Source organism: Streptomyces sp. NPDC051561 (assembly GCF_044454195.1).
Classification (GTDB): domain Bacteria; phylum Actinomycetota; class Actinomycetes; order Streptomycetales; family Streptomycetaceae; genus Streptomyces.
Genome location: NZ_JBITDM010000006.1, coordinates 139,285 through 246,931, shown reverse-complemented (window position 1 = coordinate 246,931; position 107,647 = coordinate 139,285). Strand labels below are relative to the sequence as shown.

At 69.5% G+C, this 107,647-nt stretch carries 96 protein-coding genes, 1 tRNA gene and 2 pseudogenes; 68 read left to right on the top strand and 31 right to left on the bottom strand.

What is annotated here, in order from left to right:
* Positions 1-119: 119 nt before the first annotated feature.
* Positions 120-674 carry an HNH endonuclease gene (locus ACIA73_RS17005; RefSeq protein WP_399439295.1) on the bottom strand — a complete coding sequence of 185 codons (555 nt, stop codon included), beginning with the start codon at positions 672-674 and terminating at the stop codon, positions 120-122.
* Between the two features lie 243 nt (positions 675-917).
* Here ACIA73_RS17005 and ACIA73_RS17000 point away from each other — a divergent pair, with 243 nt between their 5' ends.
* The 14 genes from ACIA73_RS17000 to ACIA73_RS16935 all read left to right on the top strand — a co-directional run bounded on the left by ACIA73_RS17000 (position 918) and on the right by ACIA73_RS16935 (position 20,519).
* Positions 918-2,018 (top strand): mechanosensitive ion channel family protein, encoded by a 1,101-nt coding sequence (locus tag ACIA73_RS17000; RefSeq protein ID WP_399439294.1) that lies wholly within the window; start codon positions 918-920, stop codon positions 2,016-2,018.
* 171 nt (positions 2,019-2,189) lie between these two features.
* On the top strand, positions 2,190-3,386 hold the full coding sequence (locus ACIA73_RS16995; RefSeq protein ID WP_399439293.1) for an ROK family protein: 1,197 nt from the start codon (positions 2,190-2,192) through the stop codon (positions 3,384-3,386).
* A gap of 55 nt (positions 3,387-3,441) precedes the next feature.
* Positions 3,442-4,776 (top strand): ABC transporter substrate-binding protein, encoded by a 1,335-nt coding sequence (locus ACIA73_RS16990; protein ID WP_399439292.1) that lies wholly within the window; start codon positions 3,442-3,444, stop codon positions 4,774-4,776.
* Between the two features lie 7 nt (positions 4,777-4,783).
* Positions 4,784-5,755: a carbohydrate ABC transporter permease gene (locus tag ACIA73_RS16985; protein ID WP_399439291.1), complete on the top strand. Its 972-nt coding sequence runs from the start codon at positions 4,784-4,786 to the stop codon at positions 5,753-5,755.
* 5 nt (positions 5,756-5,760) lie between these two features.
* A complete protein-coding gene (locus tag ACIA73_RS16980; protein WP_399439290.1) occupies positions 5,761-6,660 on the top strand; it encodes a carbohydrate ABC transporter permease in 900 nt (299 codons plus the stop codon).
* A 12-nt stretch (positions 6,661-6,672) separates the two neighbouring features.
* Positions 6,673-7,938, top strand: coding sequence for a 6-phospho-beta-glucosidase (locus tag ACIA73_RS16975; protein WP_399439289.1), 1,266 nt, complete (start codon positions 6,673-6,675; stop codon positions 7,936-7,938).
* A complete protein-coding gene (locus ACIA73_RS16970) occupies positions 7,935-8,921 on the top strand; it encodes an N-acetylglucosamine kinase (protein WP_399439288.1) in 987 nt (328 codons plus the stop codon). Before ACIA73_RS16975 ends, ACIA73_RS16970 begins: the two co-directional genes overlap by 4 nt.
* 706 nt (positions 8,922-9,627) lie before the next feature.
* Positions 9,628-11,058, top strand: coding sequence for a hypothetical protein (locus tag ACIA73_RS16965; protein ID WP_399439287.1), 1,431 nt, complete (start codon positions 9,628-9,630; stop codon positions 11,056-11,058).
* 143 nt (positions 11,059-11,201) lie between these two features.
* Positions 11,202-12,233: a glutamate ABC transporter substrate-binding protein gene (locus tag ACIA73_RS16960; protein WP_399439286.1), complete on the top strand. Its 1,032-nt coding sequence runs from the start codon at positions 11,202-11,204 to the stop codon at positions 12,231-12,233.
* A gap of 88 nt (positions 12,234-12,321) precedes the next feature.
* Positions 12,322-13,668 carry a hypothetical protein gene (locus tag ACIA73_RS16955; RefSeq protein ID WP_399439285.1) on the top strand — a complete coding sequence of 449 codons (1,347 nt, stop codon included), beginning with the start codon at positions 12,322-12,324 and terminating at the stop codon, positions 13,666-13,668.
* On the top strand, positions 13,665-16,418 hold the full coding sequence (locus ACIA73_RS16950) for a tetratricopeptide repeat protein (protein ID WP_399439284.1): 2,754 nt from the start codon (positions 13,665-13,667) through the stop codon (positions 16,416-16,418). The genes ACIA73_RS16955 and ACIA73_RS16950 overlap by 4 nt, the downstream gene beginning before the upstream one ends.
* Positions 16,419-16,420: 2 nt before the next feature.
* On the top strand, positions 16,421-17,884 hold the full coding sequence (locus ACIA73_RS16945; protein WP_399439283.1) for a protein phosphatase 2C domain-containing protein: 1,464 nt from the start codon (positions 16,421-16,423) through the stop codon (positions 17,882-17,884).
* 189 nt (positions 17,885-18,073) lie between these two features.
* Positions 18,074-19,429 (top strand): VWA domain-containing protein, encoded by a 1,356-nt coding sequence (locus tag ACIA73_RS16940; RefSeq protein ID WP_399439282.1) that lies wholly within the window; start codon positions 18,074-18,076, stop codon positions 19,427-19,429.
* A gap of 94 nt (positions 19,430-19,523) precedes the next feature.
* Complete coding sequence (locus tag ACIA73_RS16935; protein ID WP_399439281.1) at positions 19,524-20,519, top strand: FHA domain-containing protein; 996 nt, start codon at positions 19,524-19,526, stop codon at positions 20,517-20,519.
* A 136-nt stretch (positions 20,520-20,655) separates the two neighbouring features.
* On the opposite strand, the gene ACIA73_RS16930 is transcribed toward ACIA73_RS16935, so the two are convergent.
* On the bottom strand, positions 20,656-21,624 hold the full coding sequence (locus tag ACIA73_RS16930) for a methyltransferase domain-containing protein (RefSeq protein ID WP_399439280.1): 969 nt from the start codon (positions 21,622-21,624) through the stop codon (positions 20,656-20,658).
* Positions 21,625-21,722: 98 nt separating this feature from the next.
* On the opposite strand from ACIA73_RS16930, the gene ACIA73_RS16925 reads away from it, so the two are divergent.
* The 4 genes from ACIA73_RS16925 to ACIA73_RS16910 all read left to right on the top strand — a co-directional run bounded on the left by ACIA73_RS16925 (position 21,723) and on the right by ACIA73_RS16910 (position 29,470).
* The gene (locus ACIA73_RS16925) at positions 21,723-22,127 is read left to right on the top strand and encodes a globin (protein ID WP_399439279.1); all 405 of its coding nucleotides are present in this window, start codon (positions 21,723-21,725) and stop codon (positions 22,125-22,127) included.
* Between the two features lie 293 nt (positions 22,128-22,420).
* The gene (locus ACIA73_RS16920; RefSeq protein WP_399439278.1) at positions 22,421-25,738 is read left to right on the top strand and encodes an FtsX-like permease family protein; all 3,318 of its coding nucleotides are present in this window, start codon (positions 22,421-22,423) and stop codon (positions 25,736-25,738) included.
* Position 25,739: 1 nt separating this feature from the next.
* Entirely contained in the window at positions 25,740-28,487 is a 2,748-nt protein-coding gene (locus tag ACIA73_RS16915) for an ABC transporter permease (protein ID WP_399439277.1), read from the top strand.
* A complete protein-coding gene (locus ACIA73_RS16910; protein ID WP_399439276.1) occupies positions 28,484-29,470 on the top strand; it encodes an ABC transporter ATP-binding protein in 987 nt (328 codons plus the stop codon). Before ACIA73_RS16915 ends, ACIA73_RS16910 begins: the two co-directional genes overlap by 4 nt.
* A gap of 12 nt (positions 29,471-29,482) precedes the next feature.
* On the opposite strand, the gene ACIA73_RS16905 is transcribed toward ACIA73_RS16910, so the two are convergent.
* From ACIA73_RS16905 to ACIA73_RS16875, 7 genes and pseudogenes are all read right to left on the bottom strand, one after another.
* Positions 29,483-30,145: a hypothetical protein gene (locus ACIA73_RS16905; protein WP_399439275.1), complete on the bottom strand. Its 663-nt coding sequence runs from the start codon at positions 30,143-30,145 to the stop codon at positions 29,483-29,485.
* Positions 30,142-30,642: an acyl-CoA thioesterase gene (locus ACIA73_RS16900; protein WP_399439274.1), complete on the bottom strand. Its 501-nt coding sequence runs from the start codon at positions 30,640-30,642 to the stop codon at positions 30,142-30,144. Before ACIA73_RS16900 ends, ACIA73_RS16905 begins: the two co-directional genes overlap by 4 nt.
* Before the next feature lie 6 nt (positions 30,643-30,648).
* A complete protein-coding gene (gene ettA, locus ACIA73_RS16895) occupies positions 30,649-32,313 on the bottom strand; it encodes an energy-dependent translational throttle protein EttA (RefSeq protein ID WP_399439273.1) in 1,665 nt (554 codons plus the stop codon).
* A gap of 205 nt (positions 32,314-32,518) precedes the next feature.
* A complete protein-coding gene (locus tag ACIA73_RS16890) occupies positions 32,519-34,021 on the bottom strand; it encodes a TQXA domain-containing protein (protein ID WP_399439272.1) in 1,503 nt (500 codons plus the stop codon).
* Positions 34,022-34,558: 537 nt separating this feature from the next.
* Positions 34,559-34,936: pseudogene (locus ACIA73_RS16885) on the bottom strand (single-stranded DNA-binding protein); the annotation flags it as partial.
* 186 nt (positions 34,937-35,122) lie between these two features.
* Positions 35,123-37,012 carry a GTPase gene (locus ACIA73_RS16880; protein ID WP_399439440.1) on the bottom strand — a complete coding sequence of 630 codons (1,890 nt, stop codon included), beginning with the start codon at positions 37,010-37,012 and terminating at the stop codon, positions 35,123-35,125.
* A gap of 44 nt (positions 37,013-37,056) precedes the next feature.
* Positions 37,057-38,640, bottom strand: coding sequence for a dynamin family protein (locus ACIA73_RS16875; protein ID WP_399439439.1), 1,584 nt, complete (start codon positions 38,638-38,640; stop codon positions 37,057-37,059).
* 329 nt (positions 38,641-38,969) lie between these two features.
* Between ACIA73_RS16875 and ACIA73_RS16870 the strand changes: the two genes are divergently transcribed.
* Positions 38,970-39,042: transfer RNA gene (locus ACIA73_RS16870), tRNA-Arg, on the top strand.
* Between the two features lie 283 nt (positions 39,043-39,325).
* On the opposite strand, the gene ACIA73_RS16865 is transcribed toward ACIA73_RS16870, so the two are convergent.
* Positions 39,326-40,717: a tyrosine-type recombinase/integrase gene (locus ACIA73_RS16865; RefSeq protein ID WP_399439271.1), complete on the bottom strand. Its 1,392-nt coding sequence runs from the start codon at positions 40,715-40,717 to the stop codon at positions 39,326-39,328.
* On the bottom strand, positions 40,714-41,010 hold the full coding sequence (locus tag ACIA73_RS16860) for a helix-turn-helix transcriptional regulator (RefSeq protein WP_399439438.1): 297 nt from the start codon (positions 41,008-41,010) through the stop codon (positions 40,714-40,716). The genes ACIA73_RS16865 and ACIA73_RS16860 overlap by 4 nt, the downstream gene beginning before the upstream one ends.
* A gap of 591 nt (positions 41,011-41,601) precedes the next feature.
* On the opposite strand from ACIA73_RS16860, the gene ACIA73_RS16855 reads away from it, so the two are divergent.
* A complete protein-coding gene (locus ACIA73_RS16855) occupies positions 41,602-43,251 on the top strand; it encodes an IS1182 family transposase (RefSeq protein WP_399439270.1) in 1,650 nt (549 codons plus the stop codon).
* Between the two features lie 81 nt (positions 43,252-43,332).
* Here the strand turns inward: ACIA73_RS16855 and ACIA73_RS16850 are convergent, their stop codons facing one another.
* Both ACIA73_RS16850 and ACIA73_RS16845 read right to left on the bottom strand, forming a co-directional pair.
* A complete protein-coding gene (locus ACIA73_RS16850) occupies positions 43,333-43,914 on the bottom strand; it encodes an HD family hydrolase (protein ID WP_399439269.1) in 582 nt (193 codons plus the stop codon).
* A 20-nt stretch (positions 43,915-43,934) separates the two neighbouring features.
* Entirely contained in the window at positions 43,935-45,032 is a 1,098-nt protein-coding gene (locus ACIA73_RS16845) for an XRE family transcriptional regulator (protein ID WP_399439268.1), read from the bottom strand.
* Between the two features lie 219 nt (positions 45,033-45,251).
* Here ACIA73_RS16845 and ACIA73_RS16840 point away from each other — a divergent pair, with 219 nt between their 5' ends.
* From ACIA73_RS16840 to ACIA73_RS16820, 5 genes and pseudogenes are all read left to right on the top strand, one after another.
* A complete protein-coding gene (locus tag ACIA73_RS16840) occupies positions 45,252-45,890 on the top strand; it encodes a hypothetical protein (protein WP_399439267.1) in 639 nt (212 codons plus the stop codon).
* Complete coding sequence (locus ACIA73_RS16835) at positions 45,887-46,510, top strand: hypothetical protein (protein WP_399439265.1); 624 nt, start codon at positions 45,887-45,889, stop codon at positions 46,508-46,510. The genes ACIA73_RS16840 and ACIA73_RS16835 overlap by 4 nt, the downstream gene beginning before the upstream one ends.
* A gap of 24 nt (positions 46,511-46,534) precedes the next feature.
* On the top strand, positions 46,535-46,690 hold the full coding sequence (locus tag ACIA73_RS16830) for a hypothetical protein (protein WP_399439264.1): 156 nt from the start codon (positions 46,535-46,537) through the stop codon (positions 46,688-46,690).
* Positions 46,691-46,783: 93 nt separating this feature from the next.
* A complete protein-coding gene (locus tag ACIA73_RS16825) occupies positions 46,784-47,953 on the top strand; it encodes a YcaO-like family protein (protein WP_399439263.1) in 1,170 nt (389 codons plus the stop codon).
* A pseudogene (locus tag ACIA73_RS16820) lies at positions 47,950-48,432 on the top strand (TfuA-like protein); the annotation flags it as partial. The gene ACIA73_RS16825 and the pseudogene ACIA73_RS16820, both read left to right, overlap by 4 nt.
* Before the next feature lie 818 nt (positions 48,433-49,250).
* Here the strand turns inward: ACIA73_RS16820 and ACIA73_RS16815 are convergent.
* Complete coding sequence (locus tag ACIA73_RS16815) at positions 49,251-50,462, bottom strand: MFS transporter (protein WP_399439262.1); 1,212 nt, start codon at positions 50,460-50,462, stop codon at positions 49,251-49,253.
* Between the two features lie 391 nt (positions 50,463-50,853).
* On the opposite strand from ACIA73_RS16815, the gene ACIA73_RS16810 reads away from it, so the two are divergent.
* Positions 50,854-51,183, top strand: a complete 330-nt coding sequence (locus ACIA73_RS16810; protein ID WP_399439261.1) for a nucleoside triphosphate pyrophosphohydrolase — start codon at positions 50,854-50,856, stop codon at positions 51,181-51,183.
* Between the two features lie 409 nt (positions 51,184-51,592).
* Here ACIA73_RS16810 and ACIA73_RS16805 read toward each other — a convergent pair whose 3' ends face one another.
* Together ACIA73_RS16805 and ACIA73_RS16800 are read right to left on the bottom strand one after the other, a co-directional pair.
* A complete protein-coding gene (locus ACIA73_RS16805) occupies positions 51,593-51,784 on the bottom strand; it encodes a DUF397 domain-containing protein (RefSeq protein ID WP_399439260.1) in 192 nt (63 codons plus the stop codon).
* Between the two features lie 203 nt (positions 51,785-51,987).
* Positions 51,988-52,854, bottom strand: a complete 867-nt coding sequence (locus ACIA73_RS16800; protein WP_399439437.1) for a helix-turn-helix domain-containing protein — start codon at positions 52,852-52,854, stop codon at positions 51,988-51,990.
* A 1,192-nt stretch (positions 52,855-54,046) separates the two neighbouring features.
* Between ACIA73_RS16800 and ACIA73_RS16795 the strand changes: the two genes are divergently transcribed.
* From ACIA73_RS16795 to ACIA73_RS16730, 14 genes are all read left to right on the top strand, one after another.
* Positions 54,047-54,487: a hypothetical protein gene (locus tag ACIA73_RS16795; protein WP_399439259.1), complete on the top strand. Its 441-nt coding sequence runs from the start codon at positions 54,047-54,049 to the stop codon at positions 54,485-54,487.
* Between the two features lie 38 nt (positions 54,488-54,525).
* Positions 54,526-54,714 (top strand): DUF5999 family protein, encoded by a 189-nt coding sequence (locus tag ACIA73_RS16790; protein WP_399439436.1) that lies wholly within the window; start codon positions 54,526-54,528, stop codon positions 54,712-54,714.
* Entirely contained in the window at positions 54,711-55,190 is a 480-nt protein-coding gene (locus ACIA73_RS16785) for a GntR family transcriptional regulator (protein WP_399439258.1), read from the top strand. Before ACIA73_RS16790 ends, ACIA73_RS16785 begins: the two co-directional genes overlap by 4 nt.
* Positions 55,191-55,452: 262 nt before the next feature.
* Complete coding sequence (locus ACIA73_RS16780) at positions 55,453-55,944, top strand: GntR family transcriptional regulator (protein ID WP_399439256.1); 492 nt, start codon at positions 55,453-55,455, stop codon at positions 55,942-55,944.
* Entirely contained in the window at positions 55,938-56,507 is a 570-nt protein-coding gene (locus ACIA73_RS16775; protein WP_399439255.1) for a hypothetical protein, read from the top strand. Before ACIA73_RS16780 ends, ACIA73_RS16775 begins: the two co-directional genes overlap by 7 nt.
* Positions 56,504-57,532: a phosphotransferase family protein gene (locus tag ACIA73_RS16770; RefSeq protein ID WP_399439254.1), complete on the top strand. Its 1,029-nt coding sequence runs from the start codon at positions 56,504-56,506 to the stop codon at positions 57,530-57,532. Before ACIA73_RS16775 ends, ACIA73_RS16770 begins: the two co-directional genes overlap by 4 nt.
* On the top strand, positions 57,529-58,101 hold the full coding sequence (locus ACIA73_RS16765; protein ID WP_399439253.1) for a helix-turn-helix domain-containing protein: 573 nt from the start codon (positions 57,529-57,531) through the stop codon (positions 58,099-58,101). The genes ACIA73_RS16770 and ACIA73_RS16765 overlap by 4 nt, the downstream gene beginning before the upstream one ends.
* On the top strand, positions 58,098-58,559 hold the full coding sequence (locus tag ACIA73_RS16760; protein WP_399439252.1) for a DUF6082 family protein: 462 nt from the start codon (positions 58,098-58,100) through the stop codon (positions 58,557-58,559). Before ACIA73_RS16765 ends, ACIA73_RS16760 begins: the two co-directional genes overlap by 4 nt.
* Positions 58,560-58,624: 65 nt before the next feature.
* Complete coding sequence (locus tag ACIA73_RS16755; RefSeq protein ID WP_399439251.1) at positions 58,625-59,128, top strand: hypothetical protein; 504 nt, start codon at positions 58,625-58,627, stop codon at positions 59,126-59,128.
* 110 nt (positions 59,129-59,238) lie between these two features.
* Positions 59,239-59,742 (top strand): NUDIX domain-containing protein, encoded by a 504-nt coding sequence (locus ACIA73_RS16750; RefSeq protein WP_399439250.1) that lies wholly within the window; start codon positions 59,239-59,241, stop codon positions 59,740-59,742.
* 29 nt (positions 59,743-59,771) lie between these two features.
* Positions 59,772-60,179 carry a hypothetical protein gene (locus tag ACIA73_RS16745; RefSeq protein ID WP_399439249.1) on the top strand — a complete coding sequence of 136 codons (408 nt, stop codon included), beginning with the start codon at positions 59,772-59,774 and terminating at the stop codon, positions 60,177-60,179.
* Positions 60,176-60,787, top strand: coding sequence for a hypothetical protein (locus tag ACIA73_RS16740; RefSeq protein WP_399439248.1), 612 nt, complete (start codon positions 60,176-60,178; stop codon positions 60,785-60,787). Before ACIA73_RS16745 ends, ACIA73_RS16740 begins: the two co-directional genes overlap by 4 nt.
* Positions 60,787-61,374 carry a DUF6624 domain-containing protein gene (locus ACIA73_RS16735; protein WP_399439247.1) on the top strand — a complete coding sequence of 196 codons (588 nt, stop codon included), beginning with the start codon at positions 60,787-60,789 and terminating at the stop codon, positions 61,372-61,374. Before ACIA73_RS16740 ends, ACIA73_RS16735 begins: the two co-directional genes overlap by 1 nt.
* Before the next feature lie 75 nt (positions 61,375-61,449).
* On the top strand, positions 61,450-61,974 hold the full coding sequence (locus tag ACIA73_RS16730) for a DUF6082 family protein (protein WP_399439246.1): 525 nt from the start codon (positions 61,450-61,452) through the stop codon (positions 61,972-61,974).
* An 893-nt stretch (positions 61,975-62,867) separates the two neighbouring features.
* Here the strand turns inward: ACIA73_RS16730 and ACIA73_RS16725 are convergent.
* Together ACIA73_RS16725 and ACIA73_RS16720 are read right to left on the bottom strand one after the other, a co-directional pair.
* Entirely contained in the window at positions 62,868-63,257 is a 390-nt protein-coding gene (locus ACIA73_RS16725; RefSeq protein WP_399439245.1) for an ATP-binding protein, read from the bottom strand.
* 133 nt (positions 63,258-63,390) lie between these two features.
* Positions 63,391-63,885 carry a hypothetical protein gene (locus tag ACIA73_RS16720; RefSeq protein ID WP_399439244.1) on the bottom strand — a complete coding sequence of 165 codons (495 nt, stop codon included), beginning with the start codon at positions 63,883-63,885 and terminating at the stop codon, positions 63,391-63,393.
* A 210-nt stretch (positions 63,886-64,095) separates the two neighbouring features.
* On the opposite strand from ACIA73_RS16720, the gene ACIA73_RS16715 reads away from it, so the two are divergent.
* Positions 64,096-64,452, top strand: coding sequence for a hypothetical protein (locus tag ACIA73_RS16715; RefSeq protein WP_399439243.1), 357 nt, complete (start codon positions 64,096-64,098; stop codon positions 64,450-64,452).
* Positions 64,453-64,529: 77 nt separating this feature from the next.
* Here the strand turns inward: ACIA73_RS16715 and ACIA73_RS16710 are convergent, their stop codons facing one another.
* From ACIA73_RS16710 to ACIA73_RS16690, 5 genes are all read right to left on the bottom strand, one after another.
* Positions 64,530-64,658 carry a hypothetical protein gene (locus ACIA73_RS16710; RefSeq protein WP_399439242.1) on the bottom strand — a complete coding sequence of 43 codons (129 nt, stop codon included), beginning with the start codon at positions 64,656-64,658 and terminating at the stop codon, positions 64,530-64,532.
* A 373-nt stretch (positions 64,659-65,031) separates the two neighbouring features.
* Complete coding sequence (locus ACIA73_RS16705) at positions 65,032-66,906, bottom strand: TniQ family protein (RefSeq protein ID WP_399439241.1); 1,875 nt, start codon at positions 66,904-66,906, stop codon at positions 65,032-65,034.
* Positions 66,907-66,911: 5 nt separating this feature from the next.
* The gene (locus ACIA73_RS16700) at positions 66,912-68,195 is read right to left on the bottom strand and encodes an AAA family ATPase (RefSeq protein WP_399439240.1); all 1,284 of its coding nucleotides are present in this window, start codon (positions 68,193-68,195) and stop codon (positions 66,912-66,914) included.
* The gene (locus tag ACIA73_RS16695; protein WP_399439239.1) at positions 68,192-70,438 is read right to left on the bottom strand and encodes a transposase; all 2,247 of its coding nucleotides are present in this window, start codon (positions 70,436-70,438) and stop codon (positions 68,192-68,194) included. Before ACIA73_RS16695 ends, ACIA73_RS16700 begins: the two co-directional genes overlap by 4 nt.
* Positions 70,438-71,241: a TnsA-like heteromeric transposase endonuclease subunit gene (locus tag ACIA73_RS16690; RefSeq protein ID WP_399439238.1), complete on the bottom strand. Its 804-nt coding sequence runs from the start codon at positions 71,239-71,241 to the stop codon at positions 70,438-70,440. Before ACIA73_RS16690 ends, ACIA73_RS16695 begins: the two co-directional genes overlap by 1 nt.
* Positions 71,242-71,672: 431 nt before the next feature.
* Between ACIA73_RS16690 and ACIA73_RS16685 the strand changes: the two genes are divergently transcribed.
* The 9 genes from ACIA73_RS16685 (at position 71,673) to ACIA73_RS16645 (ending at position 82,788) form a co-directional block, all read left to right on the top strand.
* The gene (locus ACIA73_RS16685; protein WP_399439237.1) at positions 71,673-72,548 is read left to right on the top strand and encodes an aminoglycoside phosphotransferase family protein; all 876 of its coding nucleotides are present in this window, start codon (positions 71,673-71,675) and stop codon (positions 72,546-72,548) included.
* Positions 72,545-73,012 carry an NUDIX domain-containing protein gene (locus tag ACIA73_RS16680; protein WP_399439236.1) on the top strand — a complete coding sequence of 156 codons (468 nt, stop codon included), beginning with the start codon at positions 72,545-72,547 and terminating at the stop codon, positions 73,010-73,012. Before ACIA73_RS16685 ends, ACIA73_RS16680 begins: the two co-directional genes overlap by 4 nt.
* A complete protein-coding gene (locus tag ACIA73_RS16675) occupies positions 73,009-75,000 on the top strand; it encodes an ABC transporter ATP-binding protein (RefSeq protein ID WP_399439235.1) in 1,992 nt (663 codons plus the stop codon). Before ACIA73_RS16680 ends, ACIA73_RS16675 begins: the two co-directional genes overlap by 4 nt.
* 29 nt (positions 75,001-75,029) lie before the next feature.
* Positions 75,030-77,165, top strand: a complete 2,136-nt coding sequence (gene fxlM / locus ACIA73_RS16670) for a methyltransferase, FxLD system (protein ID WP_399439234.1) — start codon at positions 75,030-75,032, stop codon at positions 77,163-77,165.
* Positions 77,166-77,211: 46 nt separating this feature from the next.
* The gene (locus ACIA73_RS16665) at positions 77,212-77,817 is read left to right on the top strand and encodes a class I SAM-dependent methyltransferase (protein ID WP_399439233.1); all 606 of its coding nucleotides are present in this window, start codon (positions 77,212-77,214) and stop codon (positions 77,815-77,817) included.
* A 38-nt stretch (positions 77,818-77,855) separates the two neighbouring features.
* Complete coding sequence (locus tag ACIA73_RS16660; protein ID WP_399439232.1) at positions 77,856-79,064, top strand: bifunctional class I SAM-dependent methyltransferase/NUDIX hydrolase; 1,209 nt, start codon at positions 77,856-77,858, stop codon at positions 79,062-79,064.
* Positions 79,061-80,326: a M14 family zinc carboxypeptidase gene (locus ACIA73_RS16655; RefSeq protein WP_399439231.1), complete on the top strand. Its 1,266-nt coding sequence runs from the start codon at positions 79,061-79,063 to the stop codon at positions 80,324-80,326. The genes ACIA73_RS16660 and ACIA73_RS16655 overlap by 4 nt, the downstream gene beginning before the upstream one ends.
* Positions 80,327-80,365: 39 nt before the next feature.
* The gene (locus ACIA73_RS16650) at positions 80,366-81,229 is read left to right on the top strand and encodes an SDR family oxidoreductase (RefSeq protein WP_399439230.1); all 864 of its coding nucleotides are present in this window, start codon (positions 80,366-80,368) and stop codon (positions 81,227-81,229) included.
* A 104-nt stretch (positions 81,230-81,333) separates the two neighbouring features.
* A complete protein-coding gene (locus tag ACIA73_RS16645; RefSeq protein WP_399439229.1) occupies positions 81,334-82,788 on the top strand; it encodes a hypothetical protein in 1,455 nt (484 codons plus the stop codon).
* 8 nt (positions 82,789-82,796) lie between these two features.
* Here ACIA73_RS16645 and ACIA73_RS16640 read toward each other — a convergent pair whose 3' ends face one another.
* Entirely contained in the window at positions 82,797-83,318 is a 522-nt protein-coding gene (locus tag ACIA73_RS16640) for an NUDIX domain-containing protein (protein WP_399439226.1), read from the bottom strand.
* 212 nt (positions 83,319-83,530) lie between these two features.
* On the opposite strand from ACIA73_RS16640, the gene amcB reads away from it, so the two are divergent.
* Positions 83,531-84,682 (top strand): cyclophane-forming radical SAM peptide maturase AmcB, encoded by a 1,152-nt coding sequence (gene amcB, locus ACIA73_RS16635; protein WP_399439225.1) that lies wholly within the window; start codon positions 83,531-83,533, stop codon positions 84,680-84,682.
* Positions 84,683-84,880: 198 nt separating this feature from the next.
* Here the strand turns inward: amcB and ltrA are convergent, their stop codons facing one another.
* Entirely contained in the window at positions 84,881-86,146 is a 1,266-nt protein-coding gene (gene ltrA / locus ACIA73_RS16630) for a group II intron reverse transcriptase/maturase (protein WP_399439224.1), read from the bottom strand.
* A 739-nt stretch (positions 86,147-86,885) separates the two neighbouring features.
* Between ltrA and ACIA73_RS16625 the strand changes: the two genes are divergently transcribed.
* Both ACIA73_RS16625 and ACIA73_RS16620 read left to right on the top strand, forming a co-directional pair.
* Positions 86,886-87,572, top strand: a complete 687-nt coding sequence (locus ACIA73_RS16625; RefSeq protein WP_399439223.1) for a pentapeptide repeat-containing protein — start codon at positions 86,886-86,888, stop codon at positions 87,570-87,572.
* Positions 87,573-87,925: 353 nt separating this feature from the next.
* A complete protein-coding gene (locus tag ACIA73_RS16620) occupies positions 87,926-88,753 on the top strand; it encodes a 5'-3' exonuclease H3TH domain-containing protein (protein ID WP_399439222.1) in 828 nt (275 codons plus the stop codon).
* Positions 88,754-88,898: 145 nt separating this feature from the next.
* Here the strand turns inward: ACIA73_RS16620 and ACIA73_RS16615 are convergent, their stop codons facing one another.
* Together ACIA73_RS16615 and ACIA73_RS16610 are read right to left on the bottom strand one after the other, a co-directional pair.
* The gene (locus ACIA73_RS16615; protein WP_399439220.1) at positions 88,899-89,153 is read right to left on the bottom strand and encodes a DUF397 domain-containing protein; all 255 of its coding nucleotides are present in this window, start codon (positions 89,151-89,153) and stop codon (positions 88,899-88,901) included.
* Positions 89,150-90,007, bottom strand: a complete 858-nt coding sequence (locus ACIA73_RS16610) for a helix-turn-helix domain-containing protein (protein WP_399439219.1) — start codon at positions 90,005-90,007, stop codon at positions 89,150-89,152. The genes ACIA73_RS16615 and ACIA73_RS16610 overlap by 4 nt, the downstream gene beginning before the upstream one ends.
* An 890-nt stretch (positions 90,008-90,897) precedes the next feature.
* Here ACIA73_RS16610 and ACIA73_RS16605 point away from each other — a divergent pair.
* The 10 genes from ACIA73_RS16605 (at position 90,898) to ACIA73_RS16560 (ending at position 99,835) form a co-directional block, all read left to right on the top strand.
* The gene (locus ACIA73_RS16605) at positions 90,898-92,016 is read left to right on the top strand and encodes a hypothetical protein (RefSeq protein WP_399439218.1); all 1,119 of its coding nucleotides are present in this window, start codon (positions 90,898-90,900) and stop codon (positions 92,014-92,016) included.
* Positions 92,016-93,065, top strand: a complete 1,050-nt coding sequence (locus ACIA73_RS16600; protein WP_399439217.1) for an enolase C-terminal domain-like protein — start codon at positions 92,016-92,018, stop codon at positions 93,063-93,065. Before ACIA73_RS16605 ends, ACIA73_RS16600 begins: the two co-directional genes overlap by 1 nt.
* Positions 93,062-93,529 (top strand): hypothetical protein, encoded by a 468-nt coding sequence (locus ACIA73_RS16595; RefSeq protein WP_399439216.1) that lies wholly within the window; start codon positions 93,062-93,064, stop codon positions 93,527-93,529. Before ACIA73_RS16600 ends, ACIA73_RS16595 begins: the two co-directional genes overlap by 4 nt.
* Positions 93,526-94,230 (top strand): HAD family hydrolase, encoded by a 705-nt coding sequence (locus ACIA73_RS16590; protein WP_399439215.1) that lies wholly within the window; start codon positions 93,526-93,528, stop codon positions 94,228-94,230. Before ACIA73_RS16595 ends, ACIA73_RS16590 begins: the two co-directional genes overlap by 4 nt.
* Positions 94,227-95,006 (top strand): class I SAM-dependent methyltransferase, encoded by a 780-nt coding sequence (locus ACIA73_RS16585; RefSeq protein WP_399439214.1) that lies wholly within the window; start codon positions 94,227-94,229, stop codon positions 95,004-95,006. The genes ACIA73_RS16590 and ACIA73_RS16585 overlap by 4 nt, the downstream gene beginning before the upstream one ends.
* Before the next feature lie 64 nt (positions 95,007-95,070).
* A complete protein-coding gene (locus tag ACIA73_RS16580; protein WP_399439213.1) occupies positions 95,071-95,841 on the top strand; it encodes a phytanoyl-CoA dioxygenase family protein in 771 nt (256 codons plus the stop codon).
* Positions 95,842-95,859: 18 nt separating this feature from the next.
* Positions 95,860-96,510, top strand: a complete 651-nt coding sequence (locus ACIA73_RS16575; protein WP_399439212.1) for a Sua5/YciO/YrdC/YwlC family protein — start codon at positions 95,860-95,862, stop codon at positions 96,508-96,510.
* A complete protein-coding gene (locus ACIA73_RS16570) occupies positions 96,500-98,620 on the top strand; it encodes a phosphoketolase (protein ID WP_399439211.1) in 2,121 nt (706 codons plus the stop codon). Before ACIA73_RS16575 ends, ACIA73_RS16570 begins: the two co-directional genes overlap by 11 nt.
* Positions 98,617-99,441 carry a phytanoyl-CoA dioxygenase family protein gene (locus ACIA73_RS16565; protein WP_399439210.1) on the top strand — a complete coding sequence of 275 codons (825 nt, stop codon included), beginning with the start codon at positions 98,617-98,619 and terminating at the stop codon, positions 99,439-99,441. Before ACIA73_RS16570 ends, ACIA73_RS16565 begins: the two co-directional genes overlap by 4 nt.
* Complete coding sequence (locus tag ACIA73_RS16560) at positions 99,404-99,835, top strand: hypothetical protein (RefSeq protein ID WP_399439209.1); 432 nt, start codon at positions 99,404-99,406, stop codon at positions 99,833-99,835. Before ACIA73_RS16565 ends, ACIA73_RS16560 begins: the two co-directional genes overlap by 38 nt.
* A 34-nt stretch (positions 99,836-99,869) precedes the next feature.
* Here the strand turns inward: ACIA73_RS16560 and ACIA73_RS16555 are convergent, their stop codons facing one another.
* The 4 genes from ACIA73_RS16555 to ACIA73_RS16540 form a co-directional block, all read right to left on the bottom strand.
* Positions 99,870-100,805: a hypothetical protein gene (locus ACIA73_RS16555; protein WP_399439208.1), complete on the bottom strand. Its 936-nt coding sequence runs from the start codon at positions 100,803-100,805 to the stop codon at positions 99,870-99,872.
* A gap of 68 nt (positions 100,806-100,873) precedes the next feature.
* Positions 100,874-102,061 carry an MAB_1171c family putative transporter gene (locus ACIA73_RS16550; protein ID WP_399439207.1) on the bottom strand — a complete coding sequence of 396 codons (1,188 nt, stop codon included), beginning with the start codon at positions 102,059-102,061 and terminating at the stop codon, positions 100,874-100,876.
* Positions 102,058-102,567: a hypothetical protein gene (locus ACIA73_RS16545; protein ID WP_399439206.1), complete on the bottom strand. Its 510-nt coding sequence runs from the start codon at positions 102,565-102,567 to the stop codon at positions 102,058-102,060. The genes ACIA73_RS16550 and ACIA73_RS16545 overlap by 4 nt, the downstream gene beginning before the upstream one ends.
* Positions 102,568-102,612: 45 nt before the next feature.
* Positions 102,613-103,059, bottom strand: a complete 447-nt coding sequence (locus tag ACIA73_RS16540; protein WP_399439205.1) for an XRE family transcriptional regulator — start codon at positions 103,057-103,059, stop codon at positions 102,613-102,615.
* Between the two features lie 1,033 nt (positions 103,060-104,092).
* On the opposite strand from ACIA73_RS16540, the gene ACIA73_RS16535 reads away from it, so the two are divergent.
* The 5 genes from ACIA73_RS16535 to ACIA73_RS16515 all read left to right on the top strand — a co-directional run.
* Positions 104,093-104,344, top strand: coding sequence for a transcriptional regulator (locus ACIA73_RS16535; RefSeq protein WP_399439204.1), 252 nt, complete (start codon positions 104,093-104,095; stop codon positions 104,342-104,344).
* Positions 104,344-105,381, top strand: coding sequence for a hypothetical protein (locus tag ACIA73_RS16530; RefSeq protein WP_399439203.1), 1,038 nt, complete (start codon positions 104,344-104,346; stop codon positions 105,379-105,381). Before ACIA73_RS16535 ends, ACIA73_RS16530 begins: the two co-directional genes overlap by 1 nt.
* Complete coding sequence (locus tag ACIA73_RS16525; RefSeq protein ID WP_399439202.1) at positions 105,381-106,112, top strand: ATP-binding protein; 732 nt, start codon at positions 105,381-105,383, stop codon at positions 106,110-106,112. The genes ACIA73_RS16530 and ACIA73_RS16525 overlap by 1 nt, the downstream gene beginning before the upstream one ends.
* A 136-nt stretch (positions 106,113-106,248) precedes the next feature.
* Positions 106,249-106,839, top strand: a complete 591-nt coding sequence (locus ACIA73_RS16520; protein WP_399439201.1) for a WhiB family transcriptional regulator — start codon at positions 106,249-106,251, stop codon at positions 106,837-106,839.
* A partial coding sequence (locus tag ACIA73_RS16515; protein ID WP_399439200.1) for a DUF2637 domain-containing protein occupies positions 106,836-107,647 on the top strand: 812 nt, incomplete at its 3' end. The genes ACIA73_RS16520 and ACIA73_RS16515, both read left to right, overlap by 4 nt.

Genomic DNA, 107,647 nt, shown 5'->3' with positions numbered 1-107,647 from the left:
ACCCCCTCCACCTCTCATACATATACACTGACTTTGTGCCTCGGCCATGCCCCCCCCCCCCCCCCCCCCCCCCCCCCCCCCCACGCCGTTTCCGCACGCGGATACAGAAAATCCCGGTCTCAGGCTGCTCCGGTGGTCACCGAAGCCGTGCCGTCGATCCGGGCGAGGGCGTCATCCGCACCGAAGGGTTGCAGATAAGGGAGCCAGCGCGGATCCCTGTGCCCGGTACCGATGATCCGCCAGGCCAGACCGGACGGTGGAGCCGGTTGATGGCGCAGCCGCCATCCGAGCTCCAGCAGATGCCGGTCCGCCTTGACGTGGTTGCAGCGGCGACAGGCCGCCACCACGTTCTCCCAGGCGTGCTGTCCGCCGCGACTGCGCGGAATGACGTGGTCGACGCTGGTTGCGACGCCACCGCAGTACATACAGCGCCCGCCGTCCCTGGCGAAGAGCGCACGGCGGGTGAGCGGAACGGGCCCCCGGTAGGGGACCCGTACGAACCGTTTGAGCCGGACCACGCTGGGCGCGGGGACGACACGGGTCGCACTGTGCAGAAAGGCGCCGGATTCCTCAAGGCAGAGAGCCTTGTTCTCGAGGACGAGCACGAGCGCGCGGCGGAGCGGTACGACGCCGAGGGGCTCGTACGACGCGTTGAGTACCAGGACATGCGGCACGGATGCCTCCTTGGACGTCGGCGGCGCGTGGCTCGCGCCGGGACGATGCAGGAACAGTCTCCCCTCATGCCTGGTCGCGGCGCCACCACGTCCGGGTAACGGGCCGGAAGTGTTTTGCACCACAGCCCGGAACCGGCGGACGGAGTGTCAGGGACCACAGGCCCCGCACCCTGATGTCAACCGACCCCTTCACATTGCCCCGTTAGTGTGGTGGGTCTGCCACATCGCATGGAGGTGCCCGAGGTGTCCTGGTCCGCCCTACTGGTCGCAGAACCGCCCGCCGATTCCGCCACGTTCGACGAGGCGGCCGAGAAGGCGGGCAACGCCGCGAGCTGGGTGGAGCAGAACTGGTCCACCTGGCTGAGTGTCGGGCTGCGCATCCTGCTGATCATCGTGATCGCCACCGTGCTGCGCTCCGTGATCCGCCGCACCATCACCAAGCTCATAGCCCATATGAACAACAGCGCCCAGGCGGTCGAGGGCACCGCGCTCGGCGGTCTCCTGGTGAACGCCGAGCGCCGCCGCCAGCGCTCCGAGGCGATCGGCTCGGTACTCCGTTCGGTCGCGTCCTTCGTGATTCTGGGTACGGCCGCACTGATGGTGCTCGGCGCACTGAACATCAATCTCGCACCGCTCCTCGCGAGTGCCGGTGTGGCCGGCGTTGCCCTCGGTTTCGGCGCCCGCAACCTGGTGACGGACTTCCTCTCCGGCGTCTTCATGATCCTTGAGGACCAGTACGGCGTCGGCGACACCATCGACGCGGGCGTCGCCTCCGGCGAGGTCATAGAGGTCGGTCTGCGGGTCACCAAGCTGCGCGGCGACAACGGTGAGATCTGGTACGTCCGCAACGGCGAGGTGAAGCGGATCGGCAACCTCAGCCAGGGCTGGGCCACGGCCGGCATCGACGTCCAGGTCCGGCCTTCCGAGGACCTGGAGAACATCCGGGCCGTCCTCTCCGAGGTCGCGGAGGACATGGCGAAGTCCGAGCCGTGGAACGAGCGGCTCTGGGGTCCCATCGAGGTGCTCGGCCTTGATTCGGTCCTGCTCGACTCGATGATCGTGCGTCTCTCCGCGAAGACCATGCCGGGCAAGGCCCTGGGCGTCGAGCGCGAGCTGCGCTGGCGCGTCAAGGACGCGTTCGACAGGGCGGGCATCCGGATCGTCGGCGGCCCGGTTCCGGTCGTCGAGGACGAGGCGGCCGACCCGTCGGCGGGTGTCGCTGCCCCCTCCGCGATGGCGAACCCGACGTCTCCGCAGGCGTTGGCCAGTGCCCCGATCCCACCGGTGGGCGCCTCTCCGGGCTCCGGTCCGGCCGCCCCCGGCCCGAGCCTCGGCAAGCCGTAGCTTCCGCTCGCCCTCACCTCACCGCACCCCCGTAGGTAACGCTTTGGTTGCCTCGGAGGTGCTTGCCATTGACGCCCCCTTCACCTGCCCTTACGTTCCTCTCATCTGAATAGGAAACTTTCCTAACAAAGTCGTTGGGGAGTGGGCAGCCGAAAGGCAGGTGACACCGTCATGGCCGTAACGCCTGGCACACCGAGCGTTCTGCGGGCGATGAACGACCGTGCCGCACTGGATCTTCTGCTGGCGCACGGCCCGCTCTCCCGCACCCGGATCGGCAAGCTCACCGGGCTTTCCAAGCCGACCGCCTCCCAGCTCCTGGCCCGCCTGGAAGCGGCCGGGCTGGTCGTGGTCACCGGAACGACCGAGGGACGGCCGGGCCCCAACGCGCAGCTTTACGCCGTCAACGCGTCGGCCGCGCACGTCGCCGCCCTGGACGTCACGCCCGACCGGATCCGCGCCGCCGTCGCCGACCTGACCGGCGAGACGGTGGGCAACTTCGAACTGGCCACCCCCGGCCGGAGCTCCACGGGGGTGGTACGCCAGGTGACGCAGGCGCTGGATGGTGCCGCGAAGGACGCCGGGCTGGTGCAGGGAGACCTGCACCGGGTCGTCATCGGCACCCCCGGCGCCTTCGACCCGAGCACCGGACGGCTGCGGTACGCCTCGCACCTGCCCGGCTGGCACTCGGCCACGCTGCTCGACGAGTTGGCGGCGGTGCTGCCGATGCCGGTCGAGTACGAGAACGACGTGAACCTGGCGGCGGTGGCCGAGCAGCGGCTCGGGGCGGCACGCGGTCACGAGAACTTCGTGCTGCTGTGGGCGGAGGCGGGGCTCGGTGCCGCGCTGGTGCTCGGCGGGCGGCTGCACCGCGGCTGGACCGGCGGCGCGGGCGAGGTGGGCTTCCTGCCGGTGCCCGGCGCCCCGCTGATGCGGCATGTGGCACAGGCGAACGGCGGTGGCTTCCAGGAGCTGGCCGGCCCCGTCTCCGTACCGCGGATCGCCAAGCAGCTCGGGGTGAACACCCCCGAGCAGCCCGCCGTGGAGGTGGCCACCGGGCTGCTGGCGCGAGCGGCCGCGGGGGAAGCCGAACTGGCCGGGCTGCTGCCGGAGTTCGCGCAGCGACTGGCCACCGGTCTGGCCTCGATCGTGGCCGTGCTCGACCCCGAACTGATCGTGCTGTCCGGGGCGGTGACCGCCGCAGGCGGAGAACCGCTGCGGGCGCGTGTCCAGGCGGAGCTGGCCGAACTGGCCGCGCCCCGCCCCCGTCTCGTCATCGGCGAGATCCAGCAGTCCCCCGTGCTGAGAGGTGCGTTGCAGAGCGCCCTGGAAGCCACCCGTGACGAGGTCTTCGACACCTCGGCCCGCTAAAAAACCCGTTCGCCCGCTCATCCACCACCCCCGTCCTGCCCCAGGGAGTTCCGTCATGCCCAGAAACCGTCGGCTCACCTCTGCCGCCGTCGCCGTCGCCGCGATATCGGTCGTCGCCACCGCCTGTACCGGCTCCGCCGAGAACGTGGCCAAGGACGACCCGAAGGCCAACACCACGATCAACTTCTGGCACGGCTGGAGCGCCCCGGGCGAGGTAAAGGCGATTCAGGAGAACGTCGCCCGCTTCGAGAAGGCGCACCCGAACATCAAGGTGAAGGTCGTCGGCAACATCAACGACGACAAGCTCAACCAGGCGCTGCGCACCAAGAGTTCGACCGGCCCGGACGTGGTGTCGTCGTTCACGACGTCCAACATCGGCAAGTTCTGCTCCTCGGGCGCCTTCGCCGATCTGAAGCCGTTCATCGAGAAGTCGAAGCTGGATCTGGAGAAGACCTTCCCGAAGGTCATGCTCGACTACACGCAGTTCGAGGGGAAGCGCTGCGCCCTGCCGCTGCTCGCGGACGCGTACGGGCTCTACTACAACAAGGACGCCTTCAAGGCGGCCGGCGTGACCGCGCCCCCGAAGACATTCTCCGAGCTGGCCGACACCGCGAAGAAGCTGACCAAGGCCAAGGGCGACAGCTTCGAGCAGCTGGGCTTCATGCCCGCTTTCCACGGCTACGAGACGACCGTCGAGCACTACCTGGGCAGCTGGAGCCCGGAGTACTTCGACAAGGACGGCAAGTCCAACGTTGCCAAGGGCCCTGAATTCACCGACATGTTCACCACGCAGAAGAAGCTGGTCGACGACCTCGGCGGGATCAAGAAGCTGGAGAAGTTCCGCAACACCTTCGGTGACGAGTTCAGCCCGAAGCACCCGTTCCACACCGGCCAGGTGGCGATGCAACTGGACGGTGAGTGGCGTCTGGGCATGGCGAAGGAGGCCAAGGTGCCGTTCGAGATCGGTGTCGCGCCGATGCCGGTTCCGGACAGCCAGAAGGACAGTTACGGCAAGGGCTTCCTCTCCGGCACGGTGATGGGCATCGCTCCGCAGAGCGAGAAGCAGAACGCCGCCTGGGAGCTGGTGAAGTTCATGACGACCGACACCAAGGCGGTCGTGGAGTTCTCCAACGCGATCCACAACGTGCCCTCGACCTTCGAGGCGCTGAAGTCGCCGGACCTGAAGAACGACCCGGAGTTCAAGACCTTCCTGGACATCGCCCAGCACCCGAAGTCCAACACCCCGGCCGGAGCGGTCAACGGTGCCACGTACCTCAACGCCATCCAGGACTTCGGCTACCTCTACGAAAAGGGCGCCGAGAAGGACCTGAAGGCGGGTCTCGAAAAGCTGGCGAAGCAGATCGACACCGACATCGCGAAGGCGAAGTAGTCCGCTCATGACCACGCAGCACACGCTCCGTACGCAGCGTCGCGCGCCGGCCCTGGTGGCGAAGCACCGAAAATCGGCACTGCGTACGGCGGCCTTCATGTCGCCCTGGCTGATCGGGTTCGCGGTGTTCTTCGCGTACCCGCTCGTGTCGACCGTGTACTTCTCCTTCATGAAGTACGACGGCTTCGGCGCCCCGACCTTCAACGGTCTGGACAACTGGACGTACGTCTTCAGCGACTATCCGAACTTCTGGCCCGCCATGCGCAACACCCTGTGGCTGGTCGTCGTGATGGTGATCTGCCGGGTTGTCTTCGGCCTCGGCATCGGTCTGCTGATCACCAAGATCAAGACAGGTACGGGCGTCTTCCGTACCCTCTTCTACCTGCCGTACCTGGCCCCGCCGGTCGCGGCGACCCTCGGCTTCGTCTTCCTGCTGAACCCGGGCACGGGTCCGGTCAACGAGATCCTGGGCAGCCTCGGGCTGCCCACCCCGGAGTGGTTCACCGACCCGGCGTTCTCCAAGCCGGCGCTCACCATCCTCGCGGTGTGGGGCATCGGCGACCTGATGGTCATCTTCATGGCCGCGCTGCTCGACGTACCGAAGGAGCAGTACGAGGCGGCGGAGCTGGACGGCGCTTCCGGCTGGCAGCGGTTCCGGTTCGTGACGCTGCCCAACATCTCGCCCATCGTGATGTTCGCGGTGGTCACCGGGGTCATCCAGGCGATGCAGTACTACACCCAGCCCTTGGTGGCGGGGAAGGTCGCCTCCGGCATCATCGGCAACTCGGGCCAGCAGTTCGAGCCCGGTTTCCCGGACAAGTCGACCCTGACCCTGCCTCAGCTCGTCTACAACCTCGGCTTCCAGCGCTTCGACTACGGCGCCGCCGCGGTCACCGCACTCGTCCTTTTCGTCCTGGCGATGGCCTTCACGGCCCTGCTGATGCGACGTCGCGGCGGTCTTCTCCAGGCAGGTGACTAATTCCCATGTCCACCCAGACGATTGAGCGTCCGCTCAAAACCCAGGATTCCGGGCCGACCCCGGCCCACCGCACTGCCCGCCGCAAGGCACTGCTGAACTGGATCGGTGTGCACTCCCTCGGAGTCGCGGCAGCGCTCTTCTTCGTGCTGCCGTTCGTCTTCCTCTTCCTCACCTCGGTGATGAGCGACCAGCAGGCGCTCACCAGCGATCTGGTGCCGAAGACCTGGGAATGGAGCAATTACACCCAGGTCTTCCAGACGCCGGGCTTCCTCACCTGGTGGAAGAACAGCCTGCTGTACGCCGGTGTGGGCACGTTCCTGACCGTCGTGTCCTCGGTGCCGGTGGCCTACGCGCTCGCCAAGTTCCGCTTCCGGGGCCGCAATCTGTCGCTGATGCTGGTCATCTCGATGATGATGCTGCCGCAGCAGGTCATCATCATCCCGATGTATCTGTTCTGGTCGAAGCAGTTCGACCTCACCGGCACCCTGTGGCCGCTGATCATCCCGCTCGCCTTCGGCGACGCGTTCTCCATCTTCCTGCTGCGCCAGTTCCTGCTGACGATTCCCAACGAATATCTGGACGCGGCGAAGGTGGACGGCTGCGGTGAATTCCGCACGCTGATCCGCATCGTGCTGCCGATGGCCAAGCCGGGCATCGCGGCGATCGCGCTGTTCCAGTTCTTCGCCCTGTGGAACGACTACTTCGGCCCGCAGATCTACGCCTCGGAGAACCCGGCCGCGTGGACGCTGAGTTACGGCCTGGAGTCCTTCAAGGGCGCCCACCAGACCAACTGGAATCTGACCATGGCCGCGACCGTACTGGTCATGGCCCCTGTGATCCTCGTCTTCTTCTTCGCCCAGAAGGCGTTCGTCGAGGGTGTCACGCTGACCGGAGTGAAGGGCTAGGTCATCACCATCATGAAACTCGCCGTAGTCGGTGGAGGATCCACCTACACACCCGAGTTGATCGACGGCTTCGCACGGCTGCGGGACACGCTCCCGATCACCGAGCTCGTCCTGATCGACCCGGCGGCCGACCGCCTGGAGCTGGTAGGCGGTCTCGCCCGCCGGATCTTCGCCAAGCAGGGCCACCCGGGCACCATCACCACCACCTCCGACCTGGACGCGGGCGTCGCCGACGCCGACGCGGTGCTGCTCCAGCTCCGCGTGGGCGGCCAGGCGGCCCGCAACCAGGACGAGACGTGGCCGCTGGAGTGCGGCTGCGTCGGCCAGGAGACGACGGGTGCGGGCGGTCTCGCCAAGGCGCTGCGCACGGTCCCGGTCGTTCTCGACATCGCCGAGCGGGTACGCCGTACCAACCCCGAGGCCTGGATCATCGACTTCACCAATCCGGTGGGCATCGTCACCCGTGCCCTGCTCAACGCCGGGCACAAGGCCGTCGGTCTGTGCAACGTGGCCATCGGTTTCCAGCGGAAGTTCGCGGCGCTCCTCGACGTCTCCCCGGCCGAGGTCCACCTCGACCACGTGGGTCTCAACCACCTCACCTGGGAGCTGGGTGTCCGTCTCGGCGGCCCGGCCGGCGAGAACCTGCTTCCCAAGCTGATCGCCGAGCACGGCGACACCATCGCCGCCGACCTGCACATGCCGCGCGCCGTCGTGGACCGTCTCGGCGTCGTCCCCTCCTACTACCTGCGCTACTTCTACCAGCACGACGAGGTCGTCCGGGAACTCGGCACCAAGCCGTCCCGGGCCGCCGAAGTCGCCGCCATGGAAAAGGAATTGCTTGCCCTTTACGGCAATCCCACCCTCGACGAGAAGCCCGAACTCCTCGCCAAGCGCGGCGGCGCCTTCTACTCGGAGGCGGCCGTCGACCTGGCGTCGGGGCTGCTGGGCGGTGGCGGCTCACCCCTCCAGGTCGTCAACACCTACAACAAGGGCACCCTGCCCTTCCTCCCCGACGACGCGGTCATCGAGACCCAGGCCCGCATCGACGCGTCGGGCGCGACCCCGCTCGCCGTACCGGCCCTCGACCCGATGTACGCGGGGCTGATCTCCCATGTCACGGCCTACGAGAACCTCGCTCTCGAAGCGGCCCTGCACGGGGGTCGCGAGCGCGTCTTCAAGGCGCTGCTCGCCCACCCCCTCATCGGCCAGTTCGAGTACGCGGAAGCCCTCACGGACAAGCTGATCGCGCACAACAGGGAGCACCTGGCGTGGGCGTGAGCACTGCCGCGGGCAAGTTCGAGGCCGGCAGCGTCCTTGCGATCGACGCGGGCAACAGCAAGACCGACGTGGCGGTGATCGGCGCGGACGGCAGCCTCCTGGGCACCGGCAGGGGCGGCGGTTTCCAGCCGCCCCTGGTGGGGGTCCAGGCGGCGGTCGATGTGCTCGCGGAGGCGGTGGTGCGGGCGATGCGGGTGGCCGGCGTGGATGCCGTCGATCATGTGTCGGCCTGTCTCGCCAACGCCGATCTGCCGGTCGAGGAGGAGGAGTTGGCTGTCGCGGTCCAGGCGCGCGGCTGGGGCCGTACGACCGAGGTCCGCAACGACACCTTCGCCATCCTGCGTGCCGGGGTCGACGAGCCGCGCGGTGTCGCGGTGGTGTGCGGCGCGGGCATCAACTGTGTGGGCATGCTGCCCGACGGGCGCACCGCCCGTTTCCCGGCGATCGGGAAGATCTCCGGGGACTGGGGTGGCGGCGGGGGCCTGGCGGACGAGGCGATGTGGTTCGCCGCCCGGGCGGAGGACGGGCGGGGCGGCCCCACCGCCCTGATGCACGCCCTGCCCGCTCACTTCGGCCTCGACTCCATGTACGCCCTGATCGAGGCCCTGCACCTCGGCCGGATCCCGGCCGTCCGGCAGCACGAGGTCGCCCCGCTGGTGTTCTCGGTCAGCACGGGCGGCGACGCAGTGGCGCGGTCGCTGGTGCACCGGCTGGCGGACGAGGTCGTCGCGATGGCCTCGGTCGCCCTCGGCCGTCTCGGTCTCCTCGACGAGGAGGCCCCGGTCCTGCTCGGCGGCAGCGTGCTGGCCGCCGGGCACCCGGAGTTGAACGACCGCATCGCCAACCGGCTGGCGGAGCGGGCCCCGAAGGCGACGGTACGGGTGGTGACGGTGGCGCCGGTGCTGGGGGCGGCGCAGTTGGGGCTGGATCGGGTGGGGGCGTCGGGGGAGGCGCATCGGAGGTTGCGGGGGCGGTACGTGTAGGGGCGGAAGGAGGGCTCCGCGCTTGCCCTGGACCCCTCTCCAGGGGCGCGGGGCTGTGTCACTCTGCGGCTACCGCCGCGCGGACGCGCCCCTTTAGGGGCGCGGGGAACTGCGCGACCAGCCCCCACTCACCTGCCACTCACCCACCCACCCCTGGAGGGCCCGCCACCTTGTCGGGGTCTGGGGGCCCGCCCCCAGTTTCGGGAAGGGGCGGGGTGGGGTGAAGCCCCGCGCAGCGGGCCGACGCTCCGGGGTGGGAGCGGTGCCGGGGCGGGCCGGGACGGCAAGGGTGGCGACTCCGTCGGGGGCCGCCCCCTTGCCCGCCCGTCCCGCCCCCGGGGGGGGCGGCCCCGCCGCCCAAGCGGGGCGGGGTAACGCGAGGGTGTGGCGGCACCACCGCCCCGGCGGGCTATCAGGAGTGAAGGGGGTGGCGGCCCCGCCGCCCGCCCCGGGAGGGAGGGGGCATTTGGGGAGGAGGTGGGCGGGGGGTTGGGGGCCATGGCACGTGGTGCGTGGGGCGCATAGGATTCGGCCACGAAGTGGCATGTCCCTGGCGCGAATTGGGCAACGACCGGTCCCGGACGACCAGCACCGCTGATCAACTCCGGGCTCCGTACGGGAACCAAACGGATCTCTCCGACGTATTCATGGGGAGGGGAGCCCGCCGGAAGACGGGCCAGCCGTCCACGACCGAGGGGGAGGTCACGTGGCACACCCGCCGATGAGCGGCCCAGGGGGGACCGCGGTGGCATCCGCTCCCGCGCCCGCATCCACGCACGTGCCCACGCAGGGGCCCACGAGCAGTGGGCCCCTGCCGCCCGCGCACACCAGCGCATGGTCCGAGGGTATGGAGCGGCTGAAGGCCGGGGCGACCACCGAGCCGGGCCGGCTCAGGGTCATCGGGGCCGTACTGGCCCTGCTGGTCCTCGCGTTCGGCGCGGCCACCGCCTGGCAGGTCTCCGACCGCTCCGCCGCCGCCGACGACGTGGTGTCGCGCAGCCAGCCGCTGTCCGCCGACGCGGCCAGCATCTACCGTTCGCTCGCCGATGCCGACACCTCCGCCGCCAGCGGTTTCCTGGCCGGTGCGCAGGAGCCGCGCTCAGTGACCGAGAAGTACGACAAGGACATCGCGGAGGCGTCCCGCCTGCTGGTGAAGGCGGCGGCGAACACCGACGGTTCGAGCACCTCCGGCCAGGAGATAGCCAAGCTCAACCAGCAACTCCCCCGGTACACCGGGCTGATCGAGCGCGCCCGCGCCAACAACCGGCAGGGCCTGCCGCTCGGCGGCGCCTACCTCCGGTACGCCAACGAGCAGATGTCGACCCAGCTGCTGCCGGCCGCCAAGCGGCTGTACGACGCGGAGACCAAGCGTCTCTACCGGGACCTGGACGACGCGAGTTCCTGGCCGTACGCCGCGCTGGCCGTCGGCGTGCTGGCGCTCGGTGCGCTCGGCTGGTCCCAGCGCCGCAACTATCTGCGTACGCACCGGGTGTTCAACCACGGCCTGCTGGGTGCCTCGGTCGCCTCGGTCGCCGTACTGCTGTGGCTGGCGGTCGGGCACGCAGTGGCCGCATCCGATCTGGACGACTCCCGCAAGAACGGTCAGGAGTCGTTGAAGGTCCTCAGCGACGCCCGGATCAACTCGCTGCAGGCCCGTGCCAACGAGAACCTGACCCTGGTGTCCCGGGGTGCGGTCACCACCGCGGACAACAAGGACAAGTACGAGGTGGAGTACGCCTCCAACATGGCGGCCCTGGTGCAGCGGCTGGACGACGCCAAGCGGCTCGCGGACAACAACGAGGGCCGCACCCCGGTGGGGCAGGCCGTGACCAGCGTCGGCAACTGGAAGACCCGGCACGGCGAGGCCCGCACCCACGACGACCTCGGCGACTACAAGAAGGCACTGGACAAGGTCATCGGCGAGGGCCCCGGCTCGGAGTCGACCGGTGAGACCTTCGCCCAGGTGGACAAGGCGCTGGAGCAGGCCTTGAACTGGGAGCAGCGGGAGTTCACCGAGGCCGCCGAGAGCGGCCGCGGGGCACTGTCCGGGCTGACCATCGGGGCGCTGGTGCTGGCCGTGCTCGCGGCGGGCGCGGCGCTGCTCGGTATCGGCCGCAGGCTCGCGGAGTTCAGGTGATGAGGGTGCAGGGTGCACAGGACGAACCTGGTGGACAGCGCGGTCAGGACGGAGCGGGTGGGCAGCACGGGCCGGGCAGTCATGACGGTTCGGGCGGTCGGCGCGGGCCGGGCAGGCAGGACGAGGCGGCCGGAGGGAGTGCGATGAACAGGAACGGGGCGAAGAGGCGTGGTTCGGCCCGGACCCTGCGGGGTGGCTGGCGGTCCGGTCTGCTCGCGCTGTCCGCCGCCTGTGCGCTGACGGCGGGGGCCGCGGTGCTGCCGCTGCCCGCCGGGAAGGACGCCGGCGCGGACACCGTGGCCGCGTCCGGCGGTGGGGTCACCGCGGCGAGGGCCGCGAAGGCCGACGACTGCAAGGACCCGGAGGCCAGTCTGCGCCCGGGGCTGCCGGACGGGGCCGCGATCCAGAAGATCAAGGCCCGGGGCAAGCTGATCGCGGGCGTCGACCAGAACAGCTACCGCTGGGGCTACCGCAATCCGGCGAGCGGGAATCTCGAAGGCTTCGACATCGACATCGTCAAGGCCATCGCCCAGGAGATCCTGGGCAGCCCCGACGATGTCATCTACCAGGCCATACCGACCAGTCAGCGGATCCCGCTGCTCCAGGCTAACAAGATCGACATCGTGGTGCGCACGATGACGGTCAACTGCAAGCGCATCAAGGACGTCGCGTTCTCCCACGCCTACTTCCAGGCGGGTCAGCAGGTGCTGGCCCCCAAGGGGTCGGACATCACCGGGTACGACGACACCCTGAAGGGCAAGCGGGTGTGCACCGCCAAGGGCTCCACGGCGTACGACGCGATGAAGAAGGACGCACACGGCGCGCTCTTCGACACCGGCGAGTTCATCGTGCCCAACCAGCTGGACTGCCTGGTGCGGCTCCAGCTCGGTCAGGTCGACGCGATCGTCACGGACAACGCCCTGGCGGCCAGCCAGGCGGCGCAGGACCCGGCGATCGAACTGAAGGGCGACGCGTTCACCACCGAGTTCTACGGCGTCGCGACCAACAAGAACGACTCCGATCTGGTGAGCCGGATCAACAAGGTGCTGAACACCTACAGCACGGCGAAGGCACCGAACAGCAACAAGACGGCCTGGCAGATCAGTTACGGGCGCTGGCTGGAGGCGGACCTGCCGGATCTGACCGGACCGCCGCCCCCGAAGTTCAGGAACTGAGCGGATCGGCAGTACGCGAGGGAGCACCTGGGAAGGTGAACACCCGAGGAAGCAACGGCAGTTGACGGCAGAAGCGGAGAGGTGATCGATGGGCGTCGCGGGTTCCCCCTCCGGATCGGCGGAGAACCACCCCCCGGGGGCGGTCCTGGACCGGGACCAGGTGGACCGCGCGCTGGCGCGGCTCGGCGCCGAGCACGAGGCGATCGAGACCTCGCTGCTCGCTCTCCAGGACCACGCCGGGCGCCGCCTCCTGGAGGGGGCGGAGCTGACCGGCCTCACCAAGGACAAGTGGGCGTCCGCCGAGCAGTCGATCACTCTGCTGTGGACGTACTTCGACGCGTACGCGGCCGCCCTGGAGGGTGCCCGCGAGGTGCGGGCGCGGCGGCGCTGGCCCAGCCGGGAGGACCTGGCCGAACTGACCGACGTACTCCGGGGCAACGGTGTCACCGTCTCCGGCGGCGCGCACGCGCACGGCGTGCCGGCCTCGATCACCGGTCCGGCCAAGCTCTCCGAGCACTTCTCGCTCACCGAACTGGTGAAGCGGATGAACAAGCTGTACGCCGCGTCCCTGGACATGGTGGTGACCGCCGACGCGGTGTGGTCGGCGCTGCCCGCACGGATAGATCTGCTGGCGGCCGAGCTGCACCGCACCCGTTCGCTGGCGCACTCGGTGGGCGTGCGGCCGGGCGAGCATCCGGCCGGGGACGACCTGGAGGAGATCACTCAGGAGCTGGCGACGCTGCGGGCACAGGTGGTGTCGGATCCGCTGGCCTTCTGGCGTGCGGCGCCGGGGAGTTCGGCGCCCGGGGGCGGCCGACCTGACACCGACCGCTACGACCGGGCGGCGCGCGCCCTGGAGGACGTGCGGCGGGAGATCGACGCCGTGCTGACCGTGCGGCAGGACGCCGAGCAGCGGCTGGTGCGGCTGCGCGACGTGCTGTCCCGGGCGGACCGCACCCTCACCGAGGCCAGGTCGGCGCGCGGCGAGGTCCTGGCGAAGATCGCCGGGTCCGAGGTGCCCGCGGTGAGCGGCCCGCCCACCGCGCTCCAGGAACTCCTGGCGGCGGCGTCGGAGCACCGCAGGCACGCCCGCTGGCACCGGCTGTCCCCGCTGCTCGACTCGCTGGAGCGGGACGCCGAGGACGAACTGCTGCGCGCCCGGGAGTCGCTGAGCGCGGTCACGGCACCGCTGGCCGTCCGGGCCGAGCTGCGCGGCAGGCTGGACGCGTACAAGGCGAAGGTCGCCCGGCACGGGATGGCCGAGGACCCGCAGCTGGTCGAGCGCTACGACGCGGCCCGCCGGATGCTGTGGAGCGCGCCGTGCGACCTGCGCGCCGCCGGGCAGGCGGTACTGCGCTACCAGGAGACCGCCAGGGAGGTCCTGACGCCACGGGCGCAGGGACCCAACGACCGTATCAACGGGGGTAATTCATGAGCACGGCCTGTCAGCGCCCCGGTTGCGGGGGCACCTACGAGGACATGGGCGGCGGGGAGATGTACTGCGACACCTGCGGGCTGGCGCCCGTGGTGTCGCCGACCGGCCTGATCGCCTCGTCCATGACCGGGGTCACCGGGGGCGGCAAGGCGTCGTCCCGGGGCTCCAACAGCAGTTCCGCGCGGAGCAGTTCGCGGGCTTCCTCGCAGGCCTCGCGCTCGTCCCGTTCGGCGACCTCGCGCCGTTCGGTCTCGGGCCGGCTCTCGCGGGCGCTGTCGGGGGCGACCACGTCCCGTTCGGTGTCGGTGCGTTCCTCCGGCAAGTCGACGGCCGCCTCCGGGCGCAACCGGCTGGGTGCGGGTCTGGTCACGGTGCCCGAGGTGCCGCGCCCGGATCCCCGTACGGCCATCATGGAGAACCCGGAGGTTCCCGAGCGGAAGCGGTTCTGTTCGCGCTCGGAGTGCGGGGCCCCCGTCGGGCGTACCCGGGGTGAGCGGATCGGGCGCACCGAGGGCTTCTGCACCAAGTGCGGCAACCCGTACTCGTTCGTGCCCAAGCTGGGTCCGGGCGATGTGGTGCGCGGGCAGTACGAGGTGGCGGGCTGTCTGGCGCACGGTGGTCTCGGCTGGGTGTATCTCGCTGTCGACAAGGCGGTGTCCGACCGGTGGGTGGTCCTCAAGGGCCTGCTGGACACCGGTGACCAGGACGCGATGGCGGCGGCGATCTCCGAGCGGCGCTTCCTCGCCGAGATCGAGCACTCCAACATCGTGCGGATCTACAACTTCGTCGAGCACCTGGACACCCGCACCGGCTCCATGGACGGCTACATCGTCATGGAGTACGTCGGCGGCAAGTCGCTGAAGGAGATAGCCAACGAGCGCCGCGACACCGGCGGGAAGCGTGACCCGCTGCCGGTCGAGCAGGCCTGCGCGTACGGCATCGAGGCGCTCGAAGCCCTCGGCCATCTGCACAGCCGGAACCTTCTGTACTGCGACTTCAAGGTCGACAACGCGATTCAGCAGCAGGACCAGCTGAAGCTGATCGACATGGGTGCGGTCCGGCGGATGGACGACGAGGAGTCGGCCATCTACGGCACGGTCGGCTACCAGGCGCCCGAGGTCGCCGAGGTCGGCCCTTCGGTGGCCTCCGACCTGTACACGGTGGCGCGCACCCTGGCGGTGCTCACCTTCGACTTCCAGGGCTACACCAATGTGTTCGTGGACTCGCTCCCGGACCCGGACAACATTCCGGTCTTCCAGAAGTACGAGTCCTTCTACCGCCTGCTGGTACGGGCGACGGACCCCGACCCGGCGCGCCGGTTCGCCTCCGCCTCGGAGATGGCGGATCAGCTGACGGGGGTGCTGCGGGAGGTCGTGGCGCTCCAGACGGGGAAGCCGAGGCCGTCGCTGTCGACGTTGTTCGGGCCCGAGCTGCGGGTGACGGACACCGGCCTGTTCGCGGAACTGACCGGTTCTGTCTCGCAGTTGGGGATACGGTCGCTGCCCGCGCCGCGCCGCGCCCGGCAGAGGACGAACGGGGCGGCGGCGCGGATCCCGGCGCAGGCCCAGCACGCGCAGCCGGCCCAGCACGCCCCGCTTCCGCAGGTCCCGCCGGGACAGCCCGGTTACGCCCTCCAGGGTGCGCCGCCGCCCGGCGGCCCTCCGCAGCAGCCGGGCGGCGTCCCTGGCTCGGCCACGGCCGTCGCGTACGCCCCCACCCAAGGCGGCCTCGCCGTGCCGCCGACCGCCGGGCTGCCCGGCGCCCCGACTCCCCCGCCCGGCGCTCCGGCCTCGCCTCCCTCGGTGATCCCGGAGAACGCCGCGTACCTCCGTGCGCTGGAGGCCCGGATCACCTCGCTCGCCCTGCCGGTTCCCCGGGTCGACCCGAACGACCCGAACGCCGGGTTCCTCGCGGGTCTGATGGCGTCCGCGCCCACCGAACTGATCTCCGCCCTCCAGTCGGCGCCCGCCGACTCGGTGGAGCGCCGGCTGCGGGAGCTGCGGGCGCTGCTGGAGATGGGCGATCTGGCCACCGCCGCCCGCACCCTGGCCGAGCTGGAGGCCGCCTACCCGGACGACTGGCGGGTGGTCTGGTACCGGGGCATCGCCTCGCTGGCCACCGGCGACAACGAGACGGCGGCGCTGTCCTTCGACGCGATCTACGACGCGTTCCCCGGCGAGGCCTCCCCGAAGCTGGCCCTCGCGGTCTGCGCGGAAGTGCTCGGCCAGCTGGACAACGCGGCGGAGTACTACCGCCTGGTGTGGACGACCGACCCCTCGTACGTGAGCGCCGCGTTCGGTCTGGCCCGCGTCCAGCTGGCGGCGGGCGACCGGCCCGGCGCCGTAAGGACGCTGGAGTCGGTGCCGGAGGCGTCGATCCACTACACGGCGGCACGTGTCGCCGCCGTACGGGCGAGGCTGCGGCGGCGCGCCGCCAGTGACCCGCTGATCGACGATCTACTGGCGTCCGCGGCGCAGGTCGAGGCCCTTCAGGGCTTCGGTCTTGACGCCGTACGCCGTGAGCAGCTGGCCACCGAGGTGCTGGGTTGTGCACTGGACTGGGTACTCTCCGGTGGGCACGGGGCCCGCCCCGTGCAGACCGCGCTGCTCGGCAGCCCGCTGGACGAGCGGGGCCTGCGCTTCGGGCTGGAACGCTCGTACCGCGTGCTCGCGCGGCTCGCGCAGCGCGGCGACGAGAGGATCGAATTGGTGGAGCGGGCCAACCGCCTCCGCCCCCGGACTTGGGTGTGATGATGTCGCAGACGCACCAGCTGTCGGCCTGCCCCGGCTGTGAGGAGCCGCTGGAAACGGGCGACTCCTTCTGTGAGGTGTGCGGGTACGACCTGACGGCCGTGCCCGAGCCGCCCGGCGACCGTCCGACGGTCGCCATCGGGGCCCACGCGCCGGAAGAGTCCCCGGACGGGCCGTTGGCCGCCCCTGCGCCCAACGGGCAGTCCACCGGCAGACCGACCCCGGACGTGTCCGACCCGGGCTTCCCGGACGGCACCGACCACACCGTGGCCCCCGCCCACATCGCGGAGCCCGGTCACGCGCCTGCTCCCGGTCATGCCCCGGACCCCGGTCCGGCCTCCGGCCCCGGTCACGCCGGCGACCCCCGGGACCCGCGCGGCGCCGGTGCGCACGAGGGCCGCGCGGGGCAGGGCGGTCAGGACGACGACTACGACGGCGGCGAGGACACCGCCGACATGCCCGTCTTCCAGGTCCCCACCGTCGACGACTTCCCGCTGGCCGCCCCGGTGGCCCAGCAGCCGCAGAAGGTGTGCGTCGCCTGCCGGGCGGGCCGGATCGACACCGACGGCTACTGCGAGAACTGCGGGCACGCCCAGCCCCGTGAACGCGATCACCAGGAACGGGAGTTGGGCACGGTGGCCGCGGTCAGCGACCGTGGTCTGCGTCATCACCGCAACGAGGACGCCTTCGCGATCTCCGAGGCGCAGCTGCCCGACGGCACCACGGCGACCATCGCCGTGGTCTGCGACGGGGTGTCGTCGGCGACCCGCCCCGACGAGGCCTCGGCCGCCGCGTCGGCCACCGCCAACGCCCTGCTCCTTGAGTCGCTGCCGCTGGGCACCCACCCGCAGCAGGCCCTGCACGAGGCGATCCTGGCCGCCGCCGAGGCGGTCAACGTGCTGGCCGCCGATCAGTCACAGGCACAGGAGCACGACCCGCACCGCCACCAGAACGCCCCGGCCTGCACGCTGGTCTCCTCGATCGTGGCGGGCGGCCTGCTGGTCGTCGGCTGGATCGGTGACAGCCGGGTCTACTGGGTGCCGGACGACCGTTCCGCCCCGCCGGCCCGGCTCACCGAGGACGACTCGTGGGCGGCGCAGATGGTCGCCGCGGGTCTGATGGGCGAGGCCGAGGCGTACGCCGACGACCGGGCGCACGCGATCACCGGATGGCTGGGCGCGGACGCGTACGAGATCGATCCGCACACCGCGTCCTTCAAGCCGGACCGGCCGGGTGTGGTCGTCGTCTGCACCGACGGGCTGTGGAACTACGCGGAGGCCGCGCAGGACATGGCGCGCGCCATTCCCGCAGATGCGGCGACGCGTCCGCTGCACAGTGCGCAGGTGCTGGTGGGGCACGCGCTCGACGGCGGCGGCCACGACAACGTAACAGTGGCGGTGCTGCCGTTCCCGATGCTGCCGCAAGGGGCAGGATCCGCCTACGGAAGCGGCGCCGCACAGCAGTAGGAGGTCCGGCCGGGGGGAGCCGTCCGCCGTGCGCACGAGAGAAGCAGTGCACGAGGGAAGCGGTGCACCGTGAGATGCGGTGCACCGAGAGAAGTACGGCAGCACGGAAAGTACCGGTGGCGCACCCCGCCCGAGCCACGTCCGAACCAGGTCTCGCACCATCCGCAGGACTCGCTAGGAGCCGATCCGATGGCCAATTTCTCCAAATCCAATGTGCCGCAGTTCTCCGTCGACGTGTACCAGAACGAGTTCCTGCCGGAAGGCGGCCGTGAGGTCAACGCGATCGTCACGGTCACCTCGACCGGCGGCGGTACCAGTGGGGCGACGCTCACGGGGGCGACCGCCTCGCCCGCACACATACCCGGCGAAGGTCCTGCGGCAGCCGTAGTGATCATGGTCGACTGTTCGGGTTCGATGGACTACCCGCCGACCAAGATGCGCGGTGCCCGCGACGCCACCTCGGCGGCGATCGACGCGCTGCGCGACGGCGTCGAGTTCGCCGTCGTCGGCGGCACCCACCTCGCCAAGCAGGTCTACCCGGGGCAGGACCGGCTGGCCACCGCGAACTCCGAGACCCGTGCCCAGGCCAAGACGGCGCTGCGCTCGCTGACCGCGGGCGGCGGCACCGCGATCGGCACCTGGCTGAAGATGACCGACCGTCTTCTCGCCTCCTCCGACGCGCCCATCCGGCACGGCATCCTGCTGACCGACGGCCGCAACGAGCACGAGTCGCCGAAGGACCTGGCGGCCGCCCTGGAAGCCTGTGCCGGACGTTTCACGTGTGACGCCCGGGGCGTGGGAACCGACTGGGAAGTGAAGGAAGTCACCGCCATCGCGTCCGCGCTGCTCGGCACCGCCGACATCGTGGCCGACCCCTCGGGGCTTTCCGCGGACTTCACGCAGATGATGGAGAACGCGATGGGCAAGGAGGTCGCGGATGTGAATCTGCGGCTCTGGACGCCCGTCGGGGTCGAGATCAAATTCGTCAAGCAGGTCGCTCCCACCGTCGAGGAGCTGACCTCCCGGCGCACCGAGGCGGGACCCCGCGCGGGCGACTACCCGACCGGTTCCTGGGGCGACGAGTCGCGCGACTACCACGTGTGCGTGCAGGTGCCGGAGGCCGGTGTGGGGCAGGAAATGCTGGCGGCCCGGGTCTCGCTGATCCTCCCGGACACGGCCGGTGGCACCCCGACCACGCTGTCCCAGGGTCTGGTACGCGCGGTGTGGACCGACGACATGGTCGCCTCCACCTCCATCAATCCGCAGGTCGCCCACTACACGGGCCAGGCGGAACTTGCACAAGCAATCCAACAGGGACTGGATGCGCGGAAGTCGGGAGATTTCGACGGCGCTACGTCCAAACTGGGACGGGCCGTTCAGCTCGCGGCCGCCTCCGGGAACGCGGATACTGCGAAACTGCTTGCGAAGGTGGTGGACGTCGTCGACGAGGCGACGGGTACTGTGCGGCTGAAGGCGAAGGTCGCGGAAGCGGACGAGATGACTCTCGAAACGCGCTCCACGAAGACCGTCCGTGTAAAGAAGTAAAAGAAAGAAGACGTCGAACGCGACGTTTTCGGTCAAGCTGATTCAGAGCTGTGTACGGCCTGCGGGCCGGACGAGGAGAGGGGGAAGCGCCGACATGCCGACCTGCCCGAACGGACACCAGTCGGGTTCCGACGACTGGTGCGAGGTCTGCGGCCATCGCATGGCCGGCGCGGTGCCGCCGCCCCCGCCGCCGCCTCCCGCCTACGGATACCCGCAGCAGCCCGACCAGGGCCACGGCCAGGGCGGTTACGGCGGCCCCGACGCCACCGCCCACGCGGAGCTGTGCCCGCAGTGCCGTACCCCGCGCGAGGCGCTCGCCCCGTTCTGCGAGGAGTGCCGGTGGAACTTCCTCACCAACCAGGCGACGTACCCCCCGCAGGCTCCGCAGCCGCCGTACGGCGGGCAGCCGCAGCGTGACCCGTACGAGTACCAGGGTTCGCGTCCCTCGCAGATGAACCGGCCGGCCGAGCCGTACCCCCAGCAGGGGCCCCCGCAGGGCGGCTACCAGCAGGAGTACCAGCAGCAGCCGCAGCACACCGGTGGCGACGACGACTGGATGCTGCCGCCTCCCTCGCAGCAGGTTCCGCAGGGCGGGTACCAGCAGCAGGGCCAGCAGCAGGGTGCCTACCAGCCGCAGGGCGGGTACCAGCCCGACTACCAGCAGCAGGGCCAGCAGCAGGGTGGCGGGCAGTGGTCCGCGACGGTGGGACCCGACCGTGACTACTTCATGGCGATGATGCAGCGCAGCGGGCCGGAGGCGGGCGGGCTGAATCTCCCGGCGTACTCGCCCGAGCAGCATCTGCAGCTCACCGGTAACCAGATCACCATCGGTCGCCGGCGGCACTCGACGGGTGAGTCGCCGGATGTGGACCTCGCGGTTCCGCCGGAGGACCCGGGGGTCTCGCATCAGCACGCGGTGCTGGTGCAGCAGCCGGACGGGACATGGGCGGTCGTCGATCAGAACTCGACGAACGGGACGACGGTGAACGGCGGCGAGGAGCCGATCCAGCCGTATGTGCCGGTGCCGTTGCAGGACGGGGACCGGGTGCACGTGGGTGCTTGGACGACGATCACGATCCATCGGGGTTAGTGATCGATGGGGCGCGGGCGGGGAGTTTCTCCGCCCGCGCCTCTGCTGTGTCTCCGGTCAGATGCGCCTCGGCCGGACGTGCCCCCGGCCGGATGCCCTGGCTGTGTGTCCCCGGCCAGACACCTCGGAGGCCTTCTCAGGTCATGAGTGGCCACGCGTACGGGCCCGCCGGGTCGTCCAGCCAGGCCCATTGGCCCGAGCCGTTGATGGTCACTCCGAAGCGTTCGCGCCGCGGGCGGCCCTCCAAGTGCCAGAGGGCGAGGGCCTCGTGGGGGTCGAGGCTCGATGCGCTGAGGGAGAGCAGGAAGCGGAAGAGGTCGTTCTCCAGCGCGGTGCGGGGCAGGCCGCCGGTGTAGCGCGGGGTGGGGGCCGCGGTGCCGCCGCGCAGGGGGACGAAGTAGGCGGGGGTGGGCAGGAAGCGGCCCTCCGCGTCACCGCTGCCGCGCACCCTGAGCGCGATCAGTCCGGTGGACAGCGGTGCCAGGATGCGGGCACCCGGGGTGCACTGCCGCAGCCAGTCGCGCGGCACCGAGTGCACCGTGCAGGTGGCCACGATCCGGTCGAAGGGCCCACGCTCCGGGCAGCCGCGTGCCCCGTCCTCCGCCACCACGGCGGGCCGCAGCCCGGCGGCTTCCAGGTGAGCGCGTGCGGACTCCACAATCTCCGGGTCCAGATCGACGGTGGTCACGTTCGGGCCGCCGAGCCGGTGGGCGAGCAGGGCGGCGTTGTAGCCGGTGCCCGCGCCGATCTCCAGGACGCGCTGGCCGTCCCGTACCTCCAGTTCGTCCAGCATCTTCGCCATCAGCGAGGGCTGGCTGCTGGAGGAGAGCAGTACGCCGTCGCGCACCCGGGTGGCGAGCGCGGTGTCGCCGTACACCCCCTTCAGCCAGCGCTCGCGGCGTTCGGGGTCCGGGTCCTTGCCCCAGAAGCACTCGTATCCGGCGGGTCCGTGCTGGAACCAGTGCGGTACGAAGAGGTGGCGGGGCACCTCCTCGAAGGCCGTCCGCCAGGCCGGGTCCTTGAGGGCCCCGGTCTCCGTGATCCTGCGGACGAGTGCCGCCCGCTCGCCCGGGTACTGGTCGCCGTTCTCCGCGTGTGCGCCCATAGGCACACTGTGGCGCGGGGGCGGGTGGCTTGGCGAGGGCCCCGTACCCCGGTCCTACGTCCCGAGTCCTCCTCCCGGCCGTCTGAGACGATGGAACGGTGAACGAGATTCCGCGGGGAACCCTTCAGGAGCAGACCTTCTACGAGCAGGTGGGCGGCGAGGCGACCTTCCGTCGCCTGGTGCACCGCTTCTACCAGGGTGTCGCCGAGGACCCGCTGCTGCGGCCGATGTACCCGGAAGAGGACCTGGGCCCTGCCGAGGAGCGCTTCACGCTCTTCCTGATGCAGTACTGGGGCGGCCCGCGCACCTACAGCGACGAGCGCGGTCACCCCCGGCTGCGGATGCGGCACGCCCCGTTCCAGGTGGACCGGGCGGCGCACGACGCGTGGCTGAAGCACATGCGGGTGGCGGTCGACGAGCTGGGCCTGGGCGCCGAGCACGAGCGGCAGCTGTGGAACTACATGACGTATGCGGCAGCTTCGATGGTGAACACCGAGGGCTGAAGGCTGAGCACCAGGGACCCAAGGCCGGACACAGTGGGTTGAGTGCCGAACACGGTGGGTCAACTTCTGTGTTTTTGGGGTGAGTTGGCGTTATCCCGGCCCCCGCAATATCCGGAATGCGATGATCCACTACCGAATTTCGGTCACGATCGCATCAAGTCCCTCCCTCAGAAGGTTTCCCCCGCCGCAGAACCCTGACAGCATCCGAAAGGGCTTTCGGAAGATCGCGGGCGCCGGTGCGCCGAGGCGGTGCACGCCAGGAGCTGTGTGTACCAAGGGGTTCTGGGGGACGGGTGACGGGGTTTGTCTTTCTGCGCGTACGTGCGCACCGACTGCTGCTGTCCGCGGCCCTGCTGGCGGTCGTGCTGACCACCGCGGTGCTCGCCGCACTGGCCGCCTTCTCCGGTTCCATCGGCGACGCCGGTCTGCGGCACTCGCTGGGCGTGCGGGACGCGACGGCCTCCTCGCTGCTGGTGCAGTCCGGCGTCCCGGCGTCCGACCGGGCGCAGGCGGACGCGGTCGTACGGGACGGGGCCCGCCGCGTCTTCGACGGTCTGCCCACCCGGCAGAGCACCCTGGAGCAGTCGGCCGCCTTCGCGCTGCCGCCCACCCTCCAGTCCCCCTCCGCCCGCAAGGACAAGCCCGACCTGACCCGGCTCGCGGGCCTCGACAGGTCCCGGGTCAAGCTGTCCCGGGGCAACTGGCCGGCGAACGGCGTCGGCGCGGACGGTGTGATCGAGGTGGCGCTGCCGGCCGTCGCGGCCAAGCAGCTGAAGCTGTCGCCCGGCAGTGCGGTGATCCCGCTGGCCGCCCGGATCGGCACGGGCGTCGTCAAGGTCCGGCTGACCGGTCTCTACGAGCCCAAGCAACTCGCCGACCCCTACTGGCGGCTTGAGGAACTGGGCGGGCGCGGCATCCGCACCGCCACCTTCACCACCTACGGCCCGCTGCTCGTCGATCCGGCGGTGCTCAGCACCGGGAAGGTCGCCGCGGACGGCAGGGGCTGGCTGGTCAGCGCGGACTTCCGCACCGTGGATTCGGGGCGGATCACCGAACTGCGCGCCGCCGCCGTGGCGGGCCTCAAGCACCTCACCGCGCAGCCGCCCTTCAGTGGGCAGGTGAGCGCGGAGACCGGGCTGCCCCGGCTGCTCGACCAGGCGGACCGGGCGCTGCTGGTGTCCCGGTCGACGCTGGTGATCGTCTCGCTCCAGCTGATCCTGCTGGCCTCGTACGCGTTGCTGCTGGTGGCCCGGCTGCTGAGCAGCGAGCGTGCGGGTGAGACCGAACTGCTGATCGCGCGCGGCTCGTCGCGCCGCCGGGTGGTGGTGCTGGCCGCGGTGGAGGCGGTGCTGCTGGCGGTGCCGGCGGCGGTCTGTGCGCCGCTGGTGTCCGGGCCGCTCACCACGTTGCTGTCGGGGCAGGGTTCGCTGGGGCGGATCGGGCTGCGGCTGGACACCGGTGGGGTGTTCGCCTCCGCCGGAATCTGGCTGGTCGGCGCGGGGGTCGGGCTGTTGTGCGCGGTGGCCGTGGTGGCTCCCGCGCTGACCGCGGGCCGGGGTGCGCGCAGCCGGGTGCGGGCGGTACCGGGGCCGATGAAGGCGGGGGCGGACATCGCCCTGCTGCTGATCGCGGTCGTGGCGTACTGGCAGCTGGACCGGCAGACCTCCGGTTCGGGGCCGCTGGGCGAGAGCCGGGGCGGCGCTCTGGGTGTGGACCCGTTGCTGGTGGCGGCGCCCGCGCTGGCGCTGCTCGCCGGCACCGTACTGACCCTGCGGCTGCTGCCGCCGCTTGCGAAGCTGGCCGAGAAGCGGGCCGCCAAGGGGCGGGGGCTGCCTGCCGCGCTGGCGGGCTGGCAGCTCAGCCGGCGGCCGCTGCGGGGGGCCGGCCCGGTGCTGTTGATCGTGCTGGCCGTCGCGATGGGGATGCTGGCGATCGGGCAGGGCGCGTCCTGGGACCGTTCGCAGGAGGACCAGGCGGACTTCCGCAGTGGGTCTTCGATACGGGTGGCGGGCACCGGGAGTTCCGACTCCGCCCGGGGTAACTCGTACGCCGCGATCGACGGGGTCCGCTCGGCGGCACCCGCCGCGCGTACCGGTCTGCCGCTGTCCGGGGGCCGCACCGCGACGGTGCTCGCCCTGGACACCTCGGACGCACGGGAGAATCTGCGGCTGCGCGGGGACCTGGTCGACGGCGACTACGACGCGCTGGCCGCCAAGCTCCGTACCGGCAGTCAGGAGCGCGTCGGGATCCTGCTGCCCGAGGGCCCCGGCACCCTCGACCTCGCACTCACCTTGCGGCGTCCCGACGGCAAACCGTCCAAGGCCGTCGACGCGGTCACCGCGACCGTCGAGGACCGTTACGGGATGACCTACCGGCTCGCCGCGGGGCAGCTGACCGCCGACGGGCGGGAAAGCACACTGTCCGTGGATGTCTCCCGGCTCGCGGGGCCGCTCCGGCTGACCGGTATGGATGCCTCGCTGGACCAGCCGTACCTGCGGGGCGAGTCCCATGTCCTTTCCCTCAAGTCCCTTGCGAAGAACGGCACTTCGATACCGCGCCCCGGCGCCGGGTTCAAGTGGCTGGGTACCGCCACCGACACCGCCGGGGAGGCCGAGGGCGCCCCGGACGCGGTGTCCACGCTGGCCCCGGCCGCCGCCGGGCAGAACCTCTTCGAGGTCACCTACCGGACCGGCGCGTCCGACGTGGACCCGGAGCTGGACGGGTGGGGCGCGGCGACCCCGCAGACCGTGGTGCGGATCTCGGCGGCCCGCCCGCCCGCCACCGACGGGGTCGGCGCGCTGGCCACCGATGACTTCATGCGGCACGCGGGTGCCGCGGTCGGCTCCAGGATCGACTTCGATCTGCACGGCACCACCCTCACCGTCACCCTGGTGGGCACCCTGCGCCAGCTCCCCACCACCGGGCCCGGCTCACTGGCCACCGACGGACTGCCCGTCGATCCCGCCAAGGACGGCGGGGCGCTCCTGGTCGACCTGCGGGCGGTCAATCACTCCCTCGCCCCCACCGGGCTGAACCCGCTGATGCCGTCCGAGTGGTGGCTGAGCACGGATTCCGCGAAGACCGCGGACGTGGCCGCCGCCCTGCGGGAGCGGCCCGACATCGACCCGGCCCAGGTGCTGGTACGGGACGAGGCGCTGAGCGAACTGCACGACGATCCGCTCGGCGCGGGCCCGCAGTCGGCGCTGCTCGCGGTCGCCGTGGTCGCGGCGCTGCTGGCGGCGGTCGGTTTCGCGGTCGGTGCGGCGGGATCCCTGCGGGAACGGGCCGCGGAGTTCGCGGTGCTGCGTGCGCTGGGCACCCCGCCCAGGCAGCTGGCCCGGCTGATCGCGGCCGAGCACTCGGTGCTGATCGCACTGGCCCTGGTGGTGGGCATCGCCCTGGGCGCCGTACTGACCAGGGCCGTGATCCCGCTGATCGTGCTGACCGGGCAGGCCACCCAGCCCCAGCCGAACGTCCTGGTGCAGCTCCCGGCGGGGCAGATCGCCCTGCTGCTCACCGGTGTCGTCGCCATCCCCCTGCTGGTGGTCGCCGCGCTGGCCCTGCGCCGCGGCGATCCGGCGACCATGCTGCGCATCGGAGGCGGCAACTGATATGAGCGACCGAGCCGTTGCCCCCTGGGTACGCACCCGGCTGCGCGCCGCCCCCGGTGCCGCCGTGTCCATGGCCCTCCTCGTCCTGATCACCGCGTTCCTGGCCGCCGCACTGCCGCGCGGCCTCGACCACCACCTCGACAACGGCATGCGCGCCCAGCTCGACGCGGCCCGCGCCGACCAGCGGATGCTGAAGGTCACCAGTACGCCGCCGGGCCAGGTCCCGGAGAAGATGCGCGAGGACTCGCTGCGGCCTCGCGCGCTGCGGCAGAACTTCGAGGAGTTGCTGAAGGCTCCCGAGGCGCCGGTCCGTACGCTGCCGGAGGCCTCCTCGTACGGAGTGCGCGGCCCGAAGCGGATCGTGGCCAGGGACGCGTGGCTGCCGCGGCCGCCCGTCACGGGCGATGTGGCTCCGGCCCAATTCCTGCTGAGCGCCCAGGCCGAACTGGGCCGGCACTCGCGCATGGTCCAGGGACGCGCGCCGCGCGCGGACGGCAACGGGACGAACGCGGGCACCGACAAGCTGGAGGCGGCGGTCAGCACCGCGACCGCCAAGGCCCTGCGGATGAAGCCCGGTTCGGTCCTGCACGTGGAGAACGGCTCCGAGCAGACCGCGGTGACCATCACCGGGATCTTCGAGCCGCTGCGCACCCAGGACCCCTACTGGGCGACCGACCCGCTGCTGCACACCCCGGCGGTGCTGGCCGCGACCGGTGCCAAGCCGCCGCCGGTCAAGTACTGGGGGGCGTCGCTGCTGCTCGCCCCGGAGGCCGGGCCCGCGCTGCTGCACCTCTTCCCGACGCCCGAGCGGTTCTGGGAGCTGGACTTCGACACCGCGTCCCTCACCGCCCAGGACATTCCGGCCCTCTCCTCGGCGGTCGCCTCCCTGGAGGGCGGGCCGGGGCTGAACGCCCTGCGCGCACTGGCCGGTGACGAGACGGTGGTGACCACCGACACCGAGGACCTGCTGGCCTCCTTCGACGCGACCCGTCAGGCGGTCCTGCCGGTGGTCGCGGTCGCCGCCTTCGGTATCGGTACGGTCGCCGGGGTGGTCATCCTGATGGCGGCCGGCCTGGCCGGGGCGCGCAGGCACGCCGAGTTGTCGCTGGTGCGTTCGCGCGGCGGTTCGGTGCGCGGCATTCTCCTGCGGCTGCTCGGCGAGACGTCGGTGGTGGCGGTGCCCGCCGCCGCCGTGGGCTGGCTGACCGCACGGCTGCTGATCACCGAGGTGCGTGACACCGCTTCGGTGGTGGCCGCGGTGGCGGTCGCGCTGCTCGCCTCGCTGGCGCTTCCGGTACGCGCGGCGGTCGCCCACTTCACCCCGAAGCTGCACGGCGAACGCACCGACCTGGTGCGTGCCAGGCCGTCCCGCCGTCGTACCGTCTTCGAGCTCACCGCTCTGGTGCTGACCGTCGGCGCGGTGGCCGCACTCAACCGGCGTGGCACCGGCCAGGGTTCCGACGAACTGGTCAGCGCCGCCCCGGTGCTGGTCGGGCTGATCGCCGCGATGGTGCTGGTGCGGCTCTACCCGCTGCCGCTGCGGCTCGCGGGCCGTCCGGCCGCCCTGCGGCGGGGCGCCGTCGGGTTCCTGGCGATCGCCCGTGCGGGCCGGGCGCCCGCGACCGCGGCGATGCCGCTGCTGGCTCTGCTGGTCGCGCTGACCACGGCCGCGATCGGCGGGTCGGTGCTGGCGGGGGTCGGCGATGCGCGGGACCGGGCGGCGTACCAGGTGACGGGGGCGGATGCCCGGATCGAGAGCAGCCACGGCTACCCCGAGGAGACCGTCGCCCAGGTGCGGCGCTCGCGGGGTGTGCGGGAGGTGAGCCCGGTCGGGGTGGACTACGAACTGACCCTGGACGAGGACGGGCGGGACGTCACCCTGGTGGTGGTCGACCCCGAGTCGTACGCCAGGATCTCGGAGAAGACCGGGCTCGGCCCGTTCGACGCCGCAAAGCTGAAGGCCGCACCCGGCTCGGCAGCCTTCCCGGTGCTCGCCACTCCCGGTGCCGCCAAGCGCATCGGCGCGCAGGGCAAGCAGCTGCGCAGTGTCTTCCTGGGGCTGGCGGCCTTCACCGCCAGGCCCGTCGGCACCCTGGACGTCACCCCGGCCCAGCGGCAGGGCGAGTTCGTGCTGATCAGCCGGGCCGCGCTGCCCAAGTCCGAGCCCAACGCCCTGATGGTGAACGGCGACAACCTCGATGGTGCGGCGCTCCGGGCGCTGGCGGTGGGCGCCCGGGACGACTCCCGGGTGCAGCTCGCCGCCCAGGAGCGCGCCAAGTACGCGGACCCGCCGCTACAGGCAGGCGCCCAGCAGATCTACGCCGCGGGCGTCGCCGCCGGTGCCGGTTACGCGGTTCTGGCGGTGCTGCTGTCGCTGTTGCAGGCCGCCCCGGAGCGCAGGGCGCTGCTGGCCAGGCTGCGCACCATGGGCCTCACCCGGGCCCACGGGCGGCGTCTGCTGGTCTTCGAGTCGCTGCCGCAGGCGCTGCTCGCGGCGGTCGGCGGTGCGCTGGTGGGCTGGGCCGCGGTCCGGCTGCTCGCGCCCTCCGTCGACCTGGGCAAGCTGGCGCTGTCCCCGGGGGCGGGGGTGGCGGACACCGGGTTCGTGGCGCTGCGCCTGGACCCGTTCTCGCTGCTGCTGCCCGCGGTGGGCGTGGTGGTGATCGCGGCGGGGGTCGCGGTCTTCCAGGCGTGGTGGACCACGCGAGTCACGACAACGACCGAACTCAGGGCAGGAGACGCACGATGACCGGGACCACGGTGGACTCCGCGACGGGCGGCTCCGCGAGCGGCACCACGCTGGCCGAGCTGGAGGCACGGGCCGCGTCCCGCCGCGACCGCCCCGCCTACGGCCACGACGCGCTGATCTCCTGCGACCGGCTGGTACGCGTCTTCACCACCGACGGGGTGGAGGTGCAGGCCCTCCAGGGGCTCGATCTGCTGGTCCAGGAGGGCGAGTTGATGGCCCTGGTGGGGGCGTCGGGCAGCGGCAAGTCGACGCTGATGAACATTCTGGCGGGCCTGGACGAGCCGACCGCGGGTGCGGCCAAGGTGGCGGGCTGCGACCTGCTGACCATGGGCTCCAAGGAGCGGCTGCATTACCGCCGGAGCATCGTCGGCTTCGTCTGGCAGCAGACCGCCCGCAATCTGCTCCCGTATCTGACGGCCGCTCAGAACGTGGCGCTGCCCATGCAGTTGAAGGGCCGGGGTCACAAGGGTGAGCGCACCGAGCGGGTGGACACACTGCTTTCCATGATGGAGGTGGCGGAGTGCCGGGACCGGCGCCCGCACCAGATGTCCGGCGGGCAGCAGCAGCGGGTGGCCATCGCGGTCGCGCTCGCCAACCAGCCCTCGGTGCTCCTCGCCGACGAGCCCACCGGAGAGCTGGACTCCACGACCGCCGGGCAGATCTTCGACGCGTTCCGCCGCGCCAACGACGAGCTGGGCACCTCCATCGTGATCGTCACCCACGACCAGCAGGTCGCTTCCGAGGTACGCCGCACCGTCGCCATCCGCGACGGCCGCACCTCCTCCGAGGTACTGCGCCGCACCGAGGTCGACGCGGCCACCGGAGAGGAGTCGGTCGTCGCCCGCGAGTACGCGATGCTCGACCGCGCGGGCCGCCTGCAGCTCCCGGCGGACTACACGGAGGCCCTGGAGATGAAGCAGCGCGTCATGCTGGAGCTGGAGCAGGACCACATCGGGGTGTGGCCGGACGACCAGCAGCGCTGACCGGGCAGGGGGTTACGCGGGTGTGACCGACAGCAGGCCGGCGCCCGCACGGCGGACCGACACCGATCCGTAGGGGGTACGGAGGCGGAGCCAGCTGCCCGCCTCCAGGAGGGCGACCGGCGCGCCCGGGTGCAGGAAGCCCAGTGACTGGGCGGCGTGCACCACCCGGAGCGGGAGCCCGGTGTCGCCCAGGACGCGCGACCAGATGTCCCGGCCGATCACGTCGCGGGCGCTGCGGGTGCGTGCTTCGGGCGCCAACTCCTCGTCCCGGCGCCGGAATTCGGCGACGGCGGAGGAGACCACGGCACGCAGGGCGAGGGCGTCGGGCAGCCCGGGGACCTCGCGCCAGCCGCCGCGGGGCGGCAGCACCCCGGCCCACGGGGGGCCGGTGACGGCGGCGGGCACGGTGAGCGTGCCCGCCGACTCGTCGATGCTTTCCAGGAGTTCACCGGCGGAGACCGTCACATCGAGGTCGACCGGCTCGGTGAGCCGTGCGGTGCGCACGGCCAGTACCTCGAAGGACGGCGGACGGCCGAAGACGGCCAGCGCCCCGCCGCCCGCCTGGAGGCGGACGGCGGCGGCGCGGTCGTAATGGATCAGCCGGCCCAGGAAGGCGGTCAGTGCGGCGGCCTCCCGGGTGCCGTCGAGAGCGAGCTCCCGGGCCGTGACGGTCATGCCGCGACGGCCTTCCCGGACTTCCCGGTGGCGCCCGGCTTCGCGGCGGCGCCGGTCTTACCGGTCGCGCCGGTCTTCCCGCCGTCGGCCGCGTCGTCGAAGTACTTCTCCAGGAAGGACTTCTCCTCGGCGGTGATCCGCCGGGGCATGCCCTGTGCCAGGTTGAACGGGACGACGACCGTGGACGCCCTCACGTACACCTGCTCGGGGTCCTTGATCTCGTAGGCGATCGTCAGGGACGCCGCGGATATCTTCGTGACCCACGACTCGATCCTCACCGGCTCGTGCCGGTGGACGAGGGGCCGCACGTAGTCGATCTCGTGCCGGGCCACGACGGACCCGCCCGTGAAGGACGCGCTGCCCTCCCCCGGCGCCAGCCGGAACATGAAGTCGATCCGCGCCTCTTCCAGGTACCGCAGGAAGACGACGTTGTTGACGTGCCCGAAGGCGTCCATGTCCGACCAGCGCAGGGGGCAGGAGTAGATGTGCCGAGCCACTGGCTATCAGCCTCGCGTGAGCTTCTTGTAGGTGGCGCGGTGCGGGCGGGCCGCGTCCGCTCCGAGCCGCTCGATCTTGTTCTTCTCGTACGACTCGAAGTTGCCCTCGAACCAGTACCACTTGGACTCGCCCTCGTAGGCGAGGATGTGCGTCGCCACCCGGTCCAGGAACCAGCGGTCGTGGGAGATGACCACGGCCGCACCCGGGAACTCCAGGAGCGCGTTCTCCAGCGACGACAGGGTTTCGACGTCGAGGTCGTTGGTCGGTTCGTCGAGGAGGAGCAGGTTGCCGCCCTCCTTGAGGGTCAGCGCCAGGTTGAGGCGGTTGCGCTCACCACCGGAGAGGACCCCGGCCGGCTTCTGCTGGTCCGGGCCCTTGAAGCCGAAGGCGCTGACGTACGCGCGCGACGGCATCTCGACCTGGCCGACGTTGATGTAGTCCAGCTCGTCCGACACGACGGCCCAGAGGGTCTTCTTCGGGTCGATGTTGGCGCGGGACTGGTCGACGTAGGAGATCTTGACCGTGTCGCCGACCTTGATGGAGCCGCTGTCCGGCGTCTCCAGGCCCTGGATCATCTTGAACAGCGTGGTCTTGCCCGCACCGTTCGGGCCGATGACGCCGACGATGCCGTTGCGCGGCAGGGTGAAGCTGAGGTCGTCGATGAGGACCTTGTCGCCGAAGGCCTTCGAGAGGTTGTTGACCTCGACGACGATGGAGCCCAGACGCGGGCCCGGCGGGATCTGGATCTCCTCGAAGTCCAGCTTCCGCATCTTGTCGGCCTCGGCCGCCATCTCCTCGTACCGGGCGAGACGGGCCTTGGACTTGGTCTGGCGCCCCTTGGCGTTCGACCGCACCCACTCCAGCTCTTCCTTGAGGCGCTTGGCGCGCTTCTCGTCCTTCTTGCCCTCGACCTTGAGGCGGGTCTGCTTCTTCTCCAGGTACGTGGAGTAGTTGCCCTCGTAGGGGATCGCGCGACCGCGGTCGAGCTCCAGGATCCACTCGGCGACGTTGTTCAGGAAGTAGCGGTCGTGAGTGACGGCCACGACGGCACCCGGGTACTTCGCGAGGTGCTGCTCCAGCCAGTTCACCGACTCGGCGTCCAGGTGGTTGGTGGGCTCGTCGAGGAGGAGCAGGTCCGGGGCCTCGATGAGCAGCTTGCAGAGCGCCACGCGGCGCTTCTCGCCACCGGAGAGGTTGGTGACAGGCCAGTCGCCGGGGGGGCAGCCCAGGGCGTCCATGGCCTGCTCCAGCTGGGCGTCGAGGTCCCAGGCGTTGGAGTGGTCGAGGTCTTCCTGGAGCTTGCCCATCTCGTCGAGCAGGGCGTCGCTGTAGTCGGTCGCCATCAGTTCGGCGACCTCGTTGAAGCGCTTCAGCTTGCTCATTTGCTCGGCGGCGCCGTCCTGCACGTTCTCCAGGACGGTCTTCGACTCGTCGAGCTTCGGCTCCTGCATGAGGATGCCGACGCTGAAGCCCGGCGACAGGTACGCCTCGCCGTTGGACGGCTGCTCAAGACCGGCCATGATCTTCAGAACGGTGGACTTACCGGCACCGTTGGGGCCGACCACACCGATCTTCGCGCCGGGCAGGAAGTTCAGGAAGACGTCGTCGAGAATCACCTTGTCGCCGTGCGCTTTACGCGCCTTGCGCATGGTGTAGATGAACTCAGCCAAGAGAAACCGTCCGGCAGATCGTGGAGTGGGCAGGGATACACCCCATCTTGCCTGACACCACTCCCCCGGCGGAAACCGGTTCCCTGCCGGGGCGGGGGCTGCGCGGCCTCGTATCCCTTGTGCTGCCTGGTGAGCGGGCCGGCGGGCGCTCCGATTACTCGTCCGCCGGCCGGCCCGCTCGGGCCTCCTGCTCGTCCTGCTCGTGCTACTCGTCGTCGGGTGCGGGGTCGGACGCGGCGTCGGCCGCGGGCTTCTTCTTGCGGAGCAGGACGACCGCGCAGGCGCCGATCGCGACCATGCCGAGGGCGAGGTAGCCGATCATCGGGGTCGCGGCCGAGGCGCCGGTGGCGGCCAGGTCTTCGGAGCTTCCGGCCGCGCCGTCGGCGGTCAGGGGGGCGGGGTTGCCGCCGGTGGCCGGGGTGGGGCGGTTGGCGGGGGCGTCCGCGGTGCCGATGGCGACGGTGCCCGCGGTCTCGCAGTCCAGGACGCCCTTGAAGTTCTTGCGCAGCCCGCCGGGCCCGGAGACCGTGAGGTCGTAGGCCTGGTCCTCCTGGAGCGGGATGGTCACCGTCCGCGAGGAGCCGGCCGCGATGGTGTGGCTGGCGCCGAGCAGTTCGAAGGTGAAGGGGGCGTCGCCCGCGTTGGTGGCGGTGATCCCGACTCCGCCCTTGGCGCAGTTCTTCTTCGCGGAGAGCGCCGGGACCGCGCCGGAGGCCTTCTGCCCGGCCCAGGTGGCGGTGGCGTCGGCGGTGACGGTGGAGGTGCTGGCGCCGGCCAGGATCTGGGTCTGGCTGTGGGTGTCGCTGACCAGGGCGCGGCCGATCGGGATCGGGGCGTCCGCCTGGACACTGAGCGCGCTGGTGCCGCCCTCGGCGTCGGCCGGTATGTCGAAGTACAGCCGGTCGCCTCCCTTGGCGGCAGTGACGGGCTTGCCGTCCTTGCTGACGACCTTCACGCCGGAGGGTGCGTCACCGGCGAGTGCGACCGTGACGCGGTCGGCCTGGGTGCGGACGGTGACCGGGCCGACCCGCTCCCCGGCGCGTCCCGCCACCGCGGGCGGGTCCAGGGCGAGCGAGGCGGGGGGCTGCGGGGCGCTCCTGGCGGCCCGGGTCAGATAGGCGGCGAGCCGGCCGGCGCCGGGGTCGGCGGGGCGGGCCTCGACGTTGTCGGAGAAGCGCCAGATCGCGGCCTGGGTGCCGGCCGCGGCCGCCTTGTCGTCGAGGGTCTTGACTCCTGCCTTCTGGGCGAGCTCCGCCAGATCGTTGACCTGGGGGTAGGAGTGCTCCAGGATCCAGCGGATCTTGCCGGCGTTGCGGTTGCCGTGCAGCGAGGACTGCTCCCAGCCGACTTCCTTGTACGTGGTCCCCTCGCGCGCCGGGGTTCTGAGGTCGATGCTGTAGCTCTGCAGGGTGCCGCCACCGGTGACGGTCATCTCGAAGAGTCCGGCCTCGGCCTTCCACTCCTCGCCCGCGTCACGGATGGTGACCGGGCCGTGCGCGGTCAGCCTGCCGAGGTTCGCGGCGGCGCCGCCTGGGTTGCGCGGCTGCTCCTGTGCCGTGGCGCTCCCGGCGCCACTCACCGCTCCCGCCACGAGCAGGCCGACGGCCAGCGTGGCGACGGCCGGGCGCAGTGCCCGTATCGCGCGGTTCGGGCGGCCGGAGCGCCGCCCTCGGGTGGTGGCGTTCGAAGCTGTCGCTTCGCCAAGCATGCAAGTCCCCTCCGGGCGAGGGCCTTTCGCATGATGCGTGTGTGGGGCGTGCCTCGCCTGCAACCTCAAGTGCCCCATGAGTATCCGGAAATCCTAAGGAAGCAAATCCGAACGTCCCCCCGCCATGCGCCCGGACGTCCTATTCCGAATCGGAATCGTTATCGCCCGGAGGTCAACCTTCTCGCCCTTGTCGACAAGTCACCTCCACATAAGGGATGTTCAGGACAGGGTGCTCGCTGTGGATTTGCGGCCCGCCTTGCGGTCGGGGCGGTCGGGGCGATCCGGCTTCGGCGCCGGCTTCTGTTCCGGTTGCGGTTCCGGCTTCTGTGCCGGTTGCGGTTCCGGTGGCGTGGACGGCACCACGGCCCAGGAGACCGGCGGCCCCGGCCTGCGGGCCGGTGCGCCCTGGGCCGCCCAGCTCACGGGGCTCTCGGCGGCCCAGCCCTGGGGGGCGGCGGGTGCGGCGGTTGCGGCGGATGCGGCTGCCGCGCCGTCCGGTGCGGGTCCCTGGTGGTAGGACGCCCGGACCGCGGCCGGCTCCACCAGGCGGGGGTCCGCCCTGGCCACCCGGCGGAAGGCCGACGTACCGCGGGTCATGTCGTGGCCGACCGCGATGGCGTCCACGTCCGCCGAGAACCTGCGTTCGCCGTCCCTCACCTCGTCCTTGACGCGCAGTCGGCCGTGCACGACGAGAGGGTCTCCGACATCCACCGAGGAGGACAGGTTGGCTGCCAGGGAACGTCTCGCCCACACCGTGTAGAAACTGGCGGGGCCGTCCGTCCAGACCTGCTGCTCGCGGTCCCAGCGCCGTGGCTGCACCGCGAACCGGAGCCTGACCACGGTCCCCAGCGCCGTCTCGCTCGCGAGCGGCCCAGTGGCGGCGTTGCCCACCAGGGTCACCATCGTCTCGTTCATCACGGATCTCCCCTCCATGGCCGGCCGGGGTCGGCCGGTGCGTGAGATCCATGCTGGAGGGGTTCCGGAATTCCCGCTGGGGCTGTGGACCGAGCTGCCGTTGTGGACAACTCGGTCACCCGGGGGGCGGGACCGGGCCTTCACCACACGTCCGTCGCGCCCCTCACCGCGCGGCCGTCGCGCCCCTCACCGCACCGTCGTCCCCGCCACCGTCACGTACCGCTCCCGCACCTCGCGGTACCGGAGCAGTTCCGCCGCCACCGGGTCCAGCACCTTGGCCCGGCCGCAGCCCGCCGCCGCTTCGCGCAGCCGGCGTTCGACGTCCTGGCCGTATCGCCGGGCAGGTCCCCGGGCGGCCGCCCAGCAGCCCCACTCGACCACGGGGCCGCCCACGACCCCGGCCAGCATCAGCAGGAACGGCGGCAGGAGGTCCGCCTCCATGACGCCCAGCACCTGGCCCAAGAGCCACAGCCCGCCGACGATCTGAAGCATTGTCATCGCGGCCTGCGCGAGGACCGCGACCGGCCACCACGCGGGCCTGGGTGGGTTCCCGCGCGGCACTCCGGCCGATACGGCGAGCGCGTCCAGTTCCTGGGGCAGACCGTCCGCGCCGCGCACCGCGGACTCCCGTACCGCCTGCGCCCAAGGGGCGGGCAGCCCGGACGTCGCCGCGTCGGCGACCGTACGTACCGCCTGCTCGACCCGCTGGCGGGCCGTCACCTCAAGGTCCTTGGAACGGTCGAGGTCCTCGCCGGGCAGCATGATGCCGCTCGGTGTCCGCCTCGCGTCGTACCAGCGCCACAGCCGCAGCCAGGGCGTCCCGCAGGCCCGGCCCGCGTGCCGCCGCCACTCCCGCTCGGCCGCCTCTCCGGCCGCCGCGGCCCCGACCGCATCCCCCAGCCGGTCGGCGAACTCCTCGCGTGCCCGCTCGCCCAGTCCCGCCCTCCCCTCCGCCACGTACACCGGGCGCAGCCTGGCCGCCGCCGCGTCCACATCGGCGGCGAGCCGCCGCCCCGCGGCGCCCCTTTCGGTGATGAACGTCCGCAACAGCTCGCGGAGTTCCTCGGTCCCGTCACCCGTAAGGGCGGAAAGCGCGAGGACGGTGGCGCCCGGTTCGCCGTACTCGCCCAGCGCCATGCCGTCCTCGTCGAGGAGCCGGCGCAGATCGTCGAGCACCAGGTCGGCGGCCTCGCCGGGCAGCCGGTCGATCTGGTTGAGGACGACGAAGGTGACCTCCGCGTGTCCGGCCAGCGGGCGCAGATAGCGCTCGTGGAGGGCCGCGTCCGCGTACTTCTCCGGGTCGACCACCCAGATCACCGCGTCCACCAGCGCCAGCACCCGGTCCACCTGCTCCCGGTGTGCGACCACCGCCGAGTCGTGGTCCGGCAGATCGACCAGCACCAGGCCGCGCAGCCCTTCGTCACCCCCGGCCCCGGCTCCGGTCCCCACCTGGAACGGCCGCCTCCGCAGCCGTCCCGGGATCCCCAGCCGGTCGAGCAGGCCCGCCGCCCCGTCCGTCCAACTGCACGCGATCGGCGCGGAGGTGGTGGGCCGCTTGAGACCGGTCTCGGAAATCCTCACCCCGGCGAGGGAATTGAAGAGCGTGGACTTGCCGCTTCCGGTCGCCCCGGCGATTGCGACGACGGTGTGCTGGGTGGACAGCCGCCGCCGCGCCACCGCCTCGTCGAGCACCCGCCCCGCCTCGTGCAGCGTCTCGCCCTCCAGCCGGGCCCGCGACAGCCCCACCAGCTCCCGCAGCGCGTCCAGCCGCACCCGCAGCTCGTCCCCGTACTCCCCGCCCCCCGGCGGTACGTCGCCGAACTCCTCGCCCGGCTCCCCCTCCCCCAGCCACGCCTCACCGATGAGAACGTCCGCTTCCGCCCCACCCCGCCCAGCGACCGCCCGCCGAGCGATCAACCCGTCGTCCCACCCACCGCTCTTCGCCTCAGCCGCCCGGCTCGCCCCACTCGCCCCACTCGCCCTACCGACCTCGGCCGCATCAGCCCGAGCCCCATCCCCCTCAGCCACACCAGCCCGAACCACTTCGTCCACTTCAGCCACTTCAGCCACCTTCATCGCATCCCTCACCTCAGCCACGTCCCTCACCTCAGCCACTCCCCTCACCTCTCCTTCTTCGTCACGGACAGCGCGGCGATCAGCTCGGCCTGCGACTCCGGCGTCACGTTCAGCGCGTCCAGCGGCGCCAGCCGCCGGTCCCGTTCGGCGTGCAATACGCGTTCGATGTACGTGGTCACCAGCTCACCGCCCCGGTCACGCAGCCGCAGCGCGGCCTGCGCCCCGATCCGGTCGGCCAGCCGCTCGCCCGCCGAACGGGCCCGCCGTCCGCCGAGCAGCGCCGCCGCGAGGAGTGCCGCCACGGCCTCCGGATCGGGCGCCCCCTGCCGCTCCATCTCCCGTACGACCTCCTCGGCCAGCTCCTCCAGGACCCGGCGCCACTGCCGCACCACCAGCCCGATCCGCTCCGCCGCCTCGGGGTCGGGCCCGCCCCCGCTCACCGCTGCGGCGGCCGGCTCCTCGCGCCAGGCAACCCGCACCCGTTCCTCGGCGGCGGTCACCGCGCACTGGAGCAGCGCGGTCAGGCTGTCGGCAAGCGAGTCCAGGAGTTCCTCGTCGGTGGCGTCGGCCGGGTGGGCACGCCACCGGGTGAGGGCGTCACCGGACAGCACCGCCCCGTTGCGCAGCCGGGTCCGCACCCGCTCGCCCTCCTCCGCGTACGCGGTCTCGACGGCCGCCGTCAGCCGTACGGAGGCGGCGTACTGTGCCGACACCGCACCCGCCAGCTCCGGCATCCGCGAGTTCAGCGAATCCATCGCGCCGCGCGCGGTCCGGGCCACCGCCTGCTGCCGGGCGGCGGGATCCCGTACCCGGTGAGTGAGCCACTCCAACAGCGGCGCCACCGCCGTCGACGGCAGCAGCCCGCTGCCGCCGCCGGCTGATTCGGGCAGCTCGGGAATCGTGAACCGGGGTACGTCGCCCAGCCCGGCCCGGTTCAGCAGCGCCCCGTACTGGCGCGACACCTCGCCGACCACCTGGTGGGGCACCCGGTCCAGGACCGTCACCAGCGTCGCGTCGTACTCCTTGGCCGCCCGCAGCAGATGCCACGGCACCGCGTCGGCGTACCGCGAGGCGGTCGTCACCATCACCCACACGTCGGCCGCGCAGATCAGTTCGGCGGCGAGTACCCGATTGGCCGCCACCAGCGAGTCGATGTCCGGGGCGTCGAGCAGCGCGAGGCCCACCGGCAGCGACTCGGAGGTCTCCACCCGGAGCACCCCGCTGTCCTCCGGTTCGCCCTCCCCGTCGTCGCACCGCTCGGGCAGCCACACCCTGGTCAGCTGCGGCAGCACCCGCTGCCCCGCGAACCAGTGGTGGTCGTCCGGGTGGCACACCAGCACCGGCGTCCGTGTCGTCGGCCGCAGTACGCCCGCCTCGCTCACCCGGCGTCCCACCAGCGAATTGACCAGTGTCGACTTGCCCGCACCGGTCGAACCGCCGATGACGGCGAGCAGCGGCGCTTCGGGATCCCGCAGCCGGGGCACCAGATAGGCGTCGAGCTGAGCGAGGAGCTCCACCCGGGCCTGCCGGGCCCGGGGCGCCCCGGGCAGCGGGAAAGGAAGGCGCACGGCGGCGACACGGTCGCGCAGGGCGGAAAGTGCGTCAAGCAGCTGAGGCCGTACGTCCAAGGTCACCACATACGAAGAATGCCCAACTATGACCGCTTTTTGAAGCGTATAGACCATCTCTGCGCGCCGATATCCCCCCATTCGGGGACAATGCGCACCCTGGGACACTTGGGGCGAGTGGGGCACAGGCATAACGAGTGCACAACACCCGGGGCGTGAGACGCCAAAAGCGGTGCGCGATTCGCACTCGCCTGCGATTATCGGGGGCGCTTCACTGAACCTCCACATCGTGCCACGCAGGTGAAGCAACCGGGCCACGGCGACAGGACCCCTATCCTTGTCCCCGGCAACGGCCCCACCGGCCGATCCGGGCCCCAGGCCCATCACCGGCCCCCGTAGCTCAGTGGATAGAGCAGGCGCCTTCTAAGCGCTTGGCCGCAGGTTCGAGTCCTGCCGGGGGCGCACAGAGCGAAACCTTCGGGCCCTTCCTTCGGGGAGGGCCTTTTCGCAGGTCAGAGCGTTTCCGTCCACCCTTCCTGCTGCGTTGGCGGGCATGTGGCACCCCCAGCCCGGCAGCACGCGTGAGTTCTTCAGGTCCGGCTGACACCGGCTAGAAACGGGTGTCTACGGGTGTCTGTGGAACATACGTGGAACGGTCCACGCTCCACTTGAGGCCCAAAACAAACGGCCCGTGCCTGCCTCCACCGGTAGTGGAGGCAGGCACGGGCCGCCGAAGAAACCGTGCTCAGACCTCGGAGAGTTCCAGGCTCTGGGGCCCTTCGATGCGCTTCTGAAGCTCGACCAGCTGGCCGTTGATGCACCGGGCGTAGATGGCCAGCAGTACCTGGACGCTGTTCCCCGCCCATTCGGCCACCTGCGCCGGCGGGACGCTGTTGTTCAGCCACATGGTGAGGCACGTGTGCCGAAGATCGTACGGCCGCCTTCCGCACGGCGAGTTGTACTCGTGCTCTTCGAGCACGGCCTCGCGAGCCTTGCTCCACACACGGTGGTAGACCGACCCCGAGAGATGCCCGCCGTCGCGGATCCCCGGAAAGAGGATGTCGCCTGGCTTGAGGCCGTACGCCTCAATGAGGTCGCGCAGGATGGCGACGAGAAGCGGGTGAATCGGGACGGGGCGCGTGTCGCCTTCGGCACGCCCCTTGAGCCCCCGCTCCTCGTGCACCTCGCCGCTGTCCGTCCACTGGCTGCCAACCTCCGGCTGGGCCTGATGAACGAGGAACTCGCCCCACCCGGCCTCGGGCAAGGTGGCGTCGCTCACCACGAGGGCGACGGCCTCCTCCGGACGCAACCCTGCGTAATACATGGTCGCGAAGAACGCCCGGTAGCACCGACCGCCTACCGGCCTGCGCCCAATCCAGTCGAGAAGCCCGGCAACCTGCTTGGGGTTCAGCAAGGATCGCTTGTCGATCCCCACCGCTACCTTGCCAGACGCCCCTATGGGCTTCAGGTTCCGGACGGGGTTCGCAGTCAGGAAGCCCCGCTTGATCGCGGATTCCATGGCCGGGTTCAGCAGGCGCCGGAAGCGGCTCACACTGCTCGTCGCCGCCGCCGACCCATCCAGCAGCGTACGAAGAGCAGTTACGAACCTCTCGGCAACGTCCTCGTCATCCAACGAGGCCACAGGGAGGGTGTTCCGCTCCACCCATTCCAGGATGAGCCGCTCATCGATGGAGGGCGGCCCCGCCTTCCGCACTTTGGTATTGAAGGCCCGCTCCCTGAGCGCCCGCCGAACCTTAACCGGGTCAAACTCCTTCGGAAGCGAGGTTCGGAGCATGCCGAATGTAGCGGCAACCATTGCCTTCGCGAGGTTCTTGCGAGTATTCCCCGCGATATGCGGCCACTTGCCGTCAACGTACTCGACAGCAAATTTATACCAAGACAACCCATCGGACGCCTTTGCGCCCATGGATATCGGCATTCCCGTCGAGCAGTTGAAGGGCTTACCTTGATTTTGCGCCGCTATCAGCTCAGACCGAAACCCATCGGCAAGCGACGAAGTCTTATGTGTCTTACTGAAGTCCTCCCCAGCTACTTTCCAGCGGACCGTATAGCTGAAGCCCTTAGCGCGCACATTGGCACGAATGGAATAGACACGGACGTCGAATGACGTTCTCAAGTACGGTCCTCACAGTCAGCAAGCCAGTTTTCCAAATCTGAACGCCTGATACGAAGAGCACCGTTGGGAAGACGGATACACCGAGGCGCACGCCCTTTTTGCCGCCAGTCATAAAAGCTGGACTTAGCAATCCCCAGCTCCGCACACACCTGGTCCACCGTGAGCTTGTCGGACAGCCGCGGGGCTGCGACCTGCTCGCCAGCCGCCTTCCTCCGGCTCGGCCCGCAGACCTTCACCGCCAGAGCGGAGTCGACCTGGGCACCACGCGGGTGCCGGAAAAGGGCATGGGGCATCACGGATCGGCTCATGGGGTTCCTTATGTGGCGCGCAGTGCGCCCTCACGTAACAGGGGTCTCGGACCAGAAGCGCTACATCCCAGTGCTTCGAGCCCGCCCGTCTTCTACCGAATCAGGGCTGGCGCACCCAACGACGAATACGCGTCGCCAAGGCACTCGTCCGCCAGCTACACCGCCAAGCACAGCTGGTGCGAACAGAACCAATGATCCGGAGGATTCCTGATTTCCGAAGTCAGGGATGTACTGCTATAGGGGAGCCCCACCCCCGCAGCACTAGCACCAAAACAGGACAGAAGGGAATAGGCGGGGCAAAAGAATGGAACCGTCGGATGTATAACAGCAACTCCTCCCCCCCTCTCCCAGCAGCGCTTCGCGACCGTCTAAAGGTTGACATGGAGGAAGCGGGTGATCCACTGGGTTGCGTCTGCCATCAGCGAATCTGGCGATCAGAAAAGCCTTAGCTTTTAGGTCACAAACCCGAGACGGCCCGCCAGGGAACGACCCTGTTGGCGAAGTCGCTGCGTGTGATCTTGTTGGCCCCCGAGACTGGTTCTCGGGGGCCAACGTCGTGATGGGTGGTGGTCAGTGATGTCAATGCGGCCTGGTTGTGCGGGTGATGTGCCGTTGGAGACGGCCCGGGTGGCAGGGGCCGCATTTCCCAGGGGCAGTCTGGCGATCCGGATCCGGGACAGGCTGGGTGTGGTGTTCACCGATGAGGAGTTCGCGGGACTGTTCCCGGCGTACGGCCAGCCTGCCTGGTCGCCGGGGAGGCTGGCGCTGGTGTTGGTTCTGCAGTTCGCCGAGGGGTTACCGGACCGGCAAGCGGCCGAGGCTGTACGTGGGCGGATCGACTGGAAGTATGCGCTGAACCTGGAGTTGACCGATCCAGGGTTCGACTTCTCGGTCCTGAGCGAGTTCCGGTCGCGCTTGGTCACGGGGATGGGGGAAGAACGGCTGCTGCAGGCCGTGCTGGACGCCGCGGCCGCCTCGGGCCTGGTGCAGCGAGGCGGTGAGGCGCGTACCGACTCGACCCACGTGCTGGCCTCCATCCGCCTCCTCAACCGTCTGGAGCTGGCGGGGGAAACCGTGCGCGCGGCCCTGAATGCGCTGGCGGCCGCGGCCCCCAACTGGCTGGTGCACCTGGTCGAGGCGGACTGGTTCGACCGTTACTCCCACCGGGTCGAGGAGTACCACCTGCCCCGTGCGGGCACCGAGCGGACGGAGCTTGCCGAGACCATCGGCCGGGACGGCAGCCGACTGCTGCATGCGGTGTTCGCACCCGGGTCACCAGGATGGTTACGGCAGGTCCCGGCGGTGGACATCCTGCGGCGGGTATGGGTACAGCAGTACCGTACTGACGGCGGCGGCCGTCTGCGGTGGCGGGATCCGACGGAACTGCCCCCGGCGACTGTGCGTATCGAGTCGCCTTATGAGGCGCAGGCGAAACGGAGCATGAAACGGGCGGTGGCTTGGACCGGTTACAAGGTCCACTTGACCGAGACCTGCGCCCGGCCGTCGGCGCACCCGCATTTGATCACGCACGTTGCCACGACTTCGGCCACGGTCCAGGACGTCGAGCTGACCGCAGCCATCCACGCGGACCTCGCCGACCGCGGTCTGCTGCCGCAGGTGCACCTGGCGGACACGGCCTACATCGACGCCCACCTGTTGGTCACTGCCGCCCGTGACTACGGAGTGGAACTGCTGGGACCGGTCCGCGCGGACACCAGCTGGCAGGCCAGTACCGGGGGATTTTCCATGGACGACTTCACCATCGACTGGGAGAAACGCCGGGCGATCTGCCCGAACGGCAAAGTGAGCCAGCCCTGGCTCGACACGACGAGAGCGGACGCCCCCGCCATCCGCGTCCAATTCTCCACATTGGACTGTGCTCCCTGCCCACTGCGGACACGGTGCACTCGCAGACCTCGGGGGCGCCAACTCACTCTGCGGGCCAAGGCAGAGCATGAGGCACTGCGCCGGCGCAGAGACGAACAGGAGACAGCCCGATGGCAGCGGAGGTACGCGCTCCGACAGGGAGTCGAAGGAACCATCGCGCAGGCTGTCAACGGACTGGACCTGCGTAGATGCCGATACCGCGGACTGGCGAAGACGCACCTTCAACACCTGCTGACCGCATCCGCGATCAACCTACGGCGCATCTCGGCCTGGCTCGCGGAGGCGCCCTTCGAAACGACCCGCACCTCCAGCTTCGCCTCCCTCTTGTTCTCCGGGTAATACCGCAAGCGACTTCGCCAACAGGGTCGGGAACTGGCGGGCCGTCTCGGCAATCTATCTGCCCTCTTTGAGAGGGACTCCTCACGGGCGCAAGTACGTCTGCTGCCACTCGATGGAGGACATCGTCAGCGCGTCCTGCGCAAGGGCCTGAGCCGAGGGCGTTTTCAGGCTGGCGAGGCTGGTGTCGATCCAGTTCTGTACGTTCCCGCAGCCCTGCTCGCGGTATTCGACCGCCTGAAGGAGACATTCGAGCTTGTCGGCGTCGTGGGCGACGACGACTTCGAGGCTGGTGCCGTTCTCGTACTCGGCCACGACACCTTGAACGCCGGCGGCGACCGCCGGGTGGGCGGCGGAGACCTGGTCGGCGGTGACCTCCTCGTTCGAGGCGGCGGTGAGATAGCGGCGGGAGATGTGCGGGATGTCGCTGACCCTGGTCTCCTGGCTGTCGTGGAAGAGACACATGAGTGCGACCTTCGCGGGGTCCGCACCTTCCATCATCGCGAGGACGGCACCGACGACGCCGACGCGGAAGGAGTGCTCCGCGATCGATTCAGGGTCCTTGACGCCGGCGATCCACCACCCGGTCCGCTTGGACCTCTTGAGCATGCCCATCTCCAGCAGGAAGCCGGTCGTGCCGCGCGTGCTGGGCGCCTCGTCCGCCATGTGTGACCCTCCGGTTGATCTCAGTTCTCTGGGCGTAAAACGTAGTGCACAGCGCTGAGTTCGCGCCGGGACCGCGGGGAGATCCTGCCCCCGTCGAGGAGTTGTTCAATCTGCGTTTCGAGTTCGGCGGCCAGGACCGCGGACGCTTGCGGCAGCCACGGGTGGCGGTTGAGCAGTGCCCAGAGGGAGTGCGCGTAGAGGTCTACGTAGCCGGGTGCGGGGTGCAGGCTCTGGGACAGGCACCGCAGCAGAGTCACCGGGTCCCAAAGGGGCTGCTGGGGGTCACGCATGAAGAGGTCGTCGGCCTGCGGTTGGGCGACGGCGCCCAGCCAGTACGCCCAGTAGTTCAGGTTCGCTGCTTCGCCCTGATCGTCATCGGCCACGGACCGGTCGATGAATTCGAGGAGCGGCTCCGGGTCCCCGAGGCGGGCAAGAGCCGTGGCGGTGGAGCGGACCTGAGTCCATTGAGGCGTCCATCCGCGTGGCGCCAGAATTCCGCGCGTCCCGTGCAGGGCCTGGGTGGTCCAGGAGGCCGTTTCGGGGCCTTTGTCGTACGAGGCCAGGTAGAGGGCTTGCCGGTGCAGCAGCGGGGCCTTCCCCACGTGACGGTCGGCTGCCTCGGTGACGTCCCGCAGGTGTGTGAAGAAGCGTTTCCGGTCAGACGCGGCAAGCTGGGGCGTTGACGCCACGGGGCCTCGGCGAGCGCGAGCACCGTGGCCGAGGAGGGCCGGGGGCGCGGTGCCGTTGGTGACCCACGCGATCATGTGCGCGGTGTCCCGGGTGTGCACCCACCCGGCCAGTGGGTGCAGCGCGCTGTCCGTGGGGGCGAGGGCGGCCCCGATGATGCGGTCGGCGTCCATGGCGGGTTCCATCATCGCCACGATGCGCGGAGCCGCTCCCAGCGTCGGCAGTCGACGCCGCAGGTCCAGGAGCCTGCCGGCGGGCATGTTCGCCAGGGGTCGCCGACCGGACTCCCAGCCCTGCATCGTTGTCAGGTCGATTCCGAGCGCTTCGGCCATGGACGACTGCGTGCGCGGAACGCTCTCGCGGCACAGGCGCAACACATACCCGGCGACCGTTCCCGTGGCCGCGCGACGTCGTACAGGTGTGGAGGTCATAGGGGCACTCCCGGTGTCGCTCGCAACACGTACCAGCAGTCAGTCCTCTGCCGTGTGCGAGATCCGTACGGTCAGGTACCAGGAATCCAAGTGCCCTACCAGTAAGGGCAGTTACACCACGTGCCGTCAACGGCTCCTACGTTCCGGAGTCGCGAATTGCCTCGACAGCCGTCAGGTGAGTTCCGTGCGCCTGGCGAACTCTGCGGAGAGGAGATCGTCATGGACACCACTGTGCAGTCCGACCGGCTTCCGGCCCGTGTCGCCTGGGACGAGACCGGCACGGTACTGATCCCTGGGGCGCTGGATACGGATCGGTTCGGGGCGCTGGTGGCCGAAGCGCAGAGCCATCTCGACCTGGCTGAGCCGCACGTGCACGAGCACACCGCCGGCCATCGGGACGGCTCCTTCGCCACCCCCGTGCACTGCGCCTTCGTACCCCCTGGCCCCGTGTTGGGGGCGCTCGCCTTCGACAAGGGTCTGTTGGCGGCGGTACGGGAGGCCACAGGCATTCCGCGGTTGATCCCGCGCGGGGGCGCGGTCGTCCTCTACGAGCGCGGTGACTTCCAAGGGCTCCACACCGATTCGGTGAAGTCCACCGTCACCGTTGCGTTGGCGCTGAGCGAGGGGTTGCCGCCGATGGGGTGGGCGCCGCATCTGCGCAACCAGCACCCGGACGAGTTGAGCAAGGTGGTCGCCGAACACGGCATCTTCCCGGAAGGCGGCAACTTCACGGTCCTGGAGCACCCGTTCGGCGACGGGAGCGTGCGCGCCTTTGCCGGGTACGCCGTTCCGCACTGGCGGCCCCGGTTGAGCGTGGAGCGGGAGCTGCTGGTCACGATGTCCTTCTTCGACCTGTGAGCGGGACCGCGCTCCGCCAGACCTGGCTGGCAGAAGGCCGTGCGGCCGTGCCGCCGGACCTCGTTGATGCCGCTCTGTGGGAGGAGATCGCCGAAGAGGCCGAGCGGTGTGAACCGCACGCTGCGGTCCGGCACAACGAACGGCCGGGCCTGCTGGTGATGCGGGACGGGTCGATCACCTCTCCGCAGCGGTGCACGGTCCACCCCGGGGGTCCGGCGCTGCGGGCGCTGGCCATGCACAAGGGGCTGTCCGATGTGGCGGGCGAGGCGACCGGCCGCTCGCAGATGACCGCGATCCGGCTCGGCTACAAGTTCTACCAGCCGGGCGACTTCATGCACGTCCACCGCGACGACGGCAAGTGCGAGATCACCTTCAGCTGCGGCCTGACCCCCAACCTCGGCGCGATGGGCTGGGCGCCGCGCCTGCGCTGGCTCACCACCCAGGAGGTCGCCGACCGCTTCGCCGACTCCCCGTACCCCACGGAGGGCGAGGAGTTCCCGATCCTGCACCGCGCTCTGACCGGATTCGACGGCGGCCGAATCCCCCACTGGCGTACCCCGCTCGACTCCTCGTCGCGCGAGGTACTGATCACCATCTGCCTCACCGATCTCTCGATGTAGCAGTCCCGCAACCAGGAGGAAGTCATGCCCACCGTGAACCCCACGACCACCTTCGACCCGGCCGACTTCGTGACCGAACTGCACGCCGAGGGCAACCTGCCGCAGAACAGCGGCGGTGACCCGGCCGTGCCGGACAGCGCGTTCCCCGACACCCACACCTACGAGCAGCCGGCCGTCTGACCGTTCCGCTGCCCGGCCGTCGCGCCCCTCGCCTGCTCAGGGGTGCGACGGCCGGGCGTCGCCGGTCGACAGGAGGAACCGGAGGAGGAGCTCGTGCGCAAGACGTACTTCGAGGGCACGCACCGCACCCGCCACCCCGCCCACACCTGGGAGGCCATCCGTCCCCTTCTGGGCTCCTACGGCATCACCCGCGTTGCCGACGTCACCGGCCTCGACGACCTCGGCATCCCGGTCACCATGGCGGTCCGCCCGCTGGCGCGCACCCTTTCCGTGGCACAGGGCAAGGGCGCCTCCCTCGACGCGGCCCGGGTCTCCGGCGCCATGGAAGCCATCGAGGCGTGGCACGCCGAGCGCGCCGTCCCCGGCCCGGACCTGCACCGCACCCCTGCCGAAGCGCTTGGCCTCCCCTACGTGGTGACGGCCCTGGAGCAGCACCCCGGCAGTCTGCTGACCGCCCGTACCCGGCTGGACTGGATCACCGCCCGCTCTACGCGGTCCGGAGAAGCTGTGCTGCTGCCGCGGGCGTGTGTCCAGCTCGGCCGCGAGGAGCACGCCGACTGGCGCATGCACCTTCCCAGTGCCTCTACCAACGGTCTCGCCTCCGGCAATACCCCCAGCGAAGCCACGGTCCACGGCCTGTACGAGGTGATCGAACGCGATGTACTCAGCAGGCTCGACGACCCCGGGGCCGGCGGCCAGTTGATCGACGCCAGCAGCATCGACGACCCGCACTGCGCCGGCCTGGTCGCACGTCTTCAACAAGCCGGTGCGTGGCTGGAGTTGTGGCACCTCCCCAACCGCTTCAACGTTCCCGTCGCCGTGTGCTTCCTGTGGCGCGAAGACCAGCCCTCCGTACTCGTCTCTGGGTCCGGGGCGCACCTGGATCCGCACGTCGCACTGTCCCGGGCGATCACTGAGGCCGCCCAGTCCCGGCTCACCCTGATCACCGGCAGCCGCGAGGACGTCCACTACTCCGCCTACCGGCCCGAGAGCCCGCAGGGCCCAGCTCCTGCACAGGACGAGAGGGTGCCGTGGGCGCACGCCACCGCCCGCTACACGGTCGGATTCGCCAGGGACGACCAAGAAGCCACCCACCTCGCCGCAACCATCGCGGCGATCACCGGGGTGCCTCCCCTGGTCGTCTCCCTCACCTGGGGGAAGTACGAGCGGGAGACTCTGGCCGTCGTCAAGGTCCTTGCCCCGCACCTGCGGTACACCTCCCGGCACACGATCCCTCGACCGCGGAAGGCGAGCGCCACGTGACTATTCACGTATTCGCCGGAACCACGCTGCCCGCTGACGAGATCCAGTCGATCTGTCCCGGCGCGGTCGTCCACCCGCCCGTACGTCACGGTGACCTTCTGCGCCTCGGCGTGGGCTGTGGGGACACGGTCCTGATCGTCGACGGGCTCTGGCACCAGAGCGCTCCAGTGCGGCACAAGGAGATCCTCGCCGTCCTCGACGACGGCGTGAGCGTCTTCGGTGCCGCCAGCATGGGAGCACTCCGGGCCGCGGAGCTGGGCCCGTACGGGATGATCGGTGTGGGCCAGATCTTCGCTCACTACAGGGACCGCGTCCTGGAGGCCGACGACGAGGTCGCGGTCCTCCAAGGGCCCGACGGACAGCCGCTCACCGAGGCCCTGGTCAACCTCCGCGCCGCTCTGGAGCGCGCCGTCGAGGCCGGCCATCTCACGCTGGCGGAGAACGAGCTGCTCCTCGCCCAGGCACAAGGGCTCCCCTTCGCTCACCGCACCTGGGCTGCCCTGGGGCTTCGGGCCGCAGCCGTCGGCGCGGAGGACGCCTTCGCCAGGCTCGACAGCTGGAGGCGCTCCCACCCCTACGACCTCAAACGGGAGGACGCCGAGACCGCCCTCCGGCTGCTTGCCGCCCCCGCCACACTCCACACCTCGCCAGCCGCTACTGCAGGGGAGGCAACGTGGCGGACCAGCTTCGTCCGCTACTGGGACGCCGCCTACCGCCCCGGCCCTCCAGCCGACGACGGACTCCCGGTCCTTCCCTTGCTCCAGCACCAGCAGCTCTACGACCCCGACTTCGCGCGGCGCTGGCGAGCACGAGTGCTGATCGCCGTCGCTCCACCGGGCACCCCGCCCGCAGACGTAGAACATGGCGCGCTGCGGAGGGCCGCCGAGCAGGGCCTGCACTTCACCGACTTGAGCAGCGAGCAACTCGCCCACTGGCTCACCCCTGCCGAAATCGCGGACTTGTGCGACGCGGAGAAGCTGCTGCGCATCATCGTCCGCGCGGCCCGCCTCGACGGCGCGTGGACCGCGTGGCCCTCCCATCATGCAGAGTCCGGCGACCTCCTCAACCCAACGCAGCCGACGGCGCGCAGCGTCTCGGCAGCGTTCCTGCACAACGCTGCGGTCTCAGCCACCGGCCCTGGCCGCACGACGGCGCACCTCAACGCCGACCGGATCGAACAGCACCTCCGCGACCGCTGGGGCCTCCCTCGCGACGCAGCCCAGCAGGCGCTGGACGCCGCGGCCCGCGACCGCGCCTTCCGCGCGTTCGACGGGGCGATCGAAGTCGCCCGCGCCTTCTACCTCTCCGCGCGTGCCGAGGAAACCGTGCCCGAGACGGTGCCGGACACGTTGCGCGATAGCCCCCTCACCTGTCCCACCGCCAGCGGGACGACGGCTGCGGCAACAATGACCGCAGCACCCCAGGCGAGCGTCGGCCGGACGCCGAGTGCGGCCGACGCCGGGCCCGCGAGCAGGTAGCCGACAGGGACAGGCAAGAGCTGTCCGAGGGTGGCGTACGACAGGGTGCGCCCCAGGCGGTCTGCGGGAATGCGCTCCTGAACGAAACCGGACCACACCGTCATGCTCAGAGCCAGCCCGCAACCCGCTGCGCCGGCCGCCGCGACCAGGAAGACCAGGGGAAGCGAGAGTGCCATCGCGGCAAGGGGCAGCGCCATGCACCCCGTCCCCAGACACACCACCAGTCCTACCAGGTGCGGCTTCCACATCAGAGCGAGCGCTGCTCCCGCGATCAGCCCCCCGGTGAAGCCCGCGACCACCAGACCCCATGGGGCGGCACCTCCGAGGAAGCGGTCGCCGTAGACCGGGCCCAGCGCCTGGTAGCCGACCAACCAGACCGGCACCACCACAGCTCCCTGCACAACCATGATCCACAGCCAGCGGCGCGAGGAGAAGTCCAGCCATCCGTCCCGCAGGTCGGCCAGGAACCCGGCCCGCATCTTGATACGGCGGTCGCCGAGATCGATGCGGGAACACAGCGCGGCTGCCAGGAGGAAGGTGAGGGCATCCCAACCGATCGCCCACGCCGGGCCGGCGGTCGCCACCAGGACTCCGCCAAGGGCAGGACCACCCACCTTGACGACGTTCTGCCCGATCCGCAGCAACGCATTGGCCGCATGCCGCATGGGCACAGGAACCACGTCGACCACAACGCCACCGGCAGCCGGGCCGAAGAACGCGCCCGCCGCCCCACACACAGACGACGTCAGGATGAGGTGCCACAACCGGGCCGATCCCGACCACAACAACAGCGCCACCAGGCCCTGGGCTGTTGCGGAAACCACGTTCGACCACAACATCACCCGCGCCCGCGACCACCGGTCGGCGACTACACCACCGACCAGGAGCAGCAGGATCTGCGGCACCACACTGGCCGCGAGCACCAGCCCGAGCCCGGTCGCGCCTCCCCCGAGCTGTAGCACCGCGAAGGCCAGTCCCAGCGGAGCGACGGCCGAGCCGGTCCAGGAGAGCAGCCGAGCCGCGAAGTGCAAGCGGAAGGGGCGGACAGCCAGAGGAGCACCAGCTTCCCGAAACCGGGCCGCAAGGCCGACGCGTGGCCGTGCCCCATCCGAGGGGCTCTGCCGCAGATACCTCAAGATCGAACTCCGCCCAGGAAGCACAAAGCCCCGGCACCAGAACAGTGCCGGGAACTTCGAACCACCCTAGGACAACCTAGAGATCGTCTACCTCAAAAGCATCAATCGGCACCCGGGACCCAGCGCACGTCCCAAGTCGCAAGCCCCTTGTTAGCCTCAATGCGCCCGGGGGTCGTCGGGGGGCTCGCGGTCTGGCGAGCGGTTAGGCGTATTGCCTAGGCTTCCTCGCCACGGAGGGACGGCGGTCAGGGACCGCTTCGCAGCAGCAGACGCAGGAGTGCGAGCAGTGGACCGCTATCGCAGCAAGCCCGGCAAACTGGTGAGGGACCGAATTCCGCAGATCATCCGCGACGACGGGGCCGAGCCGATCACTTACACCGCGGGTTCTCAGGAGTACCGCGCCCGGCTACGGGACAAGCTCTGCGAGGAGGCCACCGAGGTCCTGGAGGCCGACGACGAGAAGGCACCAGAGGAGCTCGCGGACGTGCTCGAGGTTGTGCACGCACTCGCCGCGGACCTCGGGATCAACAGGGAGCAACTGGAAGAGATCCGAGAGACCAAGGCGAGTGAGCGCGGGGGGTTCGCGGAGCGGACCGTGTGGACCGGCAACCGCTGACCACGGCCGCTTTGGTCGTCACTCGGTAAGCCACTCCGTGCACGCCGTCGGACGCGACGGTTAACCGACGCGGCTCGATGGCTTCGCCTGCCGCATGACGGACCACCCCCTCGATCACAGTGTTCCGACTCGGAGAAGCCGAGAAAGCAGCAGAGCGGCCCCCCAACCGACCCGTCGTGAGCACCGCCTGCTGGCGACGATCCACATGCACTTCTGTCGTCGGTCAGCAGTCGCCCGTAGCTGCCAGTTCCGGGATGGCAGGACCGTCGTAGTGGTAACGCCATGGTGTCGTGAGGCGAGAGCGGGGCAGAGTGGGGACAGCCGAAAAGGCAGATGGGGCTCCGGCTCGGCGCCTATATCCCAGGCACCGGTCCAGAGCCCCATCGAATAGCAATCTATCGCCGGGGCTCTATCGTGGCTGCTGGGTGGTGGCGTAGTTCAGGAAGTCGGTCCACGCGGAGGGTCCGACGCTCATCCCCGCCCGCTCCACGTTCTTGGAGTCCCGGACGTGGATTTCGGTCGACCCCTGAGCGACCTCGACGCAGTCGCCGCCGTTCTGACCGCTGTAGCTGCTCTTGCGGTAGTGCAGCTGCTCGTTCAACTGTGTTGCTCCTTACCTTGCATGGGCACTTCTCATAGTGGGTGCGCCTCGAACAGCACACCAAATCGGCGCCTGGCTCTTGGTGCCCAGCAAGTTTCGCGTAGGTACGCACAGCGTCTACAGCGAGACGCAGGAGGTGTCGTGCCCGTTCCTCGCACGTCGGCCGGCGCACCGTTCACGGAACTTGAGCGCACCCGCAAGTCTCAGCCTTGCGCGGCTTCGTTGAGCATGTCCAGGGACTCGGCCTCCGAGAGCGCCAGGCCGGACAGCTGCTCGTGCGACGCCTTGAAGGCGTCAACGAGCTCTGGTTGCGTGATGACACCCGCGTCCACGAGGTTCTCGACGTACGCAAGATCCTCCACGCTGGAGTCCGGGAAGGTGAGTACCTGAAAGGGGCCGTGCATGCCCGGGTGCTCTCCCACATGGAAGGGTAGTACCCGGACGGTCACATTCGGAAGCTGAGCCACCGCAGCGATGCTGTTCAGCTGCTTGCGCATCACGTCGGCTCCGCCGACCGGACGCCGGAGGACGGCTTCGTTCAGGACGACCGACACAGCGGGTGCGTAGTCCGTCCGCGTGAGGATGCTTTGGCGCTTCATCCGCACCTCAGCGTTCAGCTCGATCTTCTTGTCGTCCGCCCCTGAGAGCCGCAGGATCGCCAAGGCATAGTCCGGCGACTGCAGCAGGCCAGGCACGAATTCGCCCTGGTACATACAGATGCTGTCGGCAGCAGACTCCAGGCCCAGGAAAGCGCTGAACCAGGCGGGAACAGCCCCCTTGAACGGGGCCGTCTCCCACCAGTCCTTCCTCGTCTTGGTGATCAGCGCGTAGCCCTCCAGCTCGTCCCGCTGACCTGCCGGCACTTCGTAGAGATCACACAGCAACCGGACGTCTCCCATTTCGACGACGTTGTTGCTCGTCTCTAGGCGGGTCATGCGGGCGATGGACCACCCGAAGCGTTTGGCAACGGAGGAGGCGCTCATGCCCCGGGCTTCGCGGTATCGCCGAAGTTGAAGCCTGAGCAGGATGCGGCACATCGCCACCGACCGCTCGTCGGGCACTGCTGCCATCGTCACTCCCAGTTCTGTGGTTGGCGTCAGTCTGACGCCAACCGCCCCAGCGCTCAACTGCCCGTTGCCACGACTGACGGTAGCGCCCGTTACCCCTTGAGAGTGAACCGAAAATCAGTGTTGCGAAATTTTCGCTACATCACTTTACGTGGCGAAGTTTTCGCTGCCATACTCCAACCGAGTCGCGACAGACGGCAGTTGGGCGCCCACGGCCAGTGATCATGGCCGAGCTGCGCGCCTACCCCTCACAGACGACGAGGACGTGGCAATGCTCCCCATCCTGAACAGCGCGGATCGACGTAAAGCTCAGCTTCGAAGCACGGCCAGGCACTTCCCCCACGTTCACGCCCTGTCGAGGGCGTGATGACGGCCCCTAGCGTCTGGCCACCGCCGACCAGTGATCGATCCGCCTTGATCCGCGGCTACGAAGACGTACTGGGTTGGACCGTCAGCGTGGGAATCTCGACCGTCGCCTCCAGTTGCATCCCTAGTGGGAATGCGGAGGTAGCCGGAAGCGCTTCCTTATACACGTCGTGTTCGACCCTCGACACCGTCTCGATCGCGCGGCCGGCGGGCCAGGTTGTCTTGGTCCGTCTGGGCCGACACCGCTCGGGACCTGTGCCCAGCCTGGTCACTACCGGCCGAGTGATCCTGCTGGTGCAGGCTGGCACCGGAGCGGCGCTCACCAATGTGGACGACGTCGCCGTCTCGTCCGGCCCAAGCGCCCAGTTGGTGCTGCCGCCCTCGCCCGGCGTTCGGTGGGAGACCCCACCGTGGGCGCTTGCTACCCCGACGCCGCTCCCCCTCACCGCGGGCGAGGCAGTCAGGGGGGCAATCCTCAACGCGCTTCGGCTCTATGGCCGCTCCCACACGCTCGGACGAGAGACCTCAACGAGCGCGCCACGTAGCCTGGTTGATGCTCGGCGAGCGAAATCGGATCGCTGCGGGCGAAGGGCCGGATCGTGATCGACGCCCTTCACGCAACGTTGTCCAGCAGCTCGGGCTGGGGTCTCGGGATCGGGGCCTTGGTTCTGGTGGTAGCGGGCGTTCTAATTACGCGCCCGCAGTCCTCCATCACCCCCATGGATTCCGACGACCTCGGCGCCGCCGACGAACTCGGAGCCCCCCGATGAGCGCGGGAGAGCGCAGGCGGGCCGTGTGCGCTCTGTGGTGTCTTCGCCGCGAAGGGACCGTGGAGCACGCCGGCACCGTCAAGGACCACGGGTGGGCCGCCCCGGTCTACGTCTGCGACGGGTGCTTGGACCGCCTGCACCGCACGGTCCGGTATGTGGCTGCCCATGGGCAGAGCGGCCGGTGCTGGCTGTGGTGCGGCGGACGGTCCCTTTCCCCCGCCGACGGGCTGGTTGCCATCGGCACCGTCGAGATCGTCGGCGATCCGCTCCTGCCGCCCGTCGCGACGGCCGACCTGATCGCGTGCACTCCCTGCATTCGACTCATCGGCATGGAGTTGCAGCGGCTCGCGCAGCGGCGCGACGGCGGTTCTCCCTCTGCTTCTGCGTTGGACGCAACGAAACGACAGCGGCCGACGCCTCGGCGTGGCGGCTACACCTCTGCTGCTTCCGCTCTGGCCGCACAGGAGTTCTCTCCCGGAGGACACCTCACAGCGGTCTGACCTCTTTCACGCCCCCGCAAGCCAAGGACCCCCTTATGCTGTGTCAGCACCAGCCGCCGTGCCCGCCTGCCGAGTCCACCGACCGGGAGGCCGCCATCGTCGCGGTGTCCCGCCCGGAACAGGGCTGGGCGCTGCTGTGCAACGGCGTACTGCACTTCGATGACACCGGTGAGTTGCTGCCGAACGGGCAGATCATCGCCCCGCATCGGACGCCGGTGCCCGCATGATCGCGCCAGCAGGCTCCCTGACGGCGGCCGGCCGGGCCACGGCCGCCCTTCGCCAGCGGATCGCGTCCGGCACATACCCGGCCGGAGCCCCCCTGCCCCTTCTGCAGTCTCTGGCCGCCGACCTGAAGGTCGGCATGCAGACCCTGCACGAAGCGCTGGGCAGGCTCGCGGACGAGGGCCTGATCGAGCGAGGCTGCAGCCACCGCCCGTACGTTCTGGCCGACCCCGCCGAGCCGGGCCCCGTCGCCCGGACCGCCATGGCGCTGAGGACCCGGATTGCCACCGGCACGTACACCCCTGGGCGGACGATCCATCCGCCCGCGCTCGCGGCCGAGCTCGGCGTGAGCCGGGCAGTCGCCGAGCAGGGGTGCAAGTGGGCTCGCCACGAGGGCTATCTCGGCAGCAACCCGTTGGCCCCGCAGGTGCTGTGGGTGCGCGAACCGCGCGAGTACGCCCTGCCCGAGCCACACTCCTAGACCGGGCCGCCCTGCGGTCCGGTGGCACTGTACCCGCACCGTGGGGCGCCCTTCAGCGTCCCGCGCCCTAGCCCAACCATTGGCCCACCGCAAGGCCGGCTGTCGTGGCAGGGGTGCGGGACCAGGGGAACCGGCGGCACCGATGCCGATCGACACGGCCGGGCGCCCTTCCCCTGGCGCCGCCCCTTCCCCTTCCTCCTAGGGGCGGTGCCATCCCAACTCCCTTTTCTTTTAACCTTGTTGATCCGATCTGGAGCACGACGTGACCATCGCGTACGCGCCGGACGCACCCCCGTCCTGGTACATCACCGGCTCATGGGAACGCCAGTCGGTCGCCCGGGCGGCGAAGCTCCTACACGAGCACCTCCACACCCAGTGCAGGCCGGGGTCCCATCTGCCGTCCGACCGCACTCTCGCCGCTGCACTCGATGTCGCGCAGGACTCGGTCTTCCGTGCCCGCCGCCGTCTGGAGACCGAGGGACTGCTGGCTGGCAGGAGGATCTTGGGGCCCACCGAACTGCACCCGGCCGACGTAGCTCTGGATGTCTGTGTGCGCGACAGCGTCCAAGCCGGGTACTACCAGCCCGGCTCGGCTCTGCCGACCGGCTTCCTGGCCCACGACTTCCTTCTCAGCAGCAGCGAAGTACGCCGCGCCTGCCATCGCCTGATCGCTGACGGAACGCTGCGCATTCAGGACGAGCCGTACGGCCCCGGCCTCTACATTTCCGATGCCGCCGGGGCGGCACCATGCTGACCTCCTTCCAGCGAGACGTCGTCGGCCGATTCGCCGCGGGCGACAACGCCGAGGCCGCCGCCCGCCACCTGGACGTTCCGGTGAGAGCGGTGTACACCGCCACCGACCGGTGCGCTCAGCGTCTTGGCGTCTCAGGGCGCACCGCGTTGGTGCACGTCGGGTACCTGGTCGGCGCCGTTTCCCGTCCACCGCGCCGTCATCCGACGCCCCTGGCTGTGCGCGACGTCCGCATTCTGGAGCTCTTGGCGAGCGGAGCTGGCCAAGCGGGGGCGGCGCGGCACCTGGGCATTTCCCGCGAGACGCTGCGGGTGCGTCTGCTGTACCTACAGGACGTCACCAGCGCGGCGAGCACCTGGCATCTGATGACGCGGGGCTGGCAGGACCGGGTGATCGGTACACGGCATGTGTTCACGATCTCGGGCCGCCAGTACGACCCCGTACGGCCGCTGCCCGACGCCCCGCGCTGCACCTGGGTCCGGCGCCCGGCGCCGCTCCTACCGTCCGGCCGTCCTGTCCCCGTCCCCCCACCGTGGGTGCCGGCCTTCCACTGGAGCGCTTCGTGATCGAGCTGCCCGACCAGGTACAGACCCTGCTCAGGGGTGCGACCAGAGAACCTTGCCGCGTCGTCGCGGACCTTTCCTGGCACGGCCCGCTGCGTAACCGCGTGTGGGAGGTGGAGTCCGGACCGCCCGGGATGGGCTTCCGGCGGGTCGTCAAACAACACGTCACAACCTCAACCTTCCAGCGGGAATACGCCGCCTACAAGAGGATCGTCCCAGCTCTGGGCATCGACCGGGCCCCGCTCCTGGCCTCGGCGCACGAGAACACGCGCACCCTCATCCTGACGCGGGTCCCGGGCGTCCCGGTCTCCGCATTGTCCTTGACGGCCGCCGAGGAGATCGAGGTCTACCACCAGGCCGGAGAGGTGCTCGCTCTGCTCCACGCCCAGCCCGCCCCCGCCCCGACGCCCGGAAGCGTTACCTGGCACGACAAACTCACCCAGGTGCAGGCCGAGTTGCTCGCGCTCCCCGAGGCTTCGGCCGACCTCCTGGCGATGCTGCTGTCCGACGGGCCGCCGCCGAAACTGCCGCGGGTTGCTGTGCACGGGGACTGGATGCCGCGCAACTGGCTCTGGGACGGAAGGCACCTGCGCGTCGTCGACTTCGAGGCGGCCGTGGGGGCGCCCGCCGCCTGTACCGATCTCGCACGGCTCGGGTACCGCGTCCTGCGGGGACGGCCCGATCTCGATACGGCCTTCCGTGCGGGGTACGGCCGCAATTTCACCAGGACCGAGCACCGGGTCATGCGCCAGTGCGCCGCCCTGGACGCCTTGCAGGCCCTGCAATGGGGCCGCCTCCACAGCGACAAGGAGACGGTCGCGCAGGCCCACACCATGATCTCCCACCTCCGAGCCGACCAGGACACACCGTCGACCGCCCAGCGGCCAGGCACTCGCCGGCACGAGCACAAACCACCGGCGGACACCAGGGCCTGCGAGCGCCTGGCCGACTTCGTCCTCACCCGACAGAACAACCGCCCCCAGGAACCGCAACGCCCGTCCGTCTCTCCGAGAGGGGAGTTCAGTTGAAGACGTTCCACGCCCCCCACGGTCTGCTGAACGAGCGTCACGTGCGAGTGCTCGACCGCTTCGCCCAGGGCGACAACGGTGCCGAAGCGGCGCGAGCGCTCGGCCTGTCGCCGAACCAGGTCTACCGGGCTAGCAACACATGCGGCCAGTACCTCGGTGTCTCAGGCCGCTGCGCCCTCGTCCACGCCTCCTACCTGCTGGGCATCGTGCCCCGGCCCGCCTACGCCGGTACCCCGCTGCCCTCCACCGGCCGGAAGGTCATCGACGCTGATCTCCCATCGCTCCTGGGCCTGCTGGCCATGGGCATGACCCACAGGGAAGGCGCCTGGCACCTGCACTGCGGCCTGACCGCATGGTGGCTGCGCATCCGGCTCCTGCAGCACGCCACGGGAGCTGTCAGCACCCACCACCTGATCACCATGGCTTGGCAGCACCAAGTGCTCGGCCCCGCGCACGTGCACACGGCCGGGGGCGCCACCCTCACCCCCGCCCCGCACCTCTCCTGCAACTCCGCCCCCTCACCTCCCGGCCCGCAGCTCTCCCTCCCCACGTCACGGAGCACGGCATGAACCACACCCCCCGGCCTCGTCTGCTGGCCGCCGCCGTCCTGGGATCCGCGATCCTGGGCGCTGCCTACCGCCTCGCGCACCGCCAGGGCGCCCGCGCCCAGGCCGGCTTCATCCGCGAGGGCCAGCAGCAGTTCCTCGGCACGGTAGCGAAGCACGTGGAACTCCGTTCAGGGTGGGCACAGTTCGAGGATGCCGGGCCTGCCCGGCAGGTGCAGATGCTGCAGCAGCACGCGTGGGTGGCGCTGTGGGTGGCGGGCTACCGCAGCCGGGCCCTTTCGCTGGCCGAGATCCGGACCGCCGCGAAGGCCATGTTCGCCACCGAGCCCGGCGCGGCCTTCTGGCAGTGGGCCCACCACTGGTACGGCGACCTCGCCTGCGACACCCGGACGCTGCGGGTGTACGAGGTCCTCGACGAGGTCTACGCCGACGAAACCGGCGAGACCGTTAGCAATTTCTGACCCCGGCCAGCACGGCCAGGCCCGCACTCCTCTTCCGTTCTTCCCTCCGGCCTCCGGGATCCCCGATGACCCTCAGCACACTGTCCCAGCCCACCCGAATACCGGCCCCCGACCGGCTGTCGCCCCGAGCGCAAGAGCTGCTGCATCTCTTCGCCCGTGGCCTGAGCCCGAAGGTGATCAGCGCGGAACACGGCTTCAGACGGCGCGAAGCCCGCGAGCTCATCCAGCAAGCGTCCTACGACCTCAAGGCCGCCACTCGTGCCGGGGCGGTGATGTTCCACGCCGTGGTGCTGGACCAGATCCCCGCGCCGTCACAGGAACGGCTGTACCTCACAGACCAGGCTCTGGTCTTCGTCGCCGACCTCGTCCTGGGCCGCACCGACCACACCATGGCAAAGGACCGCAGCATCACCCAGGGGGCTCTGGACGCACTGGGCAAAGGCGTGCTCCGAGAACTGGGCGCCGCGACGTACGCCCACGCCGTCTATCTCGCCACACCCACCCTGCTGGCCATCCCTCCCGCCGATCTGACAGCAGCACGGTCCCGCGTCACCACCCCGCGCACCTGAACCCGCCAGCGCAGCGCTCCTGCCCCCGAGCCAGAGCACCCCTCGCCGAAGCCCCCGGTATCCCGCACCACCAGCCCCCGCCACCGTTCCACCACACACCAGGAGTTTTCATGGCCCACGCGGACACCGACTACAGCCAGCCCGGCCAGCGCCGCATCGGCGCCCTGGCCCTCATCCGCAACACCGGCGGCGAGGTACTGATCGTCAACCCCTCCTACAAGGAAGGCCACATCCTCGTCGGCGGCGGCGCCCACCCGGACGAGGAACCCCAGCACGCCGCGTACCGGGAGGCTGTCGAGGAGACCGGGCTCACCCAGCTCGTCATCGGCGACCTGCTGCTCGTCGACTACATCCCCGCCAACCCGAAGAAGGACGCCGTCGAGGGATACAACTTCGTCTTCGACGCCGGGGTGATCGCCGACGACGCCGCCATCGTCCTGCCCGCAGGACTCCCCGGCCAGGAGCCGGAGCTCATCAGCTGGGTGTTCTGCCCGCCGGACCAGCTGGACACCTACTGCCTTCCCTACCAGGCCCGGCGGATCACCGAGGCACTGGCCGCGCTCGCCCACCCCTCCCGCCGTGGACTGCGCATCGAAGGAATGTCCGCCCGCTAGCCGACTCTGCGCCGATTCCGGAGACCTCCATGCCTCACCGCACTCCACCACCGCGCACCATGCGTCCCCCGACACCCGCCGGTGCCGCCCTGGTACTCGGAGCCGCCGTTCTGTTGGCCGGGGGCCAGGAACCGGCCCCCGCCCCGCCCGTGGCCGCACCGACCACGACACCGGTGTCGTACACGGCCGGGGCCGGGGCGTCGTACCCGTACCTGCCCGGGTCCGCTTTCGACGTACGTACGGCCTCCTGGGCCCCGACGAACCCGCTGCGCATTGCCCTCGAACCCGCAGCCAACACCGCCCTGGTACGCCCCGACACCACCGCTTCTTATCCGCCCGCGGACGCGGGCGGCACCCGCATCCTCACCGTGCTCCGCTGCCTCGTCCCGCTCCATCAGCCCACGTCCACGCCGGACCGGAAGCAGCTGACCGCATGAGCTTCTCCCCGCCGCCGCTCGCCGACAACCAGACCGCCCTTCAGAAGATGGAGGCCCTCGCGGAAGCGCTGCACCACGAGATGTCAGCCGTAGGGCTCAGCGCACTGGCTCCCATCGTCGAAGACCGTGGGACCACCCCGTCCATCTGCCTCCCCCCGCTCGGGGGAGCCGACGCCACCCACCTCACCCGGCTCCTCCGCTATGCGCAGGACGATGCCCACGAGGCCGCAGCCAGCCTGCACGCGGCGCTCCTCGCCCGTTCCCTGAGCTTCCCCGTCCCGAGGGCCCGCAACGGCATGGTCGCCCTCGGCCGTGTCGACGTGGACGCCGCCGATCACCTCGCCATGCTTCTGGGCGCCCCGCCACTCCCCGACGGGGTCCTCGCCATGGACATCCTGGAGTCGTCACAGGCCGCGCCGCTCATCCGCAGGATCGCCAGCGCTTTGGCGAGCGTCACCAACGACCGTGACGGCGTGATCGTCGGGTTCGAGCCCTCCTGCCCGCAACCGTGCTGCGGCGACGCCGCCGTGCGGTTTCCCCTCCTCTCCGTCGACACAGCCCGCTCCATCACGGACGCACTGAACCCCAGCACGGAGGTACACGAGTGATGCCCCCACAACGGCCTGACCTCGCCCAGGACCTCATCCAACGCGCCGCCGCGGACCGCGCGTTCCGCGCCCGACTCGTACGCGGCCAGCTCCCCGCAGGGGCGTACGACGCCGGCGTCCGGCAGCAGCAGGCGAACATCGAAGTCCTCCAGCAGGTCCTGGACGTTCACGGGTGGCCGGACCGCGCACTCGTCGGCGACGTGGGAACGGCGGCGGCCTGGCGCATCGCCCTGCACGCCGACCACTCCCCCGGCGTCCAGTACCTCGCCCTGGGCTATCTGCGCACGGCCGCCGACACGGACCTCACGCTGCTGCCCCTGTGGGCCCATCTCCACGACCGGTGCAACGTCGGCGCCGGGCAGCCGCAGCTCCACGCCACGCAGAATTGCCTCGTCAACGGGACGCTGAACGCACTGCCCATCGCCGATCCGAAACACCTGGACACCCGCCGGGCCGCAGCCGGCCTGCCTCCGTACGCCGCTGCCCGCGCCCAGCTGCTCCAGCGATACGCCGCTCTTCTGCGCCAGGACGAGGACGACGACCCTTCCGTCGAGCCCGCGCCCACTTTGCTGCTCGCGAACGCCTGACGAGCGGTACTCCCCCGCACATCCACTCCCCCAGGGCGGCCCTGACGTCGGCCGCCCTCGACTTCGAGGAGCACCATGAGGACCTCCCTGTCCCCCGCCCTGGTCCTGGCCGGGGTGATCGGTGTGGCTGCCGCCGTGCACACATGCCAGCGCAGCCGTCACCACCGTCAGACCCTGGCCCAGAAGCGGCGCCACCACGGCGAAGAGCTTGAACTGGGCCTGTTCCAGGCCCACATCAGCATTCTGCGGACCGCCATGACCCACCCTGACCTCGACCCCGTCTGGGAGCGCGTCCACCCCAAGTACGTCAAGCAGGACGAATCGGGGCCGCTGCTGATGTGCCAGGCGTGGCTGGAGCTGTGGCGCACCGGCCTGAACCTCGACATCTACACCCCCGGCCTACTGAGGGTCAATGCCACGCATTTCATGAGGGACGACTTGGCCTTGAAGGCATGGGGCTTGACCCGCCACGGCCGTGCCTCCCAGGCCCGAAACGACACCGACCGGCTGCACATCGCGCTCCTGAACGAGGCGTACGAAAAGGCCGGCGGACCCGACCTGTACCCCGAGCTGGAGCAGAAGACGGTCTGCACCACCTGACCGCTGGTCCAGACGTCCCTCATCGCCCCCTGCCGATCTCGCACCTGCACAAACCGTCGGAACCAGAAGACGTTGCCAGTGCGGAGCCCACCTCTCCACGCCACTCCGCAATCCCCCACAGGAAGGACCCACACCCACAGGAGTGATCGAACGCCGGATCACAGCCCGGAGGCCGAAGCTGTGACCTCGATCGCTAGGTGGCGAGGGACCCTCCGGTCTTCACTGGTCAGACAGCTGTGACGATTCGTAGTTGGCCATTATGGCGGCTGGTAATTGGCCAGGCGGGTGCTGGTCGACGCCCGCGGCCACCTCATACGTCGACACCCCCGCCGACATCCGCATCGTCCACAAAACCCTCCGCGGAAACTCCAGGAGGGCCAGGACCCGGCCCCGGCCTCCTCGGGTACGACACCAGCCACCGCTCCTGCACCCGCCACCTCGCCCCCATCCGCGAGCACGCAGACCTTGTCCTCGACGGCACCCGCACCACCGACCAGCTCACGGCCGCGCTGTAGCCCCACCTGGCCCAGCAGGGCCGGGACACCTCGGCCCCATAGCCGGCCCGGGCAATGCACCGGCCGACGGTGGACCTGGACGTGCTGCGGCCCCGAACCAGAGCGCTTGAGCGCTGAATTCGGGGCCACAGGAAGAGGCCGGGCCGGAGGATCAGCCGGCTTCAGGGCTTCGGCCGACCAGCTCCGTGAGCAGCTCGATGATCCCGAACTCGCGGTCGTGCTGTGCCGAGACCTCTTCGAGGCGCCGGGTCAGGGCAGCGAGCGCGCTCTGAGCGATGGGGGCTCGGGCACGCGGGCACTCCCGCCAGATCACAAAACTGCAGACAGGAACTCCACGATAAGGCGCCCGTACGGCCTCCGGTTTCGCAGACCAGGGTCCTACCGGGCTAGGAGGGCACTGACGGTTTTCCCGGCGGGTGTGCGGCGGGTGACGGCGGTGGCGCGGGCGAGGCGGTTGACCATGGGCCAGCCGAATCCTCCGGTGCCGCCGTTCAGGTCGGGCGTGCGCATGCGGGGAGCGCGGGGACTGGCGTCGTGGACGGCGACCGTGATGCCGTCCGGGTGGGCCGTCAGGTCGAGGGTGCAGGTGCCGCCGCCGTGGCGCAGGGCGTTGGTGACGAGCTCCGAGACGACCAGGACGACCGTGTCGAACGCTTCGGGCGCCAGGGGTGGTGTGAGGCCGTCGAGGAAGGTTCGGGCCCGCTCGCGTGCCCCGGCGATCGTGATCGGGGGAGACAATGCCTCGATGTCCAAGCTCATCGTGTCCATCAGATCACCCCGGTCTCTGGATCTCCGCCGTCCGGCCCTGCTGTGCTTGTGCCCGGTCCCCACGCTGTGAACCGCACGGTGACGGTGTGACTGCCGTGACCCGTCCTCCCCCACCCCCGGTACTGGCGTCTGATCAGCGGGAGTGGTGCCCGGTTGCCTGCTGGGCGGGCCGGGGCGCGGCCCGGCGGCGGGTGACGCGGGTCGTCCGGCGGCCGGGGAAGGGATTCCGGCGCGCGGGGGCGCTGAGAGCCAGGGCCAGCAGCGCGATCAGCGCGGCGACCGCGACGAGGATGAACACGGTGACGAGGGCCATGGTCCTGCCTTCCGTCGGCAACGCTCTGTAGCTACCTGGTGTTACGGAATCGACCGCGTCACCGTCACGCACGGCCTGGTCGTAGCGGTCCTGGAACGACTGGAGATGGCCGCACAGCTCCGTGCCGAGCTCCGTCTCCGCCGACTTCGACCCGCGCCCCGCCTGCTGCATCCCAGGGTCGGCCAGCAGAGCCGAGATGACGTCCTCCGCCTCCGCGAAGGCCCTCTCCCGGCCGTACCGCAGTACGGCCGCCTGCACGCGCTGCTCTTCCCCGGGCTCGCCGCTCGTCGCGCCGCCCGTTGCTTCATCGCCCACTGCAGCTGGGTAAGGCCCGAGCGAGGCAACTGTCGGCAGCCGATCCAAGACGATCAGTAGCAGATCCGGATATCCTGATCGCCCATAGTGGAGAACATTGCCCGAACCGGCCTGTGGTCCGGCTTGAGGGGGCAAACTGGGGTTCTGGCACCAGGTGGGCGCTGTCCGGCGGTCCCTTTCCTGTGCACCGGCGACAACCCAGGGAGACCCGTGCTCAGTTCCGACATCACCTCGGCCCACCAGCGTCTCAAGCTGGCCAGGGAGTACGCACTTTTGGTTCTGGCCCTGTCCCAGGACAAAGACACCACCGTCGTGCTCGACTCCACCGGCCCTTCTGCTGCTCCCGCCGATGTCAGCGCCGCCTTGCCCATCAACCAGTGCCGCTACGTGCTCGTTGACACCGGCGTGAAGATCGTGGCCTTTCTGTGGTCCCCTGTCGACGCCCCGACCCGCAACAAGATGATCTATGCCTCACAGTCCTCCTCGACTGCCTCTTACCTGGAGGGAATCGCTGGGTTCACCTTCGTCGAAACCTCGCAGGAACTGGCAGACCTACTCACCCCCTGAACAGGTCTCTGAAGCTCGCCGTTGGACTGCGGTACCGGCACAAGCGACGGTACCGCGTCAGCGGATGGCTGACCTGTCTAGAGGGCCGAGGTGGACGCCAGGCGCTCAGCGCGGGTGAGTTCGGTGATCTGGCAGCCGATGGTGGCGCGGCCACGGCCGGTCTGGTGGGTGATACCGAGGACGCCGTCGGCCTCTCGGTCGACCACAGGGTCGTCGGGATGTTCACCAGACGGCGGGATGATCCTGCCCGCGGTTCGAAGCCGCACAGGGCACCCCCGGCTTCCCTCTGGTTCGAAATGAGTCCCATCGGCATCCCCGCATCGCCTCCCGTACGAGGAGCGTCTGGCGTTGGCAGCCGGGCCTGGTCGGGCCCCAGCTGTTGGCGTCTGGTGGGCCGGACCGGTCAGGGTCCGTCCTGGGGGCAAGGACCCGCCGCGTGGTGTGACGTTGCTCGCGACCGCATTTTCTGTTGTTCCGTCAGGTGGAAATTTCCATGGGATACCTGCGCGCTTCGGCCCGTTCGGCTGCTGTTCTTGGTGCCGTGTTCCTCACCCAGGTGGCGGTGGCCGCTCCGGGTGCTCATGCCGGCTGTAAAGATTCGTAGTTGGCCATTACGTCAGCTCGTATGTGGCCATGTGGGTTCCGGTCAACGACGGCGGCCAGTTCATCGGCGTAGTCCGTCATGAGCAAACTCAGCTGGGAGTAGTGGGTGTGTGGGCCTGGGGTTGCGAGGGCGTCTGCGAGCGATGCCCAGGATTTGCGGTGCCTTAGCTGGGGCGGCAGGACTGGGATTCTGGGAGCGAGCCCTCGCTCACTGCCGGTGACGCGTGCCCAGACGAATTCCGAAGCGGCCTGGTGCTTCCGGGGGCCGTCCTGTGGTGGGGTCGTGCCGGGCCTCGGTGCGATCTGCTGCCAGATTGTGGCCCAGTGTGACTGGGGTAGCGTCCACGTTGGCAGGCTTTTCCGGCGGTGGCGGTAGTTGGTTGGGCAGATGGCCTCCCTGCTCCGGTTCGCCAGGACTTCGAGCTCCCGGTCGTTAAGGAGCAGGGCGACGGGCAGGCGGTGGTCGCCGTCTCCAAGCTCAAGGTATGTGCCTTGGATCCCGAGAAAGAGTTCTGCTTCCTGGACGCTCATGTCCGACATCATCTGAATGAGCTGGACGGCGGCTGCTCGACGATGCATGGGGCGGTGGAGGTGTGCAGTGAGGCGCTCGCCATTGGGATGCTGCAGCCAGTGGTCTGGGAGCCACTGAGGGACATGTTCTGGGCGGTAGAGGTTCGGATCGAGTCGGCGACCGGGGCCACGCCCCAGGTTCCGTGACCGGTGCTCTTGCGCTTGTCTGACCGCTTTCTGGAAGGGAGCCGATGCTTGGACCAGGGCGAGGTTCGTCCGTCCCCATCGCCCGGAGTCCGGGGTGGGCCCGGAGCGGATCATGGATCTGAGGGCTTCATCGCGCTCGTTCTGGTCAAGTGCGAGGATCTGGTCCGCGGTGTGGAGAAGAGCCGCTGAGGCGATGGCCGACTCCGGAGGCCGGTCCCAGGTGTGATGGCGTCGCTCAACGGGCATGACGCTGAGCTTGTGGTGGTGTCTGGAGAGATCACTCTCGATGGCCTTCGAGAGTGGTGCGGGGTTGAATTCCATGGCCAGTGGCCAGGTCGCGAGGACGATCGCGGACAAGATCCGCAGGTCGGTGAAGTATGTGCGAGCCGCCTGAGAGCTGCCGGCGCCGTCGAGAAGGGCCCCGATGCGGTCCTGCAGGTGCAGGAGGGCCGACGGGGCAGCTGGAAGCCGCGGGCTTGCCGGAGGAGCGTCGAGGCGGGCGCCGCAGAAGAGGTCGAGCACTTCTTTGTCGGTCGCGAGATTGCGGCACTGGCCGGGGTGTAGGCCCTTGAACTGCATGAACGGCAGGAGCCTGGAGCCTGCCCTGGCGTCGAATTTGTGGGCAGGACGTCGGCAGCTGGGGCAGAGATGCCGGAGGAAGGCGCGGTGGTCGCGGCAGACGAAGCTGACGGCCAGACGCCATTCCGTTTTCCAGGGTCCGCCATGTCGCTGCTGGATCGCGGACCCGTCTCCGGCGAGGCACTGGGGGCAGTAGCGCGTGAACGTCGACAGGACCCAGGGATCGATGCGGGCCCAGGTGAAGCGGTGATGGGTCTGGATGTGCAGGGATTCGGTGACCGGTGGGAAGCGTTCGCCGTAGGGCTCGAGGGTCAGGGCTGCTGCTTCTTCCGTCGTCAACTGGGTGCTGTGGGCAAAGAGGTTGATCTTGCTGCCTAGTGTCACCAGGAGTTGGCCTGGGATGGAGCCGGCCGGGGCCCGGGCTGCTCCAGTGCGGGTCAGTATCTGCATGGGTGACATGTCCAGCCGGTGCGACAAGCGCAGGAGAAGGCCGGGCAGGCTCTCACCGGGCAGTGGGGCCAGCGCGCGGGGCAGCGGGGCGGGGAGTCGAGACATGGAGGTCAGCCGCCGGTGCGGGATTCGGGGCCGTGGTCATCGAAGGTGGTGTTGCGGCCGCGGGCTCGGGAAGGGCGCGACGCCTTCATGCCGGACGCAGCCGTATCCGGGGCCGGGCTGGAGGAACCGGGGATGGCGGGGATCTCGCCGGCCTGGGGGTCTCGGTCCGGGTCGTCGAGACTGAGGACGATGTCGTCCAGGAGGGCTTCATCGAGGTTCTCCTGCCCGCTGTCCATGGCCTCCTGGCAGCCGTCCTCGATGAGTCGCTCGAGCAGGCCGACGACGCCGTCGGTGCGGCGCATCAGGTACTCGGGCATGTTGCCGCCCGTGAGCATGTCGGGTGGGGCCTTCAGCAGGCGCAGGTTGGCCTGCAGGCCGGCGAGGTGGTCGTGGAAGGCGGCGATCTGGTCGGGGGTGGAGTAGCGGAACCGGTCGAGTTCGACCAGGTCGAAGCGGCGCTCGGTCTGGGTGGCTTCCAGGCCGTGGATGCGGGCGTGCCGGGACGGCGGCAGGATCCACTGACGCCGCTGTGGGTCCCAGCGGCCCTGCCGCAGGAGGCCAGAGCCGAGGATGTCGACGCCGATGAGGACCAGGGTGACGTTCATGCTCATGAAGGCGCGGATCAGATCCAGGGTGTCCTGGTCGTCGGCCCTGTGCATGCGGAGCCTCGTAATATCGTCCAAAATCAGAGCTTTTGTGCCGTGGTCGTCGAGGGAGTCGGCTACTTGCCGGATCAGCTGCGGCAGGGTCAGCCGCCTGGCCTCCGCGCCGAAGAAGTCCAGGATCGACTGGCAGGTACTCTTCGGCTTCGCCGTGACGGGAGTCTGGATGTAGGCGACCGGTGCATGCAGATCCCGGGTCCCCGCCACTACTCCGGGATGGATGTAGTTGTGCATGGCCAGCCAGGCATCCTCGAACTCCGCGGCCACTTCGCAGACCGTCTCCGTCTTGCCCTGGTAGCCCCAGCCGGTGACCATCACCCCGGCCCTGGTGGAGGGCCGGGTCTTGAGCGCGTTGTTGCGGATGCGCCGGTTGACCAGGCGGGCCACCTTCAGCGACATCGGGGTTTCCTGCAGCGGCAGGTTTACATGGGTGGCCGTGCGGTGCAGGTCGTGCAGGGACCGCTTCGCCGGGCTCAGGGCTCGCCAATCGGTGAAAGTGAGCTGCGGCGCCGGCGTGAACGGGCCCCGGGTCTTGCGCCAGTGCTGCCAGCCGGCGTAGGTGTCCCGCCTCGGTGAAGACCGGATCAGGGCCTCGGCGAGATCTTGGCGGTCCGGTTCCTGGTTCACCCGTGCTCCTTGTGATGGGCTGTGGTCTCGTCATCGTCGGGCGGCAGCAGGAACAGGGACCTGCGCCGCAAGGAGTCGCCCAGCCGCGGGGGTGGGACGGGAAGCGGCCGGCTGCGGGCCACTTCCTCGCGGCGGCGGCGCCGGTCGTCGTCGACGGCCTGCTCGACGCTGCGAGCCTGCTCGGGCCAGGGCAGGACCACGCTCTCGACCGGTTCCTCCGCGGCCGTCTTCGGGCGGTCGGTGCCGGCGGTCCGGGCCTGCTCGACCTCACGGGATCGGGCGGTCCGCTCCCGCTTGGTCATCTGCGTCGGCCACTTCTCGACCGGGATCACCGAGCCGAGCAAGTCCAGCAGGACAGGCAGGAGGTCCGCGTCCGAGCGAGGAGCCAAGTTTCGTCGGCGGACCTCCGCCAGCAGGGCCTCTGCGGTCTTGTCAGAGAAGGCCGGCACCTCACCTTTTGGCGGCAGACCGGTCCAGCGCAGGGGGTACCACTTCTCCGGTGCGTTCTCGTCCTGGAAGAACACTGTCCGCCTGTCGCGGCGGTCGGAACGGATGACCCACTTGTGCTTGTGCCGGCCGCCCCGGCTCGATGGCTGGTGAAAGCGGGGCTCCTCGAGGACCTCATCGTGATACCAAAACCCTCCGATCTTCACCCCCCGCCGGGGATGAATCTTGACGTAATGGGCCTTGAGGAGGCCGTAGTAGAGCTCCGGCCTGGGGATCTGCAGAGCGAACCCGCCCTGGTGCATCGCTGCGGCGAACAGCGAGTTGGGACTGTGATCCTCACCCGGACCCCAAGCCGGTGCGTACTCGCCCAGGACGTGGTTTTGCCAGACCTTCACCACCCATGAGGCGATCACGTTCTCCATCTGGGCCATCGACAGCACCGCGTCCGCTTCCGGATCGGCGCCGCGGTCGGCGACATCAACCCCGGTGAAGCCCAGCAAGTGCTCCAAAAGCATGCTGTTGATCGCGGCAAATGCCCTCTCGACCACGAATTTGTCAGTCGCCCGCATCACGCGGGCGGGCAGAATGTTGCAGCCCAGCGTCCTCTCCGCCTCCACCACGTGGTGGTTCTTGTAGGGGCCTCCGTGATCGGTGGTGACCGTCTCCGGGGAGAAGAACGGCAAGGCAGCAACCCGGTGGCCGGCGAACTGGGCGACCACCGTGGCCGGGACGCCGGGGTAAGGCCACTCCATTTCGGCGCCCCAGCCCTCCCGCAGGGGCAGCGGCATCATCACATCCCGCAGCAGCATCGCGACGTCCACCGAGGTGTCCGAGATCAGCGTCAGCCGGAACGCGACGATCGAGTGCGTGTAGCAGTCGATCGCGATCGTCAGCATCACCGAGACCGGATCGCCGAACACCGACTCGCGGACCTTCACCGGCAGCGGTGTGGTGTCCAGCGCGACGACCTGGCCCGGGCGGTGCACCACCACCCGCGGGGACGTGTCCCCGATGGCGTGCGCCGTGCGCTGGTAGCGCTGGCGGGCTCCACCCGAGCCGAACCACTCCTCCCAGACCGCGGCCACGGTGTCGTAGCCGGGGACCTTCTCCGTCGGGAAGTCCGGGAACACCTCGCGGATGTACTGCTGCAGCAGCCGGTGCTTGGCCCGCATGCTGATGCGTGAACGCTGAAGGCAATCGTGTCTGACCGCGAACATCGCCTCACGGATCTCCTCCGTGATGCTCGGGTGCCCGCCGCCCCGGCGTGTCCATCGACCGTCCGCGCATCCGTCCACGATGTCCTGGATGCTGTCCGCCGCAAGCCGCCGCAGCGTGCGCTCACTCATGTGCGCCAGCCCCAGCATCTCGGCCTCCGCCAGTCCGAAAGCCTTCAACTCGGCGGCCTTGGACCGGCGCCGCTGGGTGACCGTGGTGGTGGCCGAGTCGTACTCAGGTCGCGGTTCGCCCGGCAGGGCGCGTGCGGGGTGACCGGCACGGTAACCGGTCTCCGCCTCCAACACGTGCTCGGCCCGCAGCCGTGCTCGTTTCAGCTGGTCCTCGCTCAGGTCGGGCTTCAACACCTGCTTGCGTGGCCGTGGCGGCTGTTCCCGAGCCGCCTTTCCGGGCCGGCAGTCCGGGTGGTGCATGAGCCATCGGATCGGTCGCCGTTCCACCTCGCCTGCGGCATCCCGAAGCACCACCGTGCTGGCCTGCGGCAGAACGTCCTCAACCGTCCACTCGACACCGTTGAGGCGGATACCGGATCCCGGCGCCAACGCCAGCATCCCGGTAGCCATCAGGCGTCCCTCCGGGCGCCCGCAGAGACGAGCGTCGCATCGCTCAGCGGTTCGGCCAGCTCGATTGCGAGCCGCCCGTGCCAGATCAGGTGCAGGGCGTGAGCGCGGGCCACCACCGGCAGGCGCGTGGCCTGCACCAGATCGCCGAAGGCCACCGGTTCCTTGGCAGCGGCAAGAAGTTCGACCTGAAGTCCAAGCGGATCATCAACAGGTCGGCGCTGGGCCGACAAGGCATCCAGCACCGACCATACGTGCGGCCGCCATCCCGTCACCACGGCGTATCGCCAGCCACAGGCCGTCGTGAGTTCGCCGGTCGCGGCGAACTTCAACTCGTCAGCGTCACCAACCAGCGCCCTCGGCCTCACATCCAGCACCCATCTCCCACCGTCAGCCATGACCACCAGGAAATCGGGGATGTGCTCCGCCCGCCCTTCCGAATGCTCGAAGCTCAGCCGGAACGGCTGCGGCAGCACCTCCCTCACCCGCAGGAAGTCCAGTGCGAGAAGCAAGCGTTGCTCCTCCAGCGACTCGAACCCGTGGTGCCGGCCGGTAGAGACCATGAACTGCAGACCGGGCCGGTGCCGCTGCCGGGTTCCCCAACCGAAACGACGAACCAACTGCGACCTGAACAACGGCACCGACTCCAGATCCCGCAGCGCCCAGATGACTTCCTCACCGTCGAAGCGCCAGGCCGTCGTCCACCGCCGCAGCCAGCCCTGGCCCAGAGACAATCGCGTCTCAACACCCTCATCGACGGCGTACGGCGCAACCAACTGCTCCAGCCCGCACGAGTCCGAGGCCACCCTTGACCGCCTCCGCGTACCACTCATACAAGGAGCACAGCAGCCCTGCCCGGGGCCCGCGTACAGAAGCCCGTACCTGATCAGAAAACGCCGCCTCGCGACCGGCTGAACGAGGGGCTGGCCAACTATCGAACGAGATGGCCAACTACCGATCGAGGTCTCAGAAGCCGCACCTAGGGCCCCCAGCGGGTTCGACATTCAGTTCTAGATTTCGCCCCCCTACACCCGTGACGGCGAACGGAATAGCCCAGTTACCCGAGCACCTGTCCGCATCACGTCCGAGGAGCTCTCATGCGTCGCGTGCACCATCGTGCTGCCATTCATCCTGTGTTCGAAAATCCCGCGCCCGGCTCCGCCTCGTCCGTGCGCAGCGCGATCGGGCGCGCCGCGCTCCTCGTCCACGAGTCACGACCGGATACGAGGTACCGGGCATGACGGACTCAGCAGCGCTGCCGGAGCCGCTGGCCCAGTGGGTGGCGTCCGTCGTGGGACCGATCCAGGAAGTCCGCGACGCCTCGCACGCGCGGGAAAACTCGCGGGTATGGGAAGTGACCAGCCCGACGGGCCGCCACTTCGTGAAGATCGCACCCCAGCCGCTCTCCTACACTCGCGAAACGTACGCCTACCGTGCGGCCGTGCCGCACCTCGGCCTTGGCAACGCCCCTGTGCTGAAGGCCAGTTCCGCTGATCTGTGCGCGATGATTCTGACCGCCGTGGACGGCGAACCCCTCAAGGCCGAAGCCTCGCCCAGCAGGCGGCGTGCCGCACACGCTCAGGCGGGTCTGCTCCTGCGCCGCTTCCACGACGCGGCCCCGGACTCTAATGTCCTGGCCCAGGTCGGGCATGTCATCGAGAACACGGCGGCAGGTCTGGACAGACATCTGACAGCCGCCGGCGACCACCTCACGGCCCTTGAGGCCGACATCCTCCGCCGCCACGTCGCCGTCCTCCTCGACCTCGAAGACCTGCCGGTCGGCCTGCTCCACGGAGACCTGTGGGAGCGCAACCTGCTCTGGAACGGCTGGCGTTGCGCACTGATCGACTTCGAAAGGAGCATGCCAGGGCCGCTCGTCGCGGACTTCGTGAAGCTCGCCACAGCCGTCTGGCCCGAATTCCCGGGGCTGCGTTCCTCCTTCTTCAACGGCTACGGACGTGCTCTGTCGGACGCCGAGGAGCGGGCGCTCGTAGCGTTCTCGGCCGCGGATGCGGCCAGTGCCCTCGCTTACGGCCCTCGCCACGGCGACCCCCAGGTGACCGCGCGCGGCCGGCGAACCGTCGATCGCCTCACACGGGAGGCGCGACGATGATCGCCGGGCACCAGCGGCTGGCCGCAGACGTCGTGCAGATCCTGCTCCGGGAGAACGGGACCGTGCTGTGCGTACAGCGCAGTCTCGGAGCGGACCGCATGCCAGGCCCGCTTGCGCTCATCGGCGGGCCACTGCTTGCCTCCGAGGCGCTGGACGGCGCGGCCCGGCGGGAGGCGCAGGAGCAAGCCGGCGTCCAGATCAACGCCCTCGACCAGGAGTTCGTCGGTCTCCTCCACCAGCACGTGCCCGAACGGATGGATCGGGTCACCGTCGTGTTCGTGGCCCAGACCTGGGCCGGTGAGCCGTACAGCGCCGAACTGCATGAGCAACAGGAACTCTTCTGGGTCTCGATCGACAATCCCCCACCGAACTGTGATGCCGACACCGCCGCGGTCCTGCGGCTGCTCACCGCAGGCCCCTCCTACCAAGCACTGAACTGGCCCAGCACGGGAGGCACTTCGTGAAGCGATTCTTCGGCCCCGTACGGATGGCCGAACCCAAGATCTCCGACGCTGAGCAGGAACTGTTCGGCGGGCCACTGCGCTACGACTTCGGCTGGTCCAAGCACGAGCACGCCTTGCTCGACCTGACCATGCTCTCCGCGCTCCGCTCCATGCCGTCCCTGGTCGGGGCCACCCTGCGCATGGCGTGGAACGCCGACCGCCGAGGGCTTCTCGCCGTGATGACCAGCGAGGTCGGCCAGGGCATCGCCGCCGCCGTCGGTCTACTCGCCGTCAACGCCGTCATGCACGCCCTGCTCGGCGGCACCGGCACCCCCGTCGAGCGGGTGCACACGCTGCTGCCCGCGCTGCTCGCCGTCGCGGCCATCGCTGTCGTCAACTCCGCGCTGGCCGGGTGGTCGACCTCCCGGGCCGGGCGCCTGGAGCCGCTCGTCGAGCGGATCGCCACCACCCAGTATCTGGCTGCTGCCGTCTCCGTGGAGCTGGAGGCCATCGACGACCCCGACTTCCGCCGGCTGATCGAGATCGCGCAGCAGGGCCCGGGGGCTGCTCGCCGCATGATCGGCGTCACCGTCGCCGCCCTGAACTCTATGATCTCCCTGATCGCGACGGCGGGGGTGCTCACTGCCCTGGACCCCGTTCTGCTGCCCATGCTGATCCTCATCGCCGCACCGCGCGGCTGGGGTGCCATGCGGGTGGCGCAGGAGCGGTACGTGTCGTTCATGAGCTGGGTCGAGCACGTCCGGGCAAGCCGCCTGATCGGCAATCTGCTCACCGAGCGCACCGCCGCCCAGGAGGTACGTATCCACGGCGTCGGCCCCTTCCTGCTCAGCCGGTACGAGGGGATGGCCCAGAGTGCTGAGGCCGAGCAGGAGCGGCTGGCCTCCAGCAAGGCGGTCACCGAGTGGGTCGCCTCCGCGCTGTCCGGGCTGGCGACGGCGGCGACGTACGGGGCCATGTTCTGGCTGATCACGAGCGGCCGGATGAGCCTGGCCGTCGCCGGTACCGCCGTGATCGCCGTGCGGTCCGGCTCGGCGAGTCTGGGCGCCCTGGTGATGAACATCAATCACCTGCACGAGGAGTCCCTGTACGTCCGCGACCACGGCCGCTTCCTCGCCCAGGCCGCCGAACGCGCCATCCCCCAGGGCGGTGACCCGGTGCCCGAGAAGGTCGAACGGGTCGTCCTCGACCAGGTCACCTACCGCTACCCGGACCGTAGGGAGCCCGCGCTGGACAGGGTCTCGTTCACCCTGCCCATGGGATCGGTCACTGCGGTGGTCGGAGAGAACGGCTCCGGCAAGAGCACCCTGATGAAAGTCCTTTCCGGGCTGCTTCTGCCGCAGGCCGGCACCCTGCGGTGGGGCGAGGCGGAGGTCGCCGGCCTCGACCGCGCCCAGGTCTTCCAGCGCGTCTCACTGCTCACCCAGGACTTCCAGCGGTGGCCGGTGACCGCCGCGATGAACATCCGGCTCGGCCGCCCCGCCCACCCCGCTACGGCAGAGGACTTGCAGCCGTCCGTCGACTACGCGGGAGCCGGCCCGGTCATCGCCAAACTCCCCGATGGCCTGCGCAGTCTGCTGGCCCGCATGTTCCGCGGTGCCATCGAACTCTCCGGCGGGGAGTGGCAGAAAATCGGCCTGGCCCGAACCCACTGGCGCAGCACCACGTCGCAGGCGGACAGCGTCCTCGTCGTAGACGAACCGACCTCCGCCCTCGACCCGGAATCTGAGATCGAAGCCTTCGACCGCATCCGCCAACTCGCCGCGCCCCACCGGGCCGTCGTCCTGGTCACCCACCGCATGTCCGGGGTCCGCCACGCCGACCACATCCACGTCCTGCACCGCGGACAGCTGGTCGAATCCGGCACCCACGACGAACTCATGGCAGCGGGCGGCAGATACGCCGCCATGTTCAACGCCCAGGCCGCCCAGTACGCCTCCACAGCCACCATCCCCCGGCCCGCCTCGCCCACTGTCGCCGACCCCGCATGACACCACCGCCCGAAAGGCCCACCACCACCATGGCAGCGCCCCCCACCGTGCAGCAGCTCGAACCCACCGCCCTGCGCGACCAGCTCACCGACCAACTCCTGGCTGACGGCCGCATCCTCAGCCCCGCGGTCGAGAAGGCGTTCCGTACCGTCCCCCGGCACGCCTTCGCCCCCGAGGTGCCCGTCGAGGCGGCCTACGCGGACGACGTCATCCCGACCCGGCACGCCGCCGACGGACGGACCAGCAGCTCGATCTCCGCACCGTGGCTGCAAGCGAACATGCTCGAAGCCGCCCGCCTGCGGCCCGGCGACCGCGTACTGGAGATCGGCTCGGGCGGCTACAACGCCGCCCTGATCGCCGAAGCCGTCGGTGAGACAGGGAGCGTCACAACCCTCGACATCGACCCGCAGGTCACCGACCGCGCCGCCCGCTGCCTCACCGCGACCGGGTACGACCGGGTGCATGTCATCACCGCCGACGCCGAGAACCTGCCCGCCGAGGCCGTACCCGACGGCGGCTTCGACGCCGTGATCGTCACCGTCAACACCTGGGACCTGCCCTGGATCGACCTGGTGGCCGACGGTGGACGCCTGGTCGCCCCCTTGCGTCTGCACCAGTACACGTGGTCCATCGGCTTCACCAAGCAGGACGGCGTGCTGACCAGCGACGGGCCGCTGACCACGTGCAGCTTCGTACCCATGCAAGGCGACGGCGCCTGGGACAGCCACCGCAGCACCATCCCAGGACGCGGCATCCACCTCGCCTTCGAAGACGGCACACCGCTGCCCGTCGACGAACTCGCCCCGGCCTTCGACGCACGTCCCGCGACCGTCCGTACGCACGTCACCGTCCGGGGGCAGGAACCCTTCGACGCTCTCCCTCTATACCTGTCCGGAGCGCTCCCCGGGTTCTGCCGCCTGTCCGCCGACCCCGACACCACCATCATCAGCCCACCGCCGCCGCACTGGCCCGGCGCCGCCTTCGTACGCGGCGCCTCGCTCGCCCGCCTGACCACCGAGAAGATCAGCGAGGGCGACGACGGGCTGGGTCTGTATGAGTTCGTCGTCCACGGCTACGGGCCCGCCGGCCACACGGGGGCCACCGAGATGGCCGAGCAGATCCAGCACTGGCAGCGCAACCACCGCGCGGCCCTCTTCCCCCAGATCACCGTCCGCCCCCACGCTGCCACACCGGAACCCGGCAGCACACCGGGCCTCCACGTGTTCACCAAGAAGCACACGCTGGTCACGATCGACTGGCCGGTGATTCCCGGCACCGCAGCCCTCCTGACCGACGACCAGGGCCGCTACCTGCTGCACCTACGCGACGCGAACAAGCCGATCTGGCGCCCAGGACAATGGGCCCTGCTCGGCGGAAACACCGAGAAGGGCGAAGGGTGCGACGAAGCCATCGTGCGGGAGCTCGCCGAGGAAACCGGCCTGGAAATTCCCGACCTCACCGGCTTCATCACCCTGGACACCCTCGACGCAGGCGGTGACTTCAAAGACCGCGTCCGCATCTACCACGGCACGCTCAACCGGCCGGCGCACGAGATCGACCTGCACGAGGGCATCCAACTGCGGTGGACGCGGATGGACGAGACCGCGCACATGACCATGGACCCCGGCACCCTCGCCGTCCTCCAGGCCCACCAGGACACCCCGCACCCCTCCCGCGACAGCGCCGGTTCACTGCCCACCATCCAGGTCCGCGAAGCGGCCGATCCCCGCAGCCGCAGCATCGTCGGAGCCCACCTCGTCCTGCTGCGCGACGGAGCCGTCCTGCTCGGCAAACGCCACCCGGACAGCGCCTTCGCGCCCTCGGCCTGGCACCTGCCCGCCGGCCATCGGGAAGCATTCGAATCAGCCATCGCCTGCATGATCCGGGAAGCGGAGGAAGAGACCGGACTCGCCCTGAAAGAGGACGACTTGTCGCTCGTCCACACCCTCGACCTCCGCGACCACAACAGCCCCATCCCCCGCATCCAGCTCTTCTTCACCGCGACCCGGTGGGACGGCGAACCGGCCGTCCTCGAACCGGACTGCTGCACCGAGTGGGCCTGGTGGCCGCTGGCCACCCTCCCCGACCCGACGGTGGAATACACCCGCACCGCCTTGGACGCCATCGCCCGCGGAGTGCCGTACACCGCCATGGGCTGGGCCTGACGTCCCCAACACCCGAACCCCACCGCCCGTCCCGACGGATCGCCCCATGGCCGACCACACACCTGCCCAGGAGGAAATGCACATGCTCCAGTCGCCGCAGGATTACTGGGAACCGCTCTGGGCCGACGGCCGCCGCTACCGCCCGCTCGTCCCGGCTGAGACCGCCCTCCTGGCCGCCCACCTCGGCCCCGGCAGGGGGCGCCCCGCGCTCGACATCGGCAGCGGCGACGGCACCCTGACCCGCCATCTCCACCACCAGCTCGGCTACCGCACCACCGGCATCGACTGCGCCCCCAGCGCCATCGCCCTCGCCGAAGCTCTGGACACCACCCCCGGTACCAACCCCACCTGGCGGTGCGCAGACATCACCTCCGACGACACCCTCCCCGACTCCGCGTACGCGGTCATCACGTGCCGCCTGGTCTACCGGTGGGCAGCCGACAAGCCCGGCTTCCTGCACCGGGTCCGTCAACTCCTGGCCCCTGGCGGCCGTTTCTGGGTCGTCACCGAGATCGCCGGGCGCCGGGCCCCGACCGATCCCCTCCACGACCTCGGCATCACCAGCGCGGACGCCGAAATCCTCACCGCGCGCTGGTCCGTCGTCCGTACCGCGGACCTCGATGTCCTCCGCTGTTACACCCTGCAGCCCTGACCACTCCACCCCACGACCGCCCTACCTCGGAGATGCCCATGGACTCGCCCCCGTCGTACGAACAGAGCTGGACCGTCTACGGCCAGCGGCAGCTGGACCGGGGCTTCACGCCCGACGTCCCGCGACGGATCAGCTGGGGCTTGTGGCCCGACGTCGGTCCCGGTGCCGAGATTCTCGGCGAGATCCGCGGCAAACGCGTGCTCGACATCGGCTCCGGGGCCGGCCACCACGCCGTACACCTCGCCCAGACCCACGGTGCGCTCGTGACCGCGATCGAGATGTCGCCCACCCAGCACCAACGCGCCCTCGACGCCCACACCGACGTCGCGGGCGTCGACTTCCTGCTGGGCGACATGGTCGACCTCCTCCCCCACCCCGAGCCGTACGACGCCGCTTACGCCATCGGCACCCTGGCCTACCTCGACCCGCACCACGCACTGCCCGCCCTGCGAGACGGTCTGCGCGACGGCGCGCCCCTCGTCTTCTCCGTCCTGCACACCGATCTCCACGGCCACGGCCCGTCCTCGGAAGTCGCTCCGCGCGAGCAGGAAATCCGCCTGCGTGACGACCCGCCGCTGCCCGTACAGATGTGGGTGCTGAGCAGCCTGCTCTGGGAGGACCTCCTCACCCAGTACGGCTTCGTCGTCGAGAACATCGAACTCCTCCGGGCACCGGTCGAGGACGAGAACCCCGTCGTCCAGCAACTCATCTCGGCCCGCCGTCTGCCCGGCCGCTCCGCGCGCCAGGTGTCGAGCCGTCCCCGTACGAGCCGGCCGCCCGTTCCCCATGCCGCGCTCGGTGTTGGCGTCATTGTCACCAACCCGCAGGGCGACGTCCTGATCGGCGAGCACGAACGCGGCACCGTCGAATGCCCCGGAGGGACCGTGGAGGCCGGGGAGTCCCTGGAGGAGGCCGTCGTCCGAGAACTCCGCGAAGAGACTGGGCTGGAGGCAACGGTCGCGGACGTCGTACTGCTGGGCACCCTCCTCGACCACGTCGGCGACGTCGTACGGATGACCATCGCCGCCCGGGTCGACCGGTGGAACGGTATCCCCGCAGACCAGCCCGGTGAGATCATCGGCTCCTGGCGCTGGACGCCGGTCCACGAACTTCCCGACGGGCTCTTCGTGTGCAGTGCCCAAATTTTGACTGCCTGGCGCCCGGACCTGCCGATCAGCCACCCCCCAGCCACCTTCACTCCGTACCGCTGCTCACCCTCCTCAGCCGCCCTGGAGACCGCCGAATGAGGAGCGCCCCCGCCATCGCGAACCCGGCCCTGCGGGACTTGCTGCCCGCGGACCTGTGGCACGGGGTCCGCCGCCCACCCACGGTCGAAGAGCTGACCGCGCTGCTGCGCGAGCTGACCCACCGCCACCGAGAGAGATGGACGATGACGCAGGCCGGGCGCTCCCGGGCCGGAGAGCCCCTGCACCTCGTCACCGTCCCCGGAGGACCGCTTCGCGTGCTTGTCGTCGGCGGCCCGCATCCGCACGAGCACATAGGTCTCGCGGTCCTCGACGGCCTCGGCCGCCTCCTGTCCCAGCACCCCGAAGCGAGCGCCCACGTCTCCTGGTACCTGATGCCCTGCCTCGACCCGGACGGCGCCCGGCTCAACACCTGGACCCAGCAGAACGGCGAGCCGACCCTGGAGAGCTACCACCGCGGGTTCTTCCGCCCCGCCCGGACAGACCAGCCCGAGTGGGCCCTGCCCCAGCCCGGCACCGCCGCGCAGCTCCCCGAGGCCGCCGCGCTGGCGCACGTCATCGACACCGTGCGACCCCACGTGTACCTCTCGCTCCACGGCGCCGACACCGGGGGAACCTTCCTTCTCACCTCTCAGGCCGACCCCGCGCTCGTACCCCTCCTGCACCAGGCCAGCGCACGGTACGAACTGCCCGTAGAGGAGCACCCGTCGGACGCCCTCGACTGGCCCAGCGTGGGCCCCGGCGTCTTCGTGCTCCCACCCCCCGATCAATTCCGCAGCTCCGGGGCCAGCAGCGTGCACTACGCCCACCGGCGCGGTGCCCGCTATGCGCTGATGCCCGAGATGCCGATGTGGACCAGCAGCCCCCACGACCTTCCCGCCGCACGCGCCGCCGAGCACCTGGAGCAGGCGGTCACCTTCCTCACCACCATCACCCAGCAGTTCCCCCTGCCGCCGGACAGCCCTTTCACGCCCGCGGTCACCGACACCCTCGCCATCATGGACACCATGGCCCGCTCCTACCGTTCGCACCCTCACGCAGGCGCCGGACAGGACCTCGCCCACCTCACCCCACTCCGCGCCTGCGGCATGCTCCTGCGCGCCCTCGACGCCCTCCCCGAGCGGCGGAACTCGCCCCTCACCAACGTGCGGCTGGGTGCCCTGCGGCAGGAGACCGAAACCCGGTGCGATCAGTGGCTGCAGGCTGCCGAAGAGGCGTTGCGCCCTTCGCCCCTCCCTCTGAGCCGCACAGCAGGCTTCCAACTGGACACGATCCTCTCGGTCACCGACCTCCTGGTGCGGTGACCCCTCGTGCGCACTCCCGTCTCACCCACAAGGAAGACCATGGAACGCAGCCATAACGAGTCTGAACGTGCAGACCACCTGGCGCCGGTTCTGATCATCGGGGGGAGCGGCTTCCTGGGTTCCGAGCTCGTCCGGCAGGCTGGCGCAGCTGGGTGCACAACCGTCGCGACGTACGCGACCGAACCGAGCGTCGCTTCCCCCACGGCCTGGATCCACTTGGACCTTCGGGACACAGCGAGCCTGGCCACCGTGGTTGCCGAGGTGAACCCGCGCGCGGTGATCAATGCATCCAGCGGTCTGGACGACTGGGCCGTCACTGCAGAGGGGCCGCTGCACCTCGCGTTGGCGACGGCACGCCTCGGGGTCCGCATGGTGCACATGTCTTCGGATGCTGTGTTCTCCGGCTCCCAGCAGCGCTACGACGAGTCGTGCAAGCCAGACCCCGTGACCCCGTACGGAGCCGCCAAAGCCGCTGCGGAGAGCGGCATCCTCGCCGTCTACCCGGAGGCGGCCGTCGCCCGCACCTCGCTGATCATCGGCGACGGAGGTTCCGCACACGAGCGCCTGGTCCATCAGCTCGCCGCGAGCACCAGCGTCGGCGCCTTGTTCACCGACGATGTCCGCTGTCCCGTCCATGTGGTCGATCTGGCCGCCGCTGTCCTGGAGATCGCCTTCAGCGACGAGGCCGGCATTCTCCACCTCGGCGGGCCCGACGCCCTGAGTCGTCACGAGCTCGGCGTGCTCATCGCCCAGCGCGACGGACTCGACGCCACTCGCCTGCCCACGGGACTGCGGGCAGAGAGCTCCCTTCGCGGAGCCCTCGCCGTATGCCTCGACAGCCGAGCAACCCAGCAACGGCTACACACCGCGCTACGCGGCGCCCGGCAGTTCCTGAAGCGGTGACCCGCCGAGCCTGAACGGTAGCGCCGTTCCCTGAACGCGCGTCGGAAGTAAGCGAGTTGGGTACGGTCCGACCGGCGAATCGGGTTCGGCTGCGGAGGCGAATGATGAAGAGTGCGCACGTGGGGCTCGCGGCCTTCGAAACCAGAGCGGGCGAGGCGGCCCGGACCCTGCTGCACAACCAGGGGTACGACGGCGGGTGGGGACTCACCCTGACCTCGGTTTCATCGATCGTCAACACCAGCGAGGTCCTGCCGATCCTGCGAGCCGCCGGCATCGCCGGGCAGCCGGTGCGCCAGGGGCTCGACTTCCTCACCGGCGCCATCCCGGAGCACTCCCGGCCCCGGCCCAAGGGCGGTCGTGGTGAGCACACCCGGTTCATCGCCTTCGGCCTGGCCGGACTGCTGTCCCACCCGCGCTTCTTCCACCACCACGGCGTCGCAGAAGCCGCTGCCTGGTGCGTCAGGTGGCTGGAGGAGCACCAGGTCGACCACGGCTGGCCCGAGGTCCTTGGGCTCGACGACACCTCGCTGCATCAGACCGCCCTGGTGGTACACCGGCTCGCCGGACTCAGGGATGCCCTCCACGACTTCGGCCCCGGCCTCCTCTTACCCGGCGGCGTGGAAACCAGCAGCCTGCTGGAGCGCGTCGTCCCGCTGATCGACCACGGCATACATGGCCTGCTCTACCACCGGCGCCCCAGCGGGGCATGGGGGTGGCGTACCTACATCGACACCGACCCGAGCCCGAGCAAGACGGCGCTGTGCCTGCTCGCACTGTCGGCCGTCTGCTCAGGCACCGGGCCCGGCGGCGAGCCCGCCTACCGGGACGGCCCGCGGGAGGCGGGCGGCGTGCATGGCCCCGTGCAGCGAAAGCGGCTGTCCGACGTGGTCGTCGAGGCCGGCCAGTGGCTGCTGCACAACCACCACCGGTGGGAGGAGTTCGTCGAGGACGACAAGGACGTGCAGGGCACCGCCTGGGAGCACATGGCGTACGCGCTCTGCACCCAGGCCGTCATCCGGGCCGGCGCGAGCCCGCGCGATCCCCGCCTCGCCAAGGCATGGACGTTGATGAACGCGCTGTGGGACCCGGAGGCCGGGCTGTGGAACGAGCCGGGCGCCTCGGGCAAGCGCGCCACCATCCGGGCCGCGTACTACACGGTGTCGGCCTACGAGGAAGCGATGCGGCGCCTGGCCCGGATGAACCTTTCTGACACCGCCCCCGAGGAGGCGAGCGAGGTGTCGGCCGAGATGGCGATCGTTCGTGTCGCCCTTGGCCCTGGACGGGCCGTCATCCTGGGGACACGCGGCAGCGAAGGAAACGTGGTGTGTGAGCTGTCGGAGCGTCTCTTCGACGTGGTGAAGGTCGTGTACGAGGCTCCCGAGGACGGAGTGTCGACCGCGCGGATCGCGGCACAGCTCTACGTCGCCCAGTCCTCGGTACCCAAGTACGTCCAGCGCCTCAACCAGGCTGTCACCGCAGCCTTCGGCGGGGCTCCGGCCCGGCTCCTGCTGGCCAGCAGGGTGGACGGGGCCAGCGGGTATCGCCTCGCGGGGCGGTAGTCCGCCGCCTACGACGTGGCGCGCTCGCCGGCCTCGGGGTAGTTCAGCAGGGCGAACCGTGCCAGGGAGCGGACCTGGTCGAAGGTCTTGAGGGTGCCGAGGTCTTCCAGGCCGAACCAGGCTGCCCCGTGCACCTCTTCGAGCTGTGCCTCCACAGCCTGTTCCCGGGTGCCCGGCTGGCGCTGGACATAGAAGAACTGGACCAGCGCCGGCGTGGGGAAGCCTTCGCGCTCGATGTCCACGTAGAACGGCACCGGCTCTGGGGTGGCGTTGTGGTCGGCCGGGTGGATGGCCGGCTGGCTGGAGATCGCCTCCACCAGGAGCCCCGTCTCCTCCTTGAACTCACGCACCGCCGTACCTGCGAAGGACTCCCCGGGCTCGATATGCCCGCCTGGCGGAACCCATTTGTCGAAGCGGTTGTGGTGCACCAGCAGCACTTTGCCTTGCTCGACGAGGTAGCCCGAGCAGCAGTACACCAGACCGACGTCGCGGGCGGTCTGGCCGTCGTGGATCAGAATCGAGCGAGGCACCCCGCCACGATAGCCCACCGAGAACCGCCCGAACTTCGGTGCAAGTGATGCGACTTCAGCACAGTGTCAGCGGGTTCCTGATGACATGTCATCGGCAATGACAGTGCGATGTCATCAGGTACCCGTCGCTTCGGGACGGATCGTGGTCGTGTCCCGGCCCGCGGCCCGTACGCGTCCGGGGATGCCCCTTGTCCATCGAGGAGAGGACCCTGATGCGCTCTCGCCCGTCCCCGTGGCGTGCCCGCTACCAGCAGCGGTTCGCGGCCCCGCAGACCGTGGTGGTCCAGCCCACGACCTGGTGCAATCTCGACTGCCAATACTGCTACCTGCCCTTCCGCAAGCTCACGCACCACATGCCCCTGGAGGTGGCCGAGACCCTGGCCCAGGCGGTGGCCCAGTTCGACGACAACGGCCAGCCGATCGGCATCGTCTGGCACGGCGGAGAACCGCTCGCCGTCGGCCAGCAGAAGTTCGCCGCCCTGCTCGCGCCGTTCGATGCCCTGCGGCGGGCGGGCCGCATCCACCACTACGTGCAGACCAACGCGACGCTGATCACCGAGACATGGTGCGACCTGCTGGCTGCGTACGACGTGCGCGTGGGGGTGAGCATCGACGGGCCGGCCGCCTTGAACGCCGAGCGCGTCGACCTGCGAGGCAAGCCTGCCTTCGACCGAATCCTGGGCGGCATCGCGCATCTGCGCGAGCAGGGCATCCCGTTCTCCGTCATCTCGGTGGTCGGCACCCTGGGCATCGCCATGCCGGAAGAACTGCTGGAGTTCCTGAGCTCCTTGGGGGGCCATTCGGTGGGCTTCAACATCGAGGAGATCGAAGGCGTCAACACCGACCGGCAGCCGCCCACCGCGGTTCAGGCCGAGGAGTTCTGGCGCCGCACCCTCACCTGGACCCGCGCGCACCCCGGCGCCCCGGCGGTCCGGGAGGTCGAACGCCTCGCCGAGTACCTCCAGCTAATCCGCTCCGGCCGGAGGACCGAATGGGACGAGCGCCGCCTCGATCCGATCCCCACCGTCTCCTGGAAGGGCGACGTGGTCCTGCTCTCCCCGGAACTCGCGGACACGGCGGCGCCCGAATACGGCGACTTCCTGGCGGGCAACATCCTCGACCGCCCCCTGCACGAGATCCTCCGCAATGCCCACCGGCTGCGCTACGTACGCGACTTCCTCACCGGCCTCGACCGCTGCCAGTCCGCATGCGAGTTCTTCGACTTCTGCCGTGGCGCCCAGGCCGCCAACCGGTTCTTCGAGAACGGCGACCTCACGACCACCGAGACCAACTACTGCCGGGTATCCCGGCAAGCCCTGGTCACGGCCCTGTCCACGCTCGCAACCAAGGAGGCTGCCGCATGACCATCCTGGACCAACTCGCCACGTCCGACGCCCCCATCGTGATGGAGTTGACCGCCACGCACGACGTCCCGGCCCCGGTGACCGTTGAAGAAAAGTGGGACAACCGGCCGCCGAGTAGCCGGGGGGAATCTCACCCCCCGGCCCTCACAGAACCGTGCTTAACAGTCTCCCGTTACACGGCTCTTGTCGCTCTGATCTTCAGACCGCCACGGCACTCACCGTTGGCATGAGGCGCCAGTGCGCGAACATGCGGGGGTATCGCCTCGCGATCTCCTGCACCTTCGCCAGCGCCTTCCGCTTGGCCGCGAACCGCTTGTACTTCTTGCGGACCCATCGCACCAGGTAGGCGTTGATGCGCATCGCGAAGACTTCCAACTCCCACGGCCGGAAACGCCCGTAGTAGTTGAGCCAGCCCGACACCAGAGGGTTCAGCCTCTGTGCGAGCTCTTTGAAGGTCAGATCGGTCCGGGTGTGCAGGTGCCAGGAACGCACCGTCCGTCCGATCCTCGTCAGGGCTTCCCTGCTGATCGCCGGCTCGAACGACAGGAACACCCTGCCGCTCTTGTGCCGGTTCTTCCTCGCGCGGAACGTGTACCCAAGGAACGTGAACGCGGTGTGCTCGTAGGAGCGTGGTCGCGTTCCGTCCTTGCAGTAGACGATCCGGGTCTTGGCCGGGTGCAGTTGCAGCCCGACTTCGGCCATCCTGTCCGTGAGCGCGGCCAGCACCTCGCGGGCCTGGTACTCACTGACGCAGTGCAGCACCGCGTCATCCGCATACCGTTCGAACTGGACGGTCGGGAACTCCCGGGCCATCCAGGTGTCGAACGCGTAGTGCAGGAACAGGTTCGCCAGGACGGGAGACACCGGAGCCCCTTGCGGGGTCCCGCGTTCCCGTTCACGCAGAGTCCCGTCGGGCATGACGAGCGGAGCGGCAAGCCATCTCCGCACATACAAGTTCACCCAAACGGCGTCGGTGTGCGCTTCCACAGCCTTGACAAGCAGGCCCCAGGGCACACTGTCGAAGAACTTGGCGATGTCGAGCTCTACCGCCCAGCTCCTTTTCCAACAGCGTTCCCTGCATTTGCCCACCGCGTCCAGGGCGGACCGTCCAGGCCGATATCCGAAACTGTCCGGGTGGAAAATTGGCTCCACCCTTCGCATCAGATGCCTAGCCACTACGGTCTGCGCCACCCGATCAGCGACAGCGGGAATGCCGAGCATTCTCGTGCCGCCACCGTGTGGCTTGGGAATCTCCACCGCGCGTACCGGAGGCGGAAAGTACGAGCCCGACGACATCCGATTCCAGACCTTATAGAGATTGCTCTTCAGGTCCTTCTCGAAGTCCTCAACGCTCTGTCCGTCCACACCGGGCGCGCCTTTGTTAGCTCTGACTTCCTCCCATGCCTCCTTGATCTCCCACTTCGAAATTTCAAACGGTTTGGTCGATGACTTCAACTGGCCCATCGCACTCCTCCCGGACACATCCGGTTGATGTGATCAACTCAGTCACGAACGACCCGGCCCCTTCGCTCCACCCCCATTACAGAGGCTTCATCACTACTACGAGCCGGTCCGCCAACGTGCCCCGCATCGGTACTCGACCCCTCGCAGTTGCGTCCGCTTGGGGCACTCCCTCTCGCCACCACGACGCGGTGGACGGTGTCGGGGCACGCTTTCTCCTGTTCCGTACGGAAGCCGCAGATCGGACTCACGTCGCCTGCACGCCGGACACCACCTGGCCAATAAGCGGGCACCCGCCAGGCTCATCCCGGAGTCCACGTAACACCCCGGTTTTGATGTCATCTGTTTTTCTTACGACGCGTCAGCAGCGATTCACTTGCGTTCGTCTTCCCGATCCCCACCTGACGCCTCTTACGACGCCTTTTCCTCATCGCTCACCACGACGGTCTTTACCCCAACGCAGCATGAGGTGGTTTGAAACCTCCCCCCACAGGGCGGCTCCGAAGGGCCACGAAACCTTCATCTTCCGCACAGCACCGCTATTGGAAGCTGTCCTACTACCAACTCCTTTTCGCGTTCAGGACGCAACACGTGGGACAACTGGGCGAAGAACCCGGCTCCCTTCGACAACCGCCCGACCTGGGACAACTGGAACAAGAAGAAGTAGGCCACGCTGCTGCTGGCAGGTCCCGGAGCCTGCCAGCAGCACCGGCGACCGAGCCACCTCTCTGAAAGGCTGTTGATGGACACCCGCACGATCCGCCGTACGAGCGTCACACTCCCCGCCCTGAATGAGCCGGGCCTCTACCTCTCCAACATCACCTCGCTGGAGGGTGGCCGTGGCCGGGTGGCGGAGTTCCACTACGCCGACGCCGATCTACGGGACCTCGATCTTGCCGACACCCACCTGATGGACGGACGGATCACCAACCTCAAGACTCAGCGCACCAGGCTGGAGAAGCTGCGCGTCGACTCCGTGGAATTCACCGGCTGCGACCTGTCATCCCTGCAGTGGACCGACAGCAAGGTCTCCCGAACCGTCTTCCGCGACTGCAAGCTCATGGGAGCCGCACTGGACGATGTCACGCTCGACAACGTCCTGTTCGAGAACTGCAAGCTCAACCTCAGTACGCTCACCCGCGTCCGATCCACCGGCCCCGTGATCTTCGCTAAATGCTCGCTGCGCGAGACCACCTTCACCGCTGTCGATCTCGGTGCCGCGCTGATCGACGACTGCGATCTACGCGGCACCGAGTTCGACGGCGGAAAGTACCGCGGCCTGGACCTCCGGGGAAACGACCTCTCCCAGCTTCGCGGTCTGGGCTCGCTCAAACAGGTCGTCATCGACCATGCACAGACACTCCAACTCGCCGAGGCCCTCGCCGCCGAGCTGAACGTCACCTTCGGTGAAGACCTCGACGACCAGTAGTCCCGCGCCTGCCCCAGGAGGCACGACCAGCACTGGCCACTGGACCACCACCGAAAGACACCGCCACCCGGCTGCCCTACCTCAGACGGCACCAGGGCCGCCGCCCTTTGCCTCGCCACCGGCCTCGGCCAGCGCTACTCATGGGCAACCACGACACCCCCCAGAAGGGGGCTGTGCGGCTGGGCCGTTCCGCTCGGAGGCAGTCCAACACCGCCTGCCTCGCCACGCCGCTCGCATCCCTCAGACCGCGCAGTGTCCTGGCTGGCTAAACTCATCCACCATCCGCTCGCGGATGCCCGTACGCCGCGGTCACCGGCACCCACCAGCACGCACCACACCCTGGAGGCCACGCCGTGACCGTTCCCCTGCTCCTTGTCGACGGCCACAACCTGCTGTACCGGGCGTGGCACGGCTTCGCTACGCGCATCCTCAGCCGGGACAAGAACGTCGACCGGACAGGGGTCTTCGGCTTCGCCGCGCTGCTGCGCAAAGCCCAGACCGAGCACGCTGCCGGGTACGAACTCTTCGTCGCCTTCGACTCCGAGACTGGCGCGCTGGGGCGAGTCGAGCAGGACAGCTCCTACAAGGCACACCGGGCCGCCCCCGATGCGGGCCTGCTGGAGTCCCTCGCCCAGGTGAAGGTCGCTCTGGACCACTGCGGTGTCCGGTGGGTCGAGCACGATGGCTGCGAGGCAGACGACGTCGTTGCCACCCTCACCTACCGTGCCCGAACCAGCGGCCGGAAGGCGGACATCATGACCGCCGACAAGGATTTCATCCAACTACTCGCCGACCCTCACGTACGTCTGCTGAACACTGGGGTCCGCGCCGACCTGCGCTATACAACCGGAGAGCACATCCCACTCCGCTATGGCGTACACGCCGCGCAGTGGCCCGACTTCCGGGCCCTGACCGGTGATCCCTCGGACGGCATCGCAGGGGTGCACGGTGTGGGCCCCAAGACGGCCGCCCGACTCCTGGCCGACGGGAGGCACCTGGAGAGCGTCCCCGCCGACGAGCTGCGGCCGGCATGGGCTGAGCAGTGGGACCAGGTCCGCCGATGGCGCGAGATGATCACCCTGGCGTCTAAGGCTGATCTGCCCGAGAACCTCCTCACCGGCCTACCAACCGCCCCGTTGCCTAACGCGGCGGTACTCCTGGACGAGCTGGGCCTGTGGTGAGGTGAATCGCGCGCGATGCCTGCGCGGGCGTACCTCCCGGCCATCGGGGTGCACTACCGCGCTACACGGGAACCAAGCCCTGACACGTCCAGGTCCTCGCGCAGCTTCTTTCCTCGATCCTTAAGGCCCCATCGGGTCTTGACGGTCAAGCTCGGTGCGGGCCGCGTTCCTCCGGCTGCGGCAGCGACAGAAAGCCGATGAAGCGGGTGAACGCGGCGTTCGGAATGAGCAGCGGAGGGAGGTGACGGTTCTTGGAGTCCTGGACGCCGATGGTCGTGGAACCCAGCGTGGCCACTTCGACGCAGTTGGTTCCTCCGCTGCTGTGGCTGCTCACGCGCCAGACAGCACTGCTGTACTGACCGGCGGCGGCACGCTGCTGTGGAGGCGGGTTGGGGATCATGCGAGCTCCTTGGCGATGGACGCGAGTATCTGGACGGATTCTTTCGGCGTGCGGGCTTCGGATTTGAGCAGGCTGCCGGTGGTGCGGTAGAGCTCGGCGCTGTCTGGATGGTTGATGTGCAGCGAGGCGCGCATGGATTCGATCACGATGACGTCCGGGCCGGCGGGGAAGGTGAGGTGGATGAAGGAGCCGTCCATGCCTGCGTGTGCGCCCGAGGTGCGCGGGAGCACCTGGAGCGTCGTGTTCGGGTCGTCGTTGGCCAGGGTGATGAGGTGCTGGATCTGCTCGCGCATGACCGCCGGGCCGCCGACCTCTCGCAGCAGCAGTTCTTCTGGCAGTACGGCCCAGAACTTCAGCGGCGGAGTGCGGCCGGCCATGGCTTCCTGGTGCTCCATGCGTAGTTCGACGAAGCGGTTGATGTCCTCGGCCGTCTTCCACACTCGGCTCGCTTCGGTGACCGCCCTGGCGTAGGCGCGAGTCTGTACCAGTCCGTGGAGGGTGAGGCTGTTCCAGACGAACAGGCCGCTGGCGAGTTCGACTTGTGAGAGGTAGTCACCCAGCGGGTCGTCGACGACTCCTTCGTAACGCTGCCACCAGTCATGCTCGCCGCCCCGGCGGACGAGTTCGCGCAGCATTTCGCGCAGCGAGGCATCGGTGATCCCGTAGACCTCAAAGAAGTGGGGCAACTGCTGGATGGTGACGCCCTGTGTTCCCTTTTCGATCTTGCTGACGGTGCCTGCGGACTTGTAGCCCAGCTGACGGGCCGCCTCCTCAACTGTCCATCCGAGATCCTCTCGCCTGCGCTTGAGTTCGGCTCCGAGCCGCCGCCTTCGGGGGGTTGGTTCGACCGCCATTCCACCTCCTCGATCAGGGGAAATCCTAGTGGCTGGGCCTGAGTTGGGAATAGGCCAATCTGCCCCGAGGAAAAGTTTTCCTGTGGGTTGTATTGCCTGTGGGCCGAGACGCCCCCATCATCGATACCCGGCACCCTGTGCACATTGCCGCCTCCACAGCGTGATCAACGAACTGTGAGATCACCGGGCTGAGCGCACACCTTGGGGCTTGCGGAGCGGCACGTCTCTGGCACCTGGCCCCGCATCAGCGCAGGCAGCAACCCCGCACGGCGTCCTACGAGAAGGAGTGTCATGCTGAGCGACTTAGCACCGAGCGAGTTGGTACCGCCGCCCCCCTCGGTAGGCGTCATGGACCAGGTGCTGTGCCAATTCACCGCTCACGTCCGCACACCACGGCCACAGCTGCTCGTCCTGGCCTCGCATACGGTCCCGGACGTAACGGCCGCCTTCGCCTACCTCCGCAACGGCGCCGCCGGTGTACGGCAGATCTGCCCTTCCCCGACTCGCCGTGCCGTGCGCTCGTGGCTGATGCGCCCGCGGCACGAGCGCAGTGCGGTGGAACAAGCTCTGGCGGCAGGAGAGTCGTACGTGCTGGAGCTGCGGGGCACAGATCCCCGGCTCGCGCTGTCCGTCCGCCGCATTCGGACGCTGACCCTTGCTCCCAGCACGTTTCCCCAGTTCAGGTGCGGTGCCGCAGCCCTCTTTCCGCAGGCGCCCGCCGGGACAGCGCTTCACCGCTCGGCCGCACCGCAGCACGAGATCCATGCTCCCGGCAGCAACGCCCACTGGCGTTGGCCCCACTTCCCCCAAAGCGATGACGAGTGCTCGCACCCTGGCCTTCGGCTTCGGTGACGGTTCCTCAACGCCCCCTGACCCCGGACGGAGAACCCGTGTCCTCGACCTCCCCCGCTCCCCTTTCCGACAGGTCCACAGCGCCGCGCGCGACCGGCGCCCAGCGGCTGAACGACGTGGAACGCAGCGCCCGAGCCCACGACGTCCCGCTGGAGGACGCCCTGCTGATTGCCATCAACCTCTTCGGCATCTCCTCCGACCACGCCGAACGCCACCGGGCCCGGGTCAATCTGCGTCTTGTCCGCCGCCCCGAGGTGGTCTGGCAGATCATCGTGCCGCTCAACCGGCCTGCGTCCCCGTTCCGGCTGCGCGGTGACGCTCTGTGGCTGGACGGGCGGGTGGTCGCCCACGTCGAGCAGGTCGCGGCCGATGAGGCGGTCGGCGGGTACTTCCGCAACGACGGCCGGGCCGCCACGCTCAATCCGAACGCCCGCAGCCGCTGCGTGGGCTGCGGCTACTGCCCCAACACCCTGGAGGCAGCGCAGGACCCCCGGATGGGGGAGAGCGAGGGCCTGGACGAACTGCTGCACGCACTCGCCGAGCAGCACCCACACGGGGACCTGCGGGAACTGGCCGACGTCACGGTCTCCACCGGGTGCTTCGAGCGCGAAGAGGCCGCCCTGGCACACCTCACCGAGCTGCGTGGCGCGCTGGACCGGGCAGGAATACGTCCCACCATCGGGTTCCTGACCTCGGTCCTGCGCAGTAACCGGGCGATGGAGATGCTGGCGAGCGAGGTCGCGCCGTTCACACTGCGCCTCACCGTGGAGTGCTTCACCCGCCGGGCTGCGGTGAACAAGGCGTCCAAGGCGTCGCTGGAGCCTGCTCAGATGCCGGGGCTGCTGGCCCGAGCCGCAGGGCGGGGGCTCGGCACCTCCTTCACCCTCATCGTGGGGCTGGATCCGCTGGAGGACATGCGGGACGGCGTCGCGTCCCTGGCAGGTGAGGTGAGCTGCTTCCCGAACTTCCAGGTCTTCCAGGCCCACAACCTGATGATGGCCGGCCTGCGGGTCCCCGGTGCTGAGACGCTCGACTACTACCTCGCCGCACGCCAGATCCTCGAGGGCCTGATGAAGCCCAGCGGGCTGCGGCCGGTCGGCTGGGAGTGCTACCGGCCGTTGTGGTTCTACAGCTACGCGGGAGAGGAACTGGCCTGATGCAGACCAGCGTTGACGCGGTCATTGACAAGGTCAGCGTCGTCCGCCTCACCGACCAGCAGGCAGGAAGGTACGCCGACGGCGACAGCCGGTACGCGGTAGTGGTCGAGGCGGGCGGTGTTTCTGGCTCCTTCGGTCCGGTCGATGAACTTCCCGCAGCCCTGATCGCCACCGGGTGGGGACAAGCCGCCCGAGGTCTTCCCGTCGCCGACCACGACCAGCTCGCAGGCGTTCTCCTGCAACGGCTCGGCACGCACAGTGCGGGGCTGGGCCGGTGGGCGCTGGGCGCACTGGACTGTGCCGTGTGGGACCTGCACGGACGGCTCGCCGATCTGCCGGTGGCGGCTCTGCTGACCCGCACGCCGGCCGACCGCGTACCTGTATACGCCTCGTGGCTGTCGCTGGACTTGGCTTCCGTCGGTGCGTCTGCCGCCGTGCGCAGGACTGCGGACGAGGAGTACGCGTTCACCAAATGGTCGCTGGGCGCACAGGATGCCCAGCAGGTAGCCGACCAGGTGATGCGGGCCCGTGACTGGGCGGGAGAGCCGGTGGCCCTGGACGCGAAGGGCAGCTGGGACGGGGAACTGGCGGGCAAGGTCGGCTCGCTGCTCCCGGAAGACGCCGTGCACTGGGTCGAAGACCCGCTCGCCGACACCGACCGCGCCGCGTACACCGCTCTCATGTCCTCGTCCGCGCTGCCCGTGGCGTACGGCGAGCGGGTGCCGCATACCGGCGCGGCCCGGGACTTGCTGCACCATTGCCCGCCGCTGGCCTTCACCTTCGACGTGGTGTGGTGCGGCGGAATCACGCAGGCGCGCACCTGGATGCGGATGGCTGCCGAGCGTGGGGTGCCGGTGCACCTTCACGGCCGGGCGTTCGTGCCCGCGGTGCAGCTGGCGGCGGCCTACCCGCGCGCTGCGGGTGCGGTGGAGTACCAGGTGGTGTGGGAGCCGCGCCGGCAGCGGGCGCTGACGGCCACCCTCAGTCCGTCGGGCGGCGCCGTCGCGGTGCCCCAGCGTCCGGGACTCGGTGTGGAGGTACGGCGGTGACGGGACCTGCGAGCACCGAGCGAATCGAGGTGAAGGGCTGTGTCCGCCGTGACCCGCAGCACGGTCTGCTGCTCGTCCTGGACGACCGGCTCACCGGCCGCGAGACCTTCCTCAGCGCGCGCCTGCTGCTGGGCACCCCGCCGGACCTCATGACGGTGCGGGTGCGGATCTTTTCCTTCGACGACATCTCCATGCTCGCCCCCCTCTCCGGCGAGCAGCCAGACATGCGGGATTCCGGTCGCTGGAGCGGCACGCTCTTGCTGCCGCACGGTTCCCGTCCGCCGAACGTGCCCGCCGACCTTGCCCAGGCGGCCGAGACCGCCGGGGTAGATCTCTCCTCCTGGACCGGTCCCGACGCCCGCCAGATGCTGACCTTCCTCGGCGAAGCCCGCGAGAAGGAGGTACGCGACACCCGCATCAACATGATCGTCGCCTCCCTCGCCCCCGGCCAGGAGGCACCGTGAGCTTCGGCATGCCGCCGCAAGTGCGGCTGGTGTCCGTCGACGTGGGCTACACCCTCGGGGAGCCCGAGGGGGTCTCCTTCACGCAACGGCTCAGCTCGCTGTCCGCTCTGCCCGCGGAGCAGTCCAAACGCGTGGTCCAGCAACATCTGCACGCGGCAGCACCCGACGACGAGGAGGCCGTCGGAGCGGTCTGCCGTCAACTGGGCATCACTCGGTCGGACTTCCCCCGCACACACCGGCCGGCCTCGTTCACGGTGTGGCCGGGATCTAGCGAGGCGCTGGCCCGGATCGCGGCTGTGGTGCCCGTCGTCACCTTGTCGAACGTCACGTACTGGGACGATCAAGGGTGCGATGTCCGGGCCCTCTTCGCACCCCATGTGCGGGCGCACTATCCCTCGTGGCGGGTCGGGTTCGCCAAACCCGACCCGCGGGCCGTGCAGACTGTTGCCCGTCTGCACGGTGTGCTTCCCGCCGAGGTGCTGCACGTGGGCGACAGCTACGTCTACGACGTACTAGGCGCCCGCGCGGCGGGCGCCCAGGCCCTGTGGGTGCGCGACCGGCGCAGCCCGTCCGCCCCGCCCCCGCAACCGGCCGGCCCCACCCCGTGGGTCACTGCCGTCGCGGGCCTGTCGGCTGCGGCCGACCACGTCGTGCAGACCGTCCTCACCCGCCCCCTCACGGCCAGGAGCCCCGCACCATGAGCGAGTTCGCCACCACAGCCCCCTACTACGCCACCTACCGGCCCGGCATCCCCGCCGAAGCAGTCAGCTTGCTCACCGAAGCGGTGTCCGCCGCCCCCCACCCGGTCCTTCTCGACCTGGGGGCCGGCACCGGGCAGGTCGCTCTCGCCCTGCACCAGGCCGTCGCCGAGATCGACGTCGTCGAACGCGACGCGGACATGCTCGCCCATGCCGAGCGGGCGCTGGCCGACCTCCCTGTCACTGTCCGCCTGCACCACACCTCCGCCGAAGCCTTCGTCCCGCCTTCCGGCTGGCAGGCCGACCTCGTGACCATCTGCCGCGCCTTCCACTGGATGGACCAACCTGCCGTGCTGTCCCTGCTGGAGACCTGCACGGCCCCCAAAGCGGTGGTCGCGGTGATGGGCGACGGCAGTCTGTGGACCGCGCGCAGCCGCTGGACGGATGACCTGCGCGCACTGATCCAGGAGTACACCGGCCCGGACCGACGGGCTGGCACGGGCAAAACGTACGACGCCCACAACCGCCCCTACCGGGAGGTCCTGGCCGAGTCCGCGTTCGACCAGGTCGAGGAGCACGCTCTCTCACTCGTACGGACATGGACTCCCGCCGAAGTCATCGGATACCTGTACTCCACTTCGTTCGCCGCCCGCCCCCTGTTCGGCGACCGGGTCGACGACTTCGAGCGCCGGGCCCGCGCCCTGCTCACCGAGCACGCCGCTACCGAAGGTCTGACGGAGAACGCCGTCTTCAACGTGCTCCTCGCCCGCCGCAGCTGACCCTCGCCCCGCCCCCGGCGAAGCCGACCCGGGGGCGGGGCCCGCACCGCAGGAGAACCCGCCCATGCCCATATCCGGCCCCCCTGAGTGGTCGCCCACCGAACTTGACCGCTTCGTCACCGACGGCATCCTGATACGCCGGGCCGTGATCAGCGGCCCCCTCCTCGTCCGGGCTGCCGCTCTGGTCGACGGCTGGATGTCCACCGCCTACGATCCCGCCCGCCTGAACGCGTACACCAACCGGAGTTTTGCCCCGGAGCTCGAAGACCATCCTGACCTGCTCGCCCTGTACGACGGCAGCGGGATCAGCACGCTCGTCCACCAGCTGCTCCACCCGGCTAAGTGCGCCCCGGTGTCCCGGGCGCAGATCCAGATCAGGCTGCCCTACAACGCCGCCCAGCCTGTCAAGGCGATGCACGTGGACGGGGTGTCCTGCCCCCACCTGGACGCAAGCGACCTGAACACCTTCACCCTGATCGTCGGGGTGGTCCTGTCGGGCGGTGCCACCGCCGACGCCGGCGCCTTGCACTACGTGCCCGGCGGACACCGGCGGATGGCCTCCTACTTCGCCGACGAGTGGGTGCGCGGCCAGGCCGCCCAGACCCCGCCCGACCTCGACGCCCAGGACGGGACGGCGTTCACCGGGGAGCCCGGCGACGTCGTGGTGATGCACCACCTCGTTCCGCACCGGGTGGGCCTCAACATCAGTGCCGTTCCCAGGGTGATGGCCTATTTCCGCGTGCACCACACCGAGCACGAGCGCCTTGCCCTTGGGGCGCTCAGCGACCCGTGGCTGGAATTCCCGGCGCTCGCCGCCGCGCATCCGCAGACCTGACGACGGGGGCCGCTTTCCGTGGATTTCCTCACCCGTGACCATCTGTCCGTCGCCGCCGAGCATCTGAGAGCGGGACGCATGCTCGCGCTCCCCACCTCCCGCTGGTACATGCTGTGTGCGCGCGCCGCCGATCCGGCGGCCACCGCGGCCGTCTTCCACGCCAAGAAACGGCCCGTCGACAAGCCGCTGCTCCTCCTGCTCGACAGCCCGGACAACGCCGCCCGCCACTTCCAGCTCAGCGACGACGCCCGCCGTCTGACAAGCCGGTTGTGGCCTGGTGACCTCGCGTTGCACCTGCCGTGGCGGCCGGGCGCCGAAAGAATTGCTTCCGTCGGCTCCCCCGCCCTCGTGGGCTGCCCCGATGGGCTGCTCGGCCACCTCCTGGCCCTCGTGGGGGAACCGCTCGCCGCTTCCGTGTGCAGCCTCTCCGTACCCGCGGCCACCGACAACGACCACCCCGCCCTCACCGCCGGACAGGTCGCCGCCTTCGCACAGACCACCAGGGCCGAGATCACCGCTGTCGTCGACGACGGCATCTGCCCCCAGGGCAGGCACATGACCATCGTCGACTGCCCGGCCGGACACCCCGCGCGTCTGCACCGGGAGGGCACCGTGCACCGCCGAGCCGTCGAAGCCGCCCTCACGGAAAGGAGCGATCATGTGGGCTGACCTGGCCCGCTCGACCCGCCGCACCGTCCCCGACACATCGGTGGCCGCGGTCACCGACGCCCTCGACTACCTCTGTCTCGCGCAGCTCTACCTGCAGGACAACCTTCTGCTGGGCCGTACGCTGCGCCCATCGGACGTCAAGCCCCGGCCGGCCGGGCACTGGGGAGTGTGCCCGCCCGTCAACCGGCTCCTGGCCGTCCTCGGCCCGCTCCAGGCGTCCCTGCCAGACGGTCACGACCTCCAGGTCCTGCACGGAGGCGGCCACGCGGGTCCCTCCGCCCTCGCCCACAGCTACCTCTCCGGCCGCCTCGGCGACATGTACCCGCATCTGCGCCCCGGCCCGGCCGGGCTCCACGAACTCGTCTCCCACTTCCCCCGGCCCGACCTCGGCGGGGAGATCACCCCGCTGATCCCCGGTCACCTGCACACCGGAGGCCAGCTCGGACCCGCCCTCGCGGTCGGGCAGGGCACGGTGCTGGACGCCCCGCACCGGCTCACCGTGGTCCTGATCGGCGACGGCGAATGCGAGACCGGGACCACGGCCTCCGCCTGGCTCGCCGCCCGCGCCCTGGCGGGAACCGGGGTACACGGCACCGTTCTGCCCGTGGTGCTGCTCAACGGCCAGCGCATGGGCGGCCCCAGCATCCTCTCCTCCCTCACCCGCGCCGAACTCACCGCCTACTTCACCGGCCTGGGCCACGTCCCGCTGTACGCCGACGGCCGTGACATACCCGCCCTGCGACGCGCTCTGGCCGACGCCCTCGACACGGTCGGCTCCCTGAGTGAGGCCGGACCATCCAGCGTGCTGGTGCTCACCCTCGACAAGGGACACGGCGTCCCGGCCCATCTCAAGGACGCACCGCTCGCCGGCACCCCGGCCGTCCACAAGACACCGCTCCGCGACCCTGCTCACGACCCGGAGGAGTTCGCGGCGCTCGCGGCATGGCTGGCCTCCTACCAGACCGAAGATCTCCTGGACCAGAAGGGCCGGCCCCTCCCCCACCTGCTTCCTGCGCTTCCGGGCCCACTGCCCCGTACGCTCGGACTTCCCGCACCCCACGGATGCGTCGCGGCCTCCGCCGACAGCGCGCACCGCGCCTCCGGCCAGCTCTTCGCGCAAACCGTGCCCGCCGTCCTGCACGCACGGGCCGCCCAAGGCCCCTTCCGGGTCTTCAGCCCCGACGAACTGGACTCCAACCGCCTCCGCCTGGCCGACGCAGCTGGCCGCCCGGTCTCCTGGGCGGTGGAGATCCTGAATGAGGACATCTGCCATGCCTGGGCACAGGGCTACACCGAAACCGGACGGCACGCGCTCGTCATCAGTTACGAAGCCTTCGCCCCCGTGCTCACCGGCCTTCTGCGCCAGCAGCTCAAGCACCGGTCAATGCGCCGCCACGCCCAACTCGCCGCGCTGCCCAGCATCGTCTACCTGCTCACCAGCCTGGGCTGGCACAACACCTACACCCACCAGGATCCCAGTCTCACCTCCGCGCTCCTGGCAATCGGCGACCCCACCGTGCACGTCCTCACCCCCGCCGACCCGGCCCGCACCGCAGCCGCCCTCACCTTCGCCCTGCGCAAACTAGACCGGTGCACGCTCGTGATCGCGGGCAAGCACACCCACACCCAGCACCCTCTGGACACCCTTGAGGAGGAACTGCGCCACGGCATCGCCCGCTGGCCCCACCTCAGCGATTCACCCGCCGGCGAACCCGACCTCGTCCTCGCCTCTGCCGGGGACTTGCCCGCCGAACGCCTCACCGCACTGGCCCACCGCCTCCGCGCCGAGCGCCCTGACCTGCGCCTGCGCTATATCCACGTCCACGACCTCACCGCACTGGCCGAAGCCGGCAGCCGCCCCCACGCCCTCACCACCGAAGCCTTCACAGACCACTTCGGAACCAGAGCGCCCATCATCCTGGCCACCACCGGCCATCCCGCCGACATCCACGCCCTGCTCGGGCGGCGCCACCCCGGCACCCGCCTGACCGTGCTCGGCTACCGCGACCCCGAGAAGCCCTGCACCCAGGCCCAACTCCTCACCCACTGCGGGCTCGACGACAACAGCCTCTGGCAACTCGCCACACGAACCGCCCGGGAGAACGCATGACCGCCGCCGTACCCGACCCGCCGGACGAGACCGTACTCAACACCTTCGAGCACGACGGTTATGCCATCATCCGCAACGCCCTCAACCCGGCTCTGCTCTCCCCGCTGCTCACCGCAGCCGAACAACTCCTCGCCAGCACGATCACACGCGGACGCGACCAGGGCGGAGACGGCAAGGACGGCTTCCGAGGTGTCCTCGACCTCGACCAGACCTTCCTGCCCCTGCTGGACAACCCCCGCACCCTTCCCACCCTCGTCCGGCTCCTCAGCCCCAACATCCATCTGCTCTCCGCCCACCTGATTGCCCTGCCAACAGGGCCGCCCCGCACCATCCGTACCCCCCAAAGGCCCGGCTGGCACCGGGACATGTACGGCGTCTCCGACGACCTCGGACTTACCCAGACCCCCCGACTCGCGATCAAGGTGGCCCACTACCTCACCCCGATCACCCCCGACTGCGGACTCACGATGTTCCTGCCCGGCAGCCACACCCTGACCAGTGCCCCCACCATCGCCCCCCAGGCCATCGACCCCGACGGTGCACGCACTCCCCAACTCACCAGCACCGACGTCGTCCTCTTCGAGAACCGCACCTGGCACGCCAGCGGCATCAACACCTCGGGCAGCCCCCGCATCGCGCTCATGCTCCAGTACGGATTCCGCTGGCTCCAACCCGTGGACGACCCCAGCACTCTGCACGCCGACCCCTGTCTCACTCCCATCCAGCAGCAGCTCCTGGGCATGCCCGACCGCAACGAAGACGGCTCTCTCGCCAAGGGAAGGGGTGCAGTCCCGCTGCGCAGATGGAGCGGACGACGGTGAGGCCCCTGTAGGCGGCTCGCTGATCATCGGCGACGGAGGTTCCACGCACGAGCGGATGGTGCACCAGCTCACCACGGGTACCTGTAGCGGCGCCTTATTCACCGACGACGTCCGCTGTCCTGTCCACGTGGTCGACCTGGCCGCCGCTGTCTCGGAGATCGCCTTCAGCGACGCGGCCGACGTTCTCCACCTCGCCGGGCCCGACGGCCTGAATCGCCACGAGCTCGGCGTGCTCATCGCCCAGCGTGACGGACTAGACGCCACCGGCCTGCCCACGGGACTGCGCGAGGAGAGCTCCCTTCGCGGGGCTATCGCCGTACGTCTCGATAGCCGTGCCACCCAACAGAGGCTGCACACCAGATTGCGCGGCGCCCGGCAGTTCCTGGAGCGTTGACCGACTGGAGCAGTCGGACGGAAACAGGCGGGGGTTACGCGGCGCCATAATGTGCGGCAAGTGAGGCCGCCCGCTCCCCCAGAACGCACTCGTGGCCGGGCCCCTGGTTCGGGCAGGCCGCTGTATATGCGGCACAGACCAGGTCCGCCCACAACCGCAGTACGACGAACGCAGGGGCACCAGGAGCGTCGATGGCCAGGCGCTTAACGAAGATGCCCGCACCTTCCCACGAGGGTGGAATGACGAAATGCCTCACGATCCGCACCACCGCCTCACGGTCGCGAATAAGGGGCAGAGCCCGCAGATGCGGCAGAGCGTAGATGTCGCTGCGGATCCCCACCTCCTGGGCGAGAGCCTGAAGCACTGCGCCGAGGAGGAGGGCAACGCTCTCCTCTCCGCCTGGCGCGTCAGCTTCCGCCCCCGATTCCTCGCAGGCGCGCTGCCACCCGTCGTGGAGGACGGCGGCCTTCTTCGGATCCTGGTGGTGCATCCAGGTGACCATCAGTTCCGCCTGGGCGAGGCAAACGTCGGGAAGGGTCGGGGCCCCAGAGGCAGCCTGGTCCCGTGCGGCTTGATGTGAGCTGTCGGCGAAGCCGACAAGGACTCGGGACGCTCTCCGGGAGGCAGCTCGGCGTTGGGCTTCGGTCATCTGTCCGGCTGCGGCTGCCGGGTCCGCCGCCTCGGTGATCGTACGGACCAGGAGGTGGAACTCCCGGCCCCCTTCCAAGGTCTCGTCTGCCAGGTCGCTGGGCAGTGATCCGCCGTTGAGCGTGGCCACGGTCCGCCGGGTGATCTCCACCAGCCGGCCCACGGCCGCCGCCTCGGCCAAGCCGTCGATGAGGTCATCCGCACACGTCGTGCAGCCGTCGCCCGCTGCGCCGAGTACCAGACCGAGCTGGCGTCTGCCTCGCTCGCTCATCCGGTCCTGGGGGCCGAGCTTGACGGGCACCTGCGGGTGATCGTGGAGCACGGCTCTTGCCTCTCGGGTGGGGTTCCGGGGGTGCTTGGGCAGTCTCTGCATTTTCTCGTTGTGCACGGTCATGCGGCAATCCGAACGGTGTCTGCCCGGACGTTCGGGCGGAAGTGGCGGGAGACGCCCAAGAGGGCCGCTTCGTCATCCGTCGGGTGTCCCGGTCGGCGGTCGGCGTTGGCCAGTTCTGTCGTCCGGTCCGGGCGCACATCGTTGGCGCGGGCGGCTATTCCGGCCTTGATCTGGTCGGCGGAGACGGCAGCGAGCAGCGTGTCGCCGCTCAGGCCGGCGGCACGGTATCGGGCTTCGCTGGCTTCTCGGACCTCAGCGTCAAGGTAGGGGAGGATCCGAAGGTGGCCGTCGCGGATCTCGATCGTGCGCCGATAAAGCTTGATGGCGATGCTGCTGAAGTGCTGACGATCGGACTCTTCGATTGGCAGCACGACGTCGGGAACTTCGCTGTTGTACGCGTGCCACAGAGGGTGCAAGCCGCGGTATACGCGGTGCTGGCGTATCCAAAGGCGCAGGTGGCGGGCGTGTTCTGTGCCCGTGGGTACGAGCCAACCCACCAGCGTCAGCAAGGCGCCGCCATCGCCGCAGATCCACGCCAGCGTCTCCCAGCTCTCGAAGCTGCCGCCGATTTTGCTGGCGATGACGTTCCCGAGGCGTACGGCGCTGGAGCCGAGCGTGACGAGGGCGCCGACGGTAACGAAGCGTAGGCCCACCCGGACCGAGGAACGCGAACTGCGTCGGGCCAGACGCCAGCACGCGTGTGCGAGGAGAATCTCCCCCAGGGAGTAGGCCGAGCAGTACACAGTGAGGTACACGGCGTGCCCGTTGTCAGGCGAGTAGTAGAGAGTGAAGTCGCGCAGCCGCTGCACGGTGGGCGAGAACAGCAAGAACACGAGCCACAGGACGACGATGACGATGACGCCCGCCTTGATCCAGCGCCGTGACTCCCGTCGCGCGACCTCCGGCGGAGAGCCCCAGTAGGTCAGGACGACCTGCTGACACGCCAGCAGCGCCAGAACGCATGTCTGCGACATGGGCACGGTCAGATTCGCGGTGCCCAGCATCTGATCGACGGTCCGGCCGGTCCAGACGAGAGCGAAGAAGAACGACAGCCCGGAGAGCAGAAAGACCGAGGTCAGAGCTATCGAAGCCGGGTCCTTGCGGCGGACGGGCAAGTCACGCAGCAGGCACAGAAAACCTGCCGCCGCCACACTCAGGCAGAGGAGATGCGCGGTGTTCTTCACCGGGTCTCCCGCCGGCGCAGAAGCGTACGGGCAACACGGTCCTGGACCTCATCGCCGGAGGGCTCATCCGTGCGCTTGAGGTGGTTGATGATCCGGCTCTGCAGCAGAAAGGCGAGGCGCTCGGTAGCGCGCTCCTCGGCTTCCTCGTAGGAGGTGCGCCCGAGCATCATCTGCACCGTGTGGCCCTCCACCTCCGGGAAGAAGGCGGGGGCCAGGGCCGAACTCGGCCGCGTTTCATGATGCTTGAGCAACAGGTGCGCGAACTCGTGCGCGATAATGTGATCTTGATGGAGCACGATGGTCCGCGGGTCGTAGAACACGCTGATTGAATCCTCCGTCACGAGGCAGGCTCCACAGATCGACGCCTCCTGCACCCTTGGCATCAGCAAGACCTCGCGCCGCACTCGCCGCGATACCTCATCGCGCAGATCACGGATGTTGGTAACGGCGGGAAGTTCCAGCTCGGCCAGGACGTCATCCCGATGACGTCGACGGGCAGACCACATTTCACAGGCTTTCTTGATCGATTTCCAAAGTGCAGTCAGGCGTGGTCAGTTGACATCTTTGGGCGGGAGGCCCTCGACCTCCCGCACATGGTCAACCATGCCGATCAGCGCCTCCTTGCCTTTCTCGGAAACATCCGAGAGCCGCAGGAGCACGTTCTTGATCCGCGCGTCACGCATGAGGACCAACAACTCCAAGTCCCGCTCAGTCCGTTCCGCGATCTCGTCGTCGAACCAGTAGCGCGGGGAAACGCCGAAGAACTTTGCCAGGCTTTCGAAGTGACGCATCGTCGGGTTGTCACTTCGGCCCGTGCGGAGCTTCCACAAGTACACGTCACTTATGGGATCGAGCCCTCGCTCGGCCATTAGGGCAACCACTTCCGTGTTGCTGTACGGGCCGCGGTTGGGTGGGTGTACCACGTCGAAGAGGTAATTGAGACGGTCGCGGAATGTCGCCAAGACGCGACCCTCCGTGCCCTCTGGTGATTCGTCCATGATCCTTTTTCCGTGCGGCAGCGATTAACGTCAGGATACTCCGAGGATTTCGCTGCCTAACACCTGTTGACGCCCCGTCGCGTGTGTGAAAAGTTCCTCCTACCAGCCGGTACGTGCCACAGGCGCGCCCTCGGCTGGTCATTCGTATCTACCGGACCGCGCGCGAATGGCAGCATGGCGCACGCCACACTGATCGAGCGGCGTGCGTCACATTCGGCGGTGCGGACCTATTCGATTCGGCCTGAAAGCGCGGGACAGAAGTGGGAGCACGGCAGTGGTTTACTCGTGTTACTGCCACGAAGCGCGGCTCACGCACGGCTAGAGATTTACGTCACGTTCGGCATGCGGGCTTGATCGATTTCGACCAGAAGGTACGGACGGGAGTGGCACGCACCCTTCGCGTCAAAGCGCAGACAGGATGATCTGTGCATACCCCCTGGGCCTCGCCGATTAGCGGCACACCTAAAGTCGATCTTGGAAATGGCCGAGGCGCGATGCAGTTTCATCCCCTGCCACTCCAAAGGGTGGCCTCCCGGAGCATCTAGAAGGCATCACACTCCACGGATTAGAGAAGGCGCTTTGGGCAGCTGCGCAGGCCGCCCTTCTTCGGCATGGTCGCCGCTCGGCGTGGTTCGCACCCTCATCGACGCCGGCCTCGACGCGGAGATTTCAAGTCAACGCCCTAGTGGGGAAGTTCTTTAGCTATGTCTAGCTCTCCGGCCGTCCTCTGCATATGTTTCGTCTCGGCCGGAGGGGCAACCGCCTCGGCCGAACGAGCAAGCGAGGAGACGCAGATAGGGACTCGGCCGCAGACCGGCTAACACCAAAAAAGCGTCGGCGCCCGAGAGTTCGCACCTCTCAGACGCCGACGCCCGATGACACTCCCAACCCTCGCAAGGTTGGGGAACCACCTAACAATCCGCACCGGCCCTTTCCACGGGGCATACCGGTGCGCTACTTCACAGGAGAGTGTTACATGCCTACACCCCTGCGTAAAAGGGGCAAAGCTGAGGCCCCTACTCTGCGGGCCCGCATGCTTGCCACACGCCTGAGCGCGATGATGCCGCAAGCCGTGAAGCTTCGTATCGCACTGAAGGACGGCCGGACCACCTGGCCGCACCTGGACGTCACAGCCTCGGACGCGGCGGACGTCAAGGTCAGTATCAACCGGACCCAGGCGCAGACGGCGGCCCGCTGGATCATCCGCGCGCACCGGGAGGCCGGGTGGCAGCACCCTCGGACCTTCGACCTCCGTACCGCGCTGCTGGACGGGGGTGCACGCTGATGGCTCCCCGTATCCGCACAATCAAGCCGGAGATCGTGCTTTCGGAAGACCTGGCTTCGGTCAGCCTCACCGCCGAGCGGACCTTCGTGGGGCTGCTGACGCAGGCGGACGACTCCGGGCGCTACCGCGCCCACCCCGCGATCATCGCCGGACAGCTCTGGTCCCTGCGCCCCGAGCACACCGCGACCCATGTCGCCCTGGATCTGGAGCAGCTCGACGACGCGGGCCTGATCTGCCGGTACACCGGGTGCGACGGGCGCCTGTACCTGCACATCGTGACGTGGGCGCGTCACCAGCGGATCGACCGGCCGTCGGCCTCGCGGTTCCCGCGCTGCCCGCGTCACCAAGCGGCGGCGGCCTGTGGCGGGTGCTCGTCCGAGCAGTGCCCCCAGACGTCGAAGTACGCCCGCTCGCAGGGTTCGCCGAGCCTTCCTGGAGGGCTCGATCGCCCGGTTCCGGCGAGCGAGTCGGCGGCGGCCTCGGAGGACGCCGCCGACTCCAGCGCCCCGGACCCTGGTGCGGACGAATCCGGGCGGGACTTCTCGCGGCCTCATCTGGCGTCGGTGAAAACTGCAGGTCAGAAGCCATTCGAGGAGGACTCGTCGGAGCCTCGTGAGGACCTCCCGGAACCCTCGTCGCCTGGATCTTGGAGCTTGGATCCTGGATCTTCCCTTACGGGGGGCGAGGCGCCCCCGCCGGATGCCTCGATTTCAACGGTCTCGGCGAACGAGCTGCTGCGGGAGTACGTGAAGGCATGCGCCGAGCGACCGCCGAAGCGGTTCCTCGATCACCTGGGGCGGGAGACCAAGCAGCTCCTCGGTGAAGGCTTCGCCCCAGACATCGTGCGGGCCGCGATGGACCAGCTGCGGGCCAAGGGGCTCCACCCCAGCACGCTCGCGAGCTTGCTGAACGAGCTGGTGAACGCAACGCCGTCCTCCGCCTCCGGCGCGGGGCCCTGGGCCAGCACCCGTCCTGCCCACACGCCCTACCGCAACACCACCGCACCGGCACCGACGACCTTCGGGGTGACTCTCTGATGCGTACGCACACCGACCCGCAGCAGGCAGGCGAGCACTCGGTCGTGACGACGTGGCGGGCCCGGCTGAGCTCACGCGGAGTCGCCTTCGACGGGCCTGCCCTGCCGGACCCGCTGGACCTGACGCCGGCACTCGACGCCGCGCAGGCCCGGATCCCATACGACTACCAGCAGGCCAAGGCCGACCACCCGGTCGTCGCCGCCTGGGTCGCCAAGATCGCCGAGGCCGCGGTCGCCGCCGACCGGGGTCGTCGCGGACGCCGTGAGATCACCCATGGGCCCTCGCTGCTGCTGTGGGGTCCTACCGGAACCGGCAAGACGCACCAGGCGTACGGGGCGATCCGCGCCCTGACCGCCGCCGGGTGCGGAGTGCACTGGCGATCGGCCTTCATGTCGGACCTCTTCGCCGAGATGCGGCCCCGGCCGGGCATCGACCCGGAGTGGATGCTGCGGCACTACATGCGCGCCCCGCTCCTGCTCCTGGACGACCTCGGCGCCCCGAAGGCGTCGGAGTGGAACGAGGAGCTCACGGTACGGCTGCTCAACCACCGCGCCGAGAACCGGCTGCCGACGATCGTGACGACCAACCTGCCTCCGGTCCGCACCACGGGTCTGGACCCTCGGCAGGAAGTCCTCCGCGACAAGATCGGCGACCGCGCCCTGTCCCGGCTCTCCGGCATGTGCGTCCAGGCCCAGCTCGACGGCCCCGACCGTCGCTACCTGCGCGCCTAGCCTTCCCCTCCTTCGCTCCCCCGGCACGGCACCCGAGCCCGCTGCCCCTGCCCGCCTCCGCCAGGCCCCACCACCGTCCTCCCTTGCTCCGGGGCGCAGTGGTGAGTGCGCCGGCCGAGGCACATCGGAGATTCCCATGCGTACGATCACCACCCACGCCAACCCGACGACCGGGCTGCGCGGTGTCAACGAACACCACTGGCGCAAGCGAGCCGCCTGCTACGGCATGGATGCCAAGCTCGCCGACGCCCTGTTCTTCCCCACCCCGCGCGATCTCCGCGCCATCGACCAGGCCAGGGCCATCTGCGGACCGTGCCCGGTCCGGCAGGCTTGCTTCGACGCCGCGATGGACAGCGGAAGCAGTCACGGAATCTGGGCGGGCCTGACCGAGCACGAGCGCGCGTCCTGGCACGAGAAGACCCGGGCGCGACTCGACGACAACCGGGTCCACGCGTTCCTCGACGGCCGCGCGGTCGCCCTCTCCCCCAAGGAACGCAAAGCCGTCGTACGCATCGCCTGCCAGCGCGGCTGGGACGCCGAACGCATCGGCTACCTCCTGGGCCACAACCTCGAATACACCCAGAAGCTGATGCGTGTAGCCGAGGACGAGATCGCCCGCGCCAAGAACGCAACCGACACTCCCCCGGAGGCTGCCGCCAACTTCAACGACGCACCCCGCGACCAGGAACGGCCAGCCGGGCTCCGCAACTTCGGGACGGCCGCGTGACCGACTCTCACAGCGCACTCGCTGTCGCGCCGATCGGCGCCTGGGACCGGCTGGCCATCGTCGCTCTCGGCGCCGCTGGCTGCGCGCTGTCGTACGACGCCCTCCAGCAGATGGCCGTCGCCATCCACGTCCGCGGATTCCTTACCTACCTCTTCCCGCTGGTCATCGACGGCTTCATCGCCTACGGCGTGCGCGCGCTCCTCGTCCTGGCCGAAGCTCCCCTCCGAGCCAGGCTGTACGTGTGGATGCTCTTCGGGACCGCGACGTCAGCATCCATCTGGGCGAATGCCCTGCACGCGGTCCGCCTCAACCAGCAGACCACCCACCGCGGTCTGCAGCTGGGCGACACCGTGGTCGCCATCCTCTCGACGCTGGCTCCGCTCGCCTTGGCGGGCGCGGTCCACCTGTACATCCTCATTACCCGGCACCACCCTGCGGACCGTCCTCGGACCGCTCCGTCGGCGGACCAAGGGACTGGCGTCCGCCTGGCGGACCGGTCCGCCGCCGAGGACGCACGAGACGTGCCGGCGGACAGCGGTCCGAACTCGCAGCCCGCGGACCAAAAACGGTCCGGCCCGGCCTCGGACAACGCAGCAACAGCGGCGGGCAGTCGAAAGTCCAGCCACCCGATCGAGACCCAGGCTGACGGACCGGCTGCCTACTCGCCGGAGGCGGACCGCGCCGCCAACCGCGAGGCGAACCTGCAGAGCGACCTGGCCCTTGCCCTCCCGGTGCCGGAAGCCTCGGACCACCGGACCGCTTCGGCTACGGACCAACTCGCCGGTCCGACGGACCGGACCGCCACGGA

Bases quoted from the DNA above. Each gene is read 5' to 3' on its own strand.
- ACIA73_RS16580 (WP_399439213.1), top strand. From the start codon at position 95,071: ATGCCCATATCCGGCCCCCCTGAGTGGTCGCCCACCGAACTTGACCGC.
- ACIA73_RS16680 (WP_399439236.1), top strand. From the start codon at position 72,545: ATGATCGCCGGGCACCAGCGGCTGGCCGCAGACGTCGTGCAGATCCTG.
- ACIA73_RS16610 (WP_399439219.1), bottom strand. From the start codon at position 90,007: ATGGCGGTCGAACCAACCCCCCGAAGGCGGCGGCTCGGAGCCGAACTC.
- ACIA73_RS16625 (WP_399439223.1), top strand. From the start codon at position 86,886: ATGGACACCCGCACGATCCGCCGTACGAGCGTCACACTCCCCGCCCTG.
- ACIA73_RS16995 (WP_399439293.1), top strand. From the start codon at position 2,190: ATGGCCGTAACGCCTGGCACACCGAGCGTTCTGCGGGCGATGAACGAC.
- ACIA73_RS16740 (WP_399439248.1), top strand. From the start codon at position 60,176: ATGAGCTTCTCCCCGCCGCCGCTCGCCGACAACCAGACCGCCCTTCAG.
- ACIA73_RS16565 (WP_399439210.1), top strand. From the start codon at position 98,617: ATGACCGCCGCCGTACCCGACCCGCCGGACGAGACCGTACTCAACACC.
- ACIA73_RS16745 (WP_399439249.1), top strand. From the start codon at position 59,772: ATGCCTCACCGCACTCCACCACCGCGCACCATGCGTCCCCCGACACCC.
- ACIA73_RS16915 (WP_399439277.1), top strand. From the start codon at position 25,740: ATGAGCGACCGAGCCGTTGCCCCCTGGGTACGCACCCGGCTGCGCGCC.
- ACIA73_RS16750 (WP_399439250.1), top strand. From the start codon at position 59,239: ATGGCCCACGCGGACACCGACTACAGCCAGCCCGGCCAGCGCCGCATC.
- ACIA73_RS16725 (WP_399439245.1), bottom strand. From the start codon at position 63,257: ATGGACACGATGAGCTTGGACATCGAGGCATTGTCTCCCCCGATCACG.
- ACIA73_RS16845 (WP_399439268.1), bottom strand. From the start codon at position 45,032: ATGACCTCCACACCTGTACGACGTCGCGCGGCCACGGGAACGGTCGCC.
- ACIA73_RS16850 (WP_399439269.1), bottom strand. From the start codon at position 43,914: ATGGCGGACGAGGCGCCCAGCACGCGCGGCACGACCGGCTTCCTGCTG.
- ACIA73_RS16660 (WP_399439232.1), top strand. From the start codon at position 77,856: ATGGACTCGCCCCCGTCGTACGAACAGAGCTGGACCGTCTACGGCCAG.
- ACIA73_RS16840 (WP_399439267.1), top strand. From the start codon at position 45,252: ATGGACACCACTGTGCAGTCCGACCGGCTTCCGGCCCGTGTCGCCTGG.
- ACIA73_RS16930 (WP_399439280.1), bottom strand. From the start codon at position 21,624: ATGGGCGCACACGCGGAGAACGGCGACCAGTACCCGGGCGAGCGGGCG.
- ACIA73_RS16735 (WP_399439247.1), top strand. From the start codon at position 60,787: ATGCCCCCACAACGGCCTGACCTCGCCCAGGACCTCATCCAACGCGCC.
- ltrA (WP_399439224.1), bottom strand. From the start codon at position 86,146: ATGGGCCAGTTGAAGTCATCGACCAAACCGTTTGAAATTTCGAAGTGG.
- ACIA73_RS16525 (WP_399439202.1), top strand. From the start codon at position 105,381: ATGCGTACGCACACCGACCCGCAGCAGGCAGGCGAGCACTCGGTCGTG.
- ACIA73_RS16730 (WP_399439246.1), top strand. From the start codon at position 61,450: ATGAGGACCTCCCTGTCCCCCGCCCTGGTCCTGGCCGGGGTGATCGGT.
- ACIA73_RS16785 (WP_399439258.1), top strand. From the start codon at position 54,711: ATGATCGCGCCAGCAGGCTCCCTGACGGCGGCCGGCCGGGCCACGGCC.
- fxlM (WP_399439234.1), top strand. From the start codon at position 75,030: ATGGCAGCGCCCCCCACCGTGCAGCAGCTCGAACCCACCGCCCTGCGC.
- ACIA73_RS16655 (WP_399439231.1), top strand. From the start codon at position 79,061: ATGAGGAGCGCCCCCGCCATCGCGAACCCGGCCCTGCGGGACTTGCTG.
- ACIA73_RS16880 (WP_399439440.1), bottom strand. From the start codon at position 37,012: ATGAAGGTGGCTGAAGTGGCTGAAGTGGACGAAGTGGTTCGGGCTGGT.
- ACIA73_RS16540 (WP_399439205.1), bottom strand. From the start codon at position 103,059: ATGGACGAATCACCAGAGGGCACGGAGGGTCGCGTCTTGGCGACATTC.
- ACIA73_RS16775 (WP_399439255.1), top strand. From the start codon at position 55,938: ATGCTGACCTCCTTCCAGCGAGACGTCGTCGGCCGATTCGCCGCGGGC.
- ACIA73_RS16890 (WP_399439272.1), bottom strand. From the start codon at position 34,021: ATGCTTGGCGAAGCGACAGCTTCGAACGCCACCACCCGAGGGCGGCGC.
- ACIA73_RS16615 (WP_399439220.1), bottom strand. From the start codon at position 89,153: ATGATCCCCAACCCGCCTCCACAGCAGCGTGCCGCCGCCGGTCAGTAC.
- ACIA73_RS16800 (WP_399439437.1), bottom strand. From the start codon at position 52,854: ATGGCAGCAGTGCCCGACGAGCGGTCGGTGGCGATGTGCCGCATCCTG.
- ACIA73_RS16530 (WP_399439203.1), top strand. From the start codon at position 104,344: ATGGCTCCCCGTATCCGCACAATCAAGCCGGAGATCGTGCTTTCGGAA.
- ACIA73_RS16950 (WP_399439284.1), top strand. From the start codon at position 13,665: ATGAGCACGGCCTGTCAGCGCCCCGGTTGCGGGGGCACCTACGAGGAC.
- ACIA73_RS16910 (WP_399439276.1), top strand. From the start codon at position 28,484: ATGACCGGGACCACGGTGGACTCCGCGACGGGCGGCTCCGCGAGCGGC.
- ACIA73_RS16945 (WP_399439283.1), top strand. From the start codon at position 16,421: ATGTCGCAGACGCACCAGCTGTCGGCCTGCCCCGGCTGTGAGGAGCCG.
- ACIA73_RS16980 (WP_399439290.1), top strand. From the start codon at position 5,761: ATGTCCACCCAGACGATTGAGCGTCCGCTCAAAACCCAGGATTCCGGG.
- ACIA73_RS16985 (WP_399439291.1), top strand. From the start codon at position 4,784: ATGACCACGCAGCACACGCTCCGTACGCAGCGTCGCGCGCCGGCCCTG.
- ACIA73_RS16960 (WP_399439286.1), top strand. From the start codon at position 11,202: ATGAACAGGAACGGGGCGAAGAGGCGTGGTTCGGCCCGGACCCTGCGG.
- ACIA73_RS16855 (WP_399439270.1), top strand. From the start codon at position 41,602: ATGTCAATGCGGCCTGGTTGTGCGGGTGATGTGCCGTTGGAGACGGCC.
- amcB (WP_399439225.1), top strand. From the start codon at position 83,531: ATGCGCTCTCGCCCGTCCCCGTGGCGTGCCCGCTACCAGCAGCGGTTC.
- ACIA73_RS16935 (WP_399439281.1), top strand. From the start codon at position 19,524: ATGCCGACCTGCCCGAACGGACACCAGTCGGGTTCCGACGACTGGTGC.
- ACIA73_RS16585 (WP_399439214.1), top strand. From the start codon at position 94,227: ATGAGCGAGTTCGCCACCACAGCCCCCTACTACGCCACCTACCGGCCC.
- ACIA73_RS16570 (WP_399439211.1), top strand. From the start codon at position 96,500: ATGTGGGCTGACCTGGCCCGCTCGACCCGCCGCACCGTCCCCGACACA.
- ACIA73_RS16990 (WP_399439292.1), top strand. From the start codon at position 3,442: ATGCCCAGAAACCGTCGGCTCACCTCTGCCGCCGTCGCCGTCGCCGCG.
- ACIA73_RS16520 (WP_399439201.1), top strand. From the start codon at position 106,249: ATGCGTACGATCACCACCCACGCCAACCCGACGACCGGGCTGCGCGGT.
- ACIA73_RS16600 (WP_399439217.1), top strand. From the start codon at position 92,016: ATGCAGACCAGCGTTGACGCGGTCATTGACAAGGTCAGCGTCGTCCGC.
- ACIA73_RS16695 (WP_399439239.1), bottom strand. From the start codon at position 70,438: ATGGCTACCGGGATGCTGGCGTTGGCGCCGGGATCCGGTATCCGCCTC.
- ACIA73_RS16685 (WP_399439237.1), top strand. From the start codon at position 71,673: ATGACGGACTCAGCAGCGCTGCCGGAGCCGCTGGCCCAGTGGGTGGCG.
- ACIA73_RS16940 (WP_399439282.1), top strand. From the start codon at position 18,074: ATGGCCAATTTCTCCAAATCCAATGTGCCGCAGTTCTCCGTCGACGTG.
- ACIA73_RS16975 (WP_399439289.1), top strand. From the start codon at position 6,673: ATGAAACTCGCCGTAGTCGGTGGAGGATCCACCTACACACCCGAGTTG.
- ACIA73_RS16650 (WP_399439230.1), top strand. From the start codon at position 80,366: ATGGAACGCAGCCATAACGAGTCTGAACGTGCAGACCACCTGGCGCCG.
- ACIA73_RS16755 (WP_399439251.1), top strand. From the start codon at position 58,625: ATGACCCTCAGCACACTGTCCCAGCCCACCCGAATACCGGCCCCCGAC.
- ACIA73_RS16830 (WP_399439264.1), top strand. From the start codon at position 46,535: ATGCCCACCGTGAACCCCACGACCACCTTCGACCCGGCCGACTTCGTG.
- ACIA73_RS16665 (WP_399439233.1), top strand. From the start codon at position 77,212: ATGGCCGACCACACACCTGCCCAGGAGGAAATGCACATGCTCCAGTCG.
- ACIA73_RS16860 (WP_399439438.1), bottom strand. From the start codon at position 41,010: ATGCCCCATGCCCTTTTCCGGCACCCGCGTGGTGCCCAGGTCGACTCC.
- ACIA73_RS16955 (WP_399439285.1), top strand. From the start codon at position 12,322: ATGGGCGTCGCGGGTTCCCCCTCCGGATCGGCGGAGAACCACCCCCCG.
- ACIA73_RS16535 (WP_399439204.1), top strand. From the start codon at position 104,093: ATGCTTGCCACACGCCTGAGCGCGATGATGCCGCAAGCCGTGAAGCTT.
- ACIA73_RS16905 (WP_399439275.1), bottom strand. From the start codon at position 30,145: ATGACCGTCACGGCCCGGGAGCTCGCTCTCGACGGCACCCGGGAGGCC.
- ACIA73_RS16705 (WP_399439241.1), bottom strand. From the start codon at position 66,906: ATGTCTCGACTCCCCGCCCCGCTGCCCCGCGCGCTGGCCCCACTGCCC.
- ACIA73_RS16760 (WP_399439252.1), top strand. From the start codon at position 58,098: ATGAACCACACCCCCCGGCCTCGTCTGCTGGCCGCCGCCGTCCTGGGA.
- ACIA73_RS16545 (WP_399439206.1), bottom strand. From the start codon at position 102,567: ATGTGGTCTGCCCGTCGACGTCATCGGGATGACGTCCTGGCCGAGCTG.
- ACIA73_RS16645 (WP_399439229.1), top strand. From the start codon at position 81,334: ATGAAGAGTGCGCACGTGGGGCTCGCGGCCTTCGAAACCAGAGCGGGC.